Source organism: Glycomyces sp. YM15 (genome assembly GCF_016918015.1).
Lineage (GTDB): Bacteria > Actinomycetota > Actinomycetes > Mycobacteriales > Micromonosporaceae > Glycomyces.
Window position 1 is genome coordinate 1 of the sequence record NZ_JAERMK010000012.1, and the last position, 113,550, is coordinate 113,550.

Below are 113,550 nucleotides of genomic sequence, written 5' to 3' on the forward strand. Positions count from 1 at the left end.
GCAGGAAAGCATGCCGCTCCGCGGTCAGCTTCCTCGGGCCCTGAGCTTTGGTCCGGTTCTGACGGATCTGGAAGTCCATCGCAATCCCTTGTAGATCAAGGTGTTGCAACGACTCCTAGAACCCAAGACTGCCACCGGCCCTTTCGCGTGCCCGGCGCGCAGCATGCAAGCTGTTGACTGCACTTGCCAACATCTATTGGCAGGTGTTGCACCACCGCACTCGGCGACCTCCTCGTCATCCGCGTCCCCCTCGCCGGCGACATCACCGGACCGAAGCCGACGCCGCCCTGGCATACCTGCGCGACGAAGCCCTCCCGAACGCCTTCGACGACACCGCGACCCGTATCGCCGTCACCTTCCGCTCCTGGGTCCTCCCGCTCGCCTCGATCGCCCTCAACCTCCTGTCGATCGGCGCCGCCTGCCGCTGGCGATCCTCATCGACGCGACGCTCGTGCGCGGCGTGCTGCTCCCGGCGGCGCTGTCGCTCATCGGCGACCGCGCCTGGGGCCGGCCCACTGCGACCGGGGGCTGACCGGCGGCCCGCCGCCACCGCGCGGGCTGCGCCGGCGAGACGACCCCGGGGGGACGCGGCACACGGGCGCGTCTCCCCGGGAGTGAGGACGGAGCGGCACCGGCCGTGTGCCGGACCCCGGTGCGAGACGGTGTCTGCTAGAAACCTCCCATGGCTGAGAAACCCGGATTGCCCCTGCGCAGAAGTCTCGCGAACACCCCGCCGCTCACCGCAGGCGTCCTCTTCGGCGTAGGTCTGGCCGTCGCCACCGCCGCCGTGTGGGCCGTCCAAGAGCTCGGCACCGTCATCATGGCACTCATCGTCGCCGCGTTCCTCGCGGTCGGCCTCGAGCGCATCGTCGGCGGCATGACCAATCGCGGCTTGCCCCGCTGGCTCGCGATGACCCTCCTCTTCCTCGGCGTCGCCATCGTCTTCTGCGGCGGCATCGCCGCGATCATCCCCGCGATCGCCCGCGAGTCCGCCGAGTTCATCGAGAAGGCGCCCACCTACTACCAGACCCTCATGGACAGCGCCCTCGCCGACCGCTTCGGCGGCGAGGACGGCCTGCTCAAACGCGCCGAAGGCGTGCTGACCGCCGAGAACATGACCAAGGTGTTCGGCGGCGTCGCCGGTGGCGTCGCCTCCTTCTTCGGCGGTCTGGTGTGGACGGTCACCACGATCCTGCTGACCGTCTTCATCCTCGCCTCCTACGTCCAGCTCCGCAGAGGCATGGTCCGGCTCTTCGCCGCCTCCCAGCGCGAGCAGACCGACCGGATCATCGACGGCATCCTCCGCCAGATCGGCGCCTACCTCATCGGCGCGCTCGCCATCGGGGCGCTCGCCGGGATCTCGTCGTGGATCTTCATGGCCATCGCGGGCATCCCGTACGGCGCGCTGCTGGCGCTCCTGGTCGCACTGCTCGACCTCATCCCGCAGATCGGCGCCACCATCGGCGCCGTCGTCGTCACGCTCGTGGCACTCGCCGTCTCTCCCATGACGGCCGTGGCCTCGGCGATCTTCTTCATCGCCTACCAGCAACTGGAGAACTGGGTCATCTACCCGACCGTGATGCGCAGCGCCGTCAAGGTCTCGAACCTGGCGGCGATCGTCGCCGTGCTCGTCGGCGGCACCCTCTTCGGCGTCGTCGGCATCGTCCTGTCGGTGCCCGTCTACGCCGCGATCCGCTTGATCGGCAAGGAGATCGTGATCCCGCGCCTCGACAACTCCTGATCCCACCGGACACGACGAGGCCGGAGGCGCCTACCCGCACCCGCCCCGGCCTCGTCTTCACGTCCAGGACAGGCGGCTCATGCCGGTCCGCCCCCCTGCCCTCAGCGAACGCCCCCGAGCGCAAGGCCGAAGCGGCGGCTCGGCCCCACCCCGGGACCGTCCCGCCGGCCCGTTCGACGGCTCGAACGGAGAAGCGGCACGGGCACCGGCAATGCACCTAGACTTGAAGGACCAGCCCTCGGAAAGCACGAAGCCAAGCGTCGAATGCATCAGAGGAGATGAGGACTGTGCGAGCGAAAGTGGGCGACCGACTGCGTTTCAGAGGACGCCAGGTCGGCATGAAAGAACACACCGCGGAGGTCGTAGCGGTACTCGGGGAAGACGGGCAGCCGCCCTACCGCGTACGCCACGACAACGGGCACGAAGCCGTCGTCGCCCCCGAATCGGATTGCGTCGTCGAACACCACGACGAGCGCGGCACCGGCTGACCGCCGGCCGCAGCCGCGACACCCCGAGCGACCGCGCCGTCGCGGCCCCGTCGGCGGGACCGGCTACAGTCGAGGGACCGGAGCCCTTGGGCGCCAAGGGCTCCACCCGCGAAAGGACGCACCCCCATGGCCGACGGCGAGACCACCGCGATCTTCGAGCAGATCGGCGGCGAAGCACTGGGCAAGACCGTCGAGGCCTTCTACGGATCGGTCCTCAAGGACCCGGTCCTCCAACCCCTGTTCGGCGCGGGTGCACCCCACCACGTCGACCACCTCACCGCGTTCCTCGCCGAAGTCTTCGGCGGACCCACCCGCTACACCGACGACCTCGGCGGTTTCGACACGCTCCTCACCGCCCACCGCGGGCTCGCCATCACCGACGACCAGCGCGACCGGTTCATCGAACTCTTCGACCGCGCCGTCACCGAACACGGACCCGCCGACCCGAAGCTCCGGACCTCGCTCCACGACTACATCGTCTTCGGCACCGAAGTCGCCCAAGTGAACTCGCACGCCGCAGGCGACGACGACCTGCACCCCTGCCAGGAGGTGCCGCGCTGGCCCTAGCGGCGGGCCTCAGCCCGTGGCGAGCTTGGCGGCGAAAGCGATCATCACGGCGCCTACGAAGCCGTTGCCCGCCGCGGCCAAGCGCCTGCGGCGCCGGAACGTCTGCGCCAGTCCGTCACCCGCGACGATGAGCGTCGACAGGTACACCATCGAGCAAGCCTGCAGGATCACGAACAGCACCCCGTAACTGAGCACCGGCCACGCATAACCCGGATCCACGAACTGCACGAAGAACGCCACGAAGAACAAGATGGCCTTCGGGTTCAGCAGACTCGCGATCAACGCGCGCATGAACGGCCGCTCACCCGCCTTCTCCGCCTCCACGGCCCGCACCGCCGACGGCTCGCCGCGACGCGCCGACCGCCAGGTCCGCACCCCGCCGCGGATCAGCCCGAACGCGAGGAACGCCAGATACGCGACACCCGCCCACCGCACCAGGTTGTACAGCACCGGCGACGCAGCGAACATCGACGCGAGACCGGCGGCCGAGGCCACCATCAGCACCGAGTCGCCGAGGAACACCCCCGCCGCCGCCTGGAACCCGGCCCGCCGCCCCTTCCGCGACGCCACCGACAGCACATACAGCGAGTTCGGCCCCGGCAGCAGGATGATGAGCACGGTGGCCACGACATAAGTCCACAGGTCGACGGTGCCGAACACGGGCGGTTCCTCTCAGAGGCCTGACAGCGGGGCAAGGAGCGTGAAACCCCGCCAGTCTATGACCGCCCGAACCGCACCGGCAACCGCGATCTCACCCACCGCCGGCCCGCCGCTGCCGCACCATGCCGCGCAACAGCTCCTTCGGCCCCGGCGCGGGCGGGAGCGGCTCGGACCCGCTCTCCGAGAACGCCCGCAGCATCTGGCCGACCAGCCGCTTCGACGCCGCCGGCCCCGCATCCCCCACGGCCCCCAACACGCCCGCATTGGCCATCAGCAGGATCGGCAGGTCTTCAGGGGAGAAGTCCTCCCGCAGCCGGCCCTCCCGCTTCGCCCGGCCGATCAGCTCCGTGAACGCCTCGAACGCCTCCTGGCGCTGGCGTTCGAGCACCTTCGCCGTGCCGTAGTTCATGGTGAGGACCTCCGCGAACCCGCGGTTGACCGCCTGCAGCGCGCACACGGTCTCGACATAGCCCCGGAAGCCCTCCCAGGCGCTGTCCTCGTCCCGGGCCGCCACCGCGGCGTCCCGGTTGCGGCGCATGGGCTCCTCGAACACCGCCGCGATCAGCTCCATGCGGGTGGGGAACCGCCGGAAGAGCGTCGCGATGCCGACCCCGGCCGCGCGGGCGATGCTCGCCATCGACGCGCCGAGCCCTTCGCGCCGGTAGACATTCCGAGCCGCCTCGATGATCCGGTCGCGGTTCTGCTCGGCGTCGCTGCGAAGCCGCCGGGCGCGCTTGCACATGCCGCTCTCAGAGCTCGGTTCCATGCGCACATCCTAACCAAGTGGAATGACCTATCCGCTTGTGTTGTTACACTGGCCGACGTTTAACGGATAGGTCGCTCCACTTACCGGAGCGGCCCGAACCACCCGCCTCTCAAGGAGACCTCCCGCATGAACGTGTTCCTCTGGATTCTGCAAGGCCTGCTCGCCGCCGCCTTCCTCGCCGCCGGCACGATGAAGGCCACCCAGCCCAAGGAGAAGCTCGCCCCGAACCTCACCTGGGTGAACGACTTCTCCGCAGGGACGGTCAAGCTCATCGGCGCCTCGCAGATCGCCGGCGCGCTCGGCCTCGTCCTGCCCGCGCTCACCGGCATCGCGGTGACCCTCACCCCGCTCGCCGCCGTCGGCCTCGGACTCATCATGGTGTTCGCCGCGATCTACCACATCCGCAAGGGCGAGTACTCGAGCATCGTGGTCAACGCCGTCATCCTGCTCATCGCGGCGGTCATCGTCTGGGGCCGGTTCGGGCCCTACTCGTTCTAGCCGAACCGGCGGCGCGCCCCGGGCCCGCCGCCGTTCACCTCCTCGCGCCGGCCCGCAGCCGCCTGAGCATCCTCGCGTCCGCGAAGCCGACCGCCCGCGCCGCCGCGTCGACCGTCGCGCCCTGGCCGATCAGGTGCTCGGCGCGCTCGAGCCGCAGCACCGACTGGTACTGCAGCGGCGACATGCCCGTCGCCTCCGCGAACCGCCGCGTGAGCGTCCGCTGCGAGACCCCCGACTCGGCCGCGAGATCGGGGAGCCGCAGGGGTTCCGCGAACCGGGCCTCGATGCGGTCCTGGACCCGGTGCACCGCATCCGAGAGGTGCGAGCGGTGCCGCAGCATCGCACTCGCCTGCGGTTCGTCGCCGTTGCGGCGCGCGAACACCACCATCTCGCGCGCCACCCGCCCCGCCACGGCGGGCCCGTGACGCACCGCCACCAGATGCAGCGCCAGGTCGATGCCGCTCGCGATCCCCGCGGAGGTCACCACGCGGTCGTCCTCCGTAAACAGGACGTCACGTATTACTGCAGCGTCAGGGAAACGCCTCGCCAACTCCTCCTGCAGGTCGTGGTGCGTCGTGCACCGGCGCCCGTCGAGCAGCCCCGCCTGTCCGAGCGCGAACGCGCCCGAGCAGACGCTCGCGACCGTGCCGCCGCGGCGATGATGCTCGAACAGGTGCTCCGCCTGCGACGCGGAGAGCCGCGGCGCGCCGGCGGTCCCAGGGGAGCGCCAGCCCGGCACCAGGACCAGATCCGCGGGGCCGAGTTCGGGCCACGCCGTCTCCGCCCGCACCGGAAGCCCTTGGGCCGTAGGCACCTCCGGCGACGCCGCGACGTACCGCAGCCGATATGCCGAGGATCCGCCCGCCTCGGTCAGCACGTCCTCCGCGGTCGAGAAGACCTGCGCCGCGCCCGCCAGATCGAGCAGGTGCAGCTTCGGCACCAGCAGGAACACCACCTCGGACACGGCACCCCCTTCGCTCACCTCACCCGGAAGCACGATCCTGCCACTCGCGCACCAGCGCGTCCACTCGCGTCACCGTCGCGAAACGGCCCGCCAGCGCGTACTCGGTCCGCTCGATGATCGCGTCCGTCCCGAGCGTGCGCGGATCCGCGAGGATCTCCTCCAGGCTCCGGCCCTGTGGCGCGTCGCGGTGCTCGATCGGGTTCGTCGAGGTGGCGTCCGTGACGAACACGGTCCGGTATCCCAGGTCCGAGGCGACCCGCGCGGTCGTCTCGCAGCACTGCTCGGTGCGGATGCCGGTCACCGCGACCTCGCCGACGTCATGCTGCACCAGCAGCTGCTGCGCGTTCGTCGTGGTGAACGGGTTGTGCGAGGTCTTGAACAGCTCCGGTTCGCCCGCAAGGGGTTTGAGCCCGGGCAGGTACTCGATGAAGCCGCGCGCCGGGTCGAACACGGTGCCGGTGCCCGGTTCGATGTGGCGTACCCACACCACCAGGTCGCCGTTGTCGCGGGCGGTCTCGACGAGCGGATTGACCGACGCGGCGAGGTCGGGGTTCGACATGGCTGTCCACATGGGGCGCCGGCGGAAGGATTCCTGGGCGTCGACGACGAAGAGTGCGGTTCTCATGCGGTCAATGCTCGCGCCCGCGAGGCCCATGCGGCCAGACACGATCGCGCCGTGCAGCGGAACGATCTGGTCAGTGAAGAAGCCGTGCCGCCCGATCCTCTCCAGCCCGGTCTCGACCCCGTCGGACTGCATCGGATCGGACGGCACGGCCGTCCATTGAGGGGTTGGCTACAGGCTGCCCAGAGTCCGAAGCCCGGGGAGCGCCTTGCCGTCGAAGTCGAACAGGGCCTGGTTCTCCCAGCCGTTGCCGCTGGCGGGGTCGGCCGGGTCCCAGCCGGCGCCCGCGACGCCCGTCCAGGTGGCCTCCCACCAGAACAGGCCCTTGCCGAGCCCGTTCGGCACGGCCTTGACGACGTCGGCGATCGCCTCGATCCAGTACGACTGGTTCTCGGGGCTCGACGGGAAGCCCGCCACCGGCTCGGGGTCGGTCACGATGTTCGCGAACCCGTCCGAGTCCCCGGTCGTGAACGGGTACGCGGTCTCGACCACGTACAGCGGCTTGCCGTATCGGGTCGCGAGGTCGTTCAGGTTCGCGGCCAGCCCGGACAGCTCGCCGTGCCAGTACGGGTAGAACGACGCGCCGATCGCGTGGAACGGCACGCCGTTCGCCACCGCGTTGTCGAAGAACCACTGGAACGCGCCGCTGTTGCCGCCCTCGGCGAGGTGCAGGATGGTCTGCGCCTTCGGAAGGACGTCCGCGACCGCGTCGCATCCGGCGGTCAGGAGCTCGGCCATCTGCTCGAGCTGGTCCCAGCGGCCGTCGGGCCAGATGAGCCCGCCGTTGGTCTCGTTGCCGACCTGCACGAGGCCCGGCTTGACGCCGGCGTCCTTGAGCGCGCCGAGCACGTCGGCGGTGTGCTCGTACACGGCGGTCTTCAGGTCGGCGAAGCTCATCGCGGTCCACGCCGCGGGCTTGTACTGCTTGCCCGGGTCGGCCCACGTGTCCGAGTAGTGGAAGTCGACGAGGAGGTCCATCCCGGCCCGCTTGGCGCGCTTGCCGAGTTCGACCACCTGGGTCTTGGTGTTGTAGCCGTCGGCGGGGTCGACCCACACCTTGGCGCGGATGCAGTCGATACCGTTCTCGGCGAGGATCTTCACGGCGTCGCCGCGGCGGCCGTCGGCGCGGCGGTAGACCGCGCCGAAGTCCTCGTTCTTGATGAGGCCGGAGATGTCGGCGCCGCGGACGAAGCCGCGCTTCGAGTGCCGGCGGGCATCGTCGCCGAGCGTTTCGGCGAGGGCGGGGGTAGCGGCGGCGGCCGCACCGAGGCCGAGGACGCCGGCCCCGGCGGCGGTGAGGGCGGTTCTGCGCTTCATGAATTCGGTTCCAATCGTCGAGGGATCGAGGGATCGAGGGATCGAGGGATCGAGGGATCGAGGGATCGAGGGATCGAGGAGTGGGGTCCGGGCCCGCGAAGTGCGCCGCGGGCCCGGACCGCCGGGGGGTCGGGTCTAGAGGGTCCCGAGAGTCCGCAGCGCCGGAGTGGCCTTCCACGCGAAGTCGAACAGGGCCTGGTTCTCCCAGCCGTTCTTGCTGTTCGGGTCGTACGGGTCCCAGCCGTTGCCCGCCACCGCGGTCCAGGTGGCCTCCCACCAGAACACGCCCGCGCCGCGGCCGTTCGGCACGGCCTTCACCACGTTGGCGATCGCCGTCAGCATGTTCTGCTGCCCCGCGTAGCTGGCCGGGTAGCCGGAGACGGGGGTCGAGGCGCTGATGATGTTGCCGAAGCCGTCGCGGTCGCCGGGGTTGAACGGGTACGCGGTCTCGACCACGTAGACGGGCTTGCCGTAGCGCGCGGCCATGTCGTTGAGGTTCGACTGCAGGCCCGAGAGCGAGCCGTGCCAGTACGGGTAGTACGAGGCGCCGATGGTGTCCCACGTGACGCCGCGGGCCTGCATGGCGTCGAAGAACCAGCGGAACACCGAGTTGTTGCCGCCTTCGGCGAGGTGCAGCATGACCTTCGCGCCCGGCACGGTCGCGCGGACGGCGTCGGCGCCCGAGATGAGGAACTGAGCGAGGTTGTCGAGCTGGTCGTAGCGGCCGGTGGGCCACAGCATCCCGGCGTTGAGCTCGTTGCCGACCTGCACCATCTGCGGGGCCGCGCCGGCGGCGCTCAGCGCTCCGAGGACGTCGGCGGTGTGGTTGTAGATCGCCGTCTTCAGCTGCGCGACACTGTAGTTCGCCCAGGCCGCGGGTTTGGTCTGCGCGCCCGGGTCGGCCCAGGTGTCGGTGTAGTGGAAGTCGACGAGCACGTTCATCCCGGCCGCGCGGGCGCGCTTGGCGACGTTCACGACGTGGGTCTTGTTGTTGTAGCCGTCGGCGGGGTCGACCCAGACCTTCAGGCGGATCCAGTTGACGCCGCTCTTCTGGAGGATCCAGATCGCGTCCTCCCTCCAGCCGTCGGCCCACATGTACACGCCGCCCTTGGCCTCGGACTTGGCGAGGCTGGAGATGTCGGCGCCGCGTGCGAACGAGGTCTGGGCCTGGGCGGACTCGGCCGCGCCGAGCGCCAGGGCCGGCGCGGCGAGCGCCGCGACGGCGGTGGTGAGGGCAGTTCTTCGCTTCATTGCGATCACGTCCTTGAGAAGGTAGAGCCTTGCGATTGGGGGAGCGGCCCGCGGGCCGCGGAAGGGTTCAGTTCCCCGCGTGCGCGAGGACGACGACCTCGCCGGCGGGAACCGGGACGCCGTCTGCGTAGACGGCGCCGGTGAGGGCGTCGGTGCCCCGGAGGCCCGGGACGTGATGGTCCTGACCGGAGTGGTTGATCAGGAAACTGAGGGGGCCGCGGCGGACCGCTTCGATCCCTTCGGGGATGCCTCGCGGCCGTGCGACACCGGCGGTGTCGAGGACTTCGGCGAGGAGCTCGCGCAGGCCCGTCGCGTCATCGAGCGCGGTGGCCGCGTACCAGGCGGTGCCGGAGCCGACGCGGTGCCTCGTGATCGCGGGACGGCCGGCGTCGGGGCCGTCCGCGAACGCCGCGACGGACTCCGCGCCGTCGAGGCGCACGTGCTCGGACCAGATGCGGCCGCTCGCGCGGGAACCGGAGACACCCGGGCTGAGGGCGAGCCTGGTGCCCTCGTGGACCGGGTGGAACTCCTCGATCCACAGGCCGAGCGTCTCCCGCAGCACGGACGCGTGCGCGCCGGGGTGGACGGTGTCGTGCTCGTCGACCACCCCCGAGAAGTACGAGACGAGCAGGTGGCCGCCGCCTTCGACGTACCCGCGGAGGTTCTTCGCCGCCGCGGCGGTGAGCAGGTACGAGGACGGTGCGATCACGGCCTTGTAGCGGCCCAGGTCGGCCTCGGGGTGGGCGAAGTCGACCGTGACGTGCTGCTTCCACAGCGACGTGTAGTAGGCCTCGACGCGCTCGCGGAACTCGAGCTCCACCGAAGGGCGCCATTCGAGTTCGAGTGCCCACCAGGACTCCCAGTCCCACAGGACCGCGACGTCCGCGCGCACGTCGGCGCCGACCACAGTGGCGAGTTTCTTGAGGTCGTTGCCGAGCGAGACGACGTCGCGCCACACCTCGGTGTCGGTGCCGCCGTGGGGGAGCATCGCGGAGTGGAACTTCTCGGACCCGGCGCGTGAGGCCCGCCACTGGAAGAACATGAGGCCGTCGGCGCCGCGCGCCACATGCGACAGCGAGTTGCGGCGCAGTTCGCCTGGGGTCTTGGCGATGTTGCGCGGCTGCCAGTTCACCGCGGAGGTGGAGTGCTCCATGACCATCCACGGGCCGTCGGCGACGGCGCGGGTGAGGTCGGCGCTCATGGCGAGCTCGATCTCGTGCTCCTCGCGCTCGGCGATGAGGTAGTGGTTGTTGGAGACGACGTCCACATGCTCGGCCCAGCGGAAGTAGTCCATGTCCTTGCAGTTGGGCACCATGAAGTTCGTGGTCGCGGGGGCAGCGGAGTGCCGCGCGATGATCGCTCGCTGGAGCCGGTAGTTGGCGATGTGCGCGTCGTTCGAGAAGCGCATCCAGTCGAGCTGCAGGGCGGGGTTGACGCCGGGCGGAGCGATCGCGGGGGCTTCGACCTGGTCGAAGTCGCGGTAGGTCAGGCCCCAGAAGGCGGTGCCCCAGGCCTCGTTGAGCGCGTCCACGTCGCCGTACTTGTCGGCGAGCCAGCGGCGGAAATGCGCGGCGGAGACCTCGCAGTAGCACTGAACGTTGGCCCAGCCGTACTCGTTGTGCAGGTGCCACATCTCGACGGCGGGGTGCTCGCCGTAGCGGGCCGCGAGCTGCTCCACGATGGAGGCGCACGCGTCGTTGTAGACCGGGTGCGAGGGGCACACGCCGTGGCGCGAGCCCGAGGCCATGGTGCGGCCCTCGAAGTCGACGAGGCGGATCTCGGGGTGCGCGCGGCGCAGCCATGAGGGCGGGGCCGAGGTGGGGGTGCCCAGGTCGACGCCGATGCCGCTCTGATGCAGCAGACTCATGACCTTGTCGAGGCCGGTCCAGTCGTATTCGCCGGGGGCGGGCTCGATGAGGCCCCAGTTGAAGATCCCGAGGCTGACGAGGTTCACTCCCGCCTCGCGCATGAGGCGGACGTCCTCGTGCCAGACCTCCTCGGGCCACTGTTCGGGGTTGTAGTCGCCTCCGTAGCGAATGGTCTGCACCGTGTCTCCTGTGAGGTTCCTTGCATCAATGCCTGTGAACGTGCACAGTACTCGACGCGTAGCGATCGCGCAACCTGAGGTTCTGTCGAGCGCTGTTTCAAAATTGTGATTGTTTCATGAAGAATCTTTGCTCTAAAAGCAGACATTAGGTGCATAACTTGGTTGCTAAGTGCATGATGAGTCGCTAGATTCGTGTAATCGTTCACAGCCCGGTGGCGCGCTTCATACCCTCAGCGCCGACCAGGCCACCACTCACCGAGACAAGGACTTGACATGCGCAGCAAAGGTGCTCACGCGGGACCCTCCCTGAACCGCCGCAACCTCCTCGCCCTCGGCGGCGGCGTCGCCGCGGCCGGAACCCTCGCCGCGTGCGGCGGCCCCGAGGAAGACGAGAACACCCAGAGCGGCGGCCTCGAGTGGGACGCCGACGCCCAGCAGTACGTGATGGAGGACGACATCGCCTCCGGCAAGGCCGCCCTCAAGGTCTGGTTCGAGCAGGACTACGTCGCCGAAGCGATCATCGCCGCCTTCACCGAGCAGTTCAAGGGCGTGAAGGTCGAGTACGAACTCGTGCCCCAGAACGACGCCGTCGAGAAGATGACCACCGCCGGCGAGGCCGGCCAGGGCGCCGACGTCTACATGTCCTTCTACGACCAGCTGTCCCGCGCCATCGACCAGGGCGTGGCCGCCCCCCTCGGCGAATACGAGACCGTGCTCAAGGGCCGCATGAGCGAGACCTTCACCGGCGTCGTCTCCGGGGGCGAGGACGGCACCATGCACGCCGTCCCGGTCACCACCGAATCGATCGCGCTGTTCTACAACAAGACCCTCCTCAAGGAGCTCACCGGCTCCGACGCCCCGGCCGCCACCTGGGAGGAGATCAAGGCCCTCGCCGCCGAGTACAACGACTCGTCCAAGAACCGGTGGACCGTCCAGTTCACCCCCGGCGAGATCTACCACGCCTACTCGATCCTCTCCGCGGTCGGCTGGCAGCTCTACCCCGACCTCGACCCGGCCGAGCCGAACTTCGACGATCCGCTGCTCGTCGAGGCCCTCGACTACTACGCGGGCCTCCGCGAGGTCTTCAACGTGCCCGCCGCCGACGCCACCGAGGAGAACATCCGCCAGGAGTTCGCCGCCGGCAACACCCCCTACGCGATCAACGGCCCCTGGGCCTTCGCCGACTCCGACGCGGGCGCCGAGGCCAACGGCTTCGAATACGGCGTGACCGTGCTGCCGAGCGTCAACGGCGGCCAGCCCGCCAGCTCCTTCGCCGGCATGCACACCGCCGTCGTCTCCGGCTACACCAAGTACCCGGCCGCCGCCCGAGTCTTCGCGGCCTTCCTCGCCTCCGACGCCGGCGCCGCCGCGCTCTACGCCGCGACCGGCCAGATCCCGGCCCTCAACGCGGACCTGCTCGCGGGCATCGAAGGCCTCGCCGACGACCCCCACGTCGCCGGCATCGTCGAGCAGTCCGCCCAAGCCGACCTCATCCCGCAGGTCCCCGAGTACTTCTGGGAGGTCGGCAACACCCTCGCCGTCGACGTGTGGGACTCCCTGAGCTCCGCCGCCGACGCCCAGACCAAGGCCGTCGACACCTACAACGAGCTGCACGGACTCTAGGAAACTAGGAACCCTCACACGATGAGCAACGCTCCAAGCAGCAAGCTCCCCGCACTGGTGCCGGGCCTCGCCTCGGCACTGGTGTGGGGGGCCGGCCAGCTGATCAACCGCCAGGCGGGCAAAGCCGCCTTCTACTTCGCGTTCTTCGCAGGCCTGGTCGGCTGGGAGATCGCCTCCGGCAACTACTACGCCGGAATGGACTTCACGCCGCGCGGCAACGGCGGGTTCTTCGTCAAGGGCCTGTGGGGCCTGTTCACCCTCGGCACCCAGTCCCGGCAGATGACCCTGACCGGGCTCTCCGAAGGCGACAACTCCATCACCCTCCTGGCCAGCGGCCTCATCGCGCTGCTCGTCCTCGCCCTCCTGGCGATCATCTGGATCTGGGGCATCCGCGACGCCGCCGCCTACCGCACCGCGCTGGGCGCCGGCGGCCCCCGCGAATCCTCCGTGTCCTACTACCGGCGGCTGTGGGAGAGCGCGTTCGCGTACATCATGCTCTCCCCGGGCCTCGTGCTCGTCGTGTTCATGTCCGTGCTGCCGGTCCTGTTCGTCATCCTCGTCGCCTTCACCAACTACAACCGCGACCACCTGCCCCCCAAGAACCTCGTCGAATGGGTCGGCTTCGACAACTTCGGCGCGATCCTCTCCGGCTCCGCCTGGACCGACACCTTCCTCGGCGTCCTAGCCTGGACGTTCGTGTTCGCGCTCGTCACCACCGTCGCCTCCTACGCGCTCGGCTTCTTCCAGGCCGTGCTCCTCGCCGACAAGAAGGTCAAGTTCCCGCGCGTGTGGCGCTCGATCTTCCTGCTGCCCTGGGCGGTCCCCGCCATCGTCTCGGCCCTGGTGTTCCGCTCCATGTTCAACGGCCAGTTCGGCCCCATCAGCCAGTGGCTCGTCGACGTCGGCCTCACCGACGACCGCGTCTACTGGTTCACCGACGCTTCGAATCCGAACCTCGCCCGAGCCGTGGTGCTCCTCATCAACCTGTGGCTCACCTTCCCGTTCTTCATGGCCCTCGTCGGCGGCGTGCTCACCAACATCGACGCCAGCTACTACGAGGCCGCCCGCATGGACGGCGCCAGCGCCCTCCAGCAGCTGCGCCACATCACCCTGCCGGTGGTCCACAAGACCGTCGCGCCGCTGCTCATCCTCTCGTTCGTGTCCAGCTTCAACAACTTCGGCGTGGTCTACTTCCTCACCGAAGGCGGCCCCGACAACGCCGACTACCGGTTCGCGGGCAGCACCGACCTGCTCGTCACCTGGCTGTTCAAGCTCACGTTCGAGACCCAGCTCTACAACATCGGCGCCGTGATGAGCCTCTTCATCTTCCTCATCGTCGGCACGATCTCCGTGTGGAACCTCAACCGCTCCAAGGCGATTCGGGAGCTTTGACCATGACCAAGACTGCCGAGCGCGCCGCGCCCCGCACCGCCGCCCCCGCAGCCCGCCGCCGGACCGGCCGCCGCGAAGGCCTCTCCACGGCCCTCATCCACGTCGAACTCGTCGTCGTCGCCTGTCTCGTGATCTTCCCGCTCCTGTGGGTCGTCGGCGCCTCCCTGAGCCCGGGCGACGGACTCGGCGAGGTCTCGCCGTTCCCGTCCGAGGCGACCATCGCCCACTACGCGGACCTCTTCACCGAGACCTCCTACGGCCGCTGGTACCTCAACTCGCTCTACGTCGCCGTGCTCAACATGGTCGGCTCGGTCGCGCTCGCGGCCGTCTGCGGGTTCGTGTTCTCGCGCGTCAAGTTCAAGGGCCGCAAAGCGGGCCTGCTGAGCATCCTCATCCTGCAGATGTTCCCGGCCTTCCTGGCCGCCATCGCGGTGTACATGCTCTTCCTGAACTTCGGGCTGCTGGACTCCCTCACCGGACTCGCGCTGGTGAGCATCGCCGGCGCCCTGCCGTACAACATCTGGCTCATGAAGGGCTACACCGACAACCTGCCCGCGAGTCTCGACGAGGCCGCCGCGATCGACGGGGCCGGGCGCCTCACGATCTTCGTGAAGATCATCCTGCCGCTCATGCGGCCGATGCTCACGTTCGTGGCGATCACGCAGTTCACGCTGCCGTGGATGGACTTCATCCTGCCCCGGCTGGTGCTGCAGAGCGCGGACAAGCAGACCGTGGCCCTCGGCCTGTTCAACATGATCAGCTCCGAGTACGCCAACTCGTACACCACGTTCGCCGCCGGCGCCGTGGTGCTCGCCCTGCCGATCACGATCCTCTACATCGTCCTCCAGCGCTACCTGGTGACCGGCGCGAGCGCCGGGGCCGAGAAGGGATGAGGGCTGTGCACATTTACGGCTCGCAAGCTTCGCCGAGGGCGATGCTCGCTCCCATTCGCGGCGCCGACGTCTCGATGACCGCCGAGATCGAACAGCTCGGCGCGGTCTTCCGCGCCGACGGCACGGCGCACGACCTCTTCGAGCTCCTCGCCTCGCAAGGCGTCAACTGGATCCGCCTGCGCCTGTGGGTGGACCCGCGCGACGAGTCCGGCGCGCCGTACATGGGCGGCACGAACGACCTGGCGACGACGATCGCGCTGGCCCGCCGCGCCAAGGCGGCGGGTCACGCGGTCCTGCTCGACCTGCACTACTCGGACTTCTGGACCGACCCGAAGAAGCAGTCCACGCCGAAGGCGTGGCGCGGCTTCAGTGGTGAGGCACTCGAAACGCGCGTGCGCGACTGGACCTCCGATGTGCTCGCCGCGCTCGCGGCGGCGGACGCCGCTCCGGACATGGTGCAGGTGGGCAACGAGATCACGAACGGGATGCTCTGGCCGGAAGGCGGGACGCCCAGGTTCATCGATGCCGAGCGCCGCTTCGAGGGCGAGGACGCGGCCGCGTTCGACCGGCTCACCGGGCTGCTGCACGCCGGTGTCGCGGCCGTGCGCGCGGCGGGCGATGCCCGGGTGATGATCCACCTCGACTTCGGCGGCGCCAACGAGCTGTACCGCGGCTGGTTCGACCAGGCCGCGGTGCGCGGCCTGGACTTCGACGTGATCGGCCTGTCCTACTACCCGTACTGGCACGGCTCCCTGAAGGACTTGGGCGCCAACCTGAACGACCTCGCCTTGCGCTACGGCAAGGACCTCGTGGTGGTCGAGACGGCGTACGCGTGGACGGGGGCGTCCCCGGCCGGGCACCACCAGGTGTTCACACCGGAGCTGGCCGAGGCGGGCGGCTATCCGGCCTCGCCGGAGGGCCAGGCCGCGTTCCTGCGCGACCTGTATGCCACTGTGGACGACGTTCCCGGCGGGCGCGGCCTGGGCATCGTCTACTGGGAGCCCGCGTGGCTCCCGGTAGCGGGCACCACCTGGGCTTCGCGGGCCGGGATGGAGTACGGCGACGACGTGGTCGACGAGTCCGGCAGCTCGTGGGCCAACCAGGCGCTGTTCGACTTCGACGGGAACGCGCTGCCGTCGCTGCGGGCGCTCGGCGGCGGTGCGGGCGGCGGAGCGGTCGCCGTCCCCTTGGGCGGCCTCCCCGCACACCGCTCGGCCGGCGCTTCGGAGCGGGCCTCCGCCCGTGGTGATGGCCGGGGCGAGCGATAATCGAGTGAGACACAAGGGAGAGCTGAGCATCTTGACACGGAAACGACCGACGATCCACGACGTGGCCGAGGCCTCGGGCGTCTCGCGCGGCACGGTCTCCCGCGTCCTCAACGGCAAGGCGAACGTCTCGCTGTCGGCGGAGGCGGCGGTGCGCCGCGCGGTCGCCGAGACCGGGTACGTGGTCAACCGGGCCGCGCGGAGCCTGAAGACGAGCCGGACCGGTTCGATCGTCATGGTGCTCTCGGAGCCGCAGGAGCGCCTGTTCGAGGACCCGAACTTCTCGGTGCTCATGCGGGTGGCCACGAATCAGCTCGCCGAACGGGACATGTCGCTGGTGCTCATGATCGCCGGGGACGACGGCGGCCGCGACCGGGTGGCGCGCTACCTGCGCGGCGGCCACGCGGACGGCGCGCTGCTCATCTCGACCCATGCGGGGGACCCGCTGCTCGACGAGATCGAGCGGGCGGGCGTGCCGGCGGTCGCCTTGGGCGCGGTCCTCGGACGCGAGTCGGTCATCCCCTACGCCGCGGCGGACGAGCGCGGCGGCGCTCGCGCCATGGCCGAATACCTGGTCGAGCAGGGGCGCCGGAAGATCGGCATGATCACGGGCCCGCTCGACACGCCGGGCGGTTCGCTTCGCCTGGAGGGCTTCACCGGGGTGCTCGGCCGGAAGGCCGGGAAGCAGATGGTCGTGCACAGCGACTACACGCAGGCCGGCGGCGAGGCCGCCATGCGGCGGCTGCTGCGGAACGTGCCGGACCTCGACGCGGTGTTCGTCGCCTCCGACCTCATGGCCGCCGGCGCGTTGCAGGCGCTGCACGCGGCCGGACGCCGGGTCCCCGAGGACGTGGCCGTGGGCGGCTTCGACGACTCGGCGATCGCGTCGGCGACCCGCCCCGCGCTGACGACGGTCCGCCAGCCCCTCGCGAAGGTCGCGGAGGAGACCGTCCGACTGCTCATCGCCCTGCTGGACGATGAGGAGGTCGAACCCGTGATCCTGCCGACCGAGCTGATCGTCCGCGACAGCGCCTGACGCCGGCCCGGCTCGAACGCTCCGGCTCCGGCGCCGTCCGCTCCATACACGACAATCGCAGCCGACTCCTTGCTAATCTTTCGTCACTCTGGGTGACGAGACGATGTGGGCAAGGTGGTGGCGGGCTTGACCGCTGTGTGGTGTCGAGTTCCGGCGCTGTTGGGGGCGATGGTCATCGCGCTCGTCATGCTCGCCGTCCCCGCCCCTGTCGGGGCCGGCGTCTTCTCCTCCGACATCGTCGGCGCGTACATCACGCCGACCGCGCACCCCGACCTCTGCATGTCCGCCTCCTCCGCGAGCAACGGCGGCGCCATCAGGTTGCGCGACTGCGGCGAGAACGAGGACCTGCAACAGTGGACCATCACCATCGACGACCGGGTGCAGCTCACCTCGAACCCCTCGCTCTGCCTCGACAACTCGGGCAACAAGGACAACAACAACGCACCGCTCCGGCTCACCGACTCGTGCTCCTCCGGTGCGAACAACGCCACCTGGCCTTACCATCTCACGGGCGACGCCGCCACCGGGACCCCGGAGGGCGCCTTCCGCAACACGTACGCCGAGGTGTGCCTGGCGGTGAAGGACAGCGACTTCACCTCGTCGGTCCTGCTCGTCCGCCGCGATTGCAGCAGCACCGCCGTCGACGAGCAGTTCTCCATCGGCCGCGCCGACATGAAGGTCGCGGGAGTCGCGGGCGTCTCGGGCAGGCCCGGCGCGACCGTGGAGACGCAGCTGCGGATCGAGAACCTCGGACCGCAGCACGCGTACTTCAACAGCCTCGCGGTCACCGCCGACCCGGGCCTCACCGTCAACAGCCTCCAGAGCTACCACGCCGCCAGCACCGGTTACGGCGACTGCGTCCTCGCCTCCGCCACGGCAGGTTCCTGCCCCGCCGGTTCGACCTGGTCGGTGGGCGCGATGGGCCTGGTCTACGTCAACGCCACCATCCCCGCGAACGCCGCGCCCGGCACCACCTACGACGTCTGCGGCACCAACACGCTCACCCCGACCAACGACGCGGATCACTCCAACGACACCGGCTGCGCCCAGGTCACCGTCGCCTTCCGCGGCTCCGACCTGGCGATGACGGACACCGGAACCGGAGCCCGGACCGCCGCGACCACGGTCGATCCCGGCGGCACCGCCACCATCCCGTTCACCCTCGCCAACAACGGCACCGATGCAGCCGGCATCCCCAAGGCCACCTTCACGGCACCGGACGCGTTCACCGTCACCGGCATCACCGGTCCCAGCGACTGGACCTGCGACCTGCCCGCCAAGACCTGCACCGGACCGACCGACGCATTCGCGCCCACCGACACGGCCGCGTTCACCGTCACCGGCACCGTCGCCTCAGGACTGACGGCCGGAGGCGACATCGGCGCGGTCACCGCCACCGCCTCGGTCTCCGGCGACTCCAGAGACGCGGTTCGGGGCAACGACACCGCCACCAACACGCTCGCCGTCGACGGCGACGTGACGGTCGACGTCGCCAAGACCGGCGCGCCCGCGGCCGACCCCGGTGACGACATCGAATACGTCGTCACCGTCGCCAACGGCGGCAACTCGGGTCTCGTCGGAGCCGAGGTCGCCGACACCGTCCCCGGCGGCGTCACCGTCGCCTCATGGACCTGCGCCGTCACCGGCGGCGGCTCGTGCGGCGCGGCCTCCGGCAATGGCAACGACATCGCGACCACGCTCGACATCCCCGCGGGGGAGCAGGCCGTGATCACCATCGACGGCACCGTCGAAACGGCCGCGGCCGGGACCACGCTCACCAACACCGCCACCCTCACCATGCCCTCCGGCCTCGCGAACAGCGGTGGCGCCAGTGCCTCAGTGGACACCGTCGTCAACGCCCTCACGAATCTCGAGATCGCCTCGGAGCCGATCGATCTCACGCCGGGGACCGAGGGCGCCGTCACCGCCACCGTCAGGAACACCGGCCCCGCCGCCACCGTGGGTGCCGTCACCGTCACGTTCGGATTCCCGCCCGGTCTCCCGGTATCGAATCTGGACCCGCGCTGCACCGACGACGGGAACCTCACCGCCACCTGCACTCTCGACGGCTTGGAGGAAGGGGCCTCGACCGAGTTCGGCTACACCGCGGCCGTTCCGGCCGACACCGCGTCCGGCACCGTCTTCTCCGGCAGCGCGACCCTCTCCTACGACCTCGACAGCGATCCCGCCGGCAATACCATCGACATGCTGGTGAACACCGGTGACGCGGTCACCGACTTCGGCATCACGGCCTCGGACGCGTCCACCGTCACCCCGGGCCTGAACGGCGCCGTCACGTTCACCGTCACCAACCACGGGCCCTCCACCTCGGCCTCCGACACGACCGTGACCCTCAGGGCTCCGACCGGGGCCGCCTGGGACACGGGCAGTCTGCCCGTCGGGTGCACCGCCTCCTCCGGCACCGATCTCACCTGCCTCATCGCTGCCGGAGCCGCACCGGGAGCCGCGACCGACCTGGGCCTCGACTACATCGTGGACGCGAACGCCGCCTCGGGCATCGCCACCGGCACCGCCCGCGTCGTCAGCGCCGAGGACGGGGAAGCCACGGACGACGCCGCCGAATGGCAGATCGACATCGCCGCCGCCTCGGCCGACCTCGGTATCCTGAAGACCGCTCCCGTCGACGCGGTCAGGCCCGGCGACCAGTTCTCCTACACGCTCACCGTCGACAACGCCGGGCCCTCCACCGCGGCGGGCGTCACCGTCGCGGACACGCTACCCGCGCAACTCGCATTCGTGTCCGCCACCGGAGACGGCGCGACGTGCTCCCTGTCCGGTCAGACCGTCACCTGCGCCTACGCCCAGCTGGCGCCGGGCGCCCGGAGCATCACGCTCACCGTGCGGGTGGACGCCGCCTACACCGGCACTGGAACCGACCTGCCCAACCGCGCCACCGTCAGCGCCGACACCGCCGATCCCGACGCGTCCGACAACGACTCCGGCATCGTCACCCCCGACGTCGGCGAGGCCGTCGCCGACCTCGTCCTGAGCAAGCAGACCACGACGGACACGCCGATCGCTCCGGGCGAGACCTTCACCTACCTCATCGGCGTCGCCAATGACGGCCCGTCGACCGCCACGGGCGCCGTCGTCACCGACACGCTCCCGTCGGCGCTCGGGTTCGTGGCCTCCGACTCGGGATGCGTCGGCACCGCCGGGGAGTACGGCGGCACGGTCACCTGCGCGGCCGGGACGCTGGGGGCCGGGGACGAGGCGGACCTCCTCGTAACGGTGCGGCTCGACCCGGCCTACGTCGGAACGGGCGCCGACGCCGCCGTCACGAACTCGGCAGTGGTGAGCGCGGACACCGCCGACCCCGACAGCGCGAACAACGATGACACCGTCGGCCTGCCCGGAGGGACGGCCGCCGCCGCGAGTGCCGACGTCTCGGTGCTGAAGCACAAGGTCACGGCAGGCACGGTCGCGCCCGGCGAGCCCGTCACGTACACGATCGCCGTGGACAACGACGGACCCTCCACCGCGGTCGACGTGGACGCCGTCGACACCCTGCCGACGGGGATGACCTTCGCGTCCTCCCCGCACGGGTGCACCGTTTCGGGCCAAACCGTCACCTGCCCGCGGATCGTCTCGCTCGCACCGGGCTCCGCCACCGCTTTCGAGGTGGTCGCGTACGTCGACGCCGGTTACGCGGGCGACGGCGCCGACCTCGTCAACGAGGCCGCGGCGTTCTCGCAGAACACGGCAGACCCCGACTCCGGCAACAACACCGACTCGTCCCAGCTGCCCTTGGGCGGGTTGGCCCCCGCGTCCGCGGACCTGTCCGTCACCAAGTCGAGCGCCGCCGACGCCGGGCACGTGTCGCCCGGCGAGACGTTCACCTACACGCTCACGGTGACCAACAGCGGCCCGAGCGACGCCGCGGACGTCGCGGTCACCGACGTCCTCCCCGACTCGGTCGCGTTCGTCTCCGCCGACGACTGCACCGGCGTCGAGGGCGAACTCGGCGGCACCGTCAGCTGCGGACCGCTCGGCGCGCTGGCCGCCGCCTCCGGGAGCAACACCGTCGACTTCGTCGTCACCGTCCGGCTCGACCCCTCGTACTCGGGCACCGGCACCGACGTCGTGAACGCCGCGACCGTCGCCTCCGCCACCGCGGACCCCAACGGCGCCAACGACAGCACCAACCTGGCCGGCGTGCCGGCCCTCGCCGCCGGCAGCGCCGACCTGGCGGTCGCGAAGACCGTGGTCGGCACACCCGAGATCGCACCCGGGGAGACCTTCGACTTTTCGATCGGCACCACCAACCTCGGCCCGTCGACGGCCGTGAACCCGACGCTCACCGACACGCTCGGCGCGGGCATGTCGTGGGAGTCGTACCCGAGCGACTGCGTCGTCGACGGGCAGATCCTGACCTGCCCGCCGAGCGCGCTGGGCGTGCTCCAGCTCCCCGTGCAGCAGACGGCGACGATCACGACCACGGTCAAAGTGGACCCCGGCTACACCGGGGGCGAGCTGACCAATACGGCGACGGCGGCCTCCGACACCGCCGACCCCGTGCCGGACAACGACACCGCGACCACCACCGGCGGCGTCACGGTGACCGGCCCGTCCGCCGACATCCAGACCACGAAGACGCTCACCACGACCGGCGAGGTCGCCCCCGGCGAGCACCTCGACTACCGGATCTCGGTCCACAACGCCGGGCCGTCGAACGCGACGGAGGTGACGGCCGAGGACACCCTGCCCGACGGCCTGGTGTTCGCGGGCGCGGCGAGCGGCTCCTGCACCGGGGACGGGCAGGTCGTGACCTGCGGGCCGACCGACCTGATCGCTCCGGGGGACACTGTCAACCACCTCTACCAGGTCACCGTCGACCCCGGTTACACCGGCTCGGGTGCGGACCTCGGCAACAGCGCCACGGCGATCTCGTCCACCGCGGACCCCGACACCGCGAACAACACCGCCGCCGCCGTCCTCCCGAGCATCGGCGCGCCTTCGGCCGACCTGCGGCTGACCAAGCAGCGCGACGGCTCCGGCGCGGTGACGCCCGGCAACACCTTCCGGTACGCGCTCACCCTCCGCAACGCCGGCCCCTCCGCCGCGCAGAACGCGACCATCACCGATACGCTCCCGGCGGATCTCGCCTTCGTCTCATCCACACAGGACGGATGCTCGGCCGCAGGACAGATCGTCACCTGCGGGCCGCTGGCGTCGGTGCCGGTGGGGTCGCGGACGATCGTGCTCACCGTGCGCCTCTCGGCGGACTACATCGGTGACGGCTCGGAGATCGCCAACACCGCAGCGGTCGTCGCCGACACGGCCGACCCGAACACCGCGAACAACACGGCCACCGCCGGGGCGGGGACCCTCAGCGCGGCCGCACCGAGTGCCGACGTCTCGCTCACCAAGGCCGCCATCGGATCCGGCCCCGTCACCCCCGGCGGACAGTTCGACTACACGCTCACCGCCGCGAACGCCGGGCCTTCGACCGCCACCGGCGTCGTCGTCACCGACACGCTCCCGGCCGGTCTCGGCTTCGTCGCGAGCGACGAGTGCACCGCCGTCGGCCAGGACCTCATCTGCGCCACGATCGGCGCGCTCGCCGTGGGCGCGCAAACCGTCCGCACGGTGACCGTTCAAGTCGACCCGGGCTACACCGGTACCGGAACCGACCTGGTCAACACCGCCGGCGCGACCTCGGCCACGGCCGACCCCGACAGCGCGAACAACGCGGGCACCGCGACCGTGCCCGCCGGATCCGTCGCGGCGCCGAGCGCGGACGTGAGCGTCACCAAGACCGCTCTCGGCACCGACCCGGTCACGCCGGGCCAGACCTTCGCCTACCGGCTCACCGTCCGCAACGCCGGACCGTCCACCGCCAGGGGCGTCGCCGTCACCGACGCGCTCCCCGCTTCGCTGGCGTTCGTGTCCGGCGTGGGCTGCACCAGCGGCACCGGATACGGGGCCACCATCGCCTGCGCCACCGTCGGGGAGCTCGCGGTCGGCGGCGACGCGGTCTACACCCTCACCGTCCGGCTCCATCCCGCCTACACCGGCACCGGTGCCGACCTCGTCGACCTCGCGACCGCAACCGCCGCGACGGCCGACCCGGACACTGCGAACAACACCAGCACTGCCACGGTCCCGGGCGGCAGCACGGCCGCACCGCAGGCCTCGGTGTCGATCACCCAGACCGCCGACGCATCCGCCACGGCCGGTGGCGGCGTCGCGTTCGCGCTGACCGTCGCCAACACGGGGCCGTCGGCCGCTCAGAACGTGACCGTGATCGACACGCTTCCCGACGGTCTCGGCTTCGCGTCTGCGACAGGCGCCTCCTGCGCCGCGAACGGCGCCACCGTCACCTGTGGCCTCGGCACGCTCGCCCCCGCCGCGTCGGCCGCCGTCACGATCGCGGTCGAAGTCGACTCGTCCGTTCCGAACGGGACGGTCCTCACCAACGTCGCCGAGGTCTCCACGAGCACCGCCAACGGCTCCGGCGACACCGTCGCGAGCGCCGAGCTCACCGTCACCGCCGAAGCGGGTCTGTCGCTCTCCCAGTCCCCTCCGGCGGCGATGACCGCCGGAGCGGCAGCGGTCTACACCTTCACCGTCCAGAACAGCGGCCCGTCCGACGCGTCCGGCGTGACGATGGCCGACCGGCTCGACGACGGACTGACGTACGCGTCCGCCGACGGCGCAAGCTGCACGGTGGACGACGCCAACCTGCTCACCTGTGATTTCGGAACCGTGCCCGACGGGGCGACGGCCGACCTCGCCGTCACGGTCCTGGTCGACGCCGCCACCGCCGCGGGCACGCAGTTCACGAACACGGCCACACTCGCCACCGCGACGCACAACACCTCCACCGACACGAGCGCGGAGGCCACCGGCCCGCCGGTGAGCGTGACCGCCGACCTCTCGACGACCAACGCCGCCATGGGATCCACCGCCGTCGCACCCGGACAGACCTTCTCCTACCGGCTGGCGGCCTACAACAACGGGCCCTCCGACGCGGTGAACCCGGTCGTCACCGACCAGCTCCCCGCGGCACTGGCCTTCGTGTCCTCCGCCGACGGCTGCACCGGAAGCGCGGGGGCGTACGGAGCCGCGGTCACCTGCAGGGGCGGCGCGACGCTCTCCGCCGGAGGCGAGGCGGCTTTCACGATCACAGTGAGGCTGCACCCGGCCTTCACCCGTACCGGCACCGGCATCGTCAACCGGGCTACCGTCACCGCTGACACGCCCGACCCGCTGCGCGCCAACGACACCGCGACGGCGGGCCTGCCGACCGGCGCCGCCGCCGCGCCGATCGCCGACCTCTCGGCCGTCATGACGCTCGATGCCACCGGTCCCGTGAGGCCCGGGGGTACCTTCACGTACACGCTGACCCTCGCCAACCAGGGGCCGTCGGCCGCCGCGGGGCTGACCTTCACGGACACACTGCCCGCGCCCCTCACCTGGGTCCAGGCCGTTCCTCCCGCCAACGCGTGCCGACGCGACGGCCAGACCGTCAACTGCGCCACGAACCAGGTCATCCCGGTCGGCGCCACCAAGACCGTCACCGTGACGGTCGCGCTCGACTCCGCCTACACCGGCGACGGCTCCGACCTCGTCCACTCCGGTGTCATCGCCTCGGCCACCGCCGATCCGGTGCCGGCCAACAACACCACCACCGCCGCACCGGTCAACTCGAGTGCGCCGCAAGCGGACCTCATGCTCACCAAGGGCTTCGCCGCCTACCCGGGGAACCTGGTCGCACCCGGCGACTCCATCGACATCCTGTTGAGCGTCAACAACTACGGGCCCGGCGACGCGACCGACGCGGTCGTGACCGACGCGCTTCCGCCTCAGGTCGCCTTCGAGTACTCGGACTACGGCTGCACGGGTGAACCAGGCGTATACGGCGGCACCGTCACCTGCCGGGTCGCGGACGCCATCGCCCCGCACGAGGCCCTCGCCTTCGTCGTCACCGTCCGCCTGCACCCGGACTACGTCGGCGACGGGTCGGACATCTTGAACACGGGCCTCGTGAGCGCCTCGAGCAGCGACCCCGCCCAAGGGAACAACAGGGCGACCGCGACCATGGCGGGCGGCACGGTGTCGACCCCGGTCGCGGTGACGGAGGTGACGATCGTCAAGTCCGCCCCTGACCGGATGGTCGCCGGAGAGGATGCCGTCTGGTCCGTCACGGTGGCCAACGACGGTCTGTTCCTCGCCACGGACGTCACGGTCACCGACGAACTGGACCCGGACACGACCTTCGTCTCGGCCTCGCCCGCCGTCTGCTCGGCCATCGGACAGGTGGTCAGCTGCGACATCGGCGGTCTCGAAGCCGACGGCGCCTCGACGATCGACCTCACCGTCGCGGTCGACGAGGATGCGGCCGCCGGCGACACGATCGCGAACACGGCCACTGTGGAGGCCGGAAACGATCCGACCCCGGACAGCGCGACCGCAGTCGGACCGCCGATCCAGAGCCGCGCCGACCTCGCCGTCACGAAGACGTTCGACCCGAGCGCCACGGGGCCCATCACGCCGGGCACCACCTTCGACTACCTGGCCACCGTCGACAACCTCGACACCGCCGACACCGTCGAAGGGGTCATCCTCACTGACGCGATCCCCGCGGGGCTCGACTTCGTCGAGGCCCGGAATGCGGCGACCGATGAGGACATCGACTGCACTGAGACTGCGGGGACCGTGGTCTGCCCGGTCGCCGACGCACTCGAACCAGACTCGTCGGCGACCATCGCCCTGACGGTCGAACTCGACCCGTCCTACCGCGGCGACGGCCAGGACATCACCAACACCGCCACGGTGTCCTCCGACGCCTTCGACCCGAACGACGCCAATGACACCGGTTCGGTCACGGGTCTGCCCGGCGGCGTGGGCGAACCCGTCTACGACCGGGTCGTCACGACCTCCGCCGAGACCGCCGAACCCGGCGCGACCACCGAGGTGGTCGTCGCGGTCGAGTCGCGCGGACCCTCGACCGTCGACGAATCGGTCTCCATCACGATCGGGATGCCTGAGCACGTCGGCGCGGTCGCGTCCGAGTTGCCGCCCGCATGCACGGTCACCGCGGATCGCGACACCGTGACGTGCGAGATCGACACCGACCTGGCTCCCAGCACCGAGACCGACGCTTCGGGTCCGCTGGAGTCGCCGTGGCTGCTCGAAGCGATGGCGATTGCCGAAGCCGCTTCCGCGACCTGGTCGGCGTCGATCCTGGTCCACATCGACGAGGACGCCCCGGAAGGGGTCGAACTGACCGGAGGGACCACGGTGCTCAACACCGACGCGAACGACCCGGACGGCACCTCAGACGCCGACGCGTGGGTGATCCGCACGATGGCCGGCGGCGACGACGGCAGCGACGGTGACGGGGACGGTGACGGAGACGGCGGCAACGGGGACGGCAGCGCCGACGGAGGCGACATCGGCGACGACGGCGACACCGACCGGGGTCTGGCGTCGACCGGCGTCGGCGTCCTGGCGCCGATCCTCACCGGACTGGGTGCGATCGTGACCGGCCTCGTCGTCACCGCGGCGGCTACAAGTCGCCGCGCGCGGCGATAGGGACCGCGTCCGCGGCCGTGTCGTCCGGCTCAGGGCCCGCGAGTGGGCTACAACGGACTCGGGACAGTGCACAAGGGATGCGGGGGAACACGATGCGGTACAGGTACATTGCGGCGGTGGGGTTGGCGGCCGCGGTCTTGGGCGGCGTCCCGGCGCACGCGGAGGACGGCCCGATCGCGATCACCGTCCTCCGCGGCGGCGAAGCGGGAGCCGAGATCCGCGAGGGCGACACCGTCGCTTACGCCATCACCGTTGAGAACACCGGCGACGAGGCCTTCGAGGACCTCAAGGTCTCGCATCTGCTGCCCGCCGGATTCACCCTGAGCGACTCCGAGCCGGCCGGGGTGCGCGGTGGCGGCGGGGTCGACTGGACCCTCTCGCTGGAACCGGGTGAGCGCGTCGAGATCGAGGACACCGTCCGGGTCGGCAGCGGTGAGCAGATCGAGCAGGGGCAGCTCGTGGTCGTCGAGCAGCCCGACCTGTCGGCCGCGCCGGACGAGGGCACGGGCTTCACCACCACTGTGTGCGCGGCGACCGCCGGAGGCGGCGAGATACTCGGCTGCGCCAGCGACCAGGCGGCGCTGCTCGACCGCAAGGCCCCCTTCAGCCCCTGGCGGTGGGGCGCGGTCGCCGTCGGGGCAGCAGTCGTCGCGGCGGCGGCCTTTGTGTTCGGCCGCAGAGGGCTCAAGGCCCGCACGCGTCGCGCTTGAGCGGCGTCCGCCGCCGTGGGACGGACGCCGATCGGGTCCGAATCCTCCTCAGAGGGAGGCCTCACCGGTCCGCCGCTGAGCGGCGGGCTCGGGGATGTTGGCGGCCAGCGCCATGACGGATCCGGCGGCGAGCAGGAGCAGCCCGAGGGCGGCCGCGATCTCGCCCGTGCCGAGGGATCCGGCCGGAAGGTCCTCGCTGATGCGGAGGTCGCCGCCGTACAGCATCATGGCGCCCGCGAGGCCGCCGAAGGCCCAGGCGGTGCGGGTCTCGTGGGTGCGCAGCGTGAAGTACAGGGCGCACCAGACGACGAGCAGCAGCATGAGTCCGAGGGACATGAGGTAGGTCCGAGTGTCGGGCTGGACGCCTTCGACACCGGAGAGGTGCCAGTAGTCGAGGGATCCGCCTCCGGCGGTGTCGACCCAGGGCATGAACATCGAGCCGACCGTGAGTACCGAGCCGCCGAGGGCGGCCAGGCCGCCGATGCGGGAACACGGGGTCGAGGGCGTGCGCTCCATCTTCCACCTCCGGTTGAGAACCGTTGCGGTCTCAAGCGCACCACCGGGGGGGAGGCGTCGTCAACGTTCTTGACGGGTTCTTGACGTGAAAGGGATGGATCTGTCGGGAACCGGACAGAACGGTTGTGGGCTCACCGCCGGGCGGCGAGTCTGACGAGGTGCGCGTGCGCGTATTCGCAGACGACGGCGTGGCGGTAGACGGCGTGCGGGACGTCGGTGTTGGAGTCGGCGCGGATGGAGAGGTCGCCGTTCTGCCAGCGCAGGAAGACGGGGTCGCCGGTGATCTCGGCCAGGATGGCGAGGATCGAGTCGTCGAAGCGCATGGAGTGCACGGCCCGCCGGTACTCGTCGGGGGTGAGGCAGGCGGCGAACGGCAGGTTCATGAGGCACAGTGCGGTCTGGATGTCCAAGCGCAGCAGCCGGAACCGGTGCGGTTCGGGGTCGAGCGCCGGCATGTCGAGCCCGCCGTAGTCCACGACGTCGGGCGGTCCGATCCGGGTCCGGTCGAGCGCGGCGAGCACTTGGTAGACGTTGATGTCGTGTTCGATGACGGCCTTGTCGCCGAGCCCGGCGAGGTTCACGGGCCGGAGGGCGACGGGTGCGATGCCGGTGGCGGTGTTCCGGACGATGAAGTTGAGGAGGTTCGTCTCGATCACGAAGTGGCGGATGAGGAGTTCGACGGCGAGCGGGGAGACGAAGCGGCGCAGGAACCACAGGCAGAGCCGGTCCATGAGCCGGTGCGCGGTCCAGCGCACGGGTGTGAGGCGTTTGAGGGCGACGATGACGAGGGCGAGCACTCGCGAGACGGGCCGCAGGACGGGGTAGATCCAGGTGCGGGTCCACTGCCGCTGGTCGTCGGTGACCATGCGGGCGACGTCGGGTTCGAGCGGCATCGCGGGGTCGGCGATCATCGCGTCCCACATGGGAGGGTCGGCGAGCGGCGCATGGGCCGGTGCCGCCGCTCGCCCTGCCCCGCTAGACATGGTCGAGTTCTTCCAGTTGGAGGGCGTAGAGCCGGGCGACGACCTTGGCGGTCTTGACGATGGCGTCGGCGGCCGCGGTGTCGATGCGGGGCGAGGCGAGGATGGCCTGGAGTTTCGCGAAGTGGTCGTCGTCGGCTTCGCCGTGGTAGGCGAGGAACGACACCTGGTCGTCGCGGAGTCCGAGGGTCGCTTTGAAGCGGGCGGCCCAGCCGGAGGCCTTGCCGGTGCCGAGGCCTTCGATGATGAACATGGCGCCGAGCAGGCCGATCGGGTCGGGCTGACTCGCGGTGTGGAACATATACGCCGACAGCGCTTCCGAGCCGATGTTCTTCTCGCCGGAGCGGATGTCCTCTATGGATCCGCCGCAGGCGGCGTAGTCGCGTTCGATCATCATGAAGTCGCGGTGCTCTTCGGCGGCGTGGCCGATGGCGGCGCTGCGCAGGTCGAACAGGTCGACGGAGAAGTTGGAGGCGGCCCGGGAGATCCAGCGGGCGCCGTCGGCCACCTGCTGGCGCAGGTTGAACAGGAGCCGCCGGTAGTCCTCAAGGGTGGCGGTGCCCTCGCTGAGGCGGTGCATGACGGGCACCTGGTCGAGCCGCTGCTCGAACTCCCGCCACACGGCGTCCAGGCGGTCGTGGATGCTTTCGGACTGCGGCGCAACGGGAGTCACCGCTGGTGTGGCCGCTGGCGCGACGGGCGCCGCGACGGGCACGGCCTCGGGCGCCGCCGTCTCGGCGTCCACACAGGTCAAATGAGCGAACCCGAACGAGAACCGGCCCGATTCGGGAACGGCCAGCAGCACCGTCTGTCCCGGCTCGAACCGCCCGGTCCGCCAGCATTCCTCCAGGGCGATGAAGATCGAGGCCGCGCCGGTGTTCCCGCGCGTCTCGAGATTGGAGAACCAACGGCCCGTGTCGATCTGCGCCCCTGCCGAGGCCAGCTGGTCGAAGACGATGTCGCGGAAGGCGTTCGTCGAATAGTGGCACAGCACGTGGTCGAGCTTGCCGAGGTCGATGAGGCCTTCGCGGGCGAGCGCCTGGAATTCCCGCAGTCCGGCCTCCGCGAGGCTCCCGAGGGCGCTCGTGTCCTGGCGCAGCAGCATCATCCCGGCCTGTTCGGCCGCGGCGGCGCTGCCCATGTCCTGCCAGGTGCGGCCGGCGACGGGGGAGGGGCCTTCGCCCATCCCCGCCCGCATGCACACCGGGTGCGCGTGGGCGAGTGAGACGGTGCGGACCCAGTCGACACGCAGCGAGGGCCGGTCGGGGCGCGGCTGCGCTTCGACCAGTACGGCCCCGGCGCCGTCGGAGAGCATCCACCGCAGGAAGTGCGCGTCGCCGTCCCCGCCGCCTCCGTGACTGGGCTTCCCCAAGAAGCGCGAACCGCGCAGCCACCGGCTCGACAGCTCACTGCCGACCACGGCCGCGCGCCGCCGGTCGCCCAAGCGCACCTTCGCGACGGCCGCGTCGAGCGCGGCGAGGCTGGTGGAGCAGACCCCGGCGGCCGAAAGCACCTGCATCGGTCCGCCTCCCAAGCGCCCGTGCACCATCGACGCGAATCCGGGCACCAGCAGGTCGCCCTGGGTGGTCGCGGTGGCGAGCATGTCGAGGTCGGCGGCGCCCAGTCCGCGCTCGTCGAGCGCAGCGTGGAGCGCGTTCGCGGCCAGCTCCTCGTTCAGCTCGGTCGTGCGTCCCTGTGCGTCCAATGCGTAGTGGCGCTTGGCGATCCCGTTGGCGGCCAGGATGCGGCGGCGCAGCCGGTCGCCGCGCTCGTCGACCCCGCCGAGTCGCGCCGCGATCTCGTCGTTGCCGACCGGGGGACCGGGGAGGTAGGCGCCGGCGGCGGTGATATAGGCGTTCATGCCTCCATTGGACAGGACCGAAAGCGTTCGCGCATCGGCGCTTCTACTCAAAGAACAGCGCCGAAAGTACTCAGCGCGCCGTCGTTCAAAGACATCGTCGTCTCGGGGGCGCAGTCGTTCCGAGGCCTCAGTCGCCGTCGATGCCCTGCTCGATCGCGTACCGCACGAGCTGCGCCCGGTTGTGCAGCTGCAATTTGGTGAGGATGTGCTGCACGTGGTTCTGCACGGTCCGCTGCGACAGGACCAGCCGCTCGGCGATCTCGCGGTAGTTCAGGCCCTTCGCGACGTACCGCAGTACCTCGGTCTCGCGCGCGGAGAGCTTCGGTCGCTCCGCCTCGCCCGCGTTCGCCAGCCGCCGGTACTCGCCGAGCACGAGCCCCGCCAGGCCGGGCGTGAACACCGCGTCCCCGGCCGCGACCCGCTCGACCGCGTCGGCGAGTTCGGCCGCGGACGCCGACTTGACGAGGTAGCCCCTCGCCCCGGCCTTCATCGCTTCGAGCACATCGGACGATTCGCCGCTCGCCGAGAGGATGAGCGCCGCCGTCGGGCAGTCCTCCCCGATCGCCTGCAGCACCGCCACACCGGAGAGGTCAGGCAGCTGCAGGTCGAGGATCGCCACGTCGGGCCGCAGCTGCCGTATCGCGGTCACCGCCGACTTCCCCTCACCGAACACTCCCAGCACGCGGTGCCCGGCGCCGGTCAGGTCGCGGGCTATCGCCTCCCTCCATATCGGATGGTCATCGACCACGATCAGCGTCGCCATCGGCCTCCCCTTCCTCTCGCGGACGCGGCACCCGCATCTCGACCTCCGTCCCCAACCCGGGACCCGAGACCACCGTGACGGTCCCTCCGAGCTCACGCACACGGCCCTCGATCGACTGGGCCACACCGAGACGGCCCTCGGCGGCCGCCTCGGCCAACCGGCCCGGCGCGATGCCCGGCCCGTCGTCGCGCACGCTCACCGTGACCGCCGCACCGTCGTCCTCCACCAGCAGCCACACCCGCGTCCCGTCCGGGCAGTGCTCCCGCACATTGTCGACCGCGCTCGCCACGGCCGCCGCGACCTCCCGCGCCGTCGCCGCCGGCAGCCGCACCGGCGTCGCCGGGGCCGCCACGGTCACCGAACCGCCCGCATGCCGCCCCACCAGCTCACGCAGATCCCGCCGCCCGTCCAGCGGATGCCGGTACGACTCCGAGGAGATCAACGCCCGCAGCGCCTCCTCCTGCCGCCCCGCCAACCGGCCCAGCTCAGCCGCCTCGCCCCCGATCTCGTTGCCGCGGCGCTGCACCAGCGCCAGCACCTGCAGCACCGAATCGTGGATGTCCCGCGCCAGCCGCTCGCGCTCCCTGGCCGCCGCAGTTCGCTCCGTCGCCCGCCGCGTCCGCTCCTCGGCCTCCACCCCGAGCCGCACCAGGTGCCCCACCGTGAAACCGGTGAGCACCAGCAGCGCCGCCTCGTTCACCGTGTTCTCGCTGATCCCGCCCCGGAACACCATGCCGAACACCGCGATCACCCCGCCCGCCACGGCCCCGCTGCGCCGACCCCACGCCGCACCCCACGCCAGCACCACCCCGGCCAGCCACGGCCCCAACGAGATCGGCACCGCCCGTCCGTCCACCGCCAGCGCCCACGCCGACACCGCGACCGCCGCGGCCGTCACCGCCAGGTCCGCGTAGACCACCAGGTCCTCATACCCCTTCCGGGTGTACCGGTAGCTGACCGCCGCCGTCCAACCGGCGAGCACGACCACCAGCAGCGCCGCCGCCACCGGATGCCGCAGGTCTTCGAACGCCAGGGCGCCCAGCAGCACCGGATAGCCCAGAGCGACGAACCGGAACACGGCGACCGCCCGCCGCAACTGCGTCTGCAAACCCACCCGGGCATTCTCCCAGGCGCCCCGGAAGCACACGGTTCCAAGTGGGACGGGAGTTCCCTACACATCGGTCGGTGGCCCCCGGTCACTACAGTTGCCGCATGTCCTTCTCCAACCCCCGACCCGCCTCGATCAGCGTCGACTTCGGCACCTCGCACACCGTCGCCACCATCCGCCGCGCCGATGGCCGCGTCCACCAGCAGCTCTTCGACGGCTCCCCGCAGCTTCCCTCCGCAGTGTTCATGAACGACGAGGGCGGACCGGTCGTCGGCGCCGACGCCGTCCACTCCGGACGCCGCAAACCCGACCGGTACGAACCGAACCCCAAACGGCGCATCGACGACGCCCAGATCCTCCTCGGCGAGACCGAAATCCCCGTCACCAGCGTCATCGCCGCCGTCCTCTCGCGCGTCGCCCGCGAATGCGAGCAGACCCTCGGCGCCCTCGGCCCCGTCACCGTCACCGTGCCGGCCGCGTGGGGGCCGACCCGCCGTCACGTCGTCGCCGACGCCGCCACCGCTGCCGGACTCGGCACCGTGGACCTCGTCGCCGAACCCGTCGCCGCCGCCAGCTACTTCGTCGAGACCCTCGGCACGAACGTGTCGCCCGGCAGCGGCGTCGTGGTCTACGATCTCGGCGGCGGCACCTTCGACGCCACAGTCCTCCGCCACGCCACCACCGGCTTCGACGTCCTCGCCGTCGACGGCGCCGACGACCTCGGCGGCCTCGACTTCGACCAGGCCCTCGCCGAGCACCTCGCACGGAGCGTCCAGCCGGACGACGAGCGCTGGCAGCGCCTCACCAACCCGGTCGAGCTCGCCGACCTGCGTCACCGGACCGCCTTCATGGACGAGGTGCGCGGCGCCAAGGAACGGCTCTCCCGCAGCGCCTCGACCGACCTCACCATCCCGCTCCTCGACGTGGACGCCCACCTCACCCGCGAAGAACTCGAACTGGTCTGCACACCCCTGGTGATGCGCACCATCCGAGTCACCCAGGGCGTCATCCGCGAATCGGGCCTCGCCAAGGAGCAGATCGCCGGGCTCTTCCTGGTCGGCGCCGCCAGCCGCATGCCGCTCGTCGCCACGCTGCTCCACCGCGAACTCGGCATCGCACCCTCCGCGATCGAGCAGCCCGAACTCGCCGTCTCCGAAGGCGGACTCGTCGCCCAGCACACCGTCAGCACCCCGATCTCGGTGCCCAGCCCCGCCCTGCCGCCGCAGACCGCGACCCCGGTCGCCGCCCCCGTGCCGAGCCCGGTGAGCGCCCCGACCGGCCAGACGATGCGGCTGCAGCACCCGTCCGCCCCGCCGACGACCTCGCAGCCCACCCCGCAGTCCATTCCGGGCGCCCCGCCGCAGCAGATGACCCAGCCGCACATGGCGACACCGATGCCGCAGCCGCCCCCGACCGGCCAGTACCCGAACGGTCCCGTAGTGCCGCGCCAGGGCCCGTGGATCAAGTCCAAGCAGGGCATCGCGGTGCTCGCCTCGGTGGCCGCCATCGTCGTCCTGGCGGTCGGCGCGCTTGCCGCGCTGCAGTACCTGCCGAAGGACAGGGGCGAACAGGTCCTGTCGGGCGAGAACCAGCAGAGCGATGACGCCGCCGAGACCGACTCGGCCGGCGCCGAGGACGACACGGACGACACCGACGGTTCGGCCTCGACCGGCGACGACGGCGGCTTCGTACCGCTCGCCGAGGCGGTGCAGGGGGACCAGGTCGCCGCGATGGCCTCCCAGCACGTCGGCTCGGTCACGCAGATGGAGGTCGCCCGACTCGACGGCGCGAGCGTGGTCCTGACCGGCGGCGACGACGCGATCGTCCGCATCTGGGACACCGCGGACGGGCGGCTCGTCGACGAGTACCGGGGGCACCAGGGATCGATCCAGAGCCTCGGCGTCGTCACGGAGGCCGGCGGCCGCGTCGCCGTCTTCTCCAGCGACGGTGACACCGACGACACCTGGTACCTCGACGACCCCGCCACGTCCGTCGCGGACCGCGATTCCCAGTACGACTCGATCTACTGGTACGGGCTCTGGGACGGCACTCCCGCCTACGCCACCGACTACGAGGTCAAGCAGCTCTTCACGGGCAACGAGATCACCGGAATCTCCACTTCGTACGGGGAGGGCCTCCGCTTGGTGGAGGTGGGCGGCACGCTTCGCGCCGTCACACACTACGAGAACCGCGTCGTCGTGACCGATCTCGCCAGCGGCGACCCGGTCGGCGGCACCTTCGACCAGCTCCCTTACGACATCATGGCGCTCGCCGCGGGCCAGGCCGCCGGGAAGAGCCTTGCGGTCACCGTCACGGGCGAGGGCGCCATCCAGGCCTGGGACCTCGCCGCGGCCGAACCGTTCGGCCAGCCGGCCCAAGAGCTCTACCAGACCGTGACCGGTCTGCGCGTGATCGAGATCGACGGCAAGGCCCATGTCCTCACCGTCGGCGACCAGGGTCTCAGCCTGTTCTCGCTCGACACCGGCGAGCAGGTCGGGGAGAGCTTCGCCGAGCACACCGGCGACGAGGCGATCACCGCCGCCGAGGTGACCTCGATCGACGGACACCAGGTCGTCGTGGTCGGCACCGCCGTCGGCGCAGTCGAGGTGTGGAGCCTGTGACCGGGAACGGCGCGGGCCCCTCGGGGTCCGCGCCGCACTTCAGGACTTCGGCGCTTCAGCCGGAAGCGGCGTTGCGGGACCGGACGCCGCAGCGGGTGTTCCGGTCTCGCGGTGCTTGCGCCCCAAGCAGATCGGGACGATGATCGCGGCGGGCGGGAACGGCGGCACGACGCCGATCACGGCCGAGACGGCGGCGAGGAACCCCACCACGCCGTTGAACCCCACGACGAGCCCGTCCCCGAACGAGTCGGACCGCCGTAAGTCTCTCGATCGCAGGAGGGCGCTCATCGCCGCGCTTCGACGCCGCGCGGCCGGGACGCGTTCCCTCCGCCGACTCCAGAAGCGCACCGAAACTGTTGCCATATACTTGCAATAGCGGTGCACGCCATGTGGCATGTGATATGCCACCATCCCGGGCGCAACACCCGAGCATTGTTGAAGACCATGAGGGGGACCGATTGGCGAAGAAGGAGACACCGGTGACCGATCACGAACAGGCCCCGCCCGGCGACCGCGCCGATGGCGGCGATGTTCCCGGTGAGCACGGCCGGGCGCACCCGATCACGCAGTACGGCGAAGCCGTCCTGCACCGCGCCTGCAAACCCGTCGAGGCCTTTGACGAAGCGCTCGCAACGCTGGTCGAGGACATGTTCGCGAGCATGTACGCCGCCAACGGCGTCGGCCTGGCGGCGAACCAGATCGGCGTCGACGCCCGGGTCTTCGTCCTCGACTGCGAAGACGCCGACGGCGTGCGCACCGTGGCGGCCGTCGTGAACCCGGTGCTCCACCTGCCTCCCGCGCCGCGGGAGCTCATGGTCGACGACGAGGGCTGCCTGTCGGTGCCCGGCGCGTTCGAGGACACAGCGCGTGCGGCCACCGCCGTGGTCGAAGGGTTCGACGCGGACGGCAGACCCGTGCGCATCGAGGGCACCGGCACCCTCGCCCGGTGCCTCCAGCACGAGTACGACCACCTTGAAGGCACCGTCTACGTCGACCGGCTCCCGAAGAAGGCCCGCAACCGCGCCCTCGCCGAGGCCGGCCTGCGCTAGACCTGCGGAGGCGCCGCCCGGAACCAGCGGACCGAGGCGGGGGCGAGGAGGCATGCGGCTACGGCGATCGGCAGCGCGACGAACGCCAGCGCGAAGACCCCGGCCATGGTCATGTCCCCGTTCTCGCGGAAGAACGGGTCGGCCGCGGCCAGCAGGAGGAAGCCCCCGATGGTCAGGACGCTCGCGGCGGAGACCACGAGCGTCGCCCATCGGGCGGCCCCGTGCCGCCGGCCGACGTGGATCGCCAGGAAGGGCAGGGCCGCGACCGCGAGGTTGAACAGGCCCGAGCCGACCACCAGGTCGAGCCCGAACGCGGTGCCGTCGGGCGGGAACGCCGCGGCGTAGAGGTACGGTCCGAAGATGGCGAGTCCGGCCGCGAACAGGACCCAGATGAGCGTCTGCGCGGCGGTCACGGCTTCGGGTTTGGCCGCTGGAGCGGGGGTTCCGGTCACTGGTCTCCCTTGTGCGGATGGGGATCGGCGGACCGGACCACGATAGGGGAGCCGCGCCGGCGCCGCCCGCCGTCGGGCCGCTATGCCATCATCGTGCGGTGGATTACCAAGAGCTCAAACAGGAACTGCGCCGGTCCTACGACGCCGATGCCGACTCCCGCGCGGTCATGCACGACACCCCTTGGAAAGCCATGGAACGCAGCCGTTTCGCCGCGAGACTTCGCGAGGCGGGCGCGTCGCGGCTGCTGGAGATCGGTGCGGGGCACGGCATCAGCGGCCGGTTCTTCGCCGACCAGGGCTTCGACGTGACATGCGTCGACCTCTCGCCCGAGCTCGTCGCGCACTGCCGCGCCAAGGGCCTCGACGCGCAGGTCATGGACTTCGGGGACCTGGCGTTCGAAGACGCGTCCTTCGACGCCGTGTTCGGCATGAACTGCCTGCTGCACGTGCCGAAGAGCGAACTGGCGGGCGTGCTCGCCGAAGTGCGCCGCGTGCTCGCCTCCGGAGGGTTGTTCTACTGGGGACAGTACGGCGGCCAGGACTACGAGGGCGTCTGGGAGACCGACCACTGCGTCCCGAAGCGGTTCTTCTCCTTCTTCACCGCCGACCGCATCGAAGCGGTTGCGGCCGAGCACTTCGACCCCGTCGAGGCGAACCACACCGCGCTCGAATCGGACATCGACCAGTACCAGGGCCTCATTCTCCGCAAGCGCTGCGACCGCTGAGATACCGTTGATGCAGGGTTTGGGGTTGGGCAAGCGCTCCATCGCGCTCTATCCTCGCTTCAGGCCGCCTCACGGCCGATCCAGGCGCGGAACGGGGGAGACGACATTGTCCGCTGAGCAGCAGCAGATCGCCGAACTCATCGCCATCGGCAACGACGGGCGCCTGTACGCGACCGAGCCCGACCGGCTCCGCCGCCTCGTCCGCTACGAGCTCGCGCGCGAAGAGCGGCTCGCCCAGCCGGAACTGCGGCAGGCCGGCGTCGGGCTCCTCGCGCTCGGCGAGTACGCCGAAGCGAAACGGGTGCTCACGGCGGCACTGGAACGCGCGAAGACCCCGCACCAGAGGGTCGCGGCGCTCGTCAACCTCGGCGACGCCCACCGCTACCCCGGCGAGCTCGCCGCCGCCGAGCCGCTGTACGAGCAGGCGATCGAGATCGCGCAGGCCGAGAGCCCCAATACCCTGCACTTCGCGTTGCAGCACTACGGCAAGCACCTCATCGACGCCCGCCGTCCCCACCTCGCGGTCGAAATCCTCACCGAGGTGCTGCTCATGCGCCGGAAACTCGGCGATCCGGCCCTGATCGCGTCGACCCAGGAGGCGTTGAGCGCCGCCCGCGCGGCCGTCGGACAACGTACGATCTGACACTCTCCGTGTTGCACCGTCCTTCTGTCCGAGCAAAGGAACGCCATGACGACGAACCTGACCGCCGACTCGAAACCCGCACATCACGAGGCGATCGGCCTCGCCCGCATCGCCGACATGCTCAGGGCCGAAGCCGCGAACGGCCTCTACTGGGGCGGCGAACCCGGCGAGGAAGCCCGCCTGCGGGCAATGCGCGACCGCGCCGCAGCGCTTCTCGCCGAGGTCGACCACCGCTCGTACGAGGAGATCCTGGCGGTCTTCGCGACCGACGACGACCTGCGGACACCGATTCCCGGCACCGAGTTCCGCATCGGCTGCGGCGACGGCGCCCGCCTCGTCCACCGTCGCCGCTTCCGTTCCGACACCCTCGGGCGGCGCCTCGAAGCGACCGCAGCCGCCCTCGGCGCCGAGGTCCCTTCCGAGCCGATCGCCATCGCCGACACCGATCTCGCGGACTTGCCGTGCCCGCACACCTACCTGCTCGTCTACGAGTTCGCGACCGACCTCGATGCCGACGCGGCCGTGCAGCTGCTGGAGCCGGCCGACCCGGACCTCGACGGCGACCTGCCGACCTTCGCCCCGGCGGCGAGCGCGGTGGCGCGCGAACGCGGCCCGCTGCGCGTCTCGCCGGCGGCCAAGGAGATCCTCGACGCGGTCGCCGTCATCGCGAAGGAGGCCCTCGCCGCCGCGACGAGCCCGTACTCGATCGAACGGCACCACCGCGTCGCCGCGCACTGCGAGCGCACTGTGGAAGCCGACCTGGTCTATCCGCGCATCGACTGCGGCGAGCTCGCCGCGTACATGATCCCGACCGGCGCCGACGCCGCGATCTTCGACGACGAGGGCCGCATCCTCGTCATCCAGCGCACCGACACCGGCCAGTGGGCGGCGCCCGGCGGCGGTGCCGAGGTCGGCGAACCGGTCGGCCTGGCCTCGATCCGCGAGGCGTTCGAGGAGACCGGCATCGAAGTCGAGCTGACGGGACTGGCGGGGGCGTTCGACAATCGGGACACCGATCTCGGCGACGGCCGCATGCCGATGATCATGAGCTTCACCGCCCGCCGGACCCGGCCGGACCAGACGATCCGCCTCGCCCCGCTCGAGGCCTCCGACCACCGCTGGATGACCGAAGCGGAAGCAGCGGAAGCGGACCTGTTCAAGGGACACGAGCTCCGCATCCCCGTCGCCTTCGACCTCCACAAGGCCGAGCGGTGACCTTCTTTCGGTGAACGCGAAGGCCCGGCAGCCGATCGGCTGCCGGGCCTTCGCGACAGGACCCCAGAGCACAGGACCTCAGAAGATCAGGCCGTCGCACGAGCTCTCGATGGCGGTGAGCGCCGCCGTCTCCTCGGCGGAACCCTCCGCGGTGTCGTAGTAGTCGTTGAGGTCGTCGACGCAGGCCTGCAGGACCTCCGCGTCCGCGGCCGGGCCCTCCAGCTCCGACACCTGCGCTTCGGCCGCCTCCAAGTCCTCCTGCAGCTGGGCGATCTCCTTGTCGCGGTCGGAGAGCCGCGTGTCGGCGTCCTCCAGGTCGCCGTTCGCCCGCAGCCACAGCGCGATCGACACCGCGGCCGCCGCCAGTCCCACGGCCATGCCGACCGCGAGGAGCGGCACCAGCGGCGACTTGCGCGGCGCCGCCGGAGGCGGCGGCTGCAGCAGCGGTTGCGTCCCGTAACCCTGCTGCGGCGGGACGCCCTGCGGTGGCGGGCCGGGTTGCGTCGGGACCGGGGGCTGCGGGGCGTATCCGGAGTCGTAGGGCTGCGGCTGCAGCGGGGAGTAGGCGGGCGGGACGCTCTGGGGCGGCTGGGGATCGCTCGGACCGCCGAGGTTGTAGTGCGGAGGCGGGTTGTAGGCCATGATGGCTCCTTCAACGGATGGGTGCGGTCCAGGGTAGAGCGGCCGTGCGAATCCGACGGCACTACCAGTGTGACGACAGGGCACAGGGACCGGCCCCCGCCGTTACCCAAACTTGACATCACGGACCCGCAACGGCACGCTTCCCGAACGGCGCGGGCGGGCGCGGATCGACCGCGCCCGCCCGGACCGCTACGCCGCCTTCAGTGTCCCGCCGTCGATCACGTGGTCGGCGCCGTGGATGTTCGCCGCCCGGTCCGAGAGCAGGAACGCCACCAGATCGGCGACCTCCTCCGGCTCGCCGATGCGGCCCGACGCGATGCCGAACTGTCCCGGGATCGACGCGAGCAGGTCCCCGTGCGCCACCCCGAACGCTTCGGCGACCTTGCCGCCGAAGCGCTCCTCGTCCCGCCACAGCGAGGAGCCGATGACACCGGGGGAGACCGTGTTGACCCGCACGCCCTGCGGCGCGACCTCTTCGCTCAGTCGCTTGGAGAACATCGTGAGCGCGGCCTTGGCCTCCGCGTAGCCGACCGGGGAACCGGTCGGCATGCGGCCGTTGACCGAGGAGACGTTCACGATCGCGCCGCGTCGCTCCACGATGCCCGGCAGCGCCGCCCTCGTGGTCCACACCGCACTGAACAGGTTGAGGTTGAAGACCTCCGCCCACTGTTCGGCGGGGACGTCGAGGAACCCGCCGATGACCAGCCGGTCGGCATCCCCGCCGCCGACATTGTTGACCAGCAGGTCGATCCCGCCGACCGCACCGGCCGCCTCGTGGACGATGCGCTCGGCGCCCTCCCTGGTGGACAGGTCGGCACTGACCGTGGCCGCGGCGACCTTCTCCAGCTCGGGGGTGATGGTGCGGGCGGCGCCGACGACGCGGACGCCTTCGGCCGCGAGGGTCTCGGCGATCGCGAGGCCGATGCCGCGGCTGGCGCCGGTGACGAGGGCGGTCTTGCCGTTGAGTCCGAGTTCCATGGGACTGCCTTTCATCTGTTCTTGAACTACAGGTCAAAAATTGGGGCGGAAAAAACGCCCTCGAACGAGGGCGCATCGGTCACCGCGGTGGTCAGAGGCCCGCCACCGCGGTGTCGATGATCCGGTGCAGCACCGGGCCGTCGTGGGTCTGGGCCATGACGCGCAACCCGACCACCGTGTTCATCAGGAAATGGGCCTGGGCGTCGGCGTCGACCTCCTTCGCGACGTCGCCGTCGCGCTGGCCCTTGCGAATCCGATCGGCGAACAGCCCGATGGTCGCATCGGTCATCCGCTGCACCGCCCGGATCGCCTCGGGGTCCTTGCCGCCCAGCTCGAGGGCGGTGCTGGCCGCGAGGCAGCCGCGCCTCACCGGGCCGTCGAGGTCGATGTCGACCAGGAGCGCCAGGTAGGCGCGGAGGCGTTCCTTGGCGGTGCCCGGCTCGTTGAGGAAGGCCTCGGTCATCTCCGATCCGACCTGCCCGTACAGGTCGAGCGCCTTGCCGAACAGTTCCCGCTTGGAGCCGAACGCGTGGTACAGGCTGCCCTTGCCGACGCCGGTGGCCTCGGCGAGGTCCGCGGGGGAGGTTCCCGCGTAGCCCTTGGTCCAGAACGTCTCCATCGCCTGCGCGACGGCCACGTCCGGTTCGAAGTTCTTCGGCCTGCCCATGCCCTGAACCCTACAACATTCTTGACCCATGGGTCAACAACGGGGTGGGCATTGGCGCCGCGGCGCTGAAGCCGCTGGTGTGCAACAGGTCCGAAGAGCGCGGTGATCATGCCGATTCGTACGGTTGCCGCGGTTGCCGGGCCGGGCGATACTGGAACCGTGCTCAAACCCCTCGTCATCGCCTCCGATCTGGACGGCACGCTCCTCGCCCCGGACGGCGCCCTGTCCGGGCGGACCCGCGACGCCCTCGCGGCCGCCCGCGACGACGGCATGGCCGTCGTCGCCGTCACCGCCCGCACCCCCTACGGCGTCGACATGCTGCCCGACCTCCTGCCGTACCTCGACGGCGCGGTCTGCTCGAACGGCGCGATCGTCTACGACCCACCGACCGGCCGCGTCCGAGTCCTCCGCTCGATCCGGATCTCATTGGGCCGCAAGGTCGTCGCCGCCATCGCAAGGCGCCTGCCCGACGCGGTGTTCGCCGTGGAGAACGGCACCGCCATCATCGGCGAGGAGCCCTACCGCGCGCTTGTCGGCGCCTCGAACTGGGAGTTCGCGGCCGATGTGGACGGGGTCTTCAAGCGCGCCAAGCGGGTCGTGAAGATCAAGGTCTACTGCGCCGAACGCACCGGCGAGGAGATGGCCGCCGCTGTCGCCGACGCCGGGCTCGGCGGACTCGCCATGTGCCACTGGGGCGATTTCGGGATGCTCGACCTGAACGCCCGGGGCGCCGACAAGGCCTTCGGCCTCGCCACCTGGTGCCGCGAGCGCCGGGTCGGCCCGGCATCGGTGATCGCATTCGGCGACATGCCGAACGACGTGCCGATGCTCGCCTGGGCGGGTCGGTCCTACGCCATGGGCGATGCCCACCCCGAGGCCGTCGCCGCCGCCACCGACCGCGCCGCCACCAATGCCGAGGACGGGGTCGCCCAGATCATCGAAGGCCTCCTCGACAACGACACCGCGGCGGCCGCCTGACCCGCGCGGCCGCCCGGAATAACCCGTTGCGGGCCTCCGCCCGGTCTGCTGGACTGGGCGGAGCGCGGCACTGCGCGCTCGCGGCTCGCGCGCTTCGACGAGCGTGCCGCGCCCGATCGACCGACGAAGGGGCCACCATGCGCCGACAGCTCATGTCATCCGAGAACCGTTCCCGCGAACTCAAGGACATGACTGCTGTTGCGTACGCTCAATCTCGGCATCCTCGCCCATGTCGACGCCGGTAAGACCAGTCTGACCGAGCGGCTCCTCCACGCCGCCGGGATCATCGACGAGGTCGGCAGCGTCGACGCGGGGAGCACCCGCACCGACACGCTCGACCTCGAACGCCGCCGAGGGATCACCATCAAGTCCGCGGTGGTCTCCTTCGCGCTCGGCGACACCCACGTCAACCTCATCGACACGCCCGGCCACCCCGATTTCATCGCCGAGGTCGAACGGGTCCTGAACCTGCTCGACGGCGCGGTGCTCGTCGTCTCGGCCGTCGAGGGCGTCCAGGCCCAGACCCGCGTCCTGTACCGGGCCCTGCGCCGCCTCCGCGTCCCGACCCTGGTGTTCGTCAACAAGATCGACCGCGCGGGCGCCCGCGATGACGCGCTGCTGCGCGACCTCACCGCGAAACTCGACCCGGCCATGGTCGCGATGGACACCGTCGAGGGCCTCGGCGCGCCAGCGGCTGAGAGCAAACCGCGGGAACGCGACACCGCGTTCGTCGAGGACCTCCTCGAATCGCTCCTCGACGAAGACCTCCTGGACGCCTACCTCGCGGGCGTCGAAGCGCTTCAGGAGGCCGGTGGTAGGTCACATGCGGCGCTGGACGCGGCGCTGGACTCTGCGTTCGAGGAGCGCGTCGCGCAGGCGCGGGCGCACCCGGTCCACTTCGGCTCGGCGATCACCGGCGCCGGCATCGAGAGCCTCATCGAAGGCCTCCGCCGCTTCCTCCCCGGCTCGGTCGGCGATCCCGAAGGACCGCTGTCCGGCACGGTGTTCAAAGTGGATCGCGGCCCGGAAGGGGAGCGGGTCGCTTACGCCCGCCTGTTCACCGGGGCGGTCGCGGTGCGCGACCGCATTCCCGTGGGCATCGACCGTGAAGCCAAGGTGACCGGCATCAGCGTCTTCGAAGACGGGATCGACCGCGCGCGGCCCCGGGTCGAGGCCGGTCGGATCGCGAAGCTCCGGGGTCTGGGGGAGGTCCGCATCGGCGACCCGATCGGCCGGCCGCCGAAACTCCGCACCGAGCACTTTCTGCGGCCCGCACTCGAGACCGTGGTCGCGCCCGTCGACGAACGCGACCGTCCCGCGCTGCACACCGCGCTCACCCGACTGGCCGAACAGGACCCGCTCATCGGCCTCCGCCACGACGAGACGCGCCGGGAACTCTCGGTCTCGCTTTACGGCGAGGTCCAGAAGGAGGTCATCGGCGCCACCCTCGCCGAGGAGCACGGCCTGCGGGTCGAATTCCGCGAGTCCACCGTGATCTGCGTCGAGCGCGTCACCGGTACGGGCGCGGCCGCCGAGTTCATCGCCAAGGCGCCCAACCCGTTCCTCGGCACCGTGGGCCTGCGGGTGGAGCCCGCCAACGGCACCGGCGTGGACTTCCGGCTCGGCGTGGAGCTCGGCTCGATGCCGCTCGCGTTCTTCAAGGCCGTAGAGGAGACCGTCCACGAAACGCTGCGCGAGGGCCTGCACGGCTGGCAGGTCGAAGGCGTCGCGGTCATCATGACCCGTTCGGGGTACTGGGCCCGCCAGTCCAGTGCGCACGGCGGCTTCGACAAGCGCATGTCGAGCACCGCCGGGGACTTCCGGAACCTCGTGCCGCTCGTGCTCATGGCCGCCCTCCACCGGGCCGGCACCGTGGTGTGCGAGCCCTTGCACCGCTTCCGCATCGAGCTGCCCGCCACCGATCTCGGCGGCGTCCTCGCCGCGCTCGCGAAGCTCCGCGCCGTCCCCGAACCGCCGGAGCTCGGCGGCGGGCGGTGCGCACTCGAAGGCACGATCCCGGCCAGGGCCGTCCACGGTCTCGGTCAACGCCTCCCCGGTCTGACCAGCGGCGAGGGCGTCCTCGAGAGCGTCTTCGAACGCCATGAGCCGGTGACCGGCCCGGTCCCGTCCCGGCCCCGCACCGACGCGAATCCGCTCGACCGAGAGGCCTATCTGCTGGCGGTGTCGCGCCGCATGACCGGCGAGTGAACCCGCCGGTCGCCAGGATCCGAAGTGGAATCCATTGTGTCCCAATATGTTCGCTATTTACGGAATTGAACCGCAAATGTATGATTAAGATCCCTTGACCGCCCCTTCGTCCCGTCGGCACCCTGGCGGGATGAGAACAGAACGGACACAAGCACATGAAGCGAAGGCTCGTCACCGCGAGCGTCGCGCTGGGGGTCGTCGTGGCCGCCACCGGCGTCGCCGCCTTCACCGCCCAAGCCGATCCGATCGAACCCGCGGGCGAGGAACTCGCCACCTGGACCGTCCCGCGGCTCGACGCCGACGAAGCGGCCGAACTCGAAGCGCTCGGTTTCACCCTCGCCCACGACCACGGCGCCGAATCCCACATCATCGGCGACGAGACCCTCGCCGCCGAAGCGCGCGAACTCGGCTACGATCCCGAATTCGTCGACACCGTCTACAAGGACGTCCCCCTCAGCGCCGAGCAGGAGGGCACCTACTACGGCGGCTACCGCACGGTCGACTCCTACGAAGCCGACCTCAAAGCCCTCGCCGAGGCCAACCCCGACCTCGCCAGCCTCCACGACATCGGCGACTCCTGGCTCAAGACCCAGGGCGAGGGCGGCCACGACGTCTACGCCATCTGCCTGACCAAGATCGCAGCGGGCGACTGCGAGACCGACCCGGACTCGACCAAACCCCGGTTCTCGCTGATCGCCCAGATGCACGCTCGCGAAATCGCCACCGGCGAGGTCGCCTGGCGCTGGATCGAGAAGCTCGTCGACGACTACGGCACCGACGCCGAGGTCACCGAACTCATGGACACCACCGAGATCTGGGTCGTGCCGATCGCCAACCCCGACGGGGTCGACATCGTCGCCTCCGGCGGCGACGACCCGATCCTCCAGCGCAAGAACGCCAACGACGGCAACGGGAACTGCGGCGGCCGCCTCGGCGTCGACCTCAACCGCAACTCCACGTTCGAATGGGGCGCCGACTCCACCAACCCCTGCTCCGAGACCTTCCAAGGCCCCTCTGCCGGGTCCGAGCCCGAGACGCAGGCCGTCGAGGAATGGCTCCGCGCCCTCCACCCCGACCAGCGCGGCGAGAACCCGACCGACGCCGCCCCCGACGACGCGCGCGACGTGTTCCTCACCCTCCACTCCTACGGCGAGTACATCATCATCCCTTGGGGATACACCGACGACGCCGCCCCGAACGACGCCCAGATCCGCGCCCTCGGAGCGGCCATGTCGAAGTCCAACGGCTATTACGTCGGCACCAACGACGACACCGTCGGATACAGCACCAGCGGCACCACCGACGACATGGCCTACGGCGAACTCGGCGTCGCCTCCTTCACCTTCGAGATCGGCCCCGACACCGGGAACTGCGGCGGGTTCTTCCCCGCGTTCACCTGCGTGGACGACACCCTCTGGCCCGAGAACGAGGGCGCGCTCATGACCGCCGCCCAGGCGGCGGCCGCGCCATACGCCGGTTAGCGAACGGGTCCCGGCGGCACGGTCGCAGCACCACACCGCCGGGACCCGGTCTTCCCGCAATCGCCCGCTCGAACCCGGCCGACCGTCCATACTGTCCGCATCGTCCCTTCACCGAAAGAGCGTCGTTGCAGGCGGAGAGGAGCGGGGCATGTCGAGTGACGAAACGACAGGGGCCAAAGGCGGGAACATGATCCGCCGGCTCATCGTCGCGGGCGTGATCATCGCCCTCGCCGCCTGGTTCATCCTCGCCAACACCGCGGAAGTCGGCGTCAAGCTCTGGGTCGTCGAAGTCGAGACGCCCATGTGGATCATGCTCGCCTTCGTCTTCATCGCCGGTTGGGCCGTCGGCGCACTGCTCCGACGACGCTCGGCGAGGAAACGCGCCTGAACCGAATTGCGGGCCGCGGCAGGTGATGCCGCGACCCGCAACGCCAATAGCGGTTGCCTCGGCCCCGATCCAGGCCTGATACTCATGCGGTGCCCCTACCGAAACTCATCGCCACCGACCTCGACGGCACCCTGCTCGACCGGCGGGGCCGACTCTCCGGGCGCAACCAGAAGGCGCTGCAGGCCGCCCGCGAGCACGGCATCCTCACCCTCGCCGTGACCGCCCGGCCGCCCCGCGCCGTCTACCGCGTCCCCGAACTCGCCGCCGTCCTCGACGGCGCCCTCTGCTCCACAGGCTCGATCCGTTTCGACCCCGTCGGCCAGGCCACCGAGCTGCGCCACTCGATCCCGACCGCACTCGCCGGCGAACTCCACCGACAGCTGCGCGCCGCGCTTCCCGCCGCCGAATTCGCCGCCGAGACCGGCCGGGCCCTCCGCATCCAGGGCGACTACTTCCGCGGCCTCCGCCTCACCGACCCGTGGATTCCGGTCGACGCCGACGACGACCTGTTCGACGTGGCAGAACCCGTGGTCGGCCTGCTCGTCCATGACACGGACTCGACCGGTCAGGCGATGCAGGAGGCCACCGCTCACATCGCGCTGCCCGGCGTCCACCTCTGGAGCTGGGGCAGCCACCCCGAGATCGAATGCACGGCAGCCGAAGCGGAGAAGGGCGCCGCGCTGGCGGCCTGGTGCTTTGAGCGCGGCGTCGGCGCCGAGGACGTGATCGCGTTCGGCGACATGCCGAACGACGTCTCGATGCTCGCCTGGGCGGGCCGGTCCTACGGGATGGCGGGTGCCCATCCGGAGGCGCTCGCAGCGGCTACCGGCCGCGCGGAGCCAGCCGCTGCAGACGGCGTGGCGAAGGTGATCGAAGCCCTGCTCCGAAGCTAGGCCATCCGTCGGAGCACCCCGCACCCAGCGCAAACGCGAGGTCGCGTCTCCTACCTGCACCGGTAGAAGACGATCGCCTTCTCGAACTCGAACACGTCGTGCACCGCGAAGTGCGCCTCCAGCTCCGCCGCCGCCGAGTCGAGGACCCGCTCGAATGCGGCGTCGTCGCACTCGACATAGGACCTGATCGAGACGAGATAGTCCATGAGCGGCCCCGGCTCGGGAACCGAGACGAGGCCGCGCTCTTCGAACCGCTCCACCGAATCGAACGCCGCCTCCAGATAGCCGGGTGCATTGGCGGAGTCGAAGTTGGCGACCTCCGCGGACGGAATGAACGTGTCGGGGCCCAGGACCGCGCGGATCGCCCGCGCCCAATGCGCGTACGGCTCGGCCATGTCGTCGTGGGCGTTGGTCGAGGCCAGCAGGGTCCCGCCCGGCTTGAGCACCCGCCGGAACTCGCCGACCGCTTTCGCGATGTCCGGCACGTGGTACAGCATGTGCATCGCGAGTACCGCATCGACGCTGCCGTCGGGGTAGGGGATCGCCTGGGCGTCGGCCACCATGATCGGCGGCTCGACACTGGAGAGCATCCCGGGCGCGGCGTCGATGCCGAGGACGGTCGCCTCGGGGTGGTCGGCGCGCAACCGCTCCAGGTAGCGGCCGTACCCGCAACCGATGTCCAGCACGAGCCGTGGATCGGCGGGCATCAGCTCGGCGGCGAAGTCGACCGGGTCGAACCGGGGCTTGCGGTAGTCGTAGAGGCTCACGCGGGACTTGAGGTTCCCCGCGTGCGCGTAGTTGCCTTTGCTGCCTTCGATGTGGACGGCCATGCAATGCCCTTCTCCTCGTGGAGGACGCCGACGCGGCGTCCTCGCAAAACGCGGCGGGGCGAGAACGCCGCCGCCGCGAGCGGAGTTGTCCAGGCTACCTGAGAGCTGCCGGGCCGGCCCTTCCTGAAGTCGCCTTCAGCCGGCTTCAGCTCCGGTTCAGGTTCGGGCCTTCAAGGCGTTCGATGCCCGAACCGGTTCGCGCCCGGGGCCGGAAATACCCCCCCGTTCCAGGACGAATGTCCGCGTCTTTGTGCAGCGCTGCTCGTCAGTGGTTATGGTGAAGATGACCGGTTCCGATGAGCGCGCACGACTGGCGAGAGGATAGTGCCGTGGGCGAGCCCTTGGAACTGACCTTCAGCGACCTGAACGACCCTCCGGCCGCACGATCGAAGTCGGCCTCGGAGGGAGTGTCGCCCCCTCAGACCGGCAGTGACTTCGCCGAGCTGTCGCGCAGGGTCCGAGCAGCCGGTCTCATGCGCCACCGTCCCGGCTACTACTCGCTCCGGTTCGTGCTCGTCGGCGCCGTGTTCGCCGCCTCCTGGGCGGGTTTCGTCCTCATCGGCGACACCTGGTGGCAGATGTTCACCGCCGTGTTCATGGCCCTCGTCAGTGCCCAGGTGGCGCTGCTGGGCCACGATCTGGCGCACCGCCAGGTCCTCCGCAGTCGAACCGCCTCCGAACGCATGGGCTGGTTCACCGGCAACCTCGCCAACGGCATGGGGTACGGCTGGTGGACCGAGAAGCACAACCGCCACCACGCCAACCCCAACCACGAGGAGCTCGATCCGGACGTCGCGCCGGGGCTGTTCGTGTGGTCGCAGCGCCAAGCGCGCGGGGCCAGGGGAGTGAGCCGGTTCGTCATCAAGTACGAGGCGCAGCTGTTCTTCCCGGCCCTGCTCTTCGAGGGTTTCAACCTCAACTGGTCGGGCATCAGATCGGTCGTCAAAGCGGGCCTGAAGCACCGAGACATGGAGGCGGCACTGCTCGCGGTGCACTTCGCCGCTTATATCTCGGCCGTGTTCCTGGTGCTCTCGCCTGGCAAGGCGATCGTGTTCATCCTGGTGCACAAAGCGGCCTGGGGCCTCTACATGGGCTCGGTGTTCGCCCCCAACCACAAAGGCATGCCGACACTCGTCGGCGAAACCGAGTTGGACTTCCTGCGCAAACAGGTGCTGACTTCCCGCAATGTCAAGGGTGGCTGGCTGACCGACGTCGCGCTGGGAGGCCTGAACCACCAGATCGAGCACCACCTGTTCCCGGGCATGCCGTCGGTGCACCTGGGACGGGCCCGGCCGATCGTGCGCGACTTCTGCGCCGAGAAGGGCATCTCCTACCACGAGACCGGTCTGATCCAGTCCTGGCGCGAGGCCTTGGCCCAGCTGCACCGCAATGGCGCCTCCCTGCGCCATCCGCAGGCCCGCACCGGGTGAGATCGGATCGGTCCGGCCTCCCACGTGAGTCGTCGAGGCCGCGACCGGCGTTGCGGGCCGAAACCCGAGAGGCTCCAGGCCGTCCGAGACCGTCGCTGAACGCTGTGCGGGACACGGCTTGTGTGGAGCGGCGCCGCTCAGCCACCGTGGTCGGGCTCCGGCGGTGCGGTGAGCATGTGCTTGCGAAGCTCCAGGAGTGTGCTCTTGAGGAGACGGGAGACGTGCATCTGCGAGATGCCGATCTCCGTCCCGATCTGGGATTGCGTCCTGTCGCCGAAGAACCGCAGAGAGAGGATCTGACGCTCGCGGTCGGGCAGCTGCCGCAGGAGTGGGAGCAGGGATTCGAGGTTGTCGACCCGACCGAGAGCGCGGTCCTCTGCCCCGATGGTCTCGGCCGGCGAGATGCCGTCGCTGAACGCCGACTGGTCGAGCGAGACCGACCGGAACGAGTGGATCGCCTGCAGCCCTTCGTGCACCTCGGATTCGGGGATGCCCAGCCGTTCGGCGAGATCGGCGGGCGTGGCCGGACGGCCGAGTGTCTGGGAGAGGTGGACGACGGCGGTGTTGATGGACATGCGCAGCTCCTGGAGGCGGCGCGGCAGGCGCACCGGCCAGGCGGTGTCGCGGAAGTGGCGACGTACCTCTCCCATGACCGTCGGTACGGCGTAGGAGAGGAAATCGATGCCGCGTTCGGGATCGAAGCGGTCGATGGCGTGGATGAGTCCGACCGTGGCGACCTGGACCAGGTCGTCCTTGTCGATGCCGCGCCCCGCATATCGGCGGGCGATGTTGTCGGCGATCGGGAGGTATCCGGTGATGATCCGGTCCCGCAGGTCCTCGCGCTGGAGGTCGCCCTCTTGGAGGCCGGCCATCTGTTCGAACAAGAGTGCGAACTTCCGGTACTCGTCGTCGCGGCCATGTCTGCTGATGTGTTGTGGCGCCATGGGAGGCTACCGCCCTGCGGCTGTCTGGTTGGGGAACCGGGCGTGCCCGGTTTCGGGTCGACCAGGTCCTGCGTCCCGGGCTGGCATCCAACGCGTTCCGACCCCGCGCACGAGGTGGGTCCCGCGTCGTGGGTGATCGGAAGGGCGTCCGGCTGACACTTGCGGAGCGCTCGGGTCCTCGGGTGCAGTCACGGCTTCGGTCAGGGAGGGCCGTCCTGGCGCCCGAGCGGCTCCATCGATGTGGCCAGCGTATACCGGTTCGGTCACGATGGCGCCGGACTGACCGCCGGCCGTTCCTTTAAACCCGCAGGGAGTGCCAGTCTCGACCGATCCGGCAGCTCGCCGGCCGGGCCGGCGAGGGTCAGCCAGTGGTCGAGGGCATCCGATGCGGCGCGGAAGGAGCGGTGGGAGCCGAGGCTCTGCGCGTGGGGTCCGAACGTCGTGTGCCGGTCTTCAACGGCTGTGACGTACCCGGCGAACTCGCCTTCGAGCGTCGCCACGTACAGATCGGGGGCCGCGGCCTTCCAGACGAGGGAAGGCGGCGCGCCGCGGTAGGGCATCGGTGCAGTGATGGTCACCTGATTCGTGGGCAGAGCGGACACTGAGCCCGCTGGGGCGGAACGACGTTCGGGCTAGTTGCGCACTCGCCGCACCGCGGCTTTGCCTCGTTCGGACAGTCCGGCTGCGGCGTGCACCAAGGTGTCCATGGCGTCCTCGGCCTGGGCCGCCGCCCGTCCCAGGGGCGTCTTTGACTTCCGTCGCCGGTTGAGCCGCACTCCGATGACGGCGACCGCCGCGATGCCGATTGCGACCGACCCCACCACGATCGCGGGGACCGACCGTATGAGGTCCCTTCCGCCGAGGGAGCCGTCGGTGCCGTCATTGCGCCAGTCCTCTGTCGACGATGTCTCGCTATCGGTCCCCGGGATCTTCGCCGGTTCGATGTCTGTGGCCACGGCTGTGTCCTCCTCGTGTCGGGGTGAAGGCATGCCCGTTCGGAACGGGGTGAAACCTCGTCCTCGCTTCACGGACTCTGCGGTCAAGCCGCGCGGCGGCCGACGCGACGCCTGATGCGTCCGAGGCCGATCGTGCCGATGAACAGCACGATACCGACGGCGGCCGACCAGAGCGGACCCTCGACGGCGACGAAGCGAATCCTCAACGCGAAGCGCTCGGCCCCAGCACTCAGCCTCGTGGCCTTCATGCCGCCGCGAGCGGAGTTGTCCAGGCTGCCTGAGAGCTGCCGGGCCGGCCCTTCCTGAAGTCGCCTTCAGCCGGCTTCAGCTCCGGTTCAGGTTCGGGCCTTCACGATGGGAAGCTCCATCGTGGCATCGTCGGGAACCGCGCGCCGGCGGCGCCACCGGAACCACACCAGCAGACCGAAACCGATGAGCAGGAGGACCATGCACCCACCGATCACATAAGCCCACCAGGGAAGACCGGCGACGCTCGCGCTCAGGTCGCCGCCCGCGACCTCGGCGGCCTCCTGCGGCTCGTCGGTCCGCAGGACGACTCGGTCCGCCTCGTACGCGATCCGATAGCTCACGCCGCCGACCTCCAACACAGCGTCTTGAGCGAGGTCGGCGAAAGTGCCGGACACACCGCCCGCGGCGGTGACGACGGCGATCTCCTCGGGGAGCGCGCCGCCCTCCTCATAGGCGACCGCCAGCGTCCCGTCGAGAGCGGCCTCGCCCCCGACCGTGAGCCCCCCGTTCGAGCTCACGGTCAGGGTCGAAGCCTCGCCGAGCGACAGGTCGCCGCCGACGCCGCTCGCAGCGCGGACCGTCAAGCCCTGGTCGACGATGAGGTCCCCGGCGAGCTCGGCCCCAGTCGCAGCGGCGCCGTCACCTTCAGCGCCGCCCTGGCGGGAGCTGTCGGCCCCCGCGTCGGCGCCGGCGTCGCCGTCCTGACCGGCGGTGCCGAGCACCAGGACGCCCTCGGCGACGGTCCAAGCGCCCGCGGCACTGCTCGTGCCCGAGTACGTCCAAGCGCCGGTACCCGACTTGACCAGGCCGCCTTCGCCTTCGACGCCGCCCGCATAAGCGGTGTCGCCCGCGACGGCCACGGTGAGGTCGTCGGCGCCGAGCCGCACGGTCGCTCCGGCGACGCCGCTGAGGTCGGTCACAGTCTGGCCCTCGACCTGCGAGAGGTCGAGGACGGCCGACTCGCCGGAGAGTTCGACGTGCTCGGAGGCGGCGAGGTCGCCGCCGGTGAGGGCCAGTGTGCCGCCGGAGACGGTGGTCGCGCCGGTATAGGTCGTGTCCCCGGTGAGCGTCAATGCGGCGGGGCCGGCCAGTTCGAGCCCGCCCTCGCCGCTGATGCGCGAGAGTTCGATGTCGGTGGAGGCGTTGGCGACCACGAGCATCCCGTCGTCGACCACCTCGGCGAGATCGGTCCCGGTGAGGAGCCAGCCGTCGCCGCCGTCCTCGCCCGTGCCCAGACGCAGCACCGCACCCGATTCGATCGTGGTGGCGCCGTCGTAGTTCTGCTGGTCGGCGAAGGTGACGTCATTGCCGGCAGTGCCCGCGATCGTGACGTCGCCGCTGCCGACGGCGGACATCGTGTCGTGGTAGATCCCGCCGGAGATCGGGGCGTCGAGCTGGACCGGGCCGTTGTAGTTCAGGATCAGGTGGCTGCGCATGCGCCTGGGGTGCATGTTGACGTAGACCGTGTCCCGGTTGCCCGGGAGGAAGAACTCGTTATCGGTGCCGTCCCCCCACTGCACCAGCGCACCCTCGATGTTGATGCCGCGCTTGTTGTGGTTGTGGGCCACGATCTCGTAGTTGAGGCTCGGGTCCGACAGCGACGGATCGGTGTCCGGCCCGGAGTCGGCCCACGAGTACACGCCGGACATCACCACCTTGCTCCCGAAGATCTGGGAGTGGAAGTTGATGTCGTTGCCCCACTCGCGGGAGTAGAAGTCCACGTCGAGGACGGTGTCATTGCCTTCCTGCGTGTCGATGATGAACGAGCCCTGGTTGAGCACCGTGTCCACTTCGGGCATGGTGGAGAGGAATTCTCTTTGGCTGTAGTGGATCACGGTGCCGTTGTAGAGCATGCCGGAGAACGTGTGGTTGCCCGCGAGGGAGAGGCCGTCCCAGGTGTGGCGCGGCTGGACGATGAACCCGGCCCCGCTGAGGTTGCCCGGGTGGTAGCGGCGACCGTGGACCGCGACGATCAGCGTGCCGTCGACGTGGTGGTTCAACGCGTTCCACTCGAAGTTGGACAGATCGTACGGATAGTGCCCGAGCGTTCCGGTCGTGCCCGTGCCGTCGCCGTACTGGAGGGTGGCGCCGGATTCCACGGTCACTGCGGGCGGGTCGGGGTCTTCGATGGTGTTCCACCACCAGGGTTCGCCGCGCGCTTCGACGCGCTGGCGCTGCCGGTCCTCGGGGATGCTGAAATCGGAGTCGGCGGTGAGCACGAGCTTCCCCGGGCCGCTGACGGTGAGCGTGCCGACGCCCGAGAAGCGGCCGCCGTAGACGACTTCTTCGCCGTTGCCGAGGTTGACCACGGCGTCGCCGTTGAGCACGACGTCCTGTCCCGCACGGAGCTGGCCGGTGATGTCGTTGGCCGCCTGTGCCGGGGCGGCGGCGAACGGAACGGTCAGGAACGCGAGGAGTGCGGCCAGCAGCAGACGCGCCCATGCTGTCGCGCGTCTCCGCCCGGCGGTGCCGCGCTGGAACGCGGCGGTCGAGCTGCAAGGCGGTCCGAGGAGAGGAGAATCCTTCACGGTTCAACAAGTTACCCGGTGATTTTCAGCGCTTTTCGGTGGGTGGGCGAGCCTCGTCCTGGTCCCGGCCGCGCGGTGCCGCCGGGTTTGCGAGCTCTGCTCGGGTGCGGCGCAGTGCGTCCCGCGCCACCGCGAGCGGGGTTATGGTGGGCCGTATGCATGTCGTCATCGCCGGAGGGCACGGACAGATCGCGCTGCGCCTCACCGAGATCCTGGCCGCCGAAGGGCATTCGGTCACCGGGCTCATCCGCAATCCCGACCACGCCGAGGACCTCGCCGCGATCGGCGGTCGTCCCATCGTCATCGACCTCGAGCAGGCCGACGCCGAGCACCTCGGCGGGCTCCTCGCCTCCGAGATGTACGGGGAGGTCGACGCGGTGGTCTTCGCCGCGGGCGCCGGGCCCGGCAGCGGCGCGGCCCGCAAGGACACCGTGGACCGGGCGGCGTCGGTGCTGCTCGCCGAAGCGGCCGAGCGGGCGGGCGTGCGCCGCTTCCTGCAGATCTCCAGCATGGGCGTCGACTCGGAGCCCGATCCCAGTCGCGACGAGGTATGGGCGGCGTACATCGAGGCCAAGGCCGCGGCCGAGGAGGACCTGCGCGCCCGAGACCTCGACTGGATCATCCTGCGTCCCGGTTCGCTCACGAACGACCCGCCGACCGGGCAGGTGCATCTCGCCGAACCGCCGGTGGGTCGCGGCGCGGTCACTCGCTCCGATGTGGCCGCGGTGTTGGCCGAACTCCTGCGCCGTCCAGCGGTGTCGCGCCTGGTCCTGGAGCTGCGCGGTGGTGACGTCGCGGTGACCGACGCGGTGGACGCGCTCGTCCCGGAGGAGTGAGCGCGCCTGTCCGCTTGTCTCCCATGCGTATGCGGATTGCGGCGGCAAAAGGCGTTGCTCGATACTGTACCGATGCGATTCGGTGTGGTTCCCTCCTCGGTCCGCCGCGACGTCCTCGCCTGGCACGGCAGTGCCGGCCAGGCCTGGCTCGACGGCCTTCCCAAGACGGTCTGGCGTCTGCAGCGGCTGTGGTCGCTGCGGACCGACGGCCCGCCCTACGGAGGCGGCAGCCACTCCTATGTGGTCCCGGTCCGGAGGGAGACCGGGGAGCAGGCGGTCCTCAAGGTCATCTACCGGGACGGGGAGAACGCCGCCGAACCGACTGCGCTGCACCAGTACGCGGGCGACGGCGCGGTGCGCCTGTTCGAGTACGACGCCGAGACCGGAGCGATGCTCCTCGAGCGGGCCGTCCCCGGCAACCGCCTCAAGTCGACCCGCTTCTTCGGCCACCGCACCCCGGAGGCCGCATGGCGGCGCATCGGGATCGCCTGCGGCCTCTACCGGAGGCTGTGGCGGCCCATGACCGCGGCCGACGGGTTCCCTGATTTCCCCGCGGCCACCGAGATGCTCGACCAGTGGCGGGCCGAGTACGGCGATCCGCGAAGCGCGGCACGGCAGGGCCCCGGCGCGAACCGGCTCGACCTCGCGCTGGACCTGTGCGACCGGCTCGCGGACCCGCCTGAACTCGGCATCGGCAACCGCGACACGCACCTCGGGAACATCGTTTCGGCCGAACGCGAACCGTGGCTGGTGATCGACCCCAAGCCCTACCTCGCCGAGCGGGCCTTCGACGGCGGGTACCTGCTGTTCATGCTGCAGCACCACGGCCCGCACAGCGGCACCGAGCTGATCGCGGCCGTGGCCGAAGGCCTCGGCGTCGACGTCGAACGCCTCCGCGCGTGGGCCCTGCTGCGCGCCATCGACCACTTGACGGAGGTCGAGGGGGAACGCGACGTCACCGCCGCCGAGGCGACCGTGGCAGCACTCGAACGAGCGTGACCGAAGCGGCGGCCACCTGATGTGGTGGCCGCCAGTCTCGTTCAGGTGAGAAGACTCCGGTCGGATTTCCGACTCGTGCGCGAGTCGTCTACTCGTCCTTGGCTCCCTTGAGGAGTCAGGCGCGACGCTCGCTGCGGTCGGCCAGGAGACCGCGCAGACCGATCACGCCGATCGCGACGCCGAGTCCGAACGAGGTGACCGCAAGTGCCGAGTGGACCCAGAAGAACCCCGTCGGATCGCCCGCGGCGTCGAACGCCAGGCCGCTGACGTCCTCGAACAGGTTCTTGACGAAGGTGGTCCAGATGAACACCGACCACACGCCGAAGGCGAGCAGGAACACCGAGACCGGACGGCTGAGCTTCATGGCACCAGTATCCGGCCGCGCGGGGGACCGGGCATTCCGGGCGCGCCGCACCGGTCGCCGGTCACGTCGGGGTGCGAATCGGGTCTTCTCCCGCGAACGATCCGCCGGGTGCGCCTACTATCCTGGTCTTTGCAGACCCGGTGTCACTCTGTGCGGCACTTGCGTGCATACCGTGGTCTGCGATGATGGAGACCGGAATGTCATCAATGCATGGAATGGCTGGCCCGGAATGAGCGGACCTGACAACACCTCACTGCCAGGCGGATACCCCGATCCCGAGGTCGTGGGCTGGGCGCGGACCGAGGACCTCGAGTTCGCGGGCCTCCACATCAGAATGACCATTACCCCCGGGGAACGGATCGTGCAGCTGTGGGAGCTGATCGACGGCCGACCGGTGCGCTGGTTCGGCAATGTCTTTCGCATCGACGCCGAACCGCCCGTCCTCTATGTCAACTACCGCTACGAGGCGCGCCTCAGCCGCTCCCAGCGCGACGTCCTCGCCCGCACGGGCGCCAAATTCTGGAAGGGCTGACCCACACGGTGTCGACCCCGCCCGTGCATCGGTAACGATTGCGCTCGCGGCGCAATGGCGGTGAACGGCGCGCTCACTCGGTCCCGACGCGTTCCAAGGCCTCCACGAGCGGCGTGAACTCAGGGTTCTTCCGCGCCTCCTCGAGCGCCTCCGCCAGTGCCCGGTCGTGGGACGGCGTCGCGTCGGCGAGCAGCTTCCGCCCGGACTCGGTGACGTCGGTGTAGATCCCGCGCCGGTCGTCGGCGCAGATGGTCCGCTGCAGCAGTCCCCGGTCCTCCATGCGCGTCACCAGGCGTGTGGTCGCGCTCTGGCTCAGCACGACCGCCTCGGCCACCTGGCGCATCTGCAGGTGCCTGCCCGGGGCCTGCCGGTCGAGTACGGTGAGCAGCGAGAACTCGCGAACGGAGAGGCCGTGCTCGGCTTCGAGGCGGCGTTCGATGCGGTCGGCGATACCGTCGTGCAGGGCGGAGAGGGCGCACCAGTGCTGGGCCAGTGCGGTGCTGGGGGATGCCGCTGTACTCATGATGCTCCTCCGGCTCGTTCCGATCGGTCTCAATACTAGCGTATCGCGATATACGTTACAGGCAGATAATCGTTCCTTGCATTAGTCAGCGTCTGCAAGTAATGTCGTCCTCGGCAGTTCCGAAACCGAGCACGCCCGCAACGGCCCGCGGACAGGCGGCCACTCCTGCCGTGCCGCTCAAGGCGAGCACCGATTTCAGCCACGCCCGGCCCTCCCGGGCCGCCTACCAACATACGGAGAACCGATGAGCGACAAGCCGACCGTGAGCGTCCTGGGTACCGGCATCATGGGGGCCGCCATGGCCCGCAACCTCGCCCGCGCCGGGCACGAGGTCACCGCCTGGAACCGCAGCCGCGAAAAGGCCGAACCGCTCACCGCCGACGGCATCCGCATCGCCGACACCCCCGCCGATGCCGTCGCGGACACCGAAGCGATCGTGACCATGCTCCACGACGGACCCGCCGCCCTCCACGTCATGCGTCAAGCCGCTCCCGCACTGCGACCCGGCACGCGATGGATCCAGTCGACCACCGCGGGCCTCGACGGCATCGCCGGACTCGCCGCCTTCGCCGCCGAACACGACCTCGTGTTCTTCGACGCCCCCGTCCTCGGCACCCGCGAACCCGCCGAAGCCGGCAAGCTCACCGTCCTCGCCTCCGGCCCCAACGACGACCGGGTCGCGAACGCCGTGTTCGACGCCGTCGGCGCGAAGACCCTGTGGATCGGCCCGAACGGCGCCGACGGCGCCGCTTCCCGGCTCAAACTCGTCGCCAACAGCTGGGTCCTCCTGCTCACCCACGGGATCGGCGAAGTCCTCGCGCTGGCCGAAGGCCTCGGGGTCGACCCGCGGCGCTTCTTCGAACTCATCGAGGGCGGCCCGCTCGACGCGGGATACGCGCGCCTCAAGGGCGGTCTGATCCTGAAGGGCGAAACCAGGAACACCAGCTTCGGCCTCGACACCGCGGAGAAGGACGCGCGGCTCATCGTCGAGGCCGCTCGCGCGAACGGCGTCCGACTCGACCTGGGCGAGGCCGGGGCCGAGCGCTTCCGCCGCGCCTCCGCGCAGGGGCACGGCGGCGAGGACATGGCCGCGTCGTACTACGCGAGCTTCGACCGATAGCGGCACGACCACGAGCTGCACCGACGAGTAGCAAGCACCGCAACGAGAAGGAGCCATCATGGCGAGGATGCTGTTCATCATGACCGGGGCCGACGAGTGGACGCTGAACGACGGCACCAAGCACACCACCGGATACTGGGCCGAGGAGGCCGTGATCCCGCTCGAAGCGTTCAAGCACGCCGGGCACGAGGTCACCGTGGCGACGCCCGGCGGCGTGGTGCCGCCGGTCGACCCGGCGAGCCTCACCGAAGCAGCCGGCGGCGGCGCGGAGACCGCCGCGCACCTGCGCACCGCGATCGCGACGGCCGCCGAGTTCGCCAAGCCCGTGGACCTCGCCGGTGTGGACCCCGACGACTTCGACGCCGTGTTCGCGCCCGGCGGCCACGGACCCATGGAAGACCTGGCCGCCAACGCCGACTCCGGTCGCCTGCTGGCTGGAGCGCTCCGCGACGGCAAGCCCGTCGGCCTGGTCTGCCACGGCCTGGCCGCGCTCCTCGCCGCCCAAGACGAGGGCGTGAACGCCTTCGCCGGTTACCGCGTCACCGGTTTCAGCAACGCCGAGGAGCGCCTGGCTCGACTGGCCGACAAAGCCCCGTGGCTGCTCCAAGACGAGCTCGAGGCCGCCGGAGTAGTCTTCACGGCCGCCGACCCGTTCACCCCGCACGTGCAGGTCGACCGCAACCTCGTCACCGGCCAGAACCCGCAGTCCTCCGCCGCGGCCGCCGAGGCCCTCGGCGACCTCATCGGCTAGCGCCCGACCCGAAACCCCGAAAGGACCCACCTTGACCAGCAATCTGTTCGCCCCGATCACGATGCGCGGGACCACCGTCCCCAACCGGATCTGGATGGCGCCGATGTGCCAGTACAGCGCCGAGGCCGCGGGACCCGCGACCGGCGCGCCGAACGACTGGCACCTGCAGCACTACGGCGCCCGCGCCGTCGGCGGCCCCGGACTGATCCTGGTGGAGGCCACCGCGATCGCGCCCGAGGGGCGCATCAGCCCGGCCGACCTCGGCATCTGGAACGACGCCCAGGTCGAAGGGCATAGGCGGCTCACCGCGTTCATGCGCGGCCAAGGGGTGGTCCCGGGCATCCAGATCGCGCACGCGGGCCGGAAGGGCGGCACCGACGCGCGCGGCGGCGGCTCGCTCGCCCTGGACGAGGGCGGCTGGGAGACGGTGGCGCCCAGCGCGATCGCGTTCGGCGACTATGCGGTACCGCACGAGCTGAGCGTCGAGGAGATCCGCGGGGTCGTCACCGCGTTCGCGGAGGCGGCCGAGCGGGCGCTCGCCGCGGGGTACGAGGTCATCGAGGTGCACGGCGCCCACGGCTACCTCGTCCACGAGTTCCTCTCCCCGGTCTCGAACCGCCGCGAAGACGAGTACGGCGGCGACTTCGAGCGCCGGGCCCGTCTCGCGCTCGAGATCGTCGACGCGGTGCGCGCGGTGGTGGGGGAGCAGGTGCCGGTGCTGTTCCGGGTCTCGGCCACCGACTGGATCGAACCCGACGGATGGACCGCCGACCAGACCGTGCGCCTCGCCGCGCTGCTGCGCGAGCACACCGTCGACCTGGTCGACGTCTCGACCGGCGGGAGCGTCCCGGACGCCCGGATCCCCGCGGGCCCCGGCTACCAGGTGCCGTTCGCCGAGCGGATCCGCCGCGAGACCGGGATGCCCACGGGCGCGGTCGGCCTCATCACCGAGGCGCAGCAGGCCGAGAAGATCCTCGCCGAAGGCGGCGCCGACGTCGTCCTGCTCGGCCGCGAACTCCTGCGCAATCCGTACTGGCCGCGCCAGGCCGCGCACGAGCTCGGCGCGGAGCACCCGCTCCCTCGCCAGTACGGGCGTGCCGACCGCAAGCGGGCTTGACATCCGGTCGGGAGGCGGGCTGCGCCTCCCGACCGGCCCGTCGAAGAGCCCGTGGACCACGGTCCGGAGCCTTCCGCTAGATCGCCTCGGCAGCCGCCGTCTCATCCCGAGTGCCGAGCTCGTCGCAGACCTCCTGCGTCGGTCCGCATCGGATGATCCGGCCCCGTTCCATCACCGCCACGCGATGCGCGAAGCCCCGCACCGCCTCCAGGTCATGGCAGATGAACAGGTAGCTCAGACCCAGCCGCTCCTGCAATCCGATGAGCAGCTCGAAGATCTCCCTGCGCAGCGGGGCGTCCAGTGCCGAAGTCGGCTCGTCCAACACCAGGAGCCGCGGCTCGCTCGCCAGCGCCCGGGCGATGTTCACGCGCTGGCACTGGCCACCCGAGAGCTCGTGCGGCCGACGGTCGGCGAGCTCGTCGTCGAGTCCGGTGAGCGCGAACAGCTCCCGTACCTTCGCCGGTCCCGACACGGGGTCCCAGCGGCGCTGCACCCGCAGCGGCTCGGCCACGGCCTCCCCGGCGGAGAGGCGCGGGCTGAGCGAGCCGTACGGGTCCTGCAGCACCGGTTGGAACCGCGGACGGAGCGCGCGCAGGTCGCGCTCGGGCATGCCGGTGAGGTCACGGCCCTCGAAGCGGACCGTGCCGCTCGCGGGCCGCTGCAGTCGCAGGACCGCGGCGCCGGTCGACGACTTGCCCGAACCCGAAGGCCCGACGAGCGCCAGCGTCTCCCCGGCCGCGATGTCGAAGGACACGCCGTCAACCGCGCGGTTCCCTTTGCGGTTTCCCATACCCAGCCGGTGGTGGAGCGGCACATGCGACAGGTGATATTCCACTGTCAGATCGCGGACTTCCAGCAGTGCCGCCGCTTCCTGCAAGGGCGCACGCGAGGTGACCACCAGGCGCTCGCGACTCGCGCCGGTGAGCAGCCGGCCCCCCTCGATGACCAGCACGCGGTCGGCGTACTCGTCGACCACCGCCCGATCATGGGTGATGACGAGTATGCCGGTTCCCGTTGCGGCACAGCGGTCCCGCAGGAGGTCGAGGATCTGCGTGCGGGTCCGCACGTCGAGCGCCGTGGTCGGCTCGTCGGCCACGATCAATTTCGGGGAGGCGGCCGTGGCGAGGGCGATGACGGCGCGCTGGCGCATGCCGCCGGAGAACTGGTGCGGATAGTCGCGGGCGCGGGCGGCCGGGTCGGGTATGCCGACGGCGTCGAGCGCGTCCACCGCGGCCTGCCGTGCGGCGTCCCCGCCGACGCCGCGCACCGAGGCGATGGTCCCGGCGATCTGGTCACCGACCCGGTGTACCGGGCTCAGCACCGTGAGGGCGTCCTGCGGCACGTAGGCGAGGGTGCGGCCCCGCAGCCGGCCGAGCATCGCACGTTCGGCGCCGATGATCTCGGTGCCGTCGACCACCGCGCTGCCCGACGCGTGCGCCGAGGTCGGCAGCAGCCCCAGGATCGCCTTGGCGGTCAATGACTTCCCGGCGCCCGAGGCGCCGACGAGCGCCACGATCTCACCGGGGTCGATGCTGAACGAAATGCCGCGCACGGCTTCCGTCCGTCCGATCGCGACGCGAAGGTCACGGACATCGAGTAGCGGCTCGCTCACGGGGACTCCACCTTCTCGATTGACACGTCGCAGCGCTGGACTTTCATCACCGACCGTCGACGCCGGGCGTTCTTCGGTGGCGCAAGCCCCGCGGGCCGCGGTCCCGGGTGCCTGATCTGCCGGCTGGGACCGGGGACGCGGTGAACGACGGAGGCGACCGGAGTGCGGGCGTTCATGCGAACGCCGCCTTCCGGCGGGGCAACCGGGTGAGGTTGGCGCTCGACACGGTCAGTGCCGCGAGGAACGCGATCGCGGCGGCCGGAGCCAGCGCGGCGACGGGTGCGATCTCCACGTAGGCGCGCGACTCGTCGAGCAGGAGACCCCATTCGGGCGTGGGCGGCTGCGTGCCGAGCCCCAGGAATCCCAGTGACGCGATCGCCAGTGCGATGCCGGGCAGGCGCAGTACCGCGTGCCGCGCCAGGGGCCCGGCCACTTCCGGCAGCACGTGCCGGATCGTGATCCAGCCCGGGCTCGCGCCCAGGGCCCGCTGGGCGGTCAGGTACGAAGCGGCCCTGGCCTCTTGCGTCAGTGCGGCGGCGTGCGCGGTGAGGGTCGGCCAGGAGACGAGCGCGACGGCGATCGCCGCGCCCACCGTGCCCGGGCCGAGCGCCGCCGCCACGAGCACCCCGGCGAGGACGGGCGGTACGGCGTTCGCGACGTCCGCGGCGCCCGCCGACGCCTGCGGCGCGAACCCGAGCGCGAGTGCGAGCACGAATCCGAACGCGCACACCGCGACCGCCGCTCCGACGGTGTGGGCGGCGCCGTGGCCGAGGCGGGCGAGCACGTCGCGGCCGAGCGCGTCGGTGCCGAGCGGATGCGCCCACGACGGTTGCAGCAGTTTCGCGGTGACGTCCAGTGCGAGCGGGTCGCGGAGCAGGCCCCACGCCACGGTCGATGCGAGGACGGCCGCGAGGCCCGCCGGAACCGCGTACTGGCGCGCTCCCGAGGGACCGCGTGGAGGCGGCGGTGGGGTCAGTGCGGCGTCGCGCAGGCCTGAGCCGAGCATGGCCCGGCGGGCCAGGTGGCCGAGCGCCCCGGCGGCGAGCCCGAGGCACATGAGCGCGAGCACGCTGCCCTGCAGGAGCGGCAGGTCCTGGGATTTGGCCGCTCCCAGCGCGGTCCGGCCGATCCCCGGCACGGCGAAGATCGTCTCGACCGCCACGGCTCCGCCGGTCAATCCGACGACCACCATCCCGAACTGCGTCATCACCGCGGGCAGGGCGCGCCGCAGGACACCGAATGCGATTCGTCCCTCGGTGACGCCGGCCGAGCGCCACAGCGCCACCCAGCGTTCGTCGAACGCGCCCGGGAGGGCGTCGCCGATGAGCCTGCCGAGTACCGCGCCGGCCGGGACGCCCATGGCGACGGCGGGCAGCACGAGGTTCGCGGGCCCGGTCCAGCCTGAGGTCGGCAGCCAGCCGAGCCAGACGCCCACGACGATGAGGCCGACCGTGGCGATGAGGAATTCGGGGCAGGCCACCAGGACCGCGCCGATCGCGCCGCCGGGGCGGCCTTCGCCGAGCGTGCCGCGAGCGCCGCGCCAGACGGTCCGGGCGCAGAGCGCGGCCGCCAGGAGCAGCGCGACCGTGAGCGCGCCCGCCATGAGCGTCAAGGAGGTCCCGAGCCCCGAGGCGACGGCGGGTCCCACGGGGTATCCGGAGGTCCACGAGGTGCCGAGGTCGCCGCGGAGCAGGTCGGCGGCCCATCGGCCCAGGAGCGCCAGCGGTCCGGCGTCGAGCCCGAGGTCGGCGCGGATCGCGTCGAGCGCTTCCGGGGTCGCCTCCTGCTCGGCCGATTTCGCGCGGAGCACGGTGAGCGCCGGGTCGTTCCGCGAGAGCCACGGCAGCAGGCCCACGACCGCGAGGAGCGTCGCCAAGGCGGCCAGCCGGGCGAGGACGGTCCGCATGTCGCCGCCTACGCCACGCTGGTTTCGGGGCCGACGAGTTCGCGCTCACGGGGGTCCTTGATGGACCCGGTCACGCCTGCCGCGTCGCCCTGGATGACCCGCTCGTGCAGGAGCGGGATCGCCGCGTCGGCGTTGAGGATGGCCGTCTCGGCCGCGAGGACGGCCGCGCGCCGCTCCTCGCCGGGCGGGGTCGCGGACGCGGTGTCGAGGGCCGCGTCCACGCCGTCGTCGGCGAACTGGGAGAGGTTGAACGAGCCCTCGGAAGCGAAGTCGGAGAACATGTACGCGACCGGGTCGCCGGAGTCGAGGACGGTGGCGCGCGAGAGCAGGAACGCGTCGAACGCGCCGTCGAGCGCGTCGGCCTCGATGTTCGCGTACTCGCGGATGTCGAGCGCGACGGTGAATCCGGCGTCCTGCAACTGCTGCTGGAGGACCTGTGCGACCTCGGGCAGCTCAGCCCGGTCCGTGAAGGTGCCCAACGTGATCGTGGTCCCGGCGGGATCCGCGGCGGTGGCGGGCTCGGTGCGGCCGGGGCGTTCGGCGGCCCACGGGATCGCCGGGCCGAGCAGGCCCTCGGCGAGGTCGGCGCGGCCGTCGTAGACCCCGTCCACGATGGTGGCGGCATCGATCGCCTCGCGGACGGCGGCCCGCATGGCCGGGTCGGCGAACGGCCCGGTCGTGCAGTTGAGGTAGAGCGTGCAGGTGCGGGGCATGGGCACTTCGGTGATCTGGTCCGGCTCGAGCAGGCCGGCCTGGGAGACCGGGATGGACTCGACGATGTCGGCCTCGCCCGCGCGGAGCTTCCCGGCCCGGGCGGTGCCGTCGGGCACGAACGACGCGTCGATGCCGGCGGCCAGCACCTCGCCGCCCCACCAGTCCTCGTTGCGGTCGAGGGAAGCCGAGGAGGTGCCGTCGACCGCGGTGAGGACGAACGCGCCGGTGCCCGCGCCCACCGGGTCGACGATCCCGTCGCGGTAGGCCTTCGCCGCGAGGATCGAGAGCTGTGGCGAGGACAGCCGGTGGGGGAGCAGCGGGTCGGTGTCTCCGGTGGTGACGGCGACCGTGTTGCCCGCGGTCTCCACAGTGAGCTCGACGCCGTCGAGGATGCGGGGTTTCGGCGCCGCCTGCGAGGCGACGGTGAGCGCATTGGCGACGGCTTCGGCCGTGAACGCGGTGCCGTCGTGGAAGACCACGTCCTCGCGCAGCGTGAAGGTCCAGGTCTTGCCGTCCTGGACCCACTCGGTGGCGAGCCATGGAAGTGCGTTGCCGTCGCCGTCGAGCACGACAAGGGTCTCGGCGGTGGCCCAGCGGGAGAGCTTGAACGCGTCGTCGGTCAGTGGTGAGAGCCCTGAACGGGGCGGCTGCATGTGCGCGACCCGGACCCGCCCGGACGCCGCTGCCCCCTCCGAGCCTTCGGAGAAGCAGGCGGCCAGGCCGAGGACCGGGGCGGCGGAGGCGGCCGCGAGGAGTGAACGGCGGGAGACAGGCAAGGGAGGACTCCAAGGGGGAGGTTCGGACGGTACGCCTCGGAACCATATACAAATGAAAACCGTATTCATTTCTAGCGTCATGGGACTTGCCCCGGGTCACAACCCCGGAACCCGCCGCCCCCGTCGCCGCCCAATGCCACCAGCCGGTGGAATGTCATATGTCGCGCGGCATATGGCACCGAACGGACGGCCCTGCAAAGGAGGGCCCTGCAAAGGACGGCGCTGCAAAGGGCCGCGCTGTAGAAGACCGCGCTGAGCGGGATGGCGCCGAAAGCCATCGGGACACAAGAAGCGCGCCATACAATGCCGCCAGCGCCAATGGCGAGGAGCCGCATCATGCACCACCAGGACGACGCCGAGACGGGCGCGCACGCCCGCTACCGCCCGATCGAGGACTACGCCCTCCTCTCCGACCGCCGCTGCGCCGCCCTCGTCTCCTCCGAGGGATCCATCGACTGGTTCTGCCGCCCCCGCTTCGACAGCCCGGCCGTCTACGGCCGCCTCCTGGACCCCGACGCCGGCCACTGGTCGATCCGCCCGTCCGGCCCCTTCACCAGCGAACGCTCCTATGTCGGCGACACCTTGGTCCTTCGCACCGTCTTCACCACCGACACCGGCACCGCCCACCTCATCGACACCTTCGCCATCGGCCCCTCGACCGAGGCCGAGACCGGCGTGCGGCTCAGGCTCGCCTCCCGCGCCCCCAGGGCCACGATCCGCGTCCTCGAATGCACCGCAGGGCGCATCGAGATCGACTTCGAATTCAAGCCCCGACCCGAATTCGGCCTCGTCAAACCCATCTTCACCACCATCCCCGGAGGTGTCCTGGCGACGGGCGGGCCCGTCCGCTTCGTCCTCACCTGCCCCATCGACCTCGAATTCAGCGACGCCGCCGCCACCGTCCGCATCACCCTCGACGAAGGCGAGAAGCTCCGCTTCGTGACCCAGTCCGCCGGACTCGCCGACGAACCACCCGCGACCTGGACACCCGAAGCCATCGACGTCGCACTCGAAGAGACCATCCAGGGCTGGCAGCGCTGGAGCGACGCCCATCCCACCTGGGACGGACCCCTGCCCCACCTCGTGCGGCGCTCCATCCTCGTCCTCGAAGCCCTCCGCTACCAACCCACCGGCGCCATCGTCGCCGCCCCCACCACCTCCCTGCCCGAAGCCGTCGGCGCGGGCCGCAACTGGGACTACCGCTTCTCGTGGATCCGCGACGCCAGCTTCACCGTGCAGGCGCTGGCCGCCGCCGGATCCACCGAGGAAGCGATCCAGTTCTTCGAGTTCATCACCCGTGCCGCCGCCCACTACCACCCCGAGAACCCGCTCCAGATCATGTTCGGCGTCGGCGGCGAACACGACCTGTCCGAAAGAGAACTCACCCATCTGTCGGGTTGGCGCGGTTCGCGTCCCGTGCGCGTGGGCAACGCCGCCTGGCAGCAGCCGCAGCTCGACGTCTACGGCGAATTCCTCGACGCGGCCTGGCAGCTGCGCCCCCACCTGACCCACCTCGACGCGGCATCGCGCCGCTTCCTCACCGGCGTCGCCGACGCGGCCGCGGACCATTGGGGACGGCCCGACCACGGCATCTGGGAGTCGCGCGGCGCCCCCCGCCACTACACCTACTCCAAACTCATGTGCTGGGTCGCGCTCGACCGCGCCGTCAAACACGCCGAACTCATCGAGGTTGAACAACGCGAGGCCATGACGTTCGGCCGAGACGTCCTCAGTGGCCAGGAACTCACCCCTGAGGACTTCAACCCGGTGAAGCTGGCCCCGGGCTGGGCGGCCGCGCGCGACCGCATCCGCGAGGCCATCGAGGAGTACGCCTGGAAACCGGCCATCGGCGCCTTCGGCGCGGCGTTCGACGGCGACGACCTCGACGCGGCCGTCCTCCTGCTGCCCGCCGTCGGGTTCCTGCCCGGCGACGACCCTCGCGTCGTCTCCACGGTCGATGTCATCGCGGAGCGGCTTCGCGCCCGGCAGGGCCTGGTGCGCCGCTACGAATCGGGGACCGACGGGCTCGAAGGCGACGAGGGCGCGTTCATCATCTGCACGTTCTGGCTCGCGCAGGCACTGGCCCTGACCGGACGGGTCGAGCGGGCCCGAGACGTGCTCGAGGAGGCCGCGGCCTGCGCGAACGACCTCGGTCTCATGTCGGAGGAGATCGACGCCGACTCCGGTGCGATGCTCGGCAACTACCCGCAGGCGTTCAGCCACATCGGCCTCATCAACGCCGCGGCGGCGATCCGCGACGCCGAACGCCGCTGACCGGCCGCGCCCGTCGGGAAACCGTCGCACCGGATCACGAAAAGCCCTCAAACGGGTCGTGCGGCGACGCTACGGTGACGTGGAGCCGCGCCTACGCGCCGGCTCGCAACGGGGAAAGACTGAGGAGGGCGGCGACATGGCCGCACACATGGAACACGCCGGGCACGCGCACGAACACGGCAGGGACTGCGGCCACACCGCGGTGCTGCACGGCGACCACACCGATTACGCCCACGACGGTCACCTGCACCGGGTGCACGGCGACCACGTCGACGAATGCGAGCCGCAGGGCCATCATGTCCACGAAGGGCACGCCCACGAGCACGGTGAGGACTGCGGGCATGTCGCGGTCGCCCACGGCGACCACAGCGACTACGTGCACGACGGGCACCGCCACGCGGCCCATGCCGGCCACTGGGACGACCACTGACCCGGACGCAGGAGGAAGCGGCCGTGGGCGTCGCGCTCACGGCCGCTTCGCGTCGTCCGGTGTCAGGTGGGCTGGGCCCAGGAGCCGCGAACGTGGCTGAGGTGCAGCTCCATCACCTGGCGCACGTACTCGGGGTCGCGGGTGAGGAGGCCGTGCAGGATCTCCAGGTGCTCCCCGGCCGACTCCTCCAGTTCGCCCAGTTCCATGAGGGCGGTCAGGCCGTACAGGCGTGAGCGCTGGCGCAGGTTGCGGACGGTCTCGACGAGCGTGGCGTTGCCGGAGAGCGCGAGCATCTCGAGGTGGAAGCGCATGTCGGCCTCGACATAGGCGATGAGGTCCTCTTCGGCGGCGGCGTCGACGATGGCCTGGGCGAGGGGGCGCAGCGCTTCGATGTCGGCCGGGTCCGCGGTCGTCGCGAGTGCCACGGTCGTCGGGATCTCGATGAGCTCACGCAGTTTCGTGTACTCGTCGAGCTGCGATTCGGAGACGACCTTGACCCGGAACCCCTTGTTGGGCACGGGTTCGACGAGCGCTTCCTTGACGAGGTCGAGCATCGCCTCGCGCACGGGAGTGGCGGAGACCCCGAACTGCTCGGCCAGGACGGGCACCGAGTAGACCTTGCCCGGGGCGAGCTCCCCGGTGATGACGGCGGCCCGGAGGGCCTCGCCGATGCGCTCCCGGTAGCTGGCGCGGCGCCCGCCCATCTCGGGCAGGGACATCGCGACGGCCTGCGCGGCTCCGGCTCGAGCTGGCATCAGGACCTCCTCAGTGGTGTGTCACACGTGGCGCGTCACAGTATGCGGGAAGGCTCAGAGGATGAACCCGCTGGGGAAGGGGTCGTCGGGGTCGAGCGTGTACTGGGCGGTACCGGTTATCCAGGCGCGGCCGGTGACGGACGGGATGACAGCCGGGAGGCCGTCGACCTCGGTCTCGCCGACGAGGCGGCCGGTGAACCGCGAGCCGATGAACGACTCGTTGACGAAGTCCTCCTCGAGCCCGAGGAGGCCGCGGGCGTGCAGCTGGGCCATGCGAGCGGAGGTGCCCGTGCCGCAAGGGGAGCGGTCGAACCAGCCGGGGTGGATCGCCATGGCGTGCCTGGAGTGCTTCGCGTCCGATCCGGGCGCGGTCAGGTAGACGTGGTGGAGGCCCCGGATGGACGGCTCGAGCGGGTGCACCGGCTCCGCCGCGGCGTTCACCGCCGCCATGATGTCGAGCCCGGCGGCGATGAGTTCGTTCCCGGCGGCCCGGTCGAACGGCAGGCCGAGGTCGTCGAGGTCGACGAACGCGTAGAAGTTCCCGCCGAAGGCCAAGTCGTAGCGGATCTCCCGGCCGTCTTCGAGGGTCGCGGTGCGGTCGAGCCCGACCGAGAACGCCGGGACGTTCACCAGCGTGACGGCCTTGGCCGCGCCGTCCTCGACCCGCACCTCGACTTGCACCAGGCCGGCCGGGGTGTCGAGGCGGACCGTGGTCCACGGCTCCGTCACCGGCACCATCCCCGTCTCGACGAGCACCGTGGCCACGCCGATCGTGCCGTGCCCGCACATCGGGAGGTAGCCCGAGACCTCGATGAACAGCACGCCCCAGTCCGCGTCCGGGCGGGTCGGCGGCTGGAGGATCGCCCCGCTCATGGCGGCATGGCCGCGCGGCTCGTTCATCAGGAACCCGCGCACATGGTCCGAGTGGTCGCGGAAGTGCTCCCGCCGCTCCATCATCGTCGACCCGGGGATGGCGCCGACACCACCGGTCACGACCCGGGTGGGCATGCCCTCGGTGTGCGATTCGACGGTCTGGAGCACGAGTCTGCCGCGCATCGGTGGTCCTCCTAGGCGAGCCCGGCCGCGAGGGCCTGCTCGGTGGCGGTGCGGACCTCGGCGGCCTGCTCGGGCAGGAGCGGCACGCGGGGGAGGCGGCACCGGCCGCCCTTGCGGCCGACGATGTCCATCGAGAGCTTGATGGCCTGCACGAACTCCACTTTCGAGTCCCAGCGCAGCAGCGGGTGAAGCTGCCGGTACAGCGGCAGGGCCGTTTCGAGGTCGCCCGCGACGGCCGCCCGGTACAGCTCCACCGTGGACTTCGGCAGTGCGTTGGGGTAGCCCGAGATCCAGCCGACGGCGCCCGCGACGGCGAGTTCGAGCAGCACGTCGTCGGCTCCCACCAGCAGGTCGAGGCCGGGGGCGAGCTCGGCGATGCGGTAGGCGCGCCGCACGTCGCCGGAGAACTCCTTGACGGCGTGGATGAGTCCTTCGGCGTGGAGCTTCGCCAGCAGTTCTGGAGTGAGGTCGACCTTGGTGTCGATCGGGTTGTTGTAGGCGACGACCGGCAGGCCGGCCTTCGCGACCTCCTCGTAGTGGGCGATCACCGAGCGCTCGTCGGCCCGGTAGGCGTTGGGCGGCAGCAGCATGACGGCGCCGCACCCGGCGTCGCGCGCCTGCTCGGCCCAGCGGCGGGCCTCGACGGCGCCATAGGCGGCGACGCCGGGCATGACGCGCTCGCCGCCGATCGCCGCGACGGCCGTGGCGACGACCTCGGATCGCTCGGTCTCGGTGAGGGTCTGGTACTCACCGAGGGAGCCGTTCGGGGTGACGCCGTCGCAGCCGTTCGCCACCAGCCAGGCGCAGTGCTCGCCGAAGGCCGGGAAATCGACCGTGCGGTCCTCGTTGAACGGCAGGGCGGTGGCGACGAGGACGCCGCGCCAGGGGCGCGATTCGGGTGCCGACATGGGGCTTCCAATCTCGATGACGTGTGACATGGTACTGCGGGAGCCGCCTGGGGCGACCTGGAAGCAGCAGCGGCAGCGGCCGTTCACCGAACAGTAATATGTCACATACTATAGGAGAGGGAGGGGCCCGCGCACTCCGGGAGTGACACACCGCGGACCAGTGCGCGAAGCTCGGCGCCGCGGCCCTGATCGAGCGCCGCGTCGACGGCGAGTTCGAAGCCGCGCAACGCGTTGAAACCTGGTACCGGGAGCGCGGTGCGGGCATCCGGCTGAGCGCGACGCGCCGCCCGTTCAGGGCCGCGCCGCAGCGGAGGCTGCCGTTCCTGGACCACTTCCGCGGTGATCGCCGGGGCGATGCGGGTGACCGCCTTGCCGAAGACCTTGCGGTCCCCAGGTTCGGCGAGGTCCCAGTCGTCCAGGCGCATGTCGAGCCGGTGGCGCAAGGCCGCGATGAACCGCTTGAATGCCGCCTGCCCTGGGCGGTCGGCGTGAGTCGTCCCTTTTCGACGGACAGGAGCCCGGCTCGCACCGCCTGGGTGGACGCCGGAGTGAGCACCTCCGGCGGGACCGGGTGGACGGCGACGATCTTGCGCACCGTCGCTTCCGCTCCGGCCCGCTGCGGCACATAGACCTGGCGCAGCGCGCACGCGTCCGACCGGTCGAGCAGACCGTCGGTCGCCCGGGACACCTCGGTGCAGACCGTCGCGCGTTCGCGCTGCATGACGTCGGCGATCATCCGCGCACCCCGTTCCTCCGACGGCGCCGGGTCCGGGGCCCCGAAACCCTCGCCCATGTCGACTTCGCGTCCGCGCGTCGCATCGCGCAGCGGTCGCTCCGCCGGGAACCGGGCCACCACGAACCCGAGCGCGACGCCCGGTATGTCGCGGCCGGGAGCGGGGCCCTCTCGCGCCTAAGGTGGCGCTTGTGGAGAGACGAGAAGCGAGCGCGGTGTCGGCCGGGGTCCGCTGGGCCGCGGCCCTGACGGTGGTGGGCGTGGCCCTGGCCGGGTGCGGGGCGAGCAGGACCGCCCAGACCAGCGAGATGGCGCCGGCGGTCTCCGGCGTCAATGTGGACGCGGGGGCGCTGGCCCTGCGCGACCTGCAGGTGGACTTCGGCCAACAGGGCTTCTACCCTGAGGGCGGGCAGGCCCCGCTGCGGGTCTGGATCGACAACCTCGGCGACGAGCCCGTGGTCCTCGAGGCGGTGACGAGCTCGGCCGCCGAGTCCGTCATCCTCGTGACCGAGATGGTCGTCCCGGGGGAGACGCCCGGGGCGGACGAGCCGACGCCTACCGCGGACGAGTCGACCACTCCGGAGACCGATGCGTCGCCGACCGCCGACGCCACCGAGAGCCCCGGGGCCGATGCCTCGCCGACCGCCGACGCCGCGACGTCGAAGCCCGCGGAAGGCGAAGGGCCCGTCGCGGAACTGGAGGGCACGCGCGACTTCGAGATCGAGATCGCCCCGGGCTCGTACGTGCGCCTGGCGCCGACGACCGGCTCCTTCCTGGTGCTGGACGGGTTGCAGGAGGACCTTGCCATGGGCGCGACCGTCGAGCTCACGTTCGTCTTCTCGAACGGGGAGGCGGTCACCGTGGACCTGCCGATGGGCGTCCCGGAAGAGGCCCCGTCGCGCTCGTACTTCGAGCCGCGGCACGAGGAAGGCGCCGAATAGCGCGGCACCGTCGAAACGGGAACCGAGCAACGGCGGCGGCGATGCGCCGCCGCCGTTCGCATTGCGGTCCTCGGACTACCGCCAGGCGGTGACTTCGATCTGGCGCGTGGTGCCGAGGTCGATCGAGGCCTCCGGCGTGACGGTCTCCATCGGGGAGCCTTCGGCGTAGCCGACGCTGATCTCGGTCGCGTTCACGACGTCGCCCGCCTCGACCCTGTTGGTCCACAGCATGCCCGCGCTCGCGGTGTCCCCGGGCGCGAGGGTGATCGGCGCGGGCCCGGGGTCCTGGAGCGTGTCCGACCCGTGCCGGACCGCGACGTCGACCCCGGGGAACTCGATCACCGGGTACCCGTTGACCTCGATGTCCGCGGTGCCGCAGTTGAGGAGCTCGATCCCGGAGGAGCGCACGCCCATGGCGGCGCTGCCCTGGGTGACGGTGACGTGGAAACCCTCTTCGGGGCAGTCGGGCTCCTCCGGCCGGTCGGTGGCCGGTTGCACCGGCTCGGCGGGCTGGGCCGCGGGTACGCCGGAGAGCTGCCAGGCCCCGAGGTCGAGCACGTGCTCGGCGCCGAGTTCGATCGGCTCGGCCAGCTCGAGCTCGTACTCGGCGTACACCGGCAGCGCGTTGACGAGGAACCGGTCCACTTCGACCGTCTCACCGCCCCCGGTCGCCGGAGTCCACGACAGGGGCGCGATCGCGCCCTGCCCGGGGTCGACCGTGACCGATTCGGGGGCGTTCAGGTCGCGGGGCGCGACGACGTTCCCGCCGAAGACGCCGACCTGCGGCATGCTGTCGAGCAGCAGCGGCTCCTCGCCGCAGTTGACCAGGCCGATCGCCATGAAGGTGCGGTCGCCGACGATGCCGGTCGGCGTGAGCGACATCTGGATGCCGTGGTCGTCGCACGCCGTGGAGGTCGCCGCGGCGGGCTCGTCCCCGCTGCCGAAGCCGCACCCGGAGGCCGCGAAGGCGAGGACGGCGGCGATCAGCGCCAGGGGCCGGGAGGTGTGTCGCATGCGGTGTCCTTCACTGTGGGGGTTCCGCAATGCCTGACGCGGAGGGCCTATCGCGAGGTTGCACCGGGTGTCTGAATGATCAGCACGGTCAGGTCGTCCGTGCGCTCGTAGCCGCCGCCCTGGAAGTCGGCTTTGAGCTTGCGGTGGAGGCGGTCGGGGTCGCGGATGCCCGAGGTGACGTGCGCGTTGAGCCGCTCGATCACCGGGAACGTCTCTCCGGCGGCGTTGCGGCCTTCGATGAGGCCGTCGGAGAAGACCACGACGAGGTCGCCGGGCATGAGCGTGGCTTCGCGGATCTCGCTGACCTGGAGCCCGAAGTCGGCGAGCCCGAGGGGCGGCATGGGCCGCACGGAGAGCGGCTGCGCCGATCCGCGCACGAGCAGCGGCGCGGGGTGCCCGCACAGCAGGACCCTGATGGTGTCGAAGCGGGGCGTGATCTCGACGAACGCGGCGGTGGCGTAGGACTGGTCCAATTCGCCGCGGCCGCGGTTGTGCATGCGCACGCGCCGCTCCATCCGGGCGGCGAGCGTCCGCAGGTCGGGGTCGTCGAGCGATCGTTCGCGGAAGGTGCCCAGGAGCGCCTCGGTGAGCTGGACGGTGGCGAGGTCGTGGCCTTGGACGTCGCCGACGACGGCGCGGATGCCGAGATCGGTCTCCTGCACGTCGTAGAAGTCGCCGCCGACCAGGCCGGGGCTGTCGTGCGTCCGGTAGGCGACGGCGACCCGCGCGCCGCCGATGTGCGCGGGCAGTTCGGGCAGGATCGCGGTCTGGACGGCCTCGGCGACGAGCGTCATCGAGATCAGGCGGTTGACCATGCGGTTCCTGATCCAGGAGAGGGCCGTGCACAGCGCGCCGATGATGACGACGGGCGGCAGGTCGCTCCAGGCGGACTCGGGGTAGGGGAGGAGCCCGAGGGCGTACTGCCCGGAGCTGACGACGGCGGCGACGACGAGCGTGGCGCCGGCGGTGACCAAGGGCCCGTTGACGAGCGCGGTGAAGGCCGGCAGGAGGATCACCGCGTAGTCGGTGTACTCGGCGGCCTCGTCGTCGATGAGCGCGATGGGGATGGTGACGGCGATGAGGAGGAACGGCATGAGTCGCAGGAGGAGGACCGTGCCGGGTTCGCCTGCGGCGATGCGGTGCCAGGGGTTCTTCGACAGCGCATAGGACCTGAAGTACCCCTGCATGTCAGCGGCCGCTCGTTTGGTCCCGTCCACGGGGAGAGCGTATGCGGATCGGGGATCGAAGGGGCGATGAACAGGCAAAACAAGAGGCGTGCTCGCGGCGCTGGGAGTCGCCGCGGGCACGCCTCGCGGGTGCTAGGCCCTGGCCGTGGCGGCGGCGATGTGCCCGCGCAGCCGCTCCTCCTCTTCGGACGAGAGGTTCGTCTGGAGGAGTTTGCCCTGGTACTGGCCGCCGAGCTCTTCGAGGACCTTGTCCTCGGTCATGGTGCGGACGAGGACCACGAGCGCGGCGCTGCCCGGGCTGAGCTCCTTGCCGAGGTCCTTCATGAAGGAGTCGTCGACGCCGACGTCGGTCATGGCCCCGCCCGCGGCCCCCGCGGCCGCGCCGACGGCCATGCCGAGCAGCGGTGCGAAGAACAGCAGGCCGATGAGTCCGCCCCACAGCGCGCCGCCGGTCGCGCTGACGCCGACCAGCGAGGTCGACTGGTGGAGTTTGACCTTGCCGTCGTCGCGCCGTTCGACGACCACGGCGTCGTCGAGTTTGATGAGTTCGCGTTTCTGCATGTCGGCGAGCTTGGCCAGGACCGTCTGCGCGGTGGGGACGTCGGGATAGGCCACGGCGATGAGTTTGCTCATGCGTCTTCCTCTCTGCGGGCCGCCGTCGGCGGCGTCTCGCCCGATTGTGTCCCTGTTCGTGCATGTTCGCGGGCAAATGACGGGCAAACTCCGGTATGCGTGATGGTTGCTCGTGCCCGACCTGGGCGATCCCGACTGACGGGACCCGAGGTTGACGCTCGACGGCCCATGAATCTATATTTCCCATAGAATTAGTAGAGTTACTGCTTCGGTCATCACCCGGAAGGCTTCCTCGTGCGCACCCTCGTCATGCTCGGACTCGTCGGCCTGGCCGCCCAACTCGTCGACGGCAGCCTCGGCATGGCCTACGGCGTCACCTCGACCACGCTCCTCCTCGCCATCGGCGCCAACCCCGCCGCCGCATCGGCCACCGTGCACCTCGCCGAGATCGGCACGACCCTCGCCTCCGGCGCCTCGCACTGGCGCTTCGGCAACGTCGACTGGAAGGTCGTTCTCAAGATAGGCCTCCCCGGCGCCGTCGGCGCCTTCGCGGGCGCCACCGTCCTGTCGCGGCTCGCCACCGAGGTCGCCGCCCCGGTCATGTCGATCATCCTGCTCTCCCTCGGCCTCTACCTGCTCATCCGCTTCACCCTGCGCGGCCTCGACGGCAAGCACCTCGGCAAGCCCCTCCGCAAGCGGTTCCTGACCCCGCTCGGCCTCGTCGGCGGCTTCCTCGACGCCACCGGAGGCGGCGGCTGGGGGCCGGTCGGCACGCCCGCGCTGCTCGCCAGCGGCCGCATCGAGCCCCGCAAGGTCATCGGCTCCATCGACACCTCCGAGTTCCTGGTCGCGCTCGCCGCCTCGATCGGCTTCGTCGTCGGCATCGGCAGCGCGGGCATCGACTTCGCCTGGGTCGGCGTGCTCCTGGCCGGCGGCCTCATCGCCGCGCCGATCGCGGCCTGGCTGGTCCGCCACCTCCCGCCGCGCGTGCTCGGCTCGGCCGTCGGCGGCGTCATCATCCTGACCAACGCCCGCACGCTGCTGCGCAGCGACTGGATCGCCGCCCCCGCCGGGATCGCGGTCGCGGTCTCCGTCGCCGTCGCCGTCGTCTGGATCGCGGCGGTCGCCTACTCGGTGCGCCGCCACCTCGCCGAGCGCGACGTCGGCGGGCCCGTCCTCGGCAAGGCGAACCGCCCCGGTCCCGAGGCGTCCGGTGCCCAGACGCCCGCCCGCGTCGACGAGCCGGCCGCCGAGACCGTCTGAGCGACGACTGCGGTTCGCCGCGCCCACCGAGCGAACCCAACTGTCCCTATTGGATTTGGATGACGACGCGAAGATGAACTTCCAGTAGCATGTTGCCTCAACGTGGCCGTGAGCTGGACCGTTGGAGGCGCCGTGACGCAGTTCTACCAAGCTTTGCTCCGCGACGGCGGGCCGCGGCTCGGCCCCCGGTTGCGGCGGTGCTTCGCCGCCTGGGCCGGGATCGAGGACGACGGCGAACCGACCCGCGAACACGCCCGCGGCCGCGAGCGCACCGCCTTCGCCGACAACGACCTCTGCGGCCGCTACCTCCACGACGCACCCGCAGTCGGCGGACGGCTCCGCACCACCGCCACCTGGGCCGCCGGCCACAAAGGCGCGCCCGGCTGGGTCCGCGTCACCGTCGAAGGCGAGCTCGAGGCGGCCGAGGTGACCGCCCCGGGATTCATGCCCGCGTTCCTCGCCACCGGCCGCGCCACCGACGGGGCCGTCCCCGTCGAGGCCGGACCGCACCTCATCGGACCCGAAGAGGTCAAGGAGCTCACCCGCTGGCTCGCCCGCCCCGACCGCGCCGTCCCCCTCATCGTCCTCACCGTCGACCGCGGCGACCCCAACCTCGTCACCGCCTGCGCCGACCACCTCGCCGAGGCGCTCGCGGGCGTCGCCGTCATCGCCCGCCTCTACGACTCCCGCACCCAGGACGACCTCAACGCCTGGCTCGGCGGCGACCTCAGCGTCTTCGGCGGCGGCCTGCGCACCTACCTGCCCGGCGTGCGGCCGGGGGAGGAGACCTACCCGATGCGCCACCAGCCCCGCGGCGGCGGCGCGATACGCGATCAGGGCGTGCGCTCACTCGAAGTCGTCGTCAGAGGCGTCATCGACCTCTCCGTCCACCGGCCCCTCCCCACCGACATACGCCGCGCCGAACCCAGGATCGCCCGCATACTCTCCGGCGCACTGCCACCGGTCGAACTCCACGCCGCCCCGCCCAGCCCCGCCGCGATAGCCGTCCCCCGCGGACCCCGCATACCCAGACCAGCCGCACCGTCCGAACCGAGGACACCCGCCCCCGAACCCGCAGTCGAGACACCCGAACCGCAGCCCGAACTGACGACCGAACCCGAGCCCCCGCAACCGGAAACGCCACCCGCGCCCGCCCTGCCCGCGAGCCTCGCCGACGACATCGCCGCGAGACTCGCCGACCGCCTCGACGACGCCGTCCTCGAGACCCTCGTCGACATGGCACGCGGCGGCGACTCCGAGACCACCGGCCTCATCAAGACCATGTCCGCCCATCTCGACGCCCTCACCCGCGCCGTCGAATCCACCGGACTCCTCGGCTCCCGCGCCCCCAGCCAGGAGCTCGAACGACTCCGCAGGCAGTACGACCAGCTCGAACTCGACTACACCGAACTCCAAGAGCACGAACGCAAAGCCCAGGACCGCATCCGCTGGCTCGAAAGCCGCCTCGCCGAGCACGCCGACCCCGTCTACGGCGTCCAGAGCGAAGCCGACCAGGACGACTGCCGGGAGGCCGAGAGCCTCATGGACGTCGTCCAGCGCGCCCGCAAACAGCTGCGCCACCTCGACCTCCCCGACGCCCTCGACACCGAAGTGTCCCGGCTCGACGTCATGTACCCGCGCCAGCGCCGCCGCTGGACCGGCCGCACCTGGGACGCCCTGCGCGCCCTCGACGCCTACGCCGCCGCCCGCGCCGAATCCCGCTTCACCGGCGGCTTCTACGACTGGTGCGCCCGCCCCCTCCCCGGAGCGCCCATCATCACCCCGACCATGGTGTCCATGAAGGAGTCCGACTCGGTCTCGGGAAACCCGAAGTTCCACCGCGCCAGGGTCTTCCGCGTCCCCACCGAGATCGACCCGTCAGGCCGCGTCTACATGCCCTCCCACATCAAACTCCAGCAGGTCGGCTCGCCCGCGCCCCGCATGCACTTCCTCGACGACGCCGGCGGCGCCACCGGGAAGATCTGGATCGGCTACCTCGGCGACCACCTGCCCAACACGCGGACCAACTGAGGGGCGGCCGGTCCGCGAGGCCGCTCCCGTAGGCTCGAGGCAACCCCGGAAGGAGCCTCGATGGACTTCATGCGCCGCAACGCACGATGGATCGCGCTGGCGGCACTGCTGGCGATCCTGGCACCGTTCATCGCCCAGATGTTCAACGCCCTGTTCGCGGTCGACACCCTGCTCGTGGCCGTGATCCTGCTGGCCGCCGTCGTGGTCGCCGTGGCGCTGCTGGCTCGATCGTCCAGCGACGAGGACTGAGCCCGGTCACCCGCCCCGGACCTCGAACCCGGCCAGGCCCTCCGGTTCCTCCGCGAACACCCCGACGTGCGCCACCACCGCGGTCGGCGGGCCGTGCCCCGCCCAGGCGATCATGGCCTCGACCTGCGCCGCAGTGCCTTCGAACACCGCTTCGACGGTGCCGTCCGCGCGGTTGCGGACCCACCCGGCCAGCCCCAGCGACTGCGCCTCCCGCCGGCATTCGGCCCGGAAGAACACGCCCTGCACCCGTCCTTCGACGACCACCCTTCGCCGCAGCACCGCCGCCCCCTTTCACCGATCACCCGCGAGTGTAGTGACCTGGACCTCCATCCGCGGGTCCACCGGAGGTCCACCCCGAACCCGCCGTCCCCGCTAGGCTCCGAAGCAGGACCGTCCACCCCTGGCCGCAATGCCACACAGGAGCACCCCCATGGCACGTCGCAAGCGCCCACTGTTCGCCCGCTGGTACCCGGACGCCGCCGCCCGGCTCGAGGAGCGCGGCCTCGCCGCGCAGCGGGCGAGGCTGCTGGCCCCGCTGGAAGGCCGCGTCCTCGAGATCGGCTGCGGCTTCGGCGCGAACTTCCCCCACTACCCGGAGGCGGTGACCGAACTCGTGGCGGTCGAACCCGAGGAGCACTTCCGCGACCTCGCCCGCGCCCGCGCCGGCGAACTCGGGCTCAAGGCCACGGTCGTCGGCGGCACCGCCGAGGCCCTGCCCGTCGAGTCCGGCTCGTTCGACGCCGTCGTCGCCACGGCCGTGCTCTGCTCGGTCGACTCCCAGGCCGACGCGCTCGCCGAGATCGCCAGAGTCCTCAAACCCGGCGGTCAGCTGCGGGGCTTCGAGCACGTCGGCGCGCCGGGGCGGGGCCGGCGCGCGCCCGAGAACGGCCACGAACCCCGGCGCGGGGCCCTGCGGGGGGGCTGCGCCCCGGGGGGCGCGCCGGGCCGGCCCCGCCCCGCGACCGAGAAGGTCCTCGACGCCGTGCTCTGGACCCACCTCAACGGCGGCTGCCACCTTTCCCGCGACACCCTCGGCGCGATCTGCGAGGCCGGGTTCGACACCGGCGGCATGAGCGAGGAGCGCTTCGCGTTCCTGCCGTTCCCGGTCTCCAAGAGCCCGCACATCGTCGGCTCGGCCCGCAAACCGGAGTGACCCGGCATAGGCTCGAAGACACCGCCGCCGGAGGGAGGAACGCATGGCACGCCGTCCGCGCCGCCTGTTCGCCCGCTGGTATCCCGGCCTCGCCGCCTCCCTCGAGGAGCGCGGCCTGGGGGAGTGGCGCCGACGACTCCTCTCCGGGCTCGAGGGCCGCGTCCTCGAAGTGGGCTGCGGAAACGGCGCCAATTTCCCGCACTACCCCGACACGGTCGGCGAACTGGTGGCCGTCGAACCCGAAGCGCACCTGCGGGACCTCGCCCGCGAGCAGGCCGCGGCGTCCCGCGTCGCCGTGACGGTGCTCGACGGTCGGGCCGAGGCGCTTCCCTTGGAGAGCGGTTCGTTCGACGCGGTCGTGTCGACCCTCGTCCTGTGCTCGGTCGACGACCAGGACCGCGCGCTCGCGGAAATCCACCGGGTGCTGCGACCCGGCGGGCGCCTGTGGTGCCTCGAGCACGTGGCCTCGGCGAACCGGCCGATCCGCTGGGCCGAGCACGCGTTCGACGCGGTGTTCTGGTCGCACGCGTTCGGCGGCTGCCACACCGGCCGCGACACCGGGGCGGCGATCGAACGCGCAGGACTGCGCACCGACGACCTCGAGGCGCGGCGGTACCCGGACCTGCCGTTTCCGCTCTCGGTGAGCCCGCACCTGATCGGCGCCGCCCGCAAACCCGGCGCTTCGGGCCCTGTGGAAGACTCTGCCGGAAATCGGTGAAATGAGGTCGAGACGATGCCCGTCTCCGCGCCCTCGAACGGAACGCAGCCGACCTCGCACCTTCGATCACCGGGAGCGCCCAGTGTCCGCCAGTAGGACCGAGACCGACGAATTCCATGCCGCCGCATGGCATTCCGAGAACTCGACGCCGCCGCCGTCCGCGGTCGTCGCGGCCGACGACCGGATGAAGGCCGACACCGCGTACCGCCTCGTCAACGGGGGCACGGCCCTGGTGTGGGGCGGCGACTTCCACAACGCCCGGCAGCTGCTGCGCGCCCTCGACCGCCGCATCGGCGAGCCGCGCCCCTCGCAGGGCACCGCGGCCGAGACCTTCCACCGGCACCGCCAGCACCGCGGCCGCCGCGCCCGGCTGCTGGGGCGGCTCGTCGTCGTCCTCGGCGACGACTACCGCCTCGACCTGCGCCGCGCACCCGAGGTGCGCCGCGCCTGCACGGAGGCCTACGGGCCCCCTTCCGGGCCGATCGCGGTCGCCTTCACCGAGCTCCAGGGCGTCCTCAGCGCGCACCAGTGGCGTGAGCAGGGCGTGCTCGTGCCCGCGCTCGGCGACCGCGTCTTCCCGCATTACGGCGTGTTCTCGCCGATCCGAGGCGAATACGTCGACCTCGTGGCGCAGGCGCCGCCGCCCGCCGTCACCGGCACCGCGTTCGACCTCGGCACCGGGACCGGTGTGCTCGCGGCGGTCCTGGCGCGCCGCGGCTTCGACCGGGTCACGGCGACGGACGTCAATCCGCGTGCGCTGGCCTGCGCCCGGGACAACGCCGAGCGGCTGGGCCTCGCCGACCGCATCGACGCGACCGTACCGGGCCTGTTCCCGGACGGCCGGGCCGATCTCGTGGTGTGCAATCCGCCCTGGCTGCCCGGCAGGCCCGTCTCGGCCGTCGAAGGCGGCGTCTACGACCCCGACGGCGCCATGCTCCACGGCTTCCTCACCGGCCTCGCCGACCACCTGAACCCGGGCGGTGAAGGCTGGCTCGTCTTCTCCGACCTCGCCGAGCACCTGGGCCTGCGCACTCGGGCCGACCTCTTGGGCGCCTTCGCGAACGCGGGCCTCGAGGTCCTCGGGCGGCTCGACACCCGGCCCTCCCATCCCGGTACCGAGCGGAGCCCCGACCTCCTCGCCGACGCCCGCCGCAGGGAAGTGACCTCGCTCTGGCGGCTGCGTCCCGTCTCGGGCTGAGACCGGTTGCGGCCCCCGCATAGGATGCACGGCATGGATTCGCCGCGGCAGCTGCTCAATGTGGTCGACGTCGAGGCGACCTGCTGGCAGGGCGAGCCGCCGCCCGGTGCGGTCAGCGAGATCATCGAGATCGGCCTCGCGGTCGTCGACCTCGACCGGCGCGAGCGCCTCGCCAAGCACCGCATACTGGTGCGGCCGAGGCGATCCCGGGTCAGTGCGTTCTGCACCGAGCTCACCGGCCTCACCCAGGAGGAGGTCGACACCGGCGTCGATTTCGCCGAGGCCTGCCGCCTCCTCATGGACGAGCACCGATCCGATTCGCGGCCGTGGGCCAGCTGGGGCGACTACGACCGCAGGCAGTTCGAGCGCCAGTGCAAGGCCACGGGCGCCCGCTACCCGTTCGGGAGCCGGCACCGCAACGCGAAGCTGCGGTTCACGGAGGCCCGGGGGCTGCGCCGCAGGCCGGGCATGGCGGCCGCGCTCGACATCGCGGGCCTGCCGCTGGAGGGCCGCCACCACAGCGGCGCCGACGACGCCTGGAACATCGCCGCCCTGGTCCTCGACCTGGCCGAGCACGGCGATTGGCCCGCATGAACGTGGCATTGACCGTCGACGGCACGGCAGTCCTGGGCAACCTCGAGGCCACCGCTACCGCCGAGCGCGTCAGCCGCGGTGGCGAGAACCCGAACGCCGGGAACAAGACCGATGTCGCGTTCGACACGGACTTTCCGCGTCAGGCGAGCCGGCCGTACTCCTGGAGCGTCGCGAGCGTCGCCCGCGTCAGGTAGCCGCCCCATTCGTGGGCGACCACGGGCGTCCACATCATGAAGTTCGGGGCCCATCCGCCGTCGGCGCCCTGCGTGTCGATGAGGTGGTCGAGGTGGCGGCCGATCTCCTCGTCGCTGAAGAGGCCGCGGGCGAGCGAGTTCGGCGTCGGGGCCAGGTCGAGCGGCGAATGCGTGTGCCCGGGCTCGTTCGGGTCGAGGGCCGTGCTGGCGCGCAGCGAGGGACCGAGGCGGTCGAATTCGGCTCGGGCCCGTTCGCGGTCGGGGACCCGGTCGAGGAAGCGCACCACGCACATCGCGTCGTACGCGCCGATCTCGTCCAGTTCGGCGAGCGCCCGCCAGCAGAACTCGGTGGCCGGCTTCAGCCACGGGTGCTTGACGTTGTGCGCGTGGAGGAGCCCGGCGATCGGCGCGGTCGGGTTCAGGGCGGCCGGCGGCTGTTCGCCTTGCGGCTGCCACCACGGGCCGCGTTCGTCCTCGACCACGGTCGGCAGGACCCACGGCACGCCGCCGTCCTCGGTGGAGTGCTCTTCGAGCCAGGCGCAGGCGGCGAGGACGATCGCGTCTTCGAACGCGCCGACTTCGTCGAGCGCCCAGAACGCGACCTCGACGCCTTGCGGCTGGCTGCCGGCTCCGCGCAGGTCCGGTTCGATGGCGTTGCCGAAGCCGCCGTCGGGGTTCTGGTAGGCGCGGACCGCGTGCAGGACCGGTCCGGCCGGGCCGCCGTGGAAGCGGTAGTCGAAGCGAGCCCGGTCGATGAGGCGGGCGTTCAGGTGGAGGTAGCGCTCGGCGGCGGCGAACGCGTCCTGTCCGAGCGTCTTCTCGCGGGTCTTCATGCGGGCCCCTTCGTTGCTGCGTCGATGCGCTTCCGACCGTACCGGCGCGGTGCGACGGCTCAGTCCATCGCCTGTCGGAAGGCCTCGAGGACCTCGTCGTTGAACAGGACGAAGCGGATGTCCGAAACGTTCTGCGCGGTGTCGCGCACGGCGGCGACGGCGATCGCGGCGGCCGACACGGCGGGCCAGCCGTATACCCCGGCGGAGACCGCCGGAAACGCGATCGAGTCGACGCCGAGCCTGTCGGCGAGTTTGAGGGACTCGCGGTAGCACGAGGCGAGGAGGTCGCTGCGGTCCTCGTCCTCGGAGTAGACGGGGCCGACGGTGTGGATGACCCAGCGGGCCCGGAGCCGCCCGGCGGTGGTCGCGACGGCCCGCCCGGTCGGCAGCCCCTTGCCGTAGTGGGAGCGGCGGAGCTCCTGGCATTCCGCGAGGATGGCGGGGCCGCCCGCGCGGTGGATCGCGCCGTCCACGCCGCCGCCGCCGAGGAGCGAGGAGTTCGCCGCGTTGACGATCGCGTCCACGTGCTGCTTCGTGATGTCGCCGCTGAGGATCTGGATGGCCATGCCCGCATTCAAGCACGCGGGGCGGTGCTCGGGACGGGGGCGGCCGTTTCGACGCCCGGCTGCGGGAGCGGCAGTAACGTTCGAGGTCAAGGGCTTGTTACGAAGTCGTGATGCGCGGAGGCCCTCGCGGCGCGTTGACAATGCAACAAGCAGCCATGTATAACCAAGTAAATCCAAATGAAACGGGGGTGAAACCACATGTTCGCTGAAGAGCGTCAGCAGCGCATCGCCGAACGGGCGCATATCGAAGGCCGCGTGGACGTCGCGGCCCTGGCGGCCGACTTCGAGGTCACCACCGAGACCATCCGGCGCGACCTCACCGCCCTCGAGCGCCAAGGCGTGGTCAAGAAGGTCCACGGTGGTGCGATCCCCTTGGAGCGCCTCGGTTTCGAACCCACTGTGTCCGCCCGCGACACCGTCCAGATCGAGGCCAAGGAGCGCATCGCCGCCGCCGCCCTCGCCGAGGTGCCGAACGAAGGCGCGATCCTCCTCGACGCCGGCACCACCACCGCCCGCATCGCCCAGGCCCTCCCGGGCGACCGCGAGCTCACCGTGGTCACCAACGACGTCACCATCGCCGCCCACTTGGCGGCCAAACCCCGCCTCACCGTCCTCATCATCGGCGGCAAGGTGCGCGGCCGCACCATGGCCGCGGTCGACGACTGGGCCCTGCGCGCCCTCACCGAAACGTTCGTCGACGTCGCGTTCATCGGCGCCAACGGCATCAGCGTCGAACGCGGCCTGACCACTCCGGACACCGGCGAGGCCGCCGTCAAGCGCGCCATGATCGGCGCGGCCCGGAAGACCGTCGTCGTCGCCGACCACACCAAGGTCGGCAACGACTGCCTCGCGCGATTCGGCACCCTCGACCAGGTCGACATGTTCATCACCGACACCGGGCTCGACGACGACCTCGCCTCCGACTTCGAAGACGCCGACCTGAAAGTAGTGCGCGCATGATCGTCACCGTCACCGCCAACCCGAGTCTGGACCGGACGTTCGAGGTCGACCGGCTCCGACGCGGCGAGGTGCAGCGGGCCCAGGGCGACCGGGTCGACCCGGGAGGCAAGGGCGTCAACGTCTCCCGGGCGCTCGTCGCCAACGGATACGCCACGCGGGCCGTCCTCATCAGCGGCGGCCATGCCGGCACCGAACTGCTCGACCTCCTCGCCGAGGCGGGTGTGCCGATCATCGAGGTGCCCGTCTCCCAAGGGGTTCGTTCGAACCTCACCCTCGCCGAAGCCGACGGCACCGTTACGAAGCTCAACGAGGCCGGCCCGGTCCTGCGGGCCGAGGAGATCGAAGAGCTGCTCGACGCCGCCGTCGCGGCGCCGCCGAACTACGCACTCCAGACGCCCTCGAGCAGCATCGACCGGCCGACCGCCTGGATCGCCGGATGCGGGAGCCTCCCGCCCGGCGTCGGCGCCGACTTCTACGCCCTCCTCGTCGCCCGCGCCCGCGACGCCGGCGTCGCCACCGTGGTCGACTCCTCCGGGGCCGCCCTCGACGCGTGCCTCGCCGCCCGGCCCGACCTCGTCAAACCCAACTTGGAAGAACTCGCCGAAGCCGCCCGCACCCGCATCGCCACCATGGGCGACGCCGTGAAGGCCGCCGAGGCGCTCCGCACCGCCGGGGCCGGCGCGGTCCTCGCCTCACTCGGCGCGGACGGCGCGATCCTCGTCGCCGCCGAAGGCGTCTGGCACGCCCAAGCCCCCCTCGCCGCACCCGTCGCCAGCACCGTCGGCGCCGGCGACGCCGCCCTCGCGGGCTTCCTCGCCTCCGGCGGCCGCGGCCCCGACGCGCTGGCCGCCGCCGTCGCCTGGGGCACCGCCGCGGTCTCCCTGCCCGGCAGCACCATGCCCGGCCCGAAGGACATCGACCTCGGGGCCGTCCGGGTCACCCGCGACCCGGACGCCGCCCAGGCCTTGAGCTGAACCACGAACAGGAGCACGCACCATGTCCGATCTCATCACCGCCGATCTGATCGACCTCGACCTCCACGGGGCCGACCGCCACGAGGCCACCGCCCGGCTCGCGGGCCTCCTCGCCGCCGCCGGGCGCGTGACCGATGCCGACGGGTTCCTCGCCGACGTGCGTGCCCGCGAAGAGCAGATGCCCACCGGCATCGAAGGCGGCATCGGCATCCCGCACGCCCGCAGCGCCCACGTCACCGCCCCCAGCCTCGCCTTCGGACGGGCTCCCGAGGGCATCGACTTCGGCTCCGAGGACGGCCCCGCCGACCTCGTGTTCCTCATCGCCGCACCGGAAGGCGGCGGCTCGGAGCACATGACCATCCTCGCGAAACTCGCCCGCAAACTGATCCACCAGGACTTCAAGGCCGCACTCCGCGACGCGCCCGACGCGGATGCGACCGCCGCACTCATCCAGCAATCCCTCACATAGAGAAGAAGAAGGTGCTCGAACAATGAAGCTCGTAGCAGTCACCTCGTGCCCGACGGGTATCGCCCACACCTACATGGCCGCCGAAGCCCTCGAGCAGGCCGCCGTCGCGGCCGGGCACGAGATCCGAGTCGAGACGCAAGGCGCCGCCGGCGCCGAAGCGCTCAACCCGATCGACATCGCCGAGGCCGACGCGGTCATCTTCGCCGCCGACGTCGACGTGCGTGACAAGGAGCGCTTCGCGGGGAAGCCCCTCGTGTCCGGTCCGGTCAAGCGCGGCATCAACAACGCGGCCGCGATGGTCGCCGAAGCCGTCGCCATGGCCGAAGCCGCACCCGCCGAGAAGCCCGAGGCGGGATCCGTCGCGCCGATGACGGCGGCGGCGCCGAAGCTCGGCCCCGGCGCGAAGCTGCGGCTGTGGCTGATGACCGGCGTGTCGTACATGCTGCCGTTCGTCGCCGCGGGCGGTATCCTCATCGCCCTCGCGTTCCTCATCGGCGGAGCAGAGATCAACCAGGTCGTCTACGGCGGTGACTTCGAAGGCGTGACCTATGAGGCGATCGCCAACCCGACCGACATCCTCGCCCAGGCCGGGTTCGCCGGGGTGCTGATGTACCTCGGCGCGACGGCCTTCTCGATGCTGGTCCCGATCCTGGCGGGATACATCGCCTTCGGCATGGCCGACCGCATGGGCATCGCGCCCGGCGTCGTCGGCGGCCTGGTGGCCGTCGCCATCGGCGCGGGCTTCCTCGGCGGCCTCGTCGCCGGCCTGCTCGCCGGCGCGGTCGTCATGGCGCTCAAGCTCATCAAACCCGGCCAAGCGCTGCAAGGCATCATGCGCATCGTCGTGATCCCGCTCGTGGGCGTGTTCGTGGTCGGCTTCATCATGCTCGTGGTGGTCGGTCAGCCGATCGCCGCCGCCCAGTCCTGGCTCACCGACTGGCTCGCCGGGCTCTCCGGAGCCAACGCGATCCTGCTGGGCCTGCTGCTCGGCGCCATGATGGGGTTCGACCTGGGCGGACCGGTCAACAAGGTCGCCTACCTGTTCGGCGTCGGCGCCCTCGCCAGCGGCGACCTGACCATCATGGCCGCCGTCATGGCCGCGGGCATGGTCCCGCCGCTGGGCATGGCGCTCGCAAGCGTCTTGCGGCCCAAGCTGTTCACGCCCGGCGAGCGACAGGCCGGCAAGGCCGCCTGGCTCCTGGGCGCCTCCTTCATCACCGAAGGCGCGATCCCGTTCGCCGCCGCCGACCCGCTGCGCGTCATCCCGTCCACCATGATCGGCGGCGCCGTCGCGGGCGCGGTCTCCATGGCGTTCGAGGCGACGCTGCGCGCCCCGCACGGCGGCATCTGGGTCATCGGTCTCATCGGCAACTGGGGCGGGTTCCTCGTGGCCCTGCTCGCCGGGACCGCCGCGACCTGCCTCGCGGTGCTCGCGCTCAAGACCGTGGCGCGGTCCGAGACCGCCGCCGAAGCCGACGAGCACGTGCTCGCCATCTGATCCGCAGGGAAGGAACCGAGATGCCCGAACGCCGCGTAGTCATCGCCTCCAACGTGGGCCTCCACGCCCGCCCGGCCAAGCTGTTCGCGAAGCTCGCCGCAGACCAGCCCGCGAAGGTCACCATCGCCAAGGAAGGCCAGGAGCCGGTCGACGCCCGCTCGCTCCTCATGATCCTCACCTTGGACGCCAAGGGCGGCGACGAGGTCGTGCTCTCGGCCGAAGGCGAGGGCGCCGAGGCCTCCCTCGACGCACTCGCAACCGAGCTGCAGACCGACCGCGACGTCTGACGAGGAGCCTCCCGACATGACCGCTGAGATGACCGGCATCGGCGTGAGCCCGGGCGCCGCGTACGCACCGGTGGCCCGACTCGCACCGGTGCCGGCCCCGCCCGCCGACACCGGACCCGAGCCCGACCCGGCCGCCGCGCTTGCCAGGGCCAAAGCCGCCCTCGAAACGGTCGCCGCCGACCTCGACGACCGCGCCGAGGCCGCCAGTGGAACCACCGCCGACATCCTCGACGCGCAGTCGATGATGCCCCGCGACCCCGCCCTGGCCGACCAGATCGAGAATTCGCTCGCGAACGGCCGCTCGACCCCGCACGCCGTCATCGAGGCCTACGGGTTCTTCCGGTCCGCGCTCGAAGCCGCCGGGGGATATCTCGCCGAACGCGCCGCCGACCTCGACGACCTGCGCGACCGCACCATCGCCGTGCTGCTCGGCCGGCCCATGCCGGGACTGCCCGACCCCGGGCACCCGTTCGTGCTGGTCGCCAAGGACCTCGCGCCCGCCGACACCGCGGCCCTCGACCCGGCCACCGTCGTCGCGATCGTCACCGAGCAGGGCGGGCCGACCAGCCACACCGCGATCCTCGCCAAATCGATGGGCCTGCCCGCAGTCGTCGCCTGCCCTGCCGCCGCCGCGCTGGAGGACGGCACCGAGGTCCTGGTCGACGGCGGAACGGGCCTGATCGTGCCCGATCCCGAACCGGGGCGGGTCCGTCGCGTCCTCGACGCCGAGGCCAAGCGCACGGCGGCGCTCGCGGCCAGCCGCGGCCCCGGCCGCACCGCCGACGGGCACGCCGTGCAGCTGCTGGTGAACCTCGGCTCGCCGGCCGACCTGGCAGCCGCCGCTGCGGTCGACAGTGAAGGCGTGGGCCTCTTCCGCACCGAGTTCCTCTTCCTCGACCGCGAGACCGCACCTACTGTGGACGAACAGGTCGAGGCCTACGGCCAGGTGTTCGCGGCCTTCTCCGGCAGGAAGGTCGTCGTGCGCACCCTCGACGCCGGAGCCGACAAGCCCCTGGCGTTCGTCGACCACGGCGACGAACCCAACCCGGCGCTCGGCGTGCGCGGCATCCGCTTGGCCGGCACCGACGCCGGATCCTCACTATTGGACGACCAGCTCACCGCGATCGCCGTCGCCGCGGCGAAGCACGCCGCCGAAGTGTGGGTCATGGCCCCGATGGTGGCGACCCCCGGCGAGGCCGCCGCGTTCGCCGACCGGTGCCGCGCACACGGACTGCCCACGGCGGGCACCATGATCGAGGTCCCGGCCGCGGCGCTGCGCGCCTCGCGGGTGCTGGAGGGCTGCGACTTCGCGAGCCTGGGCACCAACGACCTCGGCCAGTACACGCTCGCCGCCGACCGCATGAACGGTTCGCTCGCCGAACTGCTCGACCCGTGGCAGCCCGCCCTCCTCGACCTGGTGAGCCTCGCCGCCGAGGCCGGTCGCGAGGCCGAGAAACCGGTCGGGGTGTGCGGCGAGGCCGCCAGCGACCCGATGCTGGCGTGCGTCCTCGTCGGCCTCGGCGTCACGAGCCTCTCGATGGCGCCGGGCGCAGTCGCGGCCGTCCGCGCCGAACTGTCCGCACGCACCCTCGCCGACTGCGCGGGCATGGCCGCCAGAGCCCTCCACGCGGACGAAGCGGCGGAGGCCCGCCGCGCCGTGGCCGCCTACTGAACACCGGAACGGCGAGTGCCACGTGACGTGTGACGTGGCACTCGCACAGCGCTGCGAAGCCACCCTTCCGGGCAGCGTGTGACAGGTGAGGTGCCACCGGTCGTGTAGGGCGGATGCCGTCCTGGAAGCCGCATGCGGCGTGTGATGCACCGCGGATGCAAGGGCACCCGCCGCACAGCCGCGAACCATCCCGGTTCGACCCATACCGGACCCTTCATCTAACCCATTTACAAAGGCGGCGTTCGCCCGTACCATGCATCCATGAAGTCCACCTCGCGCGACATCCGCCTCCGCAACTGCTTCGCAGTGCTCCGGCACCTGATCGCGGACGCCCCCACCTCCCGCCAGATCCTCGCCCGCGAGACCGACCTCAGCGTCGCCACCGTCTCCAACCTGGTGACCGACCTGATCGAACTCGGCGTGGTCGTCGAAGTGGGCCGCGAGGACTCCGGCGGCGGCAGGCCCCGAGCCCTGCTCGCACCCAACGCCGGAGGCGGCGTCATGATCGGCGTCGACGTCGCCGAGACCTACGTCTACCTCGAGGTCTACGACCTCACCCTCGCCGTCGTCGACCGCGTCGAAGAACGCATGGAACCCAGCGAGAACGCCCCCGAACAGATCATCGGCCACATCGCCTCCGCCATGGACCAGATCCGCGAACGCCTCGGCGGCCGCGCCATCCTCGGCCTCGGCGTCAGCCTCCCCGGCCAGGTCGACGTCACCTGGGGCGTCTCCGGCTTCGCCCCCAACTGGAACTGGCACGACGTGCCCTTCCGCAAACTCCTCGCCGACCGCCTCCAACTCGGCGTCCCCATCTACCTCGACAACCCCCTCAAGACCATCACCGTCGGCGAACTCTGGTTCGGCGAAGGCCGCGGCGTCGACCGCCTCGCCGTCCTCATCCTCGGCACCGGCGTCGGCGCGGGACTCGCCTTCGGCGGCCAGCTCTACCGCGGCGCCACCAACTCGGCGGGGGAGTGGGGCCACACCACCATCAACCCCGCCGGACCCCAATGCCGCTGCGGCGCAAGAGGATGCATCGAGGCCTACATAGGCGCACCCGCCATCCTCTGGCACTGGGGCCAACTCGACGGCCGCGCCAACGCCGGATCCCAGACCGAGGCCATGGCCGCGCTCGCCGCCGCCTGGGATGCCGGCGAACCCACCGCCGTCCGCACCATCGAGACCGTCGCCGAATACCTCGCCGCCGGCGTCGCGAACCTCCTCAACCTCTTCAACCCCGACCTCGTCGTCCTCGACGGCTGGGTCACCAGCGTCCTCGGCGACGCCCTCATCCCCGAATTCGAACGCCGCCTCCCCGGCCACGCCATGGAAGCCCCGCTCAAAGCCGTCCGGCTCAAGCGCAACGGCGAGGACCGCAACATGGTCGCCCTCGGCGCCGCCGCGCTGGCCCTCGAAGGGCACCTGAACCGCCTGAACACGGTGGGCTCCCGCAGCCGCCGCTGAACCCGCCACCGCCTTGCGGCCGCGGTTCTCGCCGCTCTCATCGTGTCCGCAAACGCCCCGGTCGTCCCCGACGGTTGGGGCTGTTCCCGTTGTGCGCTTGGGAAACTCCCGCACCTTCCGTAGTGACCGCTCCCATGCGTATCGAGCGCAAATCGTTATCCGAGCCCTTACTTCAACCCATTGACAAAGTGAGTGGCGCTCGCAACACTAGAGGGCGAATCGGCGCTCGTCGATTCTCCGCTGCGGCGTCGACCATGACCCGGGGTCGCACGGGAAGCCCTTCCGACCTCTCAACGTAGCGAGGAGCTCAGCAATGGTTGCCTCACGCAACAACCGGCGTTCGCAGCAAGCGTTCGCCAAGTTCATGCTCGACCGCCGCCGCATGCTCGCGCTCGGCGGCATGACCGCCGGCGCCGGCGCACTGGCCGCCTGCGGCGGCAACACCGGACGCGAGGAGACAGGCGACGGGGTCTCCCTGTCGCAGTGGTACCACGAATACGGCGAAGCGGGAACCCAGGAGGCGGCGAAGGGGTACGCCGCGGACTACACCGACGCCAACGTGACCGTCGAGTGGATCCCCGGCGACTACGACGCCGCACTGGCTTCGGGTCTGCTGACCGACGACGGCCCCGACGTGTTCGAGAGCCACCTCAACCGCGGCATGGTCGAGGCCGGCCAGATCGTGCCGCTCGACGACATCATCGCGGACGTGATCGACGACATTCCCGAGGGCGACCTGATCCGCAACACGATCGACGGCACCGTCTACGGCATCAACATGATCGACGACCCGCAGTACATCGTGTACCGCCCCAGCCTGTTCGAGGCCGCCGGCATCACCGCGCCGCCGACCACCTTCGACGAGCTGATCGCGATCGCCGCCGAACTGACCACCTCGGACGTCAAGGGCATCGACTTCGGCGCTGCCGGCGGCACCGACCGGCTCGGCCAGCACATGATCAACAGCCTCGGCCTCTCGTTCATCGGCTCCGACATGCAGGCCGGGTTCAACGACCCGCGCATGGCCGAAGGCGCCGAGCTGGTCAAGCAGCTCAACGACTCCAGCTCGCTCCTGCTCGGCGCGCCCACCGACTGGTGGGACCCCTCGTCGATGATCCAGGGCCTGTGCGCCATGTCCTGGACGGGGCTGTGGACCATGCCGGCGCTCATCGAGAACCTCGGCGACGACATCGGCATCTTCCCGTGCCCGGGCTTCGTCGGCGGCACCCCGACCGTCTACAACGGCGGCTGGGCGACCTTCGTGAACGCCAACAGCGCCCACGTCGACGAGGCCAAGGCCTTCACCAAGTGGCTGTGGGTCGACAACAAGGAGGCCATCCTCGACTGGTGCCTCAGCTACGGTTTCCACATCCCCTCGCGGCTGTCGCTGCGGGCGGAGGCCGACCAGCTGACCTCCGGTCCGGCCGCCGAGGCCGTCGCCATCTCGGAGGAGTTCGGCTGGGCCGACAACCCCGACTGGACGCCGGCGATGAACACCGCCGTCAACGACATGCTCAGCAACATCGCGATCGAGGGCAACGACCCCGAGGCCGAACTGGCCAAGGCCGTCGAGACGGTCAACTCCGAGCTCGACGGCATCTTCGGGTAAGGGGATCGCCGTGGCCGTCACCGACAAGACGGCCGATCCGGCTCCGGCGGCAGCGGGGACGTCACGACGCCCTCGCCGCCGCCGGACGTTCGGCGGCCGCAACCTCGCCTTCTGGTACTTCGTCGGGCCCTTCCTGCTCGGCCTGATCATCTTCACCTACATCCCGGTCGGCTGGTCCGCCTACCTGTCGCTCTTCGACGCGCGCAACACCGTCACCCCCACCTCCGACGACTTCGTCGGATTCGACAACTACGTCACGATGCTCACCAACGCGGACTTCCGGCGGAGCCTCATCACCTTCTCCGTGTTCGCGGCGATCATCGTGCCGATCACCTTCGCCTCGTCGCTCGGGCTCGCCTTGGCGGTCAACAAGGTCCGCATCATGCGGGCGTTCTTCCGCTCGGTGTTCTTCCTGCCCTTCGCCTGCTCGTACGTGGTGGCGTCGCTGGTGTGGAAGATGTCGATCTTCGCGGGCGTGCGCTACGGCATGGCCAACACCGTGCTCGGCTGGTTCGGGATCGAGAACATCCCCTGGCTGTTCGGGAACGACCCGCCATGGTTCTGGCTGGTCATCGCCACGCTCCGCCTGTGGATCCAGTGCGGCTTCTACATGATCCTGTTCATCGCCGCGCTCCAGCAGATCCCCGAACACCTCTACGAGGCCGCCTATGTGGACGGCGCGAAGCCCGGCTGGCAGACCTTCTGGCACATCACCCTGCCGCAGTTGCGGGCCTCCTCGGTGGCGGTGCTGATGCTGGTCCTCATCGCGGCCTACCAGGCCTTCGACGAGTTCTGGAACCTGCTGCCCAACTCCGGGAACGTCCCGTACGCCCGGACGCCGCTGATCTACCTGTTCCACACCTCGCTGGGAACGAGCCAGGACCTCGGCCGCGGCTCGGCCGGCGCGCTCATCCTGGCGCTCCTGATCGCGATCGTGACCCTGCTCCAAGGCAAGATCCTCGGCTTCGGCAAACCGGAAGGACGGTGAGCGGCATGGTGTCCACACAGCACCGGCCCAAGCCGGTCGGCTACAAGGCGGGCGTCGGCTCGAGGGCCTCGCGCATCGCGAACTTCATCGGGCTGTGCGTGATCGCCGCGGTCTTCCTGATCCCGTTCTACCTGATCGTGCGGAACGCGCTGTCCACCACCGAGGACATCACCGCGCCGGGATGGATGTGGTTCCCGACCGAGATCCAGTGGGGCAACGTCGCGGAGCTGTTCAACGACGAGAAGGTGCCGATGGCGCGGAGCCTCCTCAACTCCGCCGTGGTCTCGGTGCTCACCACCGTCGGCACCCTGTTCCTGTGCACGACGGCCGGATACGGCCTCGCCCGCATCCCGTACCGGCACGCCGACAAGGTGTTCTACGCGATCCTGGCGACGCTCATGGTCCCCAGCGCGATCACCTTCCTGCCGAGCTTCGTGATGGTCTCCAGCCTCGGCTGGGTCTCGGACCTGCGGGGCCTGATCATCCCGACGCTGTTCAACGGGTTCGTCGCGTTCCTGTGCCGGCAGTACTTCCTGAGCTTCCCCAAGGAACTCGAGGAGGCCGCCCGCGTCGACGGACTGGGGTACTGGGGCTCCTTCTGGCGCATCGTGATCCCGAACTCGAAGGGCTTCCTCGCCGCGATCGCCGTGATCACGTTCGTGACGTCCTGGAACTCGTTCCTGTGGCCGCTGGTCATCGGGCGCTCGTCCGACTCGTGGACCGTGCAGGTCGCCCTCTCCACGTTCCTGACCGCCCAGACGGTCAACCTGCCGCAATTGTTCATGGCGGCCGCCGTGGCGATCCTGCCGTTGGTGTTCGTCTTCCTGTTCCTCCAGCGGTTCCTGGTGCAGGGTGTGGCGCAAACCGGGCTTAAGGGGTGAACACAAGGGACTCCCTGTTTCCATAGCGGACGAATGCGGATGCTAATGTGAGCTGCACTTCGGTCAGCGAGCCCAACCGGCTGCGGGTGAACCACCCGCAGCCGTGCGCTTTGACCATGCCCGTCCCCCTTTGCACAAGGAGTCATCCCCAGTGGAAGAACTGAAGATCCGGTCCCCCTTCGGCGTGTGGATCCTCACCCTCATCAGCTTCGGCATCTACGGCCTGTTCTGGTACGCCAAGACCGCCGCCCAGATCAAGGGCGTCAACCCGAACAACCCGAACAACGTCAGCGGTTCCAGCCTCGTGGTGTGGATGCTGTTCGGATTCATCACCCTGTACATCATGCCGATCATCAACTGGTTCAAGCTCTGCGCCTCCATCAAGGCCGAGCAGCAGGCCGTCGGCCTGGCCCCCACCTTCAACACGGGTGTCGCCACGCTCCTGTGCTTCGTCGCCGGCACCAACCTCTGCTACATCCAGGCCCAGCAGAACCTGGTCGTGAACGCCGTCAAGGCCCGCCAGGGCGTCCCCGCCTAGCGACGCCCACCGCGACATTCCACACGCGGAGGCGAAGCCCCCGGTTGCTCGTTCAGCCGGGGGCTTCGTGCTGCGTGACGCGTGATATGCCACTGCGCGGCCCAGGCGGCACCCGGGCGGCCGGGGACCGGCTAACCTTGCCGCTGTGGATCTGACCGAATACGTGCCCGTCGTCCCCGACTTCCCCGAGCCGGGGGTCGGCTTCCGCGACATCACGCCGCTGCTCGCCGACCCGGACGCCTTCCGCTCCTCGGTCGACCGGCTCCTGGAGGCCTGCGCGGCCCACCCTTACGACGCGATCGCCGCGTTCGACGCCCGCGGCTTCCTCTGGGCCGCACCGCTCGCCGACCGCACCCGCACCCCGCTGATCCCGATCCGCAAGGCCGGCAAGCTCCCGCGCGCCGCCGCGGTCGAGACCTACCGCGGCGAGTACGCCGAAGTCCGCGTCGAGATGCACGCCGACGCCGTCCGCGAGGGCGACCGGATCCTCCTGGTCGACGACGTCATCGCCACCGGCGAGTCCATGGCCGCAGGCGTGCGCCTCGTCGAAGGCCTCGGCGGCACCATCGCCGCCTGCGCCGCCCTCCTGGAGATCGCCTCCCTCTCGGGCCGCGACCGCCTCGACGGCTACCCGGTGATCTCGCTCCTGGGCAAGCTCTAAGCCCGCCAAGCGAATCCGAGGCCCCCTCGCGGCGCTCCGCTGTCGTACCCACCTGCCAGGGTGGTCCCGGGGGCCCGCGACTCGGGTGATACGTGACATGTCACATGGCATGGCCACTGGCGACGGGCCCCGATCAGAGCGACATCGACCGATGGCGCGTGACCGGTGATAGGTCACGCGCCATTTCGCGGGAAGGCCGCTCAGCCGACGAGCTTCGCCAGGTTCGTCGGGTCGGCCAGCGCCGAGCCCATCCCGATGACCGAGGCCCCGGCTTCGATGTAGGTGTCGATCTCGTCGGGACCGACGCCGCCCGTCGCCACGAACTTCATCTCCGGGAACGGCCCGTGCATCGCCTTGAACCAGTCCGGTCCGAGCGTCGAGGCCGGGAAGACCTTCACCCAGGTGCAGCCGAGGTCGCGGGCGAGACCGACCTCGCTGGCGGTGGCCACGCCCGGCAGGTGCGGCAGGCCGGCCGCGTGCGAGGCCTCGAGCACCGCCGGGTTCAGGCCCGGCGCGATCGTGTAGGCCGCGCCGGCGGCGGCCGCGCGCTCCACGTGCCCGGCGGAGACCACGGTGCCGGCGCCCACGGCGCGCCCGCTCGGGGCCGCCGCATTCACCGCGGCGGCCAGGGCCGCTTCCTGACCGGGCTTGCCGATCGGGACCTCGACCAGGTCGAACCCGGCGTCCCACACCCGCTCCGAGAGCGCCACGGTCTCGTCGGCGGGCAGCCCGCGCCAGATCGCCATGACGCGCTGCCCGGCGAAGAGGCGGTCGAAGAATTCGCCTTGATCAAAGGTCACTGGTCCTCCAGGATGGCTCGGACGGTCTCGGGTGGCGGCGGGGGCGCGAGGTCCCCGACGGTCTGGAGGGCTCCGGCCGCGAGCCGGTGGCCCAGCCGCATCGACGCCTCGAGCGAGGCGTCCTGCAAACGGCCGTAAAGGAATCCGGCGGCGAACGCATCGCCGGCGCCGACCGGTTCGACCACGTCGACCGGTTCGGCGGGGGTGTATACGCGTGTGTCGCCCTCGAACGCGGTGACCCCGGTGCCGCCGTCCTTGACGACGAGTACGCCGGTGCCGGGCAGGAGCCCCCGGACGTCGTCGGCGGTCTCGACGTCCCACAGTGACTGGGCTTCGTCGAGTCCGACGAAGGCGATGTCGGCGGCGTCGGCGAGGCGCCGCAGTGCCGGCCCGGCCTCGCTCACGGGCCACAGCGCGGGCCGGTAGTTGACGTCGAAGCTCACCAGCGCCGGGTCCATGGAGCGGTCCACGACGAGTTCGTCGATGAGTGCCGCGCAGGTGTCGGAGAGGATCGGGGTGATGCCGGAGAGGTGGAGGAGTCGCGGTGCCGCGGTTCCGTGGAGGTGTCCGGGCCCCATGGTGGAGGCCGCCGAGCCGCGCCGGTAGTAGTGGACGCGGGTGCCCTCGGGTCCGGGGTCTTTGAAGTACACGCCGGTGGGCCGCTCCGGGTCGGTCTGGGCGGTGCTGCAGTCGACGCCGGCCTCGCCGAGCACGTCGAGGACGCGCTTCCCCAGGGGGTCGTCGCCGACTTTGCCGCACCAGGCGGCGTTCGCGCCGAGGCGAGCGAGCGCGACGGCGACGTTCGATTCGGCCCCGGCGACGCCCATGTGGAGGTCGACGGCGCCGCGGAGGGGTTCGGCGGCGGCGGGGGCGAGGACGATCATCGATTCGCCCAGGCACAGGACGTCCATGTGGCTCCGTTCGTGTCCGCGCTCGCGCGTGTGGGGGTCGGCAAGAGGTGGGTTCAGCCTACCGACTGGAAAACGCATACACAAAGCGGCGGTCACCGATTGCCCCGTATGGCGCGAGTCGGATCCCCGGTCGGGTGTCCCCGCCCGCGTAGACTTTGTGACACAGGCCTCTCACCTTGGAGCCGGACATGACCGACCTGCGTCTGGGGAAGCTCTTCGCGTGGACCATCGGCGTGCTCATCCTGCTGTGGATGCTCACCGAGTGTCTGGGAGGCGCGGACGAGACCGACCCCGGATACCAGGACCTCGACCGCGACACGCAGCAGTACGCGGCCGATTGCGAGCGCGCCTGGCAGGCACTCGACCTGGCCGTCCAAGCCGACAGCGGCAACGTGGACGCCGTCATCGACCAGGTCGACACGCTCGGCACGGAGATCGACGACCCGAACCTCAAGGCGCTCACGGCGAGCTTCGGGGACCAGGCGCAGGACATGGTCGCGAGCGCGCGGTCCGAGGACGCCGAGGCCCTCGCGGATGCCCAGGCCGCCTTCCGGGACGACGCCGCGCTCAGTCTCGCGATGCGCTGCCCGCTGCGGTGAGCGCGCCCGCAAACTGGACACGGGTATTGACAGTGTTCGAAATTCTCGCTAACTTCTACACGTTCGAACATCCTTCTGCCGGAAGGATGTTCAGTGAACCTCAATGTGGAGGGACGCGGCACGGCGCGTGAGCGCCCGAACCGACGGCGCCTCCGCACGGACTTTGCTCTGGGGTTGACGGGGCGGGACCGCCCGAAGGCGCACGGGCCGCGTGATCGCGGCCCAGGCGGCGACGGGCGGTCCCGCCCCGTTCCGGTCCGCTGCCGGCCCCACCGCCGTGGCACGCCCCGATAGGCCCGCCGCCGCCAGTGCGGGCGTTCGTCTGCATTCGCACACCGGCGACTTGCCACGTGACCGACAAGCTGCGGTTTCGCATGTCGTCGGGCGTCCGCCGCGGACCGCGCGTTTGGGTTCGGGGCCGCGCTTGTGGCAAAATGGCACGTCTGCCGTTGACCCGTAGGAGCCTCGTTGCCACCCAGCGAATTGCACGCCACCTTCCTGCCCGACCACGCCTCCCCGGCCGACGGGCGGCTGCTCTTCTACGGCGGTGTGCACCCCGAGGCCGCGGTGGCCGAGCTGGGGCTCCCCCCGGGGGACCCGGTGGACGCCGAGCTCTACCTCGACGGCGAGCTCCGCGAAATGGAGGGCGTGGCCATACCGGTGCGGCCGGTCCTGCCCGCGCTCACCAGGATCGCCTCCCGCCCGGACATCACCGAGTCGGTCGCGATCTGGGCGCGCATCGCGAACGCGGTCGCCGACGACAAGTTCGACGACCTCGACCGCATCGCCGCCGAACTGCCCGCCGAAGGCCACGCCGTGCCGCACTCCGAAGGGCACGTGTGGACCGCTCAGGCCCTCGTGGGCGCGTTCGTCGAGTCGTTCACCGAACTGCTGCGCTCCGACTCGGGACTGAACCTGCGGCTCATCACCGCACAGCACTCCGACCCCGGCGACGTCCGCGTCAACGCCGACCTGCGCAAGTACCAGGCCCACGGCATCGCCTGGCTGGAGGCCGCGGCCGAGGGCGGCGCAGGCGTCATCCTCGCCGACGACATGGGTCTGGGCAAGACCCTCCAGTCGATCGGGCTGCTCGTGCGCCGCGCCGGGAACGCCCCGCACCTCGTGGTCTGCCCGACCTCGCTGGTCGGCAACTGGCAGCGGGAGATCGCCCGCTTCGCGTCCCAGCTCAGCGTCCACCTGCACCACGGCCCGGCCCGCACCAGGGACCGCTCGCCGCTCAGCGAGGCCGACGTCGTCGTCACCTCGTACTCGATCGCGCTGCGCGACATCAAACTGCTGCGCCAGATCGCGTTCGACACGATCGTCATCGACGAGGCCCAGGCCATCAAGAACCACCGCTCGCGCACCGCGGGCGCCGTCCGCGACCTCACCGGGAGGGTGCGGGTGGCGCTCACCGGCACGCCCGTCGAGAACCACCTCTCCGAGCTGTGGTCGATCTCCGAGTTCGTCAACCCCGGGCTCCTCGGCGGCCAGACCGACTTCAAACGCCGCTTCGCCGACCCCATCGAGATCGGCCGCGACCCCGTCTCGGCGGCCACCCTCAGGGCCCGCATCGACCCGGTCGTGCTGCGCCGCATGAAGGAAGACGTGGCCGCCGACCTGCCGCCGAAGATCGAGGCGGTCGTCGCCTGCACCATGACCGACGAGCAGGCCGGCCTCTACAAGGAGGCCATCCGCGAGGCCTTCGACGAAGGACTCGGCGACGGCATCACCCGCCGCGGCCGCGTCCTCAAACTCCTGACGCGGCTCAAGCAGATCTGCAACCACCCCGCCCAGTACGTCGGCGAAGGCGACAGCGGGCTCGCCGAACGCTCCGGGAAACTCGACCGGGTCACCGAGATGCTCGCCGAAGTCGTCGACGAGGGCGACAAGACCCTCATCTTCACCCAGTACCGGCAGATGGGGGAGCTGCTCTCCCGCCACCTCCACGCCGAACTCGGCGTCGCCGCGCCGTTCCTCCACGGCGGGCTCGACCAGCCCGCCCGCGACCGGCTCGTGGACGAGTTCCAGACCGGCGAGGGCCCGGCGATCCTGCTCGTGTCCCTCCGCGCCGGCGGCACCGGCCTCAACCTCACCGGCGCCTCGCACGTCGTCCACTACGACCGCTGGTGGAACCCGGCCGTCGAGGACCAGGCCACCGACCGGGCACACCGCATCGGGCAGACCCGCACCGTCCACGTCCACAAGCTCGTCACCGCCGGGTCCCTCGAAGAACGCGTCGACGAGCTCCTCGCGCGCAAGCGGGCCATCGCCGACGCCGTGGTCGGCAACGGCGAGGACTGGCTCGGCGACCTCGACGACTCGCAGCTGCGCAAACTCATCGAACTCGACGACGCCGGAGGCCACCTGTGAGCGACCCGTACGGACGGACCTGGTGGGGCCGCAAATGGTGGCGGGCCCTGGAGACCATCGGCCTGAACTACCCCGACCAGCGCATCGTCAAGGGCCGCGCCCTCGCCGGGCACGGCGCGGTCACCGGCATGTCGATCGACCCGGGCAGGGTCTCCGGACGCGTCGCGGACGCCAACGGCGCCTTCGAGACCGAGATCCGGATCCCCGTCTACAACGCGTCCGCGTGGGCCGCGGGCATGACCGCACTGTCCCTGTCGCCCTCATGCGTGGCCGGCCTGCTCGCCGGGCGCCTGCCCAAGCGGATCGACGACGTCCTCGCCGAGACCGGGATGCGCCTGCTGCCCAAGAAGTTCGTCACCGAGGACCACAACCGCATCACCGCGAGCTGCCCCTGCGCCGACAGCCGCGAAGTCTGCGCCCACATCATGGCGCTCGCCCTGGTCAGCGCCGCGAAAATGGACGACGACCCGTGGCTGGTCCTCCTCCTGCGCGGCGGCCCCACCCGCGACCTCGCCGGCCGCCTGCGCGCGGCCAGGCTCGCCAGCATGGACGCCGCCCAGCCCGTCTGAGCGTGCACGCCGACCACTGCGAACACCGAAGCCGGGCCGCCGACGGCGGCCCGGCATTCGCGCGACTTCAGATCAGCCCTTGGCGGGCGGGAGGCGCTCGGTGATCCAGGCGTCGAGCCGGACGAGATCGGGGCAGGCCTCGACCTCGGCGCGGCGCTCGCCGCTCACCTGGCCTTCGGCTTCGAGCAAGCGCAGCAGGATCGCCCTGGCATGGCGGACGGCGCCTTCGTCGCGGCCCTTGGCGAGCAGCTCCTCGGTGTACTCCGAGTGGTAGCGACGGGCTTCGGTCTTCATGAGTGCCTCCAGCAAGGTCGCAGGCTCCTTGGCCAAAGTGGTGAGCAGGAATTTCGCATAATCGGCGGCCCTGCCCGGCTCGATCGTTCCGAGCCAGCGGTCGAGCGTCGAGACGAACAGTTCGGTCGGGAGCGTCCTCGGCTGCCGGCGCATGACCGCCGCCGCGACGGCCGCGGCAGCGTTCGGCGGAGCCACGTCGGAACCGAGATCCGGCATGTCCCCGGGGCCGACTGTCGCGACCGCGAGGATGCTGTCCGGACCGGTGCTGATCCCGCGGCGGAACCTCCTGGCGAGCGCGTCGGTGCGGCACAGCATGAGCAGCACGACCGGGACGCGGTGGTCCTCGAACGCGCGCGCTGCGAAACCGGGCAGCCGGTGGTACTTGTCCTCGCTCCATTCTTGCTGCACCTCGCAGACGACCAGCAGCTCCGACCCGTCGGCGAACCCGAGGCGAACGACGCCGTCCGCCCGGTGCTCGGTCGGACCCGACGATTCGACCGCACCTGAGCGCGTCTCCGCCCTGACGCATCTCGCGCCGCGCGGCCCGCCCGCGAGCGCCAGCATCCACGGCACCGACGCCGGCTCGTCCTGGATCAGCTTCACGAGGATCTCGTGGAACGCACCTGGCATCGACACCTCTTTCCACATCGGGGAGATCACCCGGAAGAACGAGGAACGAACCGGACGGACACGGCCCTGTCTGATACCTGACAGATTGGGCGGGAAGGGGACTGCGCGAAACGCGGCGGCGACCCGCCGTTCAGGCCAGCGTCACCGACAGGCCGGAACCATTGGCGGACACCGAGACTGAGACCATGTCCGCGACCCTCGGCAGGCCGTCCGCCGCCTCACCCCGGTAATCGCCCACCACCACCGTGGCCGCGCCGGCCGCCCTCGCCGAGGCCAGACCCGCCGGGGCGTCCTCGAACACCACCGCCTCCGTCGCATCGAAGCCCAGCGCCTTCGCCGCCAACATGTACGGCTGCGGATGCGGCTTGCCCTTCGTCACGTCATCGGCCGCCACCAGGATCTTCGGCAGCGGAATGCCCACGGCCGCCAGCCGGCGCACCGTCAGCGCCCGCGTCGCCGACGTCACCACCGCCCACCGGTCCCGATCCAGACCGCGCAGCAGCGCCGCCGCCCCCGGAATCTCACTGATCCCGTCCGTCCGGTCGATCTCCTCCGCCTCGATCCGATCGGTCTCCGCCACCACGTCCACACCGTGCGGCGCGAACTCCGCGACCACCTCGATCGTGGGTCGCCCGTGCGCCACCGCCAGAATCGCCGAAGCCTCCAGACCGTGCCGGCCGGCGAACCGCCCCCACGCCCGCTCCACCGACGCCGTCGAATCGACCAGCGTCCCGTCCATGTCGAACAGCAGCACCGAAGCCGTCAGCACCGAATCACCCATGCGTACCCTCCTCGAGTCCAATGGACCGTCACGCTACCAACGGAACATGACGGCCACGCTAACTCTCACGAAGGATTCGAACATCGCACCGTGAGCCCCGCACCCCGCCGATAACGGTTGCGCGAAACCGGACCACCGCCTACCGTCGACACCGTGCCAGTACTGATCCTCCCCACTGCGCGCCTTGGACTCTCCTTCGCGCAGGCCATCCGCGAGTTCCTCGCCGAAGGCCGCTGCGGGCCCGACGACCGCACCCTCCTCGGCGACCTCCTCCGCGAAACCGGGCAGCCCGAGGACACCGAGGAATGGATCGGACGCGTCCTCGACTTCGAACGCCGACTCACCACCGACCCGCCCGCCGCCTTCGTCCCCTCCACCACCTACTGGTGGACCGACCGCCGCGCGTTCCTCGGCCGCATCAACCTCCGCCACCGCCTCAACGAATCCCTCAGCGAGATCGGCGGCCACATCGGCTACGACGTCCGCCCCACCGCCCGCAGGCAGGGCCACGCCACCGCCATGCTCGCCGCCGTCCTGCCCCGCGCCGCCGCGATCGGCATCGACAAGGCCCTCGTCACCTGCGACGCCGAGAACACCGCCTCCCGCAAGGTCATCGAAGCCAACGGCGGGGTACTCGAGGACGAGCGCGGCGGCAAACTCCGCTACCGGGTGCCCACCGCGCCATAGCCACGCAAGCAGACACCGGTTGGGGGAACAGGGTGAAACTCGAACGCGTCGACTACGACCGCACACAGCACGCCGGATACGCGAAAGGCCGCAGGCTCCTTCCCGCGAGCCGCCGCACCTGGATCCGGGCCTTCCGCGAGCACGCCGGGAACCGGCGCATCGGCACCGTCCTCGACATCGGCTCCGGCACCGGGAGGTTCACACCCGCGCTGGCCGACGGGTTCGGGGCCGACGTGATCGGCGTCGAACCCTCGGTGCGGATGCGGGAGGTCGCCCACATCGAGTCCTCGCACCCGCTCGTCACCTACGTGCCCGGCCACGCCGCGGACCTGCCGCTCGACGACGCGAGCGCCGACCTGGCGCTGATGTTCCTCGTCTGGCACCACGTGCCCGACCGGCCCGCCGCGGCGCGGGAGCTGGCGCGGGTCCTCGCGCCTGGCGCGCGGCTGCTCATGGCGACCACGCTCTCGGACCGCCTCAAGGAGCTGCTGCTCTACCGGTACTTCCCGCGGACGCGGGACATCGACGCCGAAGTGTTCCCCACCCTGGAGGAGACCGTGGGCGTGTTCGCCGAGGCCGGGTTCGCGCACTCGGCGCTCACCGAGGTCCACCACCGCTCGGCCGACAGCCTCACCGAGTACGCGGGGCGGCAGCGGATGCGGGCGCTGTCGGTCTACGAGCACCTCCGCGACGACGAGTTCCGGGAAGGCCTCGCGGCGCTGGAAGCGGACGCGGCCGCGGAGACCACGCCCCAAGCGGTCGAATCCGAATGCGACCTGCTCGTGTTCACGCGACGGTGAACGGCCGCAGCAGCTTCGAGCGGAGCGACGGCACCGCACAGGTGACATGCCGCGGTGGAGCGGTGCGAACGACACCGATATCGGCTGCGGCGCATGACGTATCACCGCCGCTCGCCGAGGACGCCGAACCGATCGCCGCCGGTGGCACATGACATGCCACCGGCGGCCGACGACTGCGAGACGGCCGGGGTTCAGGGGCCGTCGGGGGTGACCAGGCCGGTGTTGTAGGCGAAGATGACCGCCTGCACCCGGTCGCGGGCGCCGATCTTGGCGAGGATGCGGCCCACGTGGGTCTTCACCGTCGACTCGGCGAGGTGGAACCGCTCGGCGATCTCGGTGTTGTTCCATCCCCGTCCGATCGCCGTCAGCACCTCCTTCTCCCGCTCGGTCAGGACCTCCAGCCGTTCGGCCGTCACCGAGGCGTCCCCCTCGCTCTCGACCGGCAGCTGATCGGCGAAGCGGTCGAGCAGCCGCCGCGTCAGCTTCGGCGCGACCACCGCATCCCCCGCGGCCACCACCCGGATGCCCGCGAGCAGCTCCTCCGGCTGGGCGTCCTTGACCAGGAACCCGCTCGCACCGGCCCGCAGCGCCGCGAACGCGTACTCGTCGAGATCGAACGTGGTCAGCACCAGCACACGACTGCGACCGCCCGCGGCGATGATCCGCCGCGTCGCCTCGATCCCGTCCACGCCAGGCATGCGCACGTCCATGAGCACCACATCCGGTCCCAGCTCCGTCGCGCGCCGCACCGCGTCAGCCCCGTTGTCGGCCTCCCCGAGCACCACGAGATCCGGCTGGCTCTCCACCAGCATCCGGAATCCCATGCGCTGCAGCGGATGGTCGTCCACGATCAACAACGTGGTCACCGGCGCTCCTCTCCATCCCTGGGAAGCCACAAGGCGACCCGCCAACCCCCGAGCGCCTCGGGACCGGCCGCCATCGTGCCGCCGAAGGCCGCCGCCCGCTCCGACAAGCCTGCCAGACCACGGGCCGTACCGGCCTCGTCCACCCGGTTCCCGGTGTTGTGCACCGTGACGGAGAGCCCGGAGTCCCGATACTCGATCGTGACCGTCGCCCGCCTCACACCCCTCGCGTGCTTCAGCACGTTCGTCAGCGACTCCTGCACCGTCCGGTACACCGCCAGCTGCTGGTTCTCCGACAACGGCAGCGGCTCGCCCGTCACGGTCACCGTCACCGGCAGCCCCGCCTCCCGGACCCGCTGGATCAGCGCGTCCAGATCCGACAGTCCCGGCTGCGGCGCGAGCTCCAGCTCCCCGCCCTCCTCCGCCTTGAGCACCGACAGGACCCGGCGCAGCTCGCCCAGCGCCTCCCGGCTCGTGCGCCCGATCGCCTCGAGCGCCTCCTTCGCCTTCTCCGGCGCGGCGGTCGCGGCGTACGCGCCCCCGTCCGCGAGCGCGTTGATCACCGCCAGGTTGTGCCCGATGATGTCGTGCATCTCCCGCGCGATCCGGTTCCGCTCCTCCGTGACCGCCTGCTGCGCGGCCTGGTCGCGAGCCGAGTGCTGGAACTCCCGGCGGGTGCGCACCAGCATCGCCACCGCCACGATGAGCCCGAAGTAGAGGAACGTCGGCACGAAGAGCCCCAGAAAGCTCCCGACCGTCTGGTCATAGTTGACGAACCAGTCGACCAGCGAGGGCGCCACCGACACCGCCGCCGCCCACCACAGGAGCCTCAGCGGACGGCGCAGTACCAGGTTGTACAGCACCACCGTGAACGACAGCGCACCCGCCGTACCGACGAACCCCGCCGTCTCATCGATGGTCAAGCCGAGCGGGATCATGATCGCCAGCGGCACGAACTGACTGAGCAGCACCGCGAACGGATACCGGCGCCGCCAGATCGTCGGCACCATGAGCATGACCACCAGAAGCGCCTGGATCAGCGGATACTGCACCCGGAACTCGGCTACGGCGATGCCCACCAGCCCCACGCACCCGCCGGCGGTGAAGAGGAAGATCGGGAAGAGATTCCAAAGCAGCGGATGCCGGGAGTCGAACTCCAGCATCCGCTGCCACACCCCGCGCTTGCGGGTGACGCCCACGGCCTCGGTCACGAGGACATGCTCACACGTCGCGGCGCTTGAGCAGCACGCCCGCCAGTCCGTAAGTGACGACGAGCCAGATGCCCATCCACAACCACGACTCGCCCACCGACAGGTTCGCCCCGGTCGGGTCGACCAGGAGGAGCGTGTTGGGCACGTTGCCCGGCGCGTACGGCGTCACCTCGGCGACCCAGTTCCACGGCAGCAGCGTCGCCAGCTGCGGCAGGATCATGATCACGCCGATGTAGAACCCGATCGAACCCGCCGAATTGCGCAGGATCGAGCCGATGCCGAGCGCCAACAGCGCCAGGTACACGATCATCGCCGCGTACCCCAGCAGCGCCCGGAGCACGCCCTCGTCGGCGAGCGACACGCCGCCCAGGTCCGTACCCGAGAAGATCGCCTGCGTCATGAAGAACGTCAGGAACACCATGACGCCGAACAGGACCGCGACCACAGCCCCGTACACGGCGGCCTTCGCCCACAGCACCGGGACGCGCTTGGGCGCGGCCGACATGGTGGAGCGGATCGACCCGGTCGAGTACTCTCCCGTGACCGTGAGGATGCCGAGCACCGCCACGAACACCGAGGCGAGCGCGATCCCCGCCATAGAGAAATCGAGCGCCGCCCCCGCACCGCCCAACGCCTGGTCGCTCGGCACACTGGACGCGATGAGCGCGCCCAGGCCGGCGCTGAACACGACCGCGCACAGCAGCACGATCCACGTCGAACGCAGCGACCACAGCTTCGTCCACTCCGAGCGCAGCAGACCCGCCGCACTGAGCTTGTAGTGCACCGGCGGCGTGTAGGCCGCGGGGCGGTCGGTCATCACAGCGGCGGTCATCGGTTCGCCCCTTCACTGGTCTGGCGGTACTCGACCGCGTCGGCGGTCAACTGCATGAACGCGTCCTCAAGGGACCCGCGGTCGGTGCGCAGCTCGTGCAGCACCAAGCCGTGCGCGGCCGCGGTCTGGCCGACGACGGCGGCCTCGGTCCCCGTCACCTCCAACACCCCGCGCTCCGGGCTCGCCACGGAGATCCCGGGCCCGGCCAGGCTCTCGGCCAGACGCGCCGCATCGGGCGAGACCACCCGCACGCGCGCCTGCCCGTTGCCGGACACGAACGCGTCCACCGTGGTGTCGGCCAGGAGCCTGCCCTGCCCGATCACGACCAGGTGCTCGGCCGTCTGCGCCAGCTCGCTCATGAGGTGCGAGGACAGGAACACCGTGCGGCCCTCGGCAGCGAGGCCCTTGAGCAGCAGGCGGATCCACTTCACGCCGTCCGGGTCGAGGCCGTTCACCGGCTCGTCCAGGATCAGCACGGCCGGGTCGCCGAGGAGCGCGACCGCGATGCCCAGGCGCTGGCCCATGCCGAGGCTGAAGCCGCCGACGCGCTTGCCGGCGACCTCGTGGAGGCCGACGAGGTCGATGACCTCGGTGACGCGTCGCTTCGGGATGCCGTGGGTGCGGGCGAGGGCCAGGAGGTGCTTGTAGGCGCTGCGCCCGGCGTGGACGGACTTGGCCTCGAGCAGCGCGCCGACCTCGGTGAGGGGCGAGCGGAACTCGGAGTAGTGCCTCCCGTTGACCCGGGCGAGGCCGCTGGTGGGTGCGTCAAGGCCCACGATGGCGCGCATCGTGGTGGACTTCCCGGCGCCGTTGGGGCCCAGGAAGCCGGTGACGACGCCGGGTTTGACGGTGAACGTCAGATCGTCCACGGCGGTCTTCTTGCCGTAGCGCTTCGTCAAGTGCTCGATCTCGATCATGCACCGAACGCTACGGCGCGCCGAGCGGCGCATCATCCGTTTCAGGAGCGAACTTCGGGGACGTGAGTGGTACCCAAGTACTACGACTTCTGGCCGGGCGGGCACGGCGCCGACGGGAATCAGCGGAAAAACGCGTGACATGTCATATATTACTCGTGGCGGACCCCCGGAAATACCCTGACACACGGGTACGACGGTGATGGCCGGCGAACATGCGGCCCGGCCGTTCGGCCGGTTCGTCATTTCGCCTCGGCGTAGCTGTCGACCACCTTGGGCCGCAGCGGGATACGCACCGGCATGTCGCCGAAGAGGGTCCTCGTGGCGGCATCGGCTGCCTGCTCGATCACGGAGCCGACGGTCTCGGCGTGCTCGGCCGGGCAGTGGACCACGACCTCGTCGTGCAGGAAGAACACCAGTTCGCCGAGGCCGCGCTCGTGGAGCTCACGCCGCAGCAGCGCCAGCAGCACGAGGGCCCACTCGGCGGCCGTGCCCTGCACGATGAAGTTCCTGGTGAAGCGCCCGCGACCGGTCGCAGCCCGCGTGCCGTCCTCGGAATTGAGGGTCTGCCACCAGCGCTCGCCCGGGGCGGGGACGGTCCGCCCGAGCCAGGTGCGGACCAGCCCGCCCTTCTCGCCGGTGCGCGCGGCCGACTCGACCCGGTGGAACGCGGCCGGAAACCGATCGCGCATGAGCTGCACCAGCTGCGCCGCATCCCCGGCCGTACCGCCGTACATCGCGGAGATGAGCGCGATCTTCGCCTTCGACCGCTCGCCGCCCAGTCGCGGCGCCAGCTCGGTGTACAGGTCGTCGGCGGCCGTGGCGGCGATCATCGCCTGGTCGCCGCTGATGGCCGCGAGCAGCCGCGGCTCCAGCTGCGCGGCGTCGGCCGCGACGAGCTTCCAACCGGGCTCGGCCCGGATCGCCTCCCGCACCGCGTGGGGGAGCTGCAGGGCTCCGCCGCCGTCGGTGCCCCAGCGGCCCGTGTCGGCCCCGCCCACCGTGTAGACGGGCCGGAACCGCCCCCGGTCGGCGAGCGCCGGATCGGCCTCGGCCCCGGGCGCTCCCGTCCCGGAGACCCAGGCGTCCGCCCAGTTCCAGCCGAAGGCCGACCACACCCGCGCGTGCTCGCGGTAGACCTTGAGCGCCTCCACGGCAGGGTGGTCGACCGAGGCCAGCTCCCACGAGTGCGTGTTCTTCACGTCGAGCCCGGCCGCGTGGAACGCCGCGAGGACCTGCTTCGTCGAATCGGGGTTGAGCTGGTGCCCGAACGCGTCGACCACCTGGTCCGCCAGCGCCTGCAGCTTCCTGGGTCGCATGCCCTTCGCGGGGCGGGGCCCGAGCAGGTCGCGCAGGAGCCGGTCGTGCACGCCGCGGTCGAAGGGGACGCCGGTGCGGCTCATCTCGGCGGCCACCAGTGCGCCGGCGGATTCGGCCGCGAGCAGCATGCCCAGGCCCGGCATCGCGGCCGCGGCGGTCCGGCGGCGCTGGTCGAGCCAGGTCGCCTGCAGACGGACGAGGAGGGCGGGGCCGTCGACGGGTTCGGGCTCGCGCTCGAAGAGCGTCCCGGCGTCGGGGTCGGACTCCGCGGTGACGGCAGGCGGTTCGCGGCCCTCGACTCGGGAGAGGATGCGCTCGGCGAGGCGCAGGTCGCGGCAGCGGTCGAGTCGAGCTCCGGCCTGCAGCAGCGGCGGGTAGTCGTGTGCGGCGTCGGCGAGGACCCAGCGCGGCGCCTCGGGGTGGCGGTGGCCGAAGTCGGACCGGTCGGCCCCCGGCTCGCCGGGCCGGTAGCCGTCGGACCGTTCGTGAGCGGCGACGTCGGCGCGGGCGCCGGTGGCAGTATGCGCCGCGCTGTCGGCCTTGTCTCTGGTCGCGGTGCCGCCCGAGTCGGGCCTGCGGCGCGCTTCGGCCTCGATCGCGGTCACCGCGGCCGCCAAGTCGTCGTGGTACGTGACGGCACCGCCGGGCAGGGGCATCGTCCACCCCTCCCCGCCGCGACCGTGCACGAGTGCGACCTCCATGGCTCAAGTCCACCATGCGCCACCGACATCCCGCCCGATCCGAGCGCGCCGGAGGCGGTTCGTCCCGGCCGTGCCGCTTCCATGCGAGGTAGATAGGAATCCCGCTCACATTCCTGCGGTTCCGGTTCGCGTCGTACCCCCATGTCAGGGTGCTACCGGGGCTCGCTGATCGGGTGGTACGTGATATGTCACATAGCATCGCAGATCAGGACCGGGCCGGCCAGAGAGGACAGTAGACATACTTTCGCGTCCTTCCGGGTAACCGGAGCGCATGGCATTGATTCTGTGGATCCTCGCGGTCCTTCTCGTGGTGTACGGCATCTTCATGATCTTCCGCGGCCAGGTCATCCTGGGCATCGTGGTGATCATCGTCGGCCTTCTGGTCGGCCCCGGCGGAGTGAGCGTCTTCACCTAGCCGGACTGCCGGCGGCGGTACCCGGCATGCGGCCGGCCGCCGCCGCCCAGCACCGCGCTCGATCGCCGCTCCTCGACGGTGCGCGACCAGCCGGGAAGATCGCGCTAGCCGCGTCACGCGGTCGCGGCTCCAGCGCACGCCCCGCCGCTACGCGGACTCGCGGACCACCAGCTCCGTGGGAAGGATCTGGAGCGGTTCGACCTCATGACCTTCCAAGAGGCGCAGCATGGTCCGGGCCATGCTGCGGCCGATCTCCGCGATCGGCTGCCGCACCGTCGTCAACGGCGGATCGCAGTACGTCGCCAGCGCGATGTCGTCGAACCCGACCACCGCCACGTCGCCGGGCACGCTCCGGCCCGCTTCCCGCAGCGCCTGGAGGGCGCCGTGCGCCATGAGGTCCGACGCGACGAACACCGCGTCGAGGTCCGGTTCGTCCGCGAGCAGCTGCCGCATCCCCGCATGCCCCGATTCGGCCGTGAAATCGCCGACCGCGACGATCGCGCGGCGGTCCGCGTCCGCGAGCGCCTGCCGGTAGCCGTCGAGGCGCGCCCGACCCGCCACCATGTCCTGCGGCCCCGCGACCGTTGCGATGCGCTTGCGGCCCTTGGCGAGCAGGAACTCCACCGCGGCCCGCACGCCGCCGACGTGGTCGACGTCGATGCACGGAGCGGCCAGATGCGGCAGCCCGTTGCACACCACCGGGACGCCGCGCCGCATCATCAGCTCGGGCAGCAGGTCGGTGTCGTGCAGCGAGGCGAACATGACGCCGTCGACGTGCCCGCCGACCGCGTACCGCTCGGCCCGCGACCGCGCCTCCGCCGAACCGGTCGTGAGGAGCACCAGGAGCTTGCCGGCCGCGTCGAGCTCGGCGGCCACGCCGCGGATCACGCTGGGGAAGAACTGGTCGTCCGAGAAGACGCGGTTCGGCGACTCGGGCAGGATGAGCGCCACCGAATCGGTCCGGTGGGTCACCAGGGAGCGCGCGGCGGCGTGCGGGACGTAGCCGAGCTCGGCCGCCGCCGCCTCGACAGCGCGCCGCAGGTCCTCGGCGACCGTGGTCTGCCCGTTGACGACCCGCGAGACCGTCGCACGCGACACGCCCGCCCGCTCGGCGACCGCTTCCAACGTGGGCCGGCCGGTGCGGGGCCCCCGCACCGCCCCGCCGCCGGGCACCGCCTCCGCTCGCTGCATGCCTTCCTCCGTACGTCTCAGCCCTTGACCGCGCCCTGCATGATCCCGCTGATCATGTATTTGCCCAAGAGCGCGAACACCGCCAGCAGAGGAAGCGTAGCCAGCATCGTCCCGGTCAGCACCAACGACTGGTCGGTGACGTACCCGCCGCTGAGCGTCGACAGCGCCACCTGCACGGTCTGCCGCTCGGGGCTCGACAGCACGATGAGCGGCCAGAGGTAGTCGTTCCACGAAGTCAGGAACGTGAGCACCCCGAGGACGACCGCAGCCGGCCTCGCGGCGGGCATGACGATCTGCCAGAAGATCCGGAACGTCGAGGCGCCGTCCATCCTGGCCGACTCGATGAGCGACCCGGGCAGCGCCCCGCGCAGGTACTGGGTCATGAAGAAGACCCCGAACGCGCTCACCAGGCCCGGCGCGATCACCGCCCACAGCGTGTCCGTCCACTCCAGTTCGATCATGAGCATGAACAGCGGGATCACGCCCAACTGCACCGGCACCATCATCGTCGCGACCACCGTCACCAGCAGCGCCTTGGCGCCCTTGAACTCCAGTTTCGCGAACGCGAACCCCGCGAGCGTCGAGAAGAACACCACGGACGCGGTCACCGTGGCGCTGACGACCGCCGAGTTCCACAGCGCCGTGCCGAACGGCACCGTCGCGAAGACCCGTTCGACGTTCTCGACGAGGTTCGCCCCGGGCAGGACCGGCGGCGGGACCTGCGCGAGCGCCGAGTTGTCGCGGGAGGCGACCACGAAGCTGTAGTACAGCGGGAAGCCCGAGAAGAACAGCACCCCGACCAGCGTCAGGTAGACGAGCCGGCCGGGCTGCTCGCGCAGGGCGCGCATCCGGGCTCGTGCCCGACGGGCCGGCCGGCCCGGCAAGGCTGTGCGGCCGGCCCGTCGGGGGTCTGCGGAGGCGGGGGAGGACGTCGGCGCGGCGACGGTGGCGGGGCGGGTCATGAATCGCTCCTGATGCGGCGGAGGAACAGGTAGTTGAGGAGGGCGATGATGACGATGACGAGGAACATCGTCCACGCGACCGCCGAGGCGTAGCCGAATGCGAAGCCGCGGTTGAAGCCGTGCTCGTACAGGTAGAGCGTGAGCGTCTGGAACTGGCGGGAGGCGCCGCCGGTGACGCCGTTGGGCCCGCCGCCGCCGAAGAGCTGCGGCTCGGCGAAGATCTGCAGCCCGTAGATGGTCGAGACGATCACCGTGAACACGATGGTG

Annotated in this window: 107 protein-coding genes (1 of these 107 only partly in view); 57 read left to right on the plus strand and 50 right to left on the minus strand. The window is 70.9% G+C overall.

Features of this window, described 5'->3' with window-relative positions; genetic code table 11:
- Positions 1–682: 682 nt before the first annotated feature.
- The 3 genes from JHY01_RS14280 (at position 683) to JHY01_RS14290 (ending at position 2,796) form a co-directional block, all read left to right on the plus strand.
- Positions 683–1,741, plus strand: a complete 1,059-nt coding sequence (locus tag JHY01_RS14280; RefSeq protein ID WP_205326329.1) for an AI-2E family transporter — start codon at positions 683–685, stop codon at positions 1,739–1,741.
- A gap of 278 nt (positions 1,742–2,019) precedes the next feature.
- Positions 2,020–2,229 carry a DUF1918 domain-containing protein gene (locus tag JHY01_RS14285; RefSeq protein ID WP_275889783.1) on the plus strand — a complete coding sequence of 70 codons (210 nt, stop codon included), beginning with the start codon at positions 2,020–2,022 and terminating at the stop codon, positions 2,227–2,229.
- A 126-nt stretch (positions 2,230–2,355) separates the two neighbouring features.
- Positions 2,356–2,796, plus strand: coding sequence for a group II truncated hemoglobin (locus JHY01_RS14290; RefSeq protein ID WP_205326331.1), 441 nt, complete (start codon positions 2,356–2,358; stop codon positions 2,794–2,796).
- 9 nt (positions 2,797–2,805) lie between these two features.
- Here JHY01_RS14290 and leuE read toward each other — a convergent pair whose 3' ends face one another.
- A complete protein-coding gene (leuE, locus tag JHY01_RS14295; RefSeq protein ID WP_205326332.1) occupies positions 2,806–3,456 on the minus strand; it encodes a leucine efflux protein LeuE in 651 nt (216 codons plus the stop codon).
- 91 nt (positions 3,457–3,547) lie between these two features.
- Positions 3,548–4,222: a TetR/AcrR family transcriptional regulator gene (locus JHY01_RS14300; protein ID WP_205326333.1), complete on the minus strand. Its 675-nt coding sequence runs from the start codon at positions 4,220–4,222 to the stop codon at positions 3,548–3,550.
- A 126-nt stretch (positions 4,223–4,348) separates the two neighbouring features.
- On the opposite strand from JHY01_RS14300, the gene JHY01_RS14305 reads away from it, so the two are divergent.
- Positions 4,349–4,720, plus strand: a complete 372-nt coding sequence (locus tag JHY01_RS14305; RefSeq protein ID WP_205326334.1) for a DoxX family protein — start codon at positions 4,349–4,351, stop codon at positions 4,718–4,720.
- Between the two features lie 34 nt (positions 4,721–4,754).
- On the opposite strand, the gene JHY01_RS14310 is transcribed toward JHY01_RS14305, so the two are convergent.
- The 5 genes from JHY01_RS14310 to JHY01_RS14330 form a co-directional block, all read right to left on the minus strand.
- A complete protein-coding gene (locus JHY01_RS14310) occupies positions 4,755–5,684 on the minus strand; it encodes a GlxA family transcriptional regulator (RefSeq protein ID WP_205326335.1) in 930 nt (309 codons plus the stop codon).
- A gap of 19 nt (positions 5,685–5,703) precedes the next feature.
- A complete protein-coding gene (locus JHY01_RS14315; RefSeq protein ID WP_205326489.1) occupies positions 5,704–6,309 on the minus strand; it encodes an isochorismatase family protein in 606 nt (201 codons plus the stop codon).
- A 168-nt stretch (positions 6,310–6,477) separates the two neighbouring features.
- A complete protein-coding gene (locus tag JHY01_RS14320) occupies positions 6,478–7,623 on the minus strand; it encodes an arabinogalactan endo-1,4-beta-galactosidase (RefSeq protein ID WP_205326336.1) in 1,146 nt (381 codons plus the stop codon).
- Positions 7,624–7,758: 135 nt separating this feature from the next.
- The gene (locus tag JHY01_RS14325; RefSeq protein WP_205326337.1) at positions 7,759–8,874 is read right to left on the minus strand and encodes an arabinogalactan endo-1,4-beta-galactosidase; all 1,116 of its coding nucleotides are present in this window, start codon (positions 8,872–8,874) and stop codon (positions 7,759–7,761) included.
- 67 nt (positions 8,875–8,941) lie between these two features.
- Positions 8,942–10,921, minus strand: a complete 1,980-nt coding sequence (locus JHY01_RS14330; RefSeq protein WP_205326338.1) for a beta-galactosidase — start codon at positions 10,919–10,921, stop codon at positions 8,942–8,944.
- Positions 10,922–11,194: 273 nt separating this feature from the next.
- Between JHY01_RS14330 and JHY01_RS14335 the strand changes: the two genes are divergently transcribed.
- The 7 genes from JHY01_RS14335 (at position 11,195) to JHY01_RS14365 (ending at position 27,401) form a co-directional block, all read left to right on the plus strand.
- Positions 11,195–12,544, plus strand: a complete 1,350-nt coding sequence (locus JHY01_RS14335) for an extracellular solute-binding protein (RefSeq protein WP_205326339.1) — start codon at positions 11,195–11,197, stop codon at positions 12,542–12,544.
- Positions 12,545–12,565: 21 nt separating this feature from the next.
- Positions 12,566–13,936 carry a carbohydrate ABC transporter permease gene (locus JHY01_RS14340; protein ID WP_205326340.1) on the plus strand — a complete coding sequence of 457 codons (1,371 nt, stop codon included), beginning with the start codon at positions 12,566–12,568 and terminating at the stop codon, positions 13,934–13,936.
- 2 nt (positions 13,937–13,938) lie between these two features.
- Complete coding sequence (locus JHY01_RS14345; RefSeq protein WP_205326341.1) at positions 13,939–14,829, plus strand: sugar ABC transporter permease; 891 nt, start codon at positions 13,939–13,941, stop codon at positions 14,827–14,829.
- A gap of 41 nt (positions 14,830–14,870) precedes the next feature.
- Entirely contained in the window at positions 14,871–16,097 is a 1,227-nt protein-coding gene (locus JHY01_RS14350) for an arabinogalactan endo-1,4-beta-galactosidase (RefSeq protein WP_205326342.1), read from the plus strand.
- Complete coding sequence (locus JHY01_RS14355; protein ID WP_205326343.1) at positions 16,078–17,130, plus strand: LacI family DNA-binding transcriptional regulator; 1,053 nt, start codon at positions 16,078–16,080, stop codon at positions 17,128–17,130. Before JHY01_RS14350 ends, JHY01_RS14355 begins: the two co-directional genes overlap by 20 nt.
- 135 nt (positions 17,131–17,265) lie before the next feature.
- Entirely contained in the window at positions 17,266–26,691 is a 9,426-nt protein-coding gene (locus JHY01_RS14360) for a ricin-type beta-trefoil lectin domain protein (RefSeq protein ID WP_307814458.1), read from the plus strand.
- Between the two features lie 92 nt (positions 26,692–26,783).
- Positions 26,784–27,401, plus strand: a complete 618-nt coding sequence (locus JHY01_RS14365) for a DUF11 domain-containing protein (protein WP_205326345.1) — start codon at positions 26,784–26,786, stop codon at positions 27,399–27,401.
- A gap of 48 nt (positions 27,402–27,449) precedes the next feature.
- On the opposite strand, the gene JHY01_RS14370 is transcribed toward JHY01_RS14365, so the two are convergent.
- The 5 genes from JHY01_RS14370 to macS form a co-directional block, all read right to left on the minus strand.
- Positions 27,450–27,917, minus strand: a complete 468-nt coding sequence (locus JHY01_RS14370) for a hypothetical protein (protein ID WP_205326346.1) — start codon at positions 27,915–27,917, stop codon at positions 27,450–27,452.
- A 131-nt stretch (positions 27,918–28,048) separates the two neighbouring features.
- The gene (locus tag JHY01_RS14375; RefSeq protein WP_205326347.1) at positions 28,049–28,900 is read right to left on the minus strand and encodes a hypothetical protein; all 852 of its coding nucleotides are present in this window, start codon (positions 28,898–28,900) and stop codon (positions 28,049–28,051) included.
- On the minus strand, positions 28,893–30,758 hold the full coding sequence (locus JHY01_RS14380; RefSeq protein WP_205326348.1) for a 3-oxoacyl-[acyl-carrier-protein] synthase III C-terminal domain-containing protein: 1,866 nt from the start codon (positions 30,756–30,758) through the stop codon (positions 28,893–28,895). The genes JHY01_RS14375 and JHY01_RS14380 overlap by 8 nt, the downstream gene beginning before the upstream one ends.
- A gap of 127 nt (positions 30,759–30,885) precedes the next feature.
- Positions 30,886–31,521, minus strand: coding sequence for a response regulator transcription factor (locus JHY01_RS14385; protein WP_205326349.1), 636 nt, complete (start codon positions 31,519–31,521; stop codon positions 30,886–30,888).
- The gene (gene macS / locus JHY01_RS14390) at positions 31,496–32,635 is read right to left on the minus strand and encodes a MacS family sensor histidine kinase (protein ID WP_205326350.1); all 1,140 of its coding nucleotides are present in this window, start codon (positions 32,633–32,635) and stop codon (positions 31,496–31,498) included. Before macS ends, JHY01_RS14385 begins: the two co-directional genes overlap by 26 nt.
- Before the next feature lie 98 nt (positions 32,636–32,733).
- Between macS and JHY01_RS14395 the strand changes: the two genes are divergently transcribed.
- Complete coding sequence (locus JHY01_RS14395) at positions 32,734–35,250, plus strand: Hsp70 family protein (protein WP_205326351.1); 2,517 nt, start codon at positions 32,734–32,736, stop codon at positions 35,248–35,250.
- A 39-nt stretch (positions 35,251–35,289) separates the two neighbouring features.
- Here JHY01_RS14395 and JHY01_RS14400 read toward each other — a convergent pair whose 3' ends face one another.
- Positions 35,290–35,613, minus strand: a complete 324-nt coding sequence (locus JHY01_RS14400) for a hypothetical protein (protein WP_205326352.1) — start codon at positions 35,611–35,613, stop codon at positions 35,290–35,292.
- Between the two features lie 116 nt (positions 35,614–35,729).
- Between JHY01_RS14400 and def the strand changes: the two genes are divergently transcribed.
- A complete protein-coding gene (gene def / locus JHY01_RS14405; protein ID WP_307814449.1) occupies positions 35,730–36,299 on the plus strand; it encodes a peptide deformylase in 570 nt (189 codons plus the stop codon).
- Here the strand turns inward: def and JHY01_RS14410 are convergent.
- The gene (locus JHY01_RS14410) at positions 36,296–36,751 is read right to left on the minus strand and encodes a hypothetical protein (RefSeq protein WP_205326354.1); all 456 of its coding nucleotides are present in this window, start codon (positions 36,749–36,751) and stop codon (positions 36,296–36,298) included. The two genes, def and JHY01_RS14410, sit on opposite strands and share 4 nt — an antisense overlap.
- Before the next feature lie 98 nt (positions 36,752–36,849).
- Between JHY01_RS14410 and JHY01_RS14415 the strand changes: the two genes are divergently transcribed.
- The 3 genes from JHY01_RS14415 (at position 36,850) to JHY01_RS14425 (ending at position 39,334) form a co-directional block, all read left to right on the plus strand.
- Positions 36,850–37,476: a class I SAM-dependent methyltransferase gene (locus tag JHY01_RS14415; protein WP_307814450.1), complete on the plus strand. Its 627-nt coding sequence runs from the start codon at positions 36,850–36,852 to the stop codon at positions 37,474–37,476.
- Positions 37,477–37,582: 106 nt separating this feature from the next.
- Positions 37,583–38,119 (plus strand): tetratricopeptide repeat protein, encoded by a 537-nt coding sequence (locus JHY01_RS14420; protein WP_205326356.1) that lies wholly within the window; start codon positions 37,583–37,585, stop codon positions 38,117–38,119.
- Between the two features lie 45 nt (positions 38,120–38,164).
- Positions 38,165–39,334: an NUDIX hydrolase gene (locus JHY01_RS14425; RefSeq protein WP_205326357.1), complete on the plus strand. Its 1,170-nt coding sequence runs from the start codon at positions 38,165–38,167 to the stop codon at positions 39,332–39,334.
- Positions 39,335–39,412: 78 nt separating this feature from the next.
- Here the strand turns inward: JHY01_RS14425 and JHY01_RS14430 are convergent, their stop codons facing one another.
- The 3 genes from JHY01_RS14430 to JHY01_RS14440 all read right to left on the minus strand — a co-directional run bounded on the left by JHY01_RS14430 (position 39,413) and on the right by JHY01_RS14440 (position 41,621).
- A complete protein-coding gene (locus JHY01_RS14430; protein WP_205326358.1) occupies positions 39,413–39,976 on the minus strand; it encodes a hypothetical protein in 564 nt (187 codons plus the stop codon).
- Between the two features lie 189 nt (positions 39,977–40,165).
- On the minus strand, positions 40,166–40,954 hold the full coding sequence (locus JHY01_RS14435; protein ID WP_205326359.1) for an oxidoreductase: 789 nt from the start codon (positions 40,952–40,954) through the stop codon (positions 40,166–40,168).
- A 91-nt stretch (positions 40,955–41,045) separates the two neighbouring features.
- On the minus strand, positions 41,046–41,621 hold the full coding sequence (locus JHY01_RS14440) for a TetR/AcrR family transcriptional regulator (protein WP_205326360.1): 576 nt from the start codon (positions 41,619–41,621) through the stop codon (positions 41,046–41,048).
- Between the two features lie 159 nt (positions 41,622–41,780).
- Here JHY01_RS14440 and JHY01_RS14445 point away from each other — a divergent pair, with 159 nt between their 5' ends.
- From JHY01_RS14445 to JHY01_RS14465, 5 genes are all read left to right on the plus strand, one after another.
- Positions 41,781–42,599 carry an HAD family hydrolase gene (locus JHY01_RS14445; RefSeq protein ID WP_205326361.1) on the plus strand — a complete coding sequence of 273 codons (819 nt, stop codon included), beginning with the start codon at positions 41,781–41,783 and terminating at the stop codon, positions 42,597–42,599.
- Between the two features lie 198 nt (positions 42,600–42,797).
- Positions 42,798–44,807, plus strand: coding sequence for a translation factor GTPase family protein (locus JHY01_RS14450; RefSeq protein ID WP_205326362.1), 2,010 nt, complete (start codon positions 42,798–42,800; stop codon positions 44,805–44,807).
- Positions 44,808–44,962: 155 nt separating this feature from the next.
- Positions 44,963–46,288, plus strand: a complete 1,326-nt coding sequence (locus JHY01_RS14455; protein WP_205326363.1) for a M14 family zinc carboxypeptidase — start codon at positions 44,963–44,965, stop codon at positions 46,286–46,288.
- A gap of 148 nt (positions 46,289–46,436) precedes the next feature.
- Positions 46,437–46,676, plus strand: coding sequence for a hypothetical protein (locus JHY01_RS14460; RefSeq protein WP_205326364.1), 240 nt, complete (start codon positions 46,437–46,439; stop codon positions 46,674–46,676).
- An 89-nt stretch (positions 46,677–46,765) separates the two neighbouring features.
- Positions 46,766–47,569 (plus strand): HAD family hydrolase, encoded by an 804-nt coding sequence (locus JHY01_RS14465; RefSeq protein WP_205326365.1) that lies wholly within the window; start codon positions 46,766–46,768, stop codon positions 47,567–47,569.
- Positions 47,570–47,619: 50 nt separating this feature from the next.
- Here JHY01_RS14465 and JHY01_RS14470 read toward each other — a convergent pair whose 3' ends face one another.
- A complete protein-coding gene (locus JHY01_RS14470) occupies positions 47,620–48,399 on the minus strand; it encodes a class I SAM-dependent methyltransferase (protein ID WP_205326366.1) in 780 nt (259 codons plus the stop codon).
- A 407-nt stretch (positions 48,400–48,806) separates the two neighbouring features.
- Here JHY01_RS14470 and JHY01_RS14475 point away from each other — a divergent pair, with 407 nt between their 5' ends.
- Positions 48,807–49,829 (plus strand): fatty acid desaturase, encoded by a 1,023-nt coding sequence (locus JHY01_RS14475; protein ID WP_374199535.1) that lies wholly within the window; start codon positions 48,807–48,809, stop codon positions 49,827–49,829.
- A gap of 137 nt (positions 49,830–49,966) precedes the next feature.
- Here the strand turns inward: JHY01_RS14475 and JHY01_RS14480 are convergent, their stop codons facing one another.
- The 5 genes from JHY01_RS14480 to JHY01_RS27775 all read right to left on the minus strand — a co-directional run bounded on the left by JHY01_RS14480 (position 49,967) and on the right by JHY01_RS27775 (position 54,506).
- Positions 49,967–50,773, minus strand: coding sequence for a SigB/SigF/SigG family RNA polymerase sigma factor (locus JHY01_RS14480; RefSeq protein WP_205326368.1), 807 nt, complete (start codon positions 50,771–50,773; stop codon positions 49,967–49,969).
- A 263-nt stretch (positions 50,774–51,036) separates the two neighbouring features.
- The gene (locus JHY01_RS14485) at positions 51,037–51,351 is read right to left on the minus strand and encodes a hypothetical protein (protein ID WP_205326369.1); all 315 of its coding nucleotides are present in this window, start codon (positions 51,349–51,351) and stop codon (positions 51,037–51,039) included.
- Positions 51,352–51,405: 54 nt separating this feature from the next.
- Positions 51,406–51,729, minus strand: coding sequence for a hypothetical protein (locus JHY01_RS14490; RefSeq protein ID WP_205326370.1), 324 nt, complete (start codon positions 51,727–51,729; stop codon positions 51,406–51,408).
- A gap of 83 nt (positions 51,730–51,812) precedes the next feature.
- Positions 51,813–51,977 carry a hypothetical protein gene (locus JHY01_RS14495; protein WP_205326371.1) on the minus strand — a complete coding sequence of 55 codons (165 nt, stop codon included), beginning with the start codon at positions 51,975–51,977 and terminating at the stop codon, positions 51,813–51,815.
- Between the two features lie 87 nt (positions 51,978–52,064).
- Complete coding sequence (locus JHY01_RS27775; protein WP_205326372.1) at positions 52,065–54,506, minus strand: autotransporter-associated beta strand repeat-containing protein; 2,442 nt, start codon at positions 54,504–54,506, stop codon at positions 52,065–52,067.
- Between the two features lie 155 nt (positions 54,507–54,661).
- Between JHY01_RS27775 and JHY01_RS14505 the strand changes: the two genes are divergently transcribed.
- Both JHY01_RS14505 and JHY01_RS14510 read left to right on the plus strand, forming a co-directional pair.
- Entirely contained in the window at positions 54,662–55,342 is a 681-nt protein-coding gene (locus tag JHY01_RS14505) for an NAD(P)-binding oxidoreductase (RefSeq protein ID WP_205326373.1), read from the plus strand.
- A gap of 72 nt (positions 55,343–55,414) precedes the next feature.
- A complete protein-coding gene (locus JHY01_RS14510) occupies positions 55,415–56,341 on the plus strand; it encodes an aminoglycoside phosphotransferase family protein (protein WP_205326374.1) in 927 nt (308 codons plus the stop codon).
- Positions 56,342–56,456: 115 nt separating this feature from the next.
- On the opposite strand, the gene JHY01_RS14515 is transcribed toward JHY01_RS14510, so the two are convergent.
- A complete protein-coding gene (locus JHY01_RS14515; protein ID WP_205326375.1) occupies positions 56,457–56,705 on the minus strand; it encodes an SCO4848 family membrane protein in 249 nt (82 codons plus the stop codon).
- Between the two features lie 229 nt (positions 56,706–56,934).
- On the opposite strand from JHY01_RS14515, the gene JHY01_RS26705 reads away from it, so the two are divergent.
- Positions 56,935–57,237 carry a hypothetical protein gene (locus JHY01_RS26705; protein WP_240192791.1) on the plus strand — a complete coding sequence of 101 codons (303 nt, stop codon included), beginning with the start codon at positions 56,935–56,937 and terminating at the stop codon, positions 57,235–57,237.
- Between the two features lie 73 nt (positions 57,238–57,310).
- Here JHY01_RS26705 and JHY01_RS14525 read toward each other — a convergent pair whose 3' ends face one another.
- Positions 57,311–57,760 carry a MarR family winged helix-turn-helix transcriptional regulator gene (locus JHY01_RS14525; RefSeq protein WP_205326377.1) on the minus strand — a complete coding sequence of 150 codons (450 nt, stop codon included), beginning with the start codon at positions 57,758–57,760 and terminating at the stop codon, positions 57,311–57,313.
- Positions 57,761–58,004: 244 nt separating this feature from the next.
- Between JHY01_RS14525 and JHY01_RS14530 the strand changes: the two genes are divergently transcribed.
- Genes JHY01_RS14530 through JHY01_RS14540 form a run of 3 tightly spaced genes read left to right on the plus strand, consistent with a single transcriptional unit; the run spans position 58,005 to position 60,748 of the window.
- Positions 58,005–58,880 (plus strand): NAD(P)-dependent oxidoreductase, encoded by an 876-nt coding sequence (locus JHY01_RS14530; protein ID WP_205326378.1) that lies wholly within the window; start codon positions 58,005–58,007, stop codon positions 58,878–58,880.
- A 58-nt stretch (positions 58,881–58,938) separates the two neighbouring features.
- Positions 58,939–59,631, plus strand: coding sequence for a type 1 glutamine amidotransferase domain-containing protein (locus tag JHY01_RS14535; protein WP_205326379.1), 693 nt, complete (start codon positions 58,939–58,941; stop codon positions 59,629–59,631).
- Positions 59,632–59,662: 31 nt separating this feature from the next.
- Positions 59,663–60,748, plus strand: coding sequence for an NADH:flavin oxidoreductase/NADH oxidase (locus JHY01_RS14540; RefSeq protein ID WP_240192792.1), 1,086 nt, complete (start codon positions 59,663–59,665; stop codon positions 60,746–60,748).
- A 76-nt stretch (positions 60,749–60,824) separates the two neighbouring features.
- Here the strand turns inward: JHY01_RS14540 and JHY01_RS14545 are convergent, their stop codons facing one another.
- The 3 genes from JHY01_RS14545 to JHY01_RS14555 all read right to left on the minus strand — a co-directional run bounded on the left by JHY01_RS14545 (position 60,825) and on the right by JHY01_RS14555 (position 65,756).
- A complete protein-coding gene (locus JHY01_RS14545; protein ID WP_205326380.1) occupies positions 60,825–62,360 on the minus strand; it encodes an ABC transporter ATP-binding protein in 1,536 nt (511 codons plus the stop codon).
- Between the two features lie 172 nt (positions 62,361–62,532).
- Positions 62,533–64,266, minus strand: coding sequence for an ABC transporter permease subunit (locus JHY01_RS14550; RefSeq protein ID WP_205326381.1), 1,734 nt, complete (start codon positions 64,264–64,266; stop codon positions 62,533–62,535).
- 8 nt (positions 64,267–64,274) lie between these two features.
- Positions 64,275–65,756 (minus strand): ABC transporter substrate-binding protein, encoded by a 1,482-nt coding sequence (locus JHY01_RS14555; protein WP_205326382.1) that lies wholly within the window; start codon positions 65,754–65,756, stop codon positions 64,275–64,277.
- A 336-nt stretch (positions 65,757–66,092) separates the two neighbouring features.
- On the opposite strand from JHY01_RS14555, the gene JHY01_RS27380 reads away from it, so the two are divergent.
- Together JHY01_RS27380 and JHY01_RS14565 are read left to right on the plus strand one after the other, a co-directional pair.
- Positions 66,093–68,030 (plus strand): glycoside hydrolase family 15 protein, encoded by a 1,938-nt coding sequence (locus JHY01_RS27380; protein ID WP_205326383.1) that lies wholly within the window; start codon positions 66,093–66,095, stop codon positions 68,028–68,030.
- Between the two features lie 136 nt (positions 68,031–68,166).
- Complete coding sequence (locus tag JHY01_RS14565) at positions 68,167–68,460, plus strand: hypothetical protein (protein WP_205326384.1); 294 nt, start codon at positions 68,167–68,169, stop codon at positions 68,458–68,460.
- A 62-nt stretch (positions 68,461–68,522) separates the two neighbouring features.
- Here the strand turns inward: JHY01_RS14565 and JHY01_RS14570 are convergent, their stop codons facing one another.
- The 4 genes from JHY01_RS14570 to JHY01_RS14585 all read right to left on the minus strand — a co-directional run bounded on the left by JHY01_RS14570 (position 68,523) and on the right by JHY01_RS14585 (position 71,622).
- The gene (locus JHY01_RS14570; protein WP_205326385.1) at positions 68,523–69,215 is read right to left on the minus strand and encodes a GntR family transcriptional regulator; all 693 of its coding nucleotides are present in this window, start codon (positions 69,213–69,215) and stop codon (positions 68,523–68,525) included.
- 54 nt (positions 69,216–69,269) lie between these two features.
- Positions 69,270–70,271 carry a proline racemase family protein gene (locus JHY01_RS14575; protein ID WP_205326386.1) on the minus strand — a complete coding sequence of 334 codons (1,002 nt, stop codon included), beginning with the start codon at positions 70,269–70,271 and terminating at the stop codon, positions 69,270–69,272.
- Positions 70,272–70,282: 11 nt separating this feature from the next.
- On the minus strand, positions 70,283–71,179 hold the full coding sequence (locus tag JHY01_RS14580) for a dihydrodipicolinate synthase family protein (RefSeq protein ID WP_205326387.1): 897 nt from the start codon (positions 71,177–71,179) through the stop codon (positions 70,283–70,285).
- Positions 71,180–71,280: 101 nt separating this feature from the next.
- Positions 71,281–71,622: a hypothetical protein gene (locus JHY01_RS14585; RefSeq protein WP_205326388.1), complete on the minus strand. Its 342-nt coding sequence runs from the start codon at positions 71,620–71,622 to the stop codon at positions 71,281–71,283.
- Positions 71,623–72,103: 481 nt separating this feature from the next.
- Between JHY01_RS14585 and JHY01_RS14590 the strand changes: the two genes are divergently transcribed.
- A complete protein-coding gene (locus JHY01_RS14590) occupies positions 72,104–72,853 on the plus strand; it encodes a copper chaperone PCu(A)C (RefSeq protein ID WP_205326389.1) in 750 nt (249 codons plus the stop codon).
- 75 nt (positions 72,854–72,928) lie between these two features.
- Here JHY01_RS14590 and JHY01_RS14595 read toward each other — a convergent pair whose 3' ends face one another.
- The 3 genes from JHY01_RS14595 to JHY01_RS14605 all read right to left on the minus strand — a co-directional run bounded on the left by JHY01_RS14595 (position 72,929) and on the right by JHY01_RS14605 (position 75,687).
- Positions 72,929–73,867 carry a DUF4232 domain-containing protein gene (locus tag JHY01_RS14595; protein ID WP_205326390.1) on the minus strand — a complete coding sequence of 313 codons (939 nt, stop codon included), beginning with the start codon at positions 73,865–73,867 and terminating at the stop codon, positions 72,929–72,931.
- A gap of 47 nt (positions 73,868–73,914) precedes the next feature.
- A complete protein-coding gene (locus tag JHY01_RS27780; RefSeq protein ID WP_205326391.1) occupies positions 73,915–75,084 on the minus strand; it encodes a PP2C family protein-serine/threonine phosphatase in 1,170 nt (389 codons plus the stop codon).
- Between the two features lie 102 nt (positions 75,085–75,186).
- Positions 75,187–75,687 (minus strand): DUF1269 domain-containing protein, encoded by a 501-nt coding sequence (locus JHY01_RS14605; RefSeq protein WP_205326392.1) that lies wholly within the window; start codon positions 75,685–75,687, stop codon positions 75,187–75,189.
- Between the two features lie 234 nt (positions 75,688–75,921).
- Between JHY01_RS14605 and JHY01_RS14610 the strand changes: the two genes are divergently transcribed.
- From JHY01_RS14610 to JHY01_RS14620, 3 genes are all read left to right on the plus strand, one after another.
- Positions 75,922–76,890, plus strand: coding sequence for a sulfite exporter TauE/SafE family protein (locus JHY01_RS14610; protein WP_205326393.1), 969 nt, complete (start codon positions 75,922–75,924; stop codon positions 76,888–76,890).
- Positions 76,891–77,022: 132 nt separating this feature from the next.
- Positions 77,023–78,921: a hypothetical protein gene (locus JHY01_RS14615; RefSeq protein ID WP_205326394.1), complete on the plus strand. Its 1,899-nt coding sequence runs from the start codon at positions 77,023–77,025 to the stop codon at positions 78,919–78,921.
- A gap of 60 nt (positions 78,922–78,981) precedes the next feature.
- A complete protein-coding gene (locus JHY01_RS14620) occupies positions 78,982–79,170 on the plus strand; it encodes a hypothetical protein (RefSeq protein ID WP_205326395.1) in 189 nt (62 codons plus the stop codon).
- A gap of 6 nt (positions 79,171–79,176) precedes the next feature.
- Here JHY01_RS14620 and JHY01_RS14625 read toward each other — a convergent pair whose 3' ends face one another.
- Complete coding sequence (locus JHY01_RS14625; protein ID WP_205326396.1) at positions 79,177–79,449, minus strand: acylphosphatase; 273 nt, start codon at positions 79,447–79,449, stop codon at positions 79,177–79,179.
- Positions 79,450–79,600: 151 nt separating this feature from the next.
- Here JHY01_RS14625 and JHY01_RS14630 point away from each other — a divergent pair, with 151 nt between their 5' ends.
- The 5 genes from JHY01_RS14630 to JHY01_RS14650 all read left to right on the plus strand — a co-directional run bounded on the left by JHY01_RS14630 (position 79,601) and on the right by JHY01_RS14650 (position 83,027).
- Complete coding sequence (locus JHY01_RS14630; RefSeq protein ID WP_205326397.1) at positions 79,601–80,323, plus strand: class I SAM-dependent methyltransferase; 723 nt, start codon at positions 79,601–79,603, stop codon at positions 80,321–80,323.
- Between the two features lie 43 nt (positions 80,324–80,366).
- Positions 80,367–81,041, plus strand: coding sequence for a class I SAM-dependent methyltransferase (locus JHY01_RS14635; RefSeq protein ID WP_205326398.1), 675 nt, complete (start codon positions 80,367–80,369; stop codon positions 81,039–81,041).
- An 82-nt stretch (positions 81,042–81,123) separates the two neighbouring features.
- Positions 81,124–82,239, plus strand: a complete 1,116-nt coding sequence (locus JHY01_RS14640) for a class I SAM-dependent methyltransferase (protein ID WP_205326399.1) — start codon at positions 81,124–81,126, stop codon at positions 82,237–82,239.
- 33 nt (positions 82,240–82,272) lie between these two features.
- Positions 82,273–82,833, plus strand: coding sequence for a 3'-5' exonuclease (locus JHY01_RS14645; RefSeq protein ID WP_240192793.1), 561 nt, complete (start codon positions 82,273–82,275; stop codon positions 82,831–82,833).
- A complete protein-coding gene (locus JHY01_RS14650) occupies positions 82,830–83,027 on the plus strand; it encodes a hypothetical protein (protein ID WP_205326400.1) in 198 nt (65 codons plus the stop codon). The genes JHY01_RS14645 and JHY01_RS14650 overlap by 4 nt, the downstream gene beginning before the upstream one ends.
- Here the strand turns inward: JHY01_RS14650 and JHY01_RS14655 are convergent.
- Both JHY01_RS14655 and JHY01_RS14660 read right to left on the minus strand, forming a co-directional pair.
- Positions 82,973–83,860, minus strand: coding sequence for a hypothetical protein (locus tag JHY01_RS14655; RefSeq protein ID WP_205326401.1), 888 nt, complete (start codon positions 83,858–83,860; stop codon positions 82,973–82,975). The genes JHY01_RS14650 and JHY01_RS14655 overlap by 55 nt on opposite strands.
- A 59-nt stretch (positions 83,861–83,919) precedes the next feature.
- The gene (locus JHY01_RS14660; protein ID WP_205326402.1) at positions 83,920–84,426 is read right to left on the minus strand and encodes an O-acetyl-ADP-ribose deacetylase; all 507 of its coding nucleotides are present in this window, start codon (positions 84,424–84,426) and stop codon (positions 83,920–83,922) included.
- A gap of 198 nt (positions 84,427–84,624) precedes the next feature.
- Here JHY01_RS14660 and JHY01_RS14665 point away from each other — a divergent pair, with 198 nt between their 5' ends.
- The 12 genes from JHY01_RS14665 to JHY01_RS14720 all read left to right on the plus strand — a co-directional run bounded on the left by JHY01_RS14665 (position 84,625) and on the right by JHY01_RS14720 (position 96,430).
- Positions 84,625–85,386 (plus strand): DeoR/GlpR family DNA-binding transcription regulator, encoded by a 762-nt coding sequence (locus JHY01_RS14665; RefSeq protein ID WP_205326403.1) that lies wholly within the window; start codon positions 84,625–84,627, stop codon positions 85,384–85,386.
- Positions 85,383–86,360, plus strand: a complete 978-nt coding sequence (locus JHY01_RS14670) for a 1-phosphofructokinase family hexose kinase (RefSeq protein ID WP_205326404.1) — start codon at positions 85,383–85,385, stop codon at positions 86,358–86,360. Before JHY01_RS14665 ends, JHY01_RS14670 begins: the two co-directional genes overlap by 4 nt.
- Before the next feature lie 22 nt (positions 86,361–86,382).
- Positions 86,383–86,829, plus strand: a complete 447-nt coding sequence (locus tag JHY01_RS14675) for a PTS sugar transporter subunit IIA (RefSeq protein WP_205326405.1) — start codon at positions 86,383–86,385, stop codon at positions 86,827–86,829.
- 22 nt (positions 86,830–86,851) lie between these two features.
- A complete protein-coding gene (locus JHY01_RS14680) occupies positions 86,852–88,327 on the plus strand; it encodes a PTS fructose transporter subunit IIC (protein ID WP_205326406.1) in 1,476 nt (491 codons plus the stop codon).
- 20 nt (positions 88,328–88,347) lie between these two features.
- The gene (locus tag JHY01_RS14685) at positions 88,348–88,614 is read left to right on the plus strand and encodes an HPr family phosphocarrier protein (RefSeq protein WP_205326407.1); all 267 of its coding nucleotides are present in this window, start codon (positions 88,348–88,350) and stop codon (positions 88,612–88,614) included.
- Positions 88,615–88,630: 16 nt separating this feature from the next.
- On the plus strand, positions 88,631–90,286 hold the full coding sequence (ptsP, locus tag JHY01_RS14690; protein ID WP_205326408.1) for a phosphoenolpyruvate--protein phosphotransferase: 1,656 nt from the start codon (positions 88,631–88,633) through the stop codon (positions 90,284–90,286).
- 261 nt (positions 90,287–90,547) lie between these two features.
- On the plus strand, positions 90,548–91,753 hold the full coding sequence (locus JHY01_RS14695; protein ID WP_205326409.1) for an ROK family transcriptional regulator: 1,206 nt from the start codon (positions 90,548–90,550) through the stop codon (positions 91,751–91,753).
- Positions 91,754–92,066: 313 nt separating this feature from the next.
- Entirely contained in the window at positions 92,067–93,362 is a 1,296-nt protein-coding gene (locus JHY01_RS14700; RefSeq protein WP_205326410.1) for an ABC transporter substrate-binding protein, read from the plus strand.
- A gap of 4 nt (positions 93,363–93,366) precedes the next feature.
- A complete protein-coding gene (locus tag JHY01_RS26725) occupies positions 93,367–94,350 on the plus strand; it encodes a carbohydrate ABC transporter permease (RefSeq protein WP_374199536.1) in 984 nt (327 codons plus the stop codon).
- A gap of 5 nt (positions 94,351–94,355) precedes the next feature.
- The gene (locus JHY01_RS14710; RefSeq protein ID WP_205326412.1) at positions 94,356–95,231 is read left to right on the plus strand and encodes a carbohydrate ABC transporter permease; all 876 of its coding nucleotides are present in this window, start codon (positions 94,356–94,358) and stop codon (positions 95,229–95,231) included.
- 151 nt (positions 95,232–95,382) lie between these two features.
- Positions 95,383–95,769 carry a DUF4234 domain-containing protein gene (locus JHY01_RS14715; protein ID WP_205326413.1) on the plus strand — a complete coding sequence of 129 codons (387 nt, stop codon included), beginning with the start codon at positions 95,383–95,385 and terminating at the stop codon, positions 95,767–95,769.
- Between the two features lie 145 nt (positions 95,770–95,914).
- Positions 95,915–96,430, plus strand: coding sequence for an adenine phosphoribosyltransferase (locus JHY01_RS14720; protein WP_205326414.1), 516 nt, complete (start codon positions 95,915–95,917; stop codon positions 96,428–96,430).
- Positions 96,431–96,630: 200 nt separating this feature from the next.
- On the opposite strand, the gene JHY01_RS14725 is transcribed toward JHY01_RS14720, so the two are convergent.
- Both JHY01_RS14725 and JHY01_RS14730 read right to left on the minus strand, forming a co-directional pair.
- Positions 96,631–97,230: a bifunctional 4-hydroxy-2-oxoglutarate aldolase/2-dehydro-3-deoxy-phosphogluconate aldolase gene (locus JHY01_RS14725; protein ID WP_307814452.1), complete on the minus strand. Its 600-nt coding sequence runs from the start codon at positions 97,228–97,230 to the stop codon at positions 96,631–96,633.
- The gene (locus JHY01_RS14730) at positions 97,227–98,141 is read right to left on the minus strand and encodes a sugar kinase (protein ID WP_205326415.1); all 915 of its coding nucleotides are present in this window, start codon (positions 98,139–98,141) and stop codon (positions 97,227–97,229) included. The genes JHY01_RS14725 and JHY01_RS14730 overlap by 4 nt, the downstream gene beginning before the upstream one ends.
- Positions 98,142–98,329: 188 nt before the next feature.
- Here JHY01_RS14730 and JHY01_RS14735 point away from each other — a divergent pair, with 188 nt between their 5' ends.
- The 3 genes from JHY01_RS14735 to JHY01_RS14745 all read left to right on the plus strand — a co-directional run bounded on the left by JHY01_RS14735 (position 98,330) and on the right by JHY01_RS14745 (position 101,682).
- Entirely contained in the window at positions 98,330–98,740 is a 411-nt protein-coding gene (locus JHY01_RS14735; RefSeq protein ID WP_205326416.1) for a hypothetical protein, read from the plus strand.
- A 468-nt stretch (positions 98,741–99,208) separates the two neighbouring features.
- The gene (locus tag JHY01_RS14740) at positions 99,209–101,113 is read left to right on the plus strand and encodes a DEAD/DEAH box helicase (protein WP_205326417.1); all 1,905 of its coding nucleotides are present in this window, start codon (positions 99,209–99,211) and stop codon (positions 101,111–101,113) included.
- Positions 101,110–101,682, plus strand: coding sequence for a hypothetical protein (locus tag JHY01_RS14745; protein WP_205326418.1), 573 nt, complete (start codon positions 101,110–101,112; stop codon positions 101,680–101,682). The genes JHY01_RS14740 and JHY01_RS14745 overlap by 4 nt, the downstream gene beginning before the upstream one ends.
- A gap of 72 nt (positions 101,683–101,754) precedes the next feature.
- On the opposite strand, the gene JHY01_RS14750 is transcribed toward JHY01_RS14745, so the two are convergent.
- On the minus strand, positions 101,755–102,606 hold the full coding sequence (locus JHY01_RS14750; RefSeq protein WP_205326419.1) for a hypothetical protein: 852 nt from the start codon (positions 102,604–102,606) through the stop codon (positions 101,755–101,757).
- Between the two features lie 130 nt (positions 102,607–102,736).
- The gene (locus tag JHY01_RS14755) at positions 102,737–103,387 is read right to left on the minus strand and encodes an HAD-IA family hydrolase (RefSeq protein WP_205326420.1); all 651 of its coding nucleotides are present in this window, start codon (positions 103,385–103,387) and stop codon (positions 102,737–102,739) included.
- A gap of 153 nt (positions 103,388–103,540) precedes the next feature.
- Between JHY01_RS14755 and JHY01_RS14760 the strand changes: the two genes are divergently transcribed.
- Together JHY01_RS14760 and JHY01_RS14765 are read left to right on the plus strand one after the other, a co-directional pair.
- Entirely contained in the window at positions 103,541–104,074 is a 534-nt protein-coding gene (locus JHY01_RS14760; RefSeq protein ID WP_205326421.1) for a GNAT family N-acetyltransferase, read from the plus strand.
- Positions 104,075–104,106: 32 nt separating this feature from the next.
- Positions 104,107–104,874, plus strand: a complete 768-nt coding sequence (locus tag JHY01_RS14765) for a class I SAM-dependent methyltransferase (protein ID WP_205326422.1) — start codon at positions 104,107–104,109, stop codon at positions 104,872–104,874.
- Positions 104,875–105,065: 191 nt separating this feature from the next.
- Here JHY01_RS14765 and JHY01_RS14770 read toward each other — a convergent pair whose 3' ends face one another.
- The 5 genes from JHY01_RS14770 to JHY01_RS14790 form a co-directional block, all read right to left on the minus strand.
- Entirely contained in the window at positions 105,066–105,740 is a 675-nt protein-coding gene (locus JHY01_RS14770; RefSeq protein WP_205326423.1) for a response regulator transcription factor, read from the minus strand.
- Entirely contained in the window at positions 105,737–106,948 is a 1,212-nt protein-coding gene (locus JHY01_RS27785; RefSeq protein ID WP_205326424.1) for a sensor histidine kinase, read from the minus strand. The genes JHY01_RS14770 and JHY01_RS27785 overlap by 4 nt, the downstream gene beginning before the upstream one ends.
- A gap of 10 nt (positions 106,949–106,958) precedes the next feature.
- Positions 106,959–107,780, minus strand: coding sequence for an ABC transporter permease subunit (locus JHY01_RS14780; RefSeq protein ID WP_205326425.1), 822 nt, complete (start codon positions 107,778–107,780; stop codon positions 106,959–106,961).
- Positions 107,777–108,697, minus strand: coding sequence for an ABC transporter ATP-binding protein (locus tag JHY01_RS14785; RefSeq protein WP_205326426.1), 921 nt, complete (start codon positions 108,695–108,697; stop codon positions 107,777–107,779). Before JHY01_RS14785 ends, JHY01_RS14780 begins: the two co-directional genes overlap by 4 nt.
- Positions 108,698–108,936: 239 nt before the next feature.
- Positions 108,937–110,715, minus strand: coding sequence for a bifunctional 3'-5' exonuclease/DNA polymerase (locus JHY01_RS14790; protein ID WP_205326427.1), 1,779 nt, complete (start codon positions 110,713–110,715; stop codon positions 108,937–108,939).
- Between the two features lie 271 nt (positions 110,716–110,986).
- Here JHY01_RS14790 and JHY01_RS14795 point away from each other — a divergent pair, with 271 nt between their 5' ends.
- Positions 110,987–111,130 carry a GPGG-motif small membrane protein gene (locus tag JHY01_RS14795; protein WP_205326428.1) on the plus strand — a complete coding sequence of 48 codons (144 nt, stop codon included), beginning with the start codon at positions 110,987–110,989 and terminating at the stop codon, positions 111,128–111,130.
- 147 nt (positions 111,131–111,277) lie between these two features.
- On the opposite strand, the gene JHY01_RS14800 is transcribed toward JHY01_RS14795, so the two are convergent.
- The 3 genes in view from JHY01_RS14800 to JHY01_RS14810 are tightly spaced (at most 17 nt apart) and all read right to left on the minus strand, a layout consistent with a single transcriptional unit that may run on beyond the window.
- On the minus strand, positions 111,278–112,321 hold the full coding sequence (locus JHY01_RS14800) for a LacI family DNA-binding transcriptional regulator (protein ID WP_205326429.1): 1,044 nt from the start codon (positions 112,319–112,321) through the stop codon (positions 111,278–111,280).
- 17 nt (positions 112,322–112,338) lie between these two features.
- Entirely contained in the window at positions 112,339–113,283 is a 945-nt protein-coding gene (locus tag JHY01_RS14805; protein ID WP_374199534.1) for a carbohydrate ABC transporter permease, read from the minus strand.
- Positions 113,280–113,550, minus strand: the 3' end of a protein-coding gene (locus JHY01_RS14810; RefSeq protein WP_205326431.1) for a carbohydrate ABC transporter permease. It continues 725 nt past the right edge of the window; the window shows 271 of its 996 coding nt (coding positions 726–996); its start codon lies off the right edge, out of view; its stop codon occupies positions 113,280–113,282. The genes JHY01_RS14805 and JHY01_RS14810 overlap by 4 nt, the downstream gene beginning before the upstream one ends.

Excerpts from the sequence above, each read along its gene's own strand:
- JHY01_RS14280 (WP_205326329.1), top strand. The coding sequence starts at position 683 with ATGGCTGAGAAACCCGGATTGCCCCTGCGCAGAAGTCTCGCGAACACC.
- JHY01_RS14285 (WP_275889783.1), top strand. The coding sequence starts at position 2,020 with ATGAGGACTGTGCGAGCGAAAGTGGGCGACCGACTGCGTTTCAGAGGA.
- JHY01_RS14290 (WP_205326331.1), top strand. The coding sequence starts at position 2,356 with ATGGCCGACGGCGAGACCACCGCGATCTTCGAGCAGATCGGCGGCGAA.
- JHY01_RS14300 (WP_205326333.1), bottom strand. The coding sequence starts at position 4,222 with ATGGAACCGAGCTCTGAGAGCGGCATGTGCAAGCGCGCCCGGCGGCTT.
- JHY01_RS14305 (WP_205326334.1), top strand. The coding sequence starts at position 4,349 with ATGAACGTGTTCCTCTGGATTCTGCAAGGCCTGCTCGCCGCCGCCTTC.
- JHY01_RS14315 (WP_205326489.1), bottom strand. The coding sequence starts at position 6,309 with ATGAGAACCGCACTCTTCGTCGTCGACGCCCAGGAATCCTTCCGCCGG.
- JHY01_RS14320 (WP_205326336.1), bottom strand. The coding sequence starts at position 7,623 with ATGAAGCGCAGAACCGCCCTCACCGCCGCCGGGGCCGGCGTCCTCGGC.
- JHY01_RS14325 (WP_205326337.1), bottom strand. The coding sequence starts at position 8,874 with ATGAAGCGAAGAACTGCCCTCACCACCGCCGTCGCGGCGCTCGCCGCG.
- JHY01_RS14335 (WP_205326339.1), top strand. The coding sequence starts at position 11,195 with ATGCGCAGCAAAGGTGCTCACGCGGGACCCTCCCTGAACCGCCGCAAC.
- JHY01_RS14340 (WP_205326340.1), top strand. The coding sequence starts at position 12,566 with ATGAGCAACGCTCCAAGCAGCAAGCTCCCCGCACTGGTGCCGGGCCTC.
- JHY01_RS14345 (WP_205326341.1), top strand. The coding sequence starts at position 13,939 with ATGACCAAGACTGCCGAGCGCGCCGCGCCCCGCACCGCCGCCCCCGCA.
- JHY01_RS14350 (WP_205326342.1), top strand. The coding sequence starts at position 14,871 with ATGCTCGCTCCCATTCGCGGCGCCGACGTCTCGATGACCGCCGAGATC.
- JHY01_RS14355 (WP_205326343.1), top strand. The coding sequence starts at position 16,078 with ATGGCCGGGGCGAGCGATAATCGAGTGAGACACAAGGGAGAGCTGAGC.
- JHY01_RS14365 (WP_205326345.1), top strand. The coding sequence starts at position 26,784 with ATGCGGTACAGGTACATTGCGGCGGTGGGGTTGGCGGCCGCGGTCTTG.
- JHY01_RS14370 (WP_205326346.1), bottom strand. The coding sequence starts at position 27,917 with ATGGAGCGCACGCCCTCGACCCCGTGTTCCCGCATCGGCGGCCTGGCC.
- JHY01_RS14375 (WP_205326347.1), bottom strand. The coding sequence starts at position 28,900 with ATGTCTAGCGGGGCAGGGCGAGCGGCGGCACCGGCCCATGCGCCGCTC.
- JHY01_RS14380 (WP_205326348.1), bottom strand. The coding sequence starts at position 30,758 with ATGAACGCCTATATCACCGCCGCCGGCGCCTACCTCCCCGGTCCCCCG.
- JHY01_RS14385 (WP_205326349.1), bottom strand. The coding sequence starts at position 31,521 with ATGGCGACGCTGATCGTGGTCGATGACCATCCGATATGGAGGGAGGCG.
- JHY01_RS14395 (WP_205326351.1), top strand. The coding sequence starts at position 32,734 with ATGTCCTTCTCCAACCCCCGACCCGCCTCGATCAGCGTCGACTTCGGC.
- JHY01_RS14400 (WP_205326352.1), bottom strand. The coding sequence starts at position 35,613 with ATGGCAACAGTTTCGGTGCGCTTCTGGAGTCGGCGGAGGGAACGCGTC.
- JHY01_RS14425 (WP_205326357.1), top strand. The coding sequence starts at position 38,165 with ATGACGACGAACCTGACCGCCGACTCGAAACCCGCACATCACGAGGCG.
- JHY01_RS14430 (WP_205326358.1), bottom strand. The coding sequence starts at position 39,976 with ATGGCCTACAACCCGCCTCCGCACTACAACCTCGGCGGTCCGAGCGAT.
- JHY01_RS14435 (WP_205326359.1), bottom strand. The coding sequence starts at position 40,954 with ATGGAACTCGGACTCAACGGCAAGACCGCCCTCGTCACCGGCGCCAGC.
- JHY01_RS14440 (WP_205326360.1), bottom strand. The coding sequence starts at position 41,621 with ATGGGCAGGCCGAAGAACTTCGAACCGGACGTGGCCGTCGCGCAGGCG.
- JHY01_RS14455 (WP_205326363.1), top strand. The coding sequence starts at position 44,963 with ATGAAGCGAAGGCTCGTCACCGCGAGCGTCGCGCTGGGGGTCGTCGTG.
- JHY01_RS14460 (WP_205326364.1), top strand. The coding sequence starts at position 46,437 with ATGTCGAGTGACGAAACGACAGGGGCCAAAGGCGGGAACATGATCCGC.
- JHY01_RS14470 (WP_205326366.1), bottom strand. The coding sequence starts at position 48,399 with ATGGCCGTCCACATCGAAGGCAGCAAAGGCAACTACGCGCACGCGGGG.
- JHY01_RS14480 (WP_205326368.1), bottom strand. The coding sequence starts at position 50,773 with ATGGCGCCACAACACATCAGCAGACATGGCCGCGACGACGAGTACCGG.
- JHY01_RS14495 (WP_205326371.1), bottom strand. The coding sequence starts at position 51,977 with ATGAAGGCCACGAGGCTGAGTGCTGGGGCCGAGCGCTTCGCGTTGAGG.
- JHY01_RS14505 (WP_205326373.1), top strand. The coding sequence starts at position 54,662 with ATGCATGTCGTCATCGCCGGAGGGCACGGACAGATCGCGCTGCGCCTC.
- JHY01_RS14510 (WP_205326374.1), top strand. The coding sequence starts at position 55,415 with ATGCGATTCGGTGTGGTTCCCTCCTCGGTCCGCCGCGACGTCCTCGCC.
- JHY01_RS14515 (WP_205326375.1), bottom strand. The coding sequence starts at position 56,705 with ATGAAGCTCAGCCGTCCGGTCTCGGTGTTCCTGCTCGCCTTCGGCGTG.
- JHY01_RS26705 (WP_240192791.1), top strand. The coding sequence starts at position 56,935 with ATGAGCGGACCTGACAACACCTCACTGCCAGGCGGATACCCCGATCCC.
- JHY01_RS14525 (WP_205326377.1), bottom strand. The coding sequence starts at position 57,760 with ATGAGTACAGCGGCATCCCCCAGCACCGCACTGGCCCAGCACTGGTGC.
- JHY01_RS14530 (WP_205326378.1), top strand. The coding sequence starts at position 58,005 with ATGAGCGACAAGCCGACCGTGAGCGTCCTGGGTACCGGCATCATGGGG.
- JHY01_RS14535 (WP_205326379.1), top strand. The coding sequence starts at position 58,939 with ATGGCGAGGATGCTGTTCATCATGACCGGGGCCGACGAGTGGACGCTG.
- JHY01_RS14550 (WP_205326381.1), bottom strand. The coding sequence starts at position 64,266 with ATGCGGACCGTCCTCGCCCGGCTGGCCGCCTTGGCGACGCTCCTCGCG.
- JHY01_RS27380 (WP_205326383.1), top strand. The coding sequence starts at position 66,093 with ATGCACCACCAGGACGACGCCGAGACGGGCGCGCACGCCCGCTACCGC.
- JHY01_RS14565 (WP_205326384.1), top strand. The coding sequence starts at position 68,167 with ATGGCCGCACACATGGAACACGCCGGGCACGCGCACGAACACGGCAGG.
- JHY01_RS14570 (WP_205326385.1), bottom strand. The coding sequence starts at position 69,215 with ATGCCAGCTCGAGCCGGAGCCGCGCAGGCCGTCGCGATGTCCCTGCCC.
- JHY01_RS14575 (WP_205326386.1), bottom strand. The coding sequence starts at position 70,271 with ATGCGCGGCAGACTCGTGCTCCAGACCGTCGAATCGCACACCGAGGGC.
- JHY01_RS14580 (WP_205326387.1), bottom strand. The coding sequence starts at position 71,179 with ATGTCGGCACCCGAATCGCGCCCCTGGCGCGGCGTCCTCGTCGCCACC.
- JHY01_RS14595 (WP_205326390.1), bottom strand. The coding sequence starts at position 73,867 with ATGCGACACACCTCCCGGCCCCTGGCGCTGATCGCCGCCGTCCTCGCC.
- JHY01_RS14605 (WP_205326392.1), bottom strand. The coding sequence starts at position 75,687 with ATGAGCAAACTCATCGCCGTGGCCTATCCCGACGTCCCCACCGCGCAG.
- JHY01_RS14620 (WP_205326395.1), top strand. The coding sequence starts at position 78,982 with ATGGACTTCATGCGCCGCAACGCACGATGGATCGCGCTGGCGGCACTG.
- JHY01_RS14630 (WP_205326397.1), top strand. The coding sequence starts at position 79,601 with ATGGCACGTCGCAAGCGCCCACTGTTCGCCCGCTGGTACCCGGACGCC.
- JHY01_RS14635 (WP_205326398.1), top strand. The coding sequence starts at position 80,367 with ATGGCACGCCGTCCGCGCCGCCTGTTCGCCCGCTGGTATCCCGGCCTC.
- JHY01_RS14645 (WP_240192793.1), top strand. The coding sequence starts at position 82,273 with ATGGATTCGCCGCGGCAGCTGCTCAATGTGGTCGACGTCGAGGCGACC.
- JHY01_RS14650 (WP_205326400.1), top strand. The coding sequence starts at position 82,830 with ATGAACGTGGCATTGACCGTCGACGGCACGGCAGTCCTGGGCAACCTC.
- JHY01_RS14655 (WP_205326401.1), bottom strand. The coding sequence starts at position 83,860 with ATGAAGACCCGCGAGAAGACGCTCGGACAGGACGCGTTCGCCGCCGCC.
- JHY01_RS14660 (WP_205326402.1), bottom strand. The coding sequence starts at position 84,426 with ATGGCCATCCAGATCCTCAGCGGCGACATCACGAAGCAGCACGTGGAC.
- JHY01_RS14665 (WP_205326403.1), top strand. The coding sequence starts at position 84,625 with ATGTTCGCTGAAGAGCGTCAGCAGCGCATCGCCGAACGGGCGCATATC.
- JHY01_RS14670 (WP_205326404.1), top strand. The coding sequence starts at position 85,383 with ATGATCGTCACCGTCACCGCCAACCCGAGTCTGGACCGGACGTTCGAG.
- JHY01_RS14675 (WP_205326405.1), top strand. The coding sequence starts at position 86,383 with ATGTCCGATCTCATCACCGCCGATCTGATCGACCTCGACCTCCACGGG.
- JHY01_RS14680 (WP_205326406.1), top strand. The coding sequence starts at position 86,852 with ATGAAGCTCGTAGCAGTCACCTCGTGCCCGACGGGTATCGCCCACACC.
- JHY01_RS14685 (WP_205326407.1), top strand. The coding sequence starts at position 88,348 with ATGCCCGAACGCCGCGTAGTCATCGCCTCCAACGTGGGCCTCCACGCC.
- ptsP (WP_205326408.1), top strand. The coding sequence starts at position 88,631 with ATGACCGCTGAGATGACCGGCATCGGCGTGAGCCCGGGCGCCGCGTAC.
- JHY01_RS14695 (WP_205326409.1), top strand. The coding sequence starts at position 90,548 with ATGAAGTCCACCTCGCGCGACATCCGCCTCCGCAACTGCTTCGCAGTG.
- JHY01_RS14700 (WP_205326410.1), top strand. The coding sequence starts at position 92,067 with ATGGTTGCCTCACGCAACAACCGGCGTTCGCAGCAAGCGTTCGCCAAG.
- JHY01_RS14710 (WP_205326412.1), top strand. The coding sequence starts at position 94,356 with ATGGTGTCCACACAGCACCGGCCCAAGCCGGTCGGCTACAAGGCGGGC.
- JHY01_RS14730 (WP_205326415.1), bottom strand. The coding sequence starts at position 98,141 with ATGGACGTCCTGTGCCTGGGCGAATCGATGATCGTCCTCGCCCCCGCC.
- JHY01_RS14735 (WP_205326416.1), top strand. The coding sequence starts at position 98,330 with ATGACCGACCTGCGTCTGGGGAAGCTCTTCGCGTGGACCATCGGCGTG.
- JHY01_RS14750 (WP_205326419.1), bottom strand. The coding sequence starts at position 102,606 with ATGCCAGGTGCGTTCCACGAGATCCTCGTGAAGCTGATCCAGGACGAG.
- JHY01_RS14755 (WP_205326420.1), bottom strand. The coding sequence starts at position 103,387 with ATGGGTGATTCGGTGCTGACGGCTTCGGTGCTGCTGTTCGACATGGAC.
- JHY01_RS14780 (WP_205326425.1), bottom strand. The coding sequence starts at position 107,780 with ATGACCGCCGCTGTGATGACCGACCGCCCCGCGGCCTACACGCCGCCG.
- JHY01_RS14785 (WP_205326426.1), bottom strand. The coding sequence starts at position 108,697 with ATGATCGAGATCGAGCACTTGACGAAGCGCTACGGCAAGAAGACCGCC.
- JHY01_RS14790 (WP_205326427.1), bottom strand. The coding sequence starts at position 110,715 with ATGGAGGTCGCACTCGTGCACGGTCGCGGCGGGGAGGGGTGGACGATG.
- JHY01_RS14795 (WP_205326428.1), top strand. The coding sequence starts at position 110,987 with ATGGCATTGATTCTGTGGATCCTCGCGGTCCTTCTCGTGGTGTACGGC.
- JHY01_RS14800 (WP_205326429.1), bottom strand. The coding sequence starts at position 112,321 with ATGCAGCGAGCGGAGGCGGTGCCCGGCGGCGGGGCGGTGCGGGGGCCC.
- JHY01_RS14805 (WP_374199534.1), bottom strand. The coding sequence starts at position 113,283 with ATGACCCGCCCCGCCACCGTCGCCGCGCCGACGTCCTCCCCCGCCTCC.